Genomic DNA, 115343 nt, shown 5'->3' on the forward strand with positions numbered 1-115343 from the left:
ATGCGCTGCTGGGCGCACTCACCAACGGCGTAATGGTCATGTTCAGCGACCGCGTACAGGCCGTTCTTCCTTGGCTATCCGGCGGATTAAACGGAAGAAGCTGGCATCATCTGGAGTTCATGGCGCCTTACGCCATCATTGGATTAATCGCCTCTTTCTTTGCGATTAAACCTGCTAATTTACTGCTACTGGGCGACGATTCAGCACAGCTGCTGGGCCAGCGAGTAGAGCTTCAACGTATGCTCATTATCCTGCTTTCGGCCCTGCTGGCCGGTACAGCAGTCAGTGTAGCCGGGTTGATCGGCTTTGTAGGACTGGTCGTTCCCCATGTCATACGGCTGCTAATCGGGGAAGATTATCGTTTCCTCCTTCCCCTTTCCATTGTGGGCGGCGGAACGCTGGTTGTTCTCGCAGATACGGTGGCGCGATCCTGGTTTGACCCGATTGAACTGCCTGTAGGTATTTTGCTGGCCGTCATTGGGGCACCGTTCTTCTTAATCTTACTCAAGAAACGGGGGAATTTCGGATGACAGCCATTCAGGGTGAGCATATCTCCTTACAACGTGGGTATTTCAAGCTGGTCGATGTGAATATCACCTTGCCTGCTGGTCAGCTCACCGCGATCGTCGGGCCGAACGGTTCAGGCAAATCCACGCTTTTGCGGATTATGACCCGGTTGCTCAAGCAGGATCAGGGTCAGGTTTCCGTATTGGGCAAGCCCGTGCAGGAATACAAGCGGCGTGATTTTGCCCAGACGATTACAATGCTACCGCAAATGAAGGATATGCTGCCGTTATTGACGGTCCGCGAGCTGGTCGCTTACGGAAGATCTCCTCATGCCAAGGGCTTGAAGGTACGCTATACCGGACAGGACCAGCAAATCGTGGACCATGTCATGAAGATCACGGGTATCCAGCCCTATGCGGATCGGATGTTCCATACTCTATCGGGAGGTGAACAACAAAAAGCGCGAATTGCAATGGCCTTGGCCCAACAAACGGGTATTCTTTTGCTCGATGAACCGACCACTTTTCTGGATATCGCCCACCAATTTGAAGTTATGGATATGCTGCGGCGTATCAATCACGAGTCCGGCTTGACGATTGTTATGGTACTACATGATTTGCAGCAAGCTGCGGCCTATTGTCATCATATGATTGCGCTTAAAAAGGGACGAATCGCCGTTGTCGGCGAACCCCATGAGATTTTGACGTCTGCTTTTCTTCGCGACATTTATGAAATGAACGCTACCATCAAATTTGAGGATGGCTATCCGGTTATTATACCGACCATACCACATCATTCAGGAGGAATTTAATATGGTTATCGTAACAAATACATCTAAAATCACACCGGGCAATGCACATCTACTCATCGAAAGATTTAACAAAGAAGGAAAAGTTGAAAAAATGGAAGGCTTTCTCGGTCTGGAAGTGCTGCTGACTGAAAACACGGAGGATTATGAGGAAGTAACGATCAGTACACGATGGAAAGAAAAAGAGAACTTCCAAGGCTGGACGAAAAGCGAAGCTTTCCGCGAATCCCATAGCCATCGTCAAATTCCGGACTATATTATTGAAAATAAAATCACGTTCTATGAAGTTAAAATCGTTCGTCATCCCATCGCCAACAGCGATTCCTCTTTGGCAAGTGATTCCGAAGCAGTTTAACCCTGCATTATAGCTAAAAACCAAAAAAGGCGGCTCGGCAGGCAAAGTTAATTGTCCGCCGAGCCGCTTTGTTTATCAGGATTTTGCAAAATCCTCTTATATAAGGATGATGTCGAATCTCTCAGATTGTAGTTGAACAGCGACGTCCAATTTTCAGCGTCTCTCCGTGCCCTAGAACATGAATGCGTTCCTTCGCAATACCCATACGCTCACGCTCCGCTTCGAGACGATCCAGCGCCTCTCTTGGCGTATCATCCGCTAGTTTGAAGGCTCCGTAGTGCATCGGAATCATCTGATCTGCGCCGCAATCTACAAACCCTTGCAATGCCTCCTCCGGTGTCACGTGCTGCGAGGTCATGAACCATTCCGGTTCATACGCGCCAATCGGCATAAAGGTCAGGTCAATGGCAAAGCGCTCGCCAATCTCCTTAAACCCACGAAAATATCCAGTGTCTCCCACAAAATACAACGTCGGTGTATGCTCTGAATCTGTATTCGAATGAGGATGAGATTCCGTGACGGACGTGGCAGAGCCAATCACCTGCTGTTCACTTTGCAGAACGTATCCACCCCAATGCGAAGTGTTCGTATCAAACGGCGTGCGTCGTGTCCAATGCTGGGCTGGAACAAATGTAAATCGTACCCCTCCTACCGTAAAATGCTCCCACCATTGCAGCTCATGACAGTTACGAAAACCTTTGCGGATCATTTTTGCCTTTAACCCTGTGGGTACAAGCATCAGCGTATTTGCACGATATAATTTCCGTAAGGATTCTAAATGTAAATGATCATAGTGTGAATGAGACAGCAGAATGATGTCTAGTGGTGGTACATCCTGGATGCGAATGCCGGGCGGGGCCAACCTTTTATCAAAAGCCATACGCTCTGCCCACACCGGATCGGTGACGATATTCAGCCCAAGATACTGGATGAAAAAGGTGGAATGCCCCACCCAGGTGGCTGTCGCCATCTCCCGATTGCTATGCAGAAACTCCAGCTCCGGGGGATGGTTTGGCACAACGAACGTATAATCCTTTATTTTGCTGCGTCGCTCTTGCCGCCATTGTCTGAATTGCTTGATGGTTTTATCGGTATTTACATGATCCATATTGTTAAAACGAACTTTGGGCATGATGCAGCTCCCTCCCTGATGAACCCGTTCTCCAAAAAACGCAGCGGTTCAATTTAACTATATATTGTCATTCGAGTGTGAACATAAAATGATGCAATATCCTGATCTATGTAAAGTATAATTCAATCACGTCTGTAAAGGAAATTCTGCGATAATACAGCAAAAACAGACCTCCCGGATCAATCAGGAAGGCCTGTTCCACCTGTTGTTGTCAGTCTTGTGGATTTTTAAAGCGTGCCGAATAAATAAACAAAAACACAATCGCCACGACGATAATGATAGGTGACTCATACATAATCGTAAAATGCTCGAAAGCAGCCACTCTAACTCATCCTTTCTTCCCTTCATGTCCGCGCACATATTTTGCATCGAACAGAAACAATCTTAATATCAGGATCAGCGAAGGGATCAGCACCAGCAGACCCGCAACAAACGCCGTAATCAACGCATACGCCATCGTAGAATTTGTAAAGCTGTCGTAGACATTAATGTAGGGATACAGAACATACGGGAGATGCGAGCGGCCGTAGCCATACCAGGCAAATGCAAATTGCAGCATCACCAATATGAACGAAACCCCTAGATGCCGCCGCTGCCATACCAGATAAACTGCTCCCGCAAAGCATATGAAGGATGCGACAAACATCCAGGCTATGTTCAGCATATTGGTAAAATGATCTGGATTTTGTTTGTTAATCTGAAAAAATGCGAGCAGACTCGCAACAATCGTTGGACCGCTCCAAAGCAGTGCATATCCTCGTACGATTTCAAAAGCGACCTTGTCTCCTGCCCTTTTGGCATAATAGGCCAAAAACATCGCCGAGATATACAGTACGCTTACCAACGCCAGAAAAATAACCGCCCACGTGTAGGGATTGCTTAATAGCTGCCCCCATTGCAGGTGCACACCTGTACTGTTCTCCACAATAATGCCGCCTTCCGATATAGCGAGGACCGTCGACAGTGCCGCCGGAATCAGTAACCCTGTCGCACCGTACAACGCCATGTAGACGATATTATTGGTGCCGGAATGCCCATACGTATTGTATGCATAATACACTCCCCGGATGGCGAGAAGTACAATCGCAATACTGCCGGGAACGAGTAACGCCGTACCATAGTAATATGCCGCATCCGGGAAGAACCCGTTTAATCCCACCACAAAAAAGATGAGAAATACGTTTGTTACCTCCCACACCGGGGATAGATACCGTTGAATAATATTGTGGATTTTGTTCTGGTGGCCTGTTAACACACTGTAAAAGCTGAAAAACCCTGCACCAAAATCAATAGATGCTATAAGCAAATATCCGAACAGGAACGTCCACAAAATGGCGATGCCTACAATTTCATAGCTCACTTACCATCAGCCCCTTCCAGGCCGAGCTGTCTTATCTCTTCCACCGCATCCTTATTGCGAAATAGCTTGCTGAGTACCTTAATGGCCGAGAAGCACAACACCAGATACAAAATAACAAACAACACCAGCATCCACCCAACACTCGTAGAAGTGGTTGCTGCTTCGGACACCTTCATATATCCGCGTAAAATCCACGGCTGTCTACCGACCTCCGCGAACATCCATCCGAGCTCAATAGCTACCATCGCCATCGGCCCCACCAGAATGAGCGCCAACAGCAGCCATCTGGGGTATGGTTTGCGACCTGGCAAACGCTTGCGGATCAGATACAACAGCGGAATGACGAGAATCAGCACCCCTGTGGTGATTTTGAGGTCAAACATATAATGGATAGACAGGGGCGGACGCTCATCTACGGGATAATCATTTAATCCCTTGACCTCCGTACTGGGCAGGTTCCCGGCCAACACACTAAGTGCATAAGGCACTTTCAGGGCATATTTGATTTCACCGTTCTTATCCATGTATCCGCCATATACGAAGGGCGCGTGCGTCATCGTATCAAAATGCCATTCGGCGGCGGCCAGCTTCTCCGGCTGATATTTGGCCAGAAATTTACCGGATGCATCTCCAATCATCACTGTACTGATGGCAAACACAATGGTACAGGTGGCAGTGAGCTTCAGCGCCTTTTTAAAATAAGCGTGATTACGTCCCCGCAGCATACTGTAAGCAGCCAGTCCCATCAGCACCCCAGCGCTCAATGTATACGAGGAAGCCAGTACATGAGAAACTTTGGTCGGCGTAGCCGGATTTAGCATGGCCTCGATGGGATGAATATTTGTCATGACTCCATTTTTGAGTGTAAAGCCTTGAGGTTGGTTCATGAACGAGTTCACAGTCGTAATAAAAACCGCTGATGCAGATGAGGCAATCGCTACCGGGATGAGCAGCATCAGGTGAAAATATTTGCTTTTAAACCGATCCCAAGTATACAAATAGATGCCCAGGAATATAGCTTCGATGAAAAAAGCAAACGTCTCCAAAAACAGAGGCAGTGCAATCGCTTGTCCAGCCACCCGCATAAAGGTGGGCCAAAGCAAGCTGAGCTGCAAACCAATGGCGGTACCTGTAACGACACCCACGGCAACGGTAATGACAAACCCTCGCGCCCACCGTCGGGCCAGCAGGGTATAATGCGGATCACCAGTTCGCAGCCCGCGCCATTCTGCTAGTGCAATCATTAAGGGTACGCCGACGCCGATAGATGCAAATACGATATGAACAAACAGGGTAATTCCGGTCAGCATCCGGCTTAGTAATACAGGGTCCAGTGAAGACAAATGGGTTTCACTCCTTCATTTCACATTTTAAACATCGCGGATCACTCTGGATTACCAACTAAGGAGTCAAGCGAGCTATGCTTTTAATTACGGCATATAGCATAATGGCCGCAATTACTATACATACAATAATGAGCGTTCTTTCCTGCTTGCGGAACATAGGAACGCCTCCTTCACTTATCTATTGGCGCATTTTGGTAACCTATTCACAGTTTGGTTCATTCTGTCGAGTTTTAACCCTGCTTCTGCATTGAATGTAGCAGTATTTCTTTTTAGATATTGTTTTATGCATTTCAATACGCTATATTGATATATAGTTAGATAACCTAATTATATGAAAAGAGTGAATGTATGCCACCAAAACAAAGTATGCGGGACACCGTCCAGCAACCTCTTCCCCGTCTGGGTCCAGAACCTTATCTGGAGCTAATGGATCAAACTGCTCTTGCAGAAACGAATCGACAACTCGCCCGTATTGGTCTCTTCTTGCTATGGACGGGTGATAATACGCTCGACGCAATAGATTTGGATCTAGCTGCTTATGGCCTGACAGAGAGTAAGCTAGATTTATTGTTGCTGTTGACACTACACCAATCCCAGGCTCAGATGAGCCCTTCAATGATTGCCGACCGTCTGGGAATTCGTCGTGCATCTGTTACATCTCTCCTAGACTGGACAGAGCAACGAGGCTGGATTATCAGAGAACATAATTCCTCAGATCGACGCAAAATTCATGTGCGCATTACAGAAGGGGGATCTCATCTTGTACAGCAAGTGCTTCCTGTATTTTGGTCTTCCTGTGCTTCTCTAGCGAGTATTTTGGAGCCTGAGGAGCAGGTCGTTTTTTCGCGGATTATAGAAAAAATCCATCATCATATGGAAAACAGATTGGGGGTGGGCAGATAAATTTTTTTTAAACATATAATTAGGTTACCTAATATATTTAATTTCGTGTATTACCAAGCCACTTATTTTATGATCAAGGAGTGTTCAATTGATGAGTAAATTACGAACCAATCATACCGTTATACAGAAAGAAAATGTGGCTCTCCCTTATGCATGGATGACTGTAATCCTATGCTGGTCAGCGGTTGCCGTTATGTCCAGCCTGTATGTGACGATCCCTTTGGTCCCTCTTTTTGCTAAAGTGTTTGGAAAAACGCTTGCCGAAGCAGCCCTACCGGGCAGTATCTTTTCCTTAGGCTTTGCGGCGGGATGTCTTGTTTATGGTGGATTGTCTGACCGCTTTGGACGAAAGCAGGTTATCGTCATCGGACTGCTCGCATTAACGATTATTTCGTTATCCATCAGCTTAACCAGTCAATATTCTGTATTAGTTACACTGCGCTTGCTTCAAGGTTTGGCTGCAGCCACCTTTTCCCCCGTTGCTCTCGCATACGCCGTCGATATGTTTCCGGCCGAAAAACGGGTAACAGCTATCGGCTTTATCAGCACCGGTTTTCTAGTAGCGGGTATTGCTGGTCAGGTATTTAGTATTGTCATTAGCGAACAAATGGGGTGGAATACGGTATTTCGGATGCTAGGCATTTTGTATGCAATTACCTTCCTAATCGTCCTTTTTTCCCTACCTAACCCCCCCTCCCCTCAACGAGGTGTTCGCATTTGGGCAGCTTTCAGTCAGTTGGAGACCGTTCTGCGCTCGTATCCTTTATGGTTAAGCTACACGGTTGCTTTTGTTCTCCTGATGTCCTTTGTGAGCATGTATACGGTTTTGGGTAGCTATCTTGGCGGCCCTGAATTTGGCCTGAATAGCCGACAGATGCTTTATGTCAGATCCGCTGGTATCATCGGCATGCTCCTTTCACCATTCGCCGGAAAGCTAGCCCAGAAATACGGTGTGCACCTTATATTACGTACAGCTCTTATTCTTTCCATTCTGAGTTTGGCGCTGATGGGAATGACACACTCTCTTATGACTATCGTGGTGTTGAGTGTATGCTTTGTCAGCGGCATTGCCCTGAGTGTTCCTTCACTCATAGCAATCGTCGGCCAGCTCGGCGGTGCAGCGAGAGCTATAGCTGTCTCACTATATACCTTCATCCTGTTTGCCGGTACAAGTCTAGCTCCTATGCTCTCCATTCGTTTGATGGGGAATGGCGGCAATCAGATGACTACATTTATGCTGCTGGCGGCAGTTCTGTCTGTGGGATTTATCGCCTCCCTGCTCATTCGCAGCCACCAGAACGATCCGCTGAAGCGGAATGCATAAACAGCATCAAACTATAAACCGAACTTAAAAGATACCTATAGTGCCACTGCGCATTCGGATGGTGCTTCCCATCGCCCCCAGATTTCTAGAATAAAGCCTATGATTAGGGTAGAAATCCGGGGACAAAAGCGACCGCTACGCTTGTACAGCACCATTCCGCCTACTCCGTTTCATGTTAATTTTTCGAGTTCGGCTTATATAGCATCCTGTTTTTATTAAAAAAACCTCCATATTCATCAGACATGTTTACCTGAATTAGTGTGAGATATGTCATTGTGTTTTCCTCGGAAACGCCAACTTCTCTTTGGAGAGATTCGCAGAATGAGTTACAATACAGATAAGATATATATGGAGAACTTTTGAACAGGAGGCTGTACTGAGCTATGAAAATAACATCTATCGAGCCAACTCCCAGTCCGAACACCATGATGCTGCATCTGGATGAGCGACTGGAAGCGGGTATCCGCAGAACATATACACGGGACAATGAGCGTTCCGCTCCCCCATTTATCCGGCGCATGTTGGGCATTGAAGGGGTCAAAAGCGTGTTTCACACGACAGATTTTGTAGCCCTTGACCGCAAAGGGAATGCAGATTGGTCTACCATTCTGGGTCAAGTCCGAGATCAGCTAGGCGAGGAAGGCGCTGACGCCAATTGGGATTTGCCAGAGGAAACCTCTGGAGAAGCGTTTGGCGAGGCACAGGTTTTTGTGCAATTTTTTCGCGGCCTTCCTATGCAAATTCGAGTCAAGGCAGGGCAGCAGGAGGAACGAATCTCCTTGTCCGACCGCTTTGTGCAAGCCGTTACCCGTGTAGCGAGCGCAACGCTGATTAAGGAACGCAAGCTGAGTGATTACGGCGTCCGCTATGGTGAACTGCCGGACATTGCACGTGAGGTTGAGCAGGAACTGGAGGCAGCCTTTCCACAAGAGCGGCTGGAGCAGATTATCCAACAAGCGATTGCCCACGGCGCAAACAACAGCGAATTCGTGGAGGAACGCCGCGAGTGGAGCGATGCCGAGCTGGAGCAGGCCCTGCAACACGAGGATTGGCGTACACGCTACGCTGCGCTGGATCGGCTGGAACCGACGCCCGAGCATTTGCCGCTTATCCGACAAGCGCTGCATGACGACAAAATGCAGCTGCGGCGACTGGGCGTCGTCTATCTGGGCGATATTCGCTCACCGGAGGCGATGGAACTGCTAGCCGAGGCGCTGCGCGATCCTTCAGCGGCAGTACGCCGCACCGCAGGCGACACGTTGTCGGACATCGGCGATCCGGTCGCTACCAGTGCAATGATCGGAGCCCTGTCGGATAGCAGCAAGTTGGTGCGCTGGCGGGCGGCACGTTTTTTATACGAGGTGGGAACCGAGGATGCGCGTGATGCGTTGGAGAAGGCGGTCGATGATCCCGAATTCGAGGTCAGTCTACAGGCTAAAATGGCGCTGGAACGCATCGAATCAGGCGAACAAGCCGCGGGCACAGTTTGGCAGCAGATGGCCAAGCGGAACTCTTAATTTAAGATTCTACGAGTGATTTTCAAAAAATTGTCGATTGTCAGAAGATGTACAGGTACGATATACTGTAATTCGCTATACAATAAAATATCATGTCATACACCTCATCAACCCTGTTTTATGATGAGGTAGAGGTCGCGGATGTAATCGGTACACCGGAGGAGACGATAAGAGCCGTCTGAGATTCCAGTGGAAAGGTACACCCGCCGAAGTATGCGGAGCTGACTCTTTGTAAATACTCCGAATGCTGGGGCTGCTAACCGAAAGGAGCAGAACTGTCACACGCTGTCCTAACACAGACACGTGTGTTGAGCTATCTTGTTATAGAAGAAGGTATGGTGCGGAATGCATAGACAAAACCGCAGGCGTATTCCCTGCGGTTTTTTGATTTATATACTCCCCCTCCTTCTAGCTCTTGCCCTGACATGAAATACAATTTCATGAAGGAGTGTTTGAACGTGCAACACAGAGCAACATCTGACGGAACCTTGCGTAAAAGTCTCAAAGCCCGCCATATGACGATGATCGCCCTCGGCGGTTCTATCGGAACAGGTCTGTTCCTCGCCAGTGGAGGCGCAGTTGCCGAAGCTGGACCCGGTGGTGCCCTGCTGGCTTATGCAGCAGTTGGCCTCATGGTCTACTTCCTTATGACCAGCCTCGGTGAGTTGGCTACATTTATGCCTGAATCCGGCTCTTTTAACACCTATGCAGGTCGCTTCGTCGATCCGGCTTTTGGTTTCGCCATGGGCTGGAACTTCTGGTACAACTGGGCGGTGACGATTGCTGCCGAATTGGCAGCAGCGACCGTGCTGATCAAATACTGGTTCCCGGAAAGTCACTCTGCCTGGTGGAGTCTGTTATTCCTGGCCGTAATCTTCGCACTGAACGCGTTGACCGTCAAAGGCTACGGTGAGTCTGAATACTGGTTCGCCATGATTAAAATTGTGACTGTGGTCATCTTTTTGACTGTAGGTGTGCTGATGATCTTCGGCATTATGGGTGGTCCTGCGGTCGGCTTTGCCAACTTCACGGTAGGAGACGCCCCGTTCCATGGTGGATTCTTTGCTGTACTGGGCGTATTCATGGCAGCGGGCTTTTCCTTTCAGGGAACGGAGCTGATTGGGGTAGCCGCTGGAGAGAGCGAAAATCCGCGTGAAAATGTGCCGCGCGCCATCCGTCAAATCTTTTGGCGCATCTTGTTCTTTTATATTCTCGCAATTCTCGTGATTGGATTGATCATTCCGTACACCAATCCGAATCTGCTGCGGGGAGATATCAGTGATATCGGGGTCAGCCCGTTCACGCTCGTATTTGAAAAAGCAGGGCTTGCGATTGCTGCCTCTGTTATGAACGCCGTTATTTTGACTTCCGTATTGTCGGCAGGTAACTCGGGTATGTACGCGGCCACTCGGGTACTGTACGCTTTGGCACGAGAAGGTAAAGCCCCGCGTTTCCTCGGACGTATCAATAGACGCGGCATTCCTATGAACGCGCTGCTGATCACGACCGCTGTCGGTATGCTAGCCTTTCTCGCCTCCCTGTATGGAGACGGTGTAGTCTATAACTGGCTGCTGAATGCTTCTGGAATGTGCGGATTTATTACGTGGGTCGGAATTGCAGTCAGCCATTATCGTTTCCGCCGTGCCTTTAATGCACAGGGTCACAGTCTGAGTGAGCTTCCATACAAAGCCCGTTGGTTCCCATTTGGCCCGTTGTTCGCCTTCGCTCTGTGTATCATTGTCATTATCGGGCAAGGGGCGGATGCCTTCACCGGACAGGAGATTGACTGGAAAACGATGATCGCTACGTACATGAGTGTGCCGCTATTCCTTCTGCTGTGGCTCGGCTACAAATGGACCAAACGTACTAAAATCGTGCCATTAAAAGAATGTGATTTGAGCCCGGATGCTTCTTCGGATAAATAATAGAAGACATTAAAAAAAGCCCGTCTCCACATATCAGGGAGAACGCGCTGGTAAACCTGGTCCAAGACTGTTTATCCGCATGTTCACCTGTATATGCCCGGAGACGGGCCTTTTCTTTTTCTTTTTCTGTTTATTTGGAAGAAGCAGCTACTTCAGCTGATAAAGACATAGATAAGGCACGACGACTAAAAATACCGTATATGACAGCAATCAGCGTCAACCCTGCTGAAAACAAGTACAAATTAACGATACCCAAATGATCTGCAATCCAGCCCATTAAAAGCAGCGAAATACAAAACGTTAGGCTTGTCAGCGTAGCCTGGGCGGACAGCACCTTAGGCAAATCATGTACAGACACACTCATTTGCATCATCGTACGGCGGGATACGACGGACATTTCCGCAGGTAGTCCCATCAACAGCACGATAAGCAGCGTTAGTGGCGGTAATGTGTTCAGTGCATACCAAGCTGTCAGCAGCCCATAACCTGCCATCCCCGCCAACATGGCGGGCAGCAGTCTGCGCTGCAAATACTTGACGCAGGCGAGGACCACGATACCGCCGCCAATCGCTCCTGCAAAATACGCTGCATTGATGTATCCCCACCATGCCTCACTTTTGTGCAAGACCTGCTGAGCGAAAGCAAGCGTGAACGCGCCTACCCAAACCGAACCCCCTAGAAGGTCAATCATATCCATAAAAATAAGAGCTTTCAGTCTGCGACTGGCTCCGATGAGGCTCCAGCCTTCACGAAGTATTTCCTTTTTACGCTTGGGAGGTAGTGTGGGGCTCTCAGATTCCGGGCCATATAGTGTATCTTCCAACTGTGCAGGAGGCAAGTCATGATGCCCTTGCCCGGGTTCAGTTAGAGCTTCGAAAACTGAGACATCTCCACCTCGCACCCTTGTTCCAGGTTGCAGCAAATAATGAGCTTTGCCCTCTAGTGGATCTCGAATCAGGCTGGTGAAGATCATGGCTATCATATATAATCCGCCAGCAACCAGTAGTGTTTTTTCCGAACCTAGCATGGCTACGAGCACACCACTAAGCCCCCACCCCGCTAATTGCACCGTCTGATCGCTGACCGATACCAGACTGTTTGCCCGCATAAGTCCTTCCCCGGACGCAAGGCGAGGAATCAGCGCATTACGCGCAGGCGTAGTCCATCCGTCCAGAAAGGACATGGCTGCCACCAACGTAAACACAATCACCCATATCGGCTCCGTGCCTGCTGACCACAAGTGGCCCAGCAGAACAGCAAAGAAAGCCAGTTGCCCGAACTGAGAAACGAATAAAATAAAAGGAAGCTGGAATCGGGCCAAAATGAGCGGTGCTAAAAAGCCGCTGATCATCTGTGCCCCCATTCGCAGCAACGGAACGAGCACCGAAGAGAAGATGGAGTCTGTTTCATGAAAAACCAAAGACACAAGTGCCATAATATAAAGAATGTCGGCCGCATTGGACATGGTCTGCGTGCCAAGCAAATAGGTAAAGGAACGCCTGTGCATATAAATAAAATACTCCTTTGTTAATGTAGCTTTTTACAGCAGATGATTAGGTCCATTTCAGGGTTACCCGAAGATTGCCGGTACTTCCAAGGTCCGTAATCTGATAAGAAATGGATTTTAAGCCGAGTTGATATAAGGACTGTAAATCCTCCTTGAGACTTCGCTCTGTTCCCTGATAGGCGAAGGTAAGCGTCGTCCCTCCCTTATTTACAATCTTACGCACCTGTTCCTTGATGTCGGCGGATGATTTAACCAGACCCTTACCATCTTGCAGCGGATATTCGAGGGTATTGTACAGTTTTTGATACACAGCAGCCTTTAATCCTCCGGCAGCTACCAGTGCTGATAAGGTTTCCCGATACGATGTATTCGCCTGAGGATACGGTTTCACCCATGAGTGATCCCGCCGCATTTCGGTATCCGTCAGCAGATAATATGAAGTGCTTACTTCGTTCGCGCGATCTGGGGTTGGATCATCCCATGTCGTATCCATGTGATACCATCGACCATCTAATAAAACAAGATTCCATGCATGCAGCTGTCCCCCTGCTCTACCTTCCACAATCCGATTCGTAATGCCTGCACGTTCCAGCATTTTATAGGCTAGCAGTGAATAACCCTGGCAGACCGTGCTTCCCGTTTTCAGGCCATCGTAGGCTGTGTACTTTTGCTGTGCTTCATCATACTTCAGGCGAACGACGATCCAATCATGGATGGCCTTCACCTTCTCATGATCCGTCATTCCCTTCGTAATAATATCCCCCAGCACCGCTTTAACTGTGCTATCCACATAAGCTGTCTGTTCCTTCGTCTCCCGGTAGCTTAAGCGAATCGTAACCTGAGCGGAGGTCGTTGTGCCTGTATAGCTGAATGCGTAGCTTTTGATCGTATAATTCACATACGGATCGCTCTCCATGGCCTGTTGGATGGCCGTCTGTAATTGCTGTTTGAGACCGTTCACTCGCCCTTGATATGTAAAGGTCAGCGTTTCACTCCGCGTAGCCATTGCCTGTAAAAGCTTGTTCTGAAGCTGCTGCGATGATACCGATGGAGCCGGCTTGATCGACGCCGCATACACATTGCTGCCCCACTCCACAGCCTGCGGCAGCAACACAGCCAGCGCTGCACCCGCAACCAGACATTTTACAAGCCTAACCCCGATTTTTCTGTTCATACAGAGCGTTCCTGCCCTTCTTAGCATAGTTATAAACAGCTCTATCTTACCATAAAAACAGTTGCCCCAAACGCTCTAGTTTTGTCGGTTGCAGACGAGTAATGGGACAGTTAAAAAGACAGGTTGCGACACACATACTCGGCGATATAACAGATGGGAGCAAGGGGCAAACATGTCGTTCGCAGCGAATTTTATCACAGCAATCTAAGTATCCTCATGATATGGTACTGGCATCGGAAGTAAATGATATTGATTCTCATTCTAGATCAGAAAGGCTGAACACCATGCCAGAATGTATTTCACTTCTTCGTACGCCACTAGGTCAGACTGTGCGTTTGCAATCCCTTGACCCTCTTCATCCCTCATTGCGCCGCCGCTTGACAGACATGGGCATCAACGAAGGTTCCATCATACGCTTAAAAAAAATCAGTTTATTGGGCGGCCCGATCGTCATTGAATGCAACGGCCAACTGGTCGGCCTCCGTCAAAATCAAGTGAAACAACTGGAGGTCGTTCCGACATGGACATGATCGCTCTATTTGGCAATCCCAATACAGGAAAAACCTCATTATTCAACAAGCTGACTCGTACGTATGCAGAAGTAGGGAACTGGTCCGGCGTCACCGTGGAAAAGAAAACAGGGCTCCTGCGTGACAAGTCTGCCGTATTGGTGGATTTGCCAGGTGCCTACTCTTTACTCCCTCTTTCGCTGGATGAAGGTGTTGCAACCCGATATTTGCTGGAAGAGCCGCCTGCGGCCCTGATCAATATCGTGGATGCCTCCCAGCTCCAGCGTAATCTGTATCTGACCGTACAACTACTGGAATATGGCCGTCCCCTTGTACTTGGCTTAAACATGACTGACGTAGCTGATGCCACGGGTCTTCGCGTAAACAAGGAATTGTTGGCTGAACAATTGAACGTTCCCATCATTCCTATGGTGGCACGCACAGGTAGTGGAAGTAAGCAAATGCTCGCATCTCTTCGAGAAGTAAGACATGCATCCAATACTTTTCAACTGGATTACGGCCCAGCCGTCGAAGCGGCTATTCATGATATTTGCAACTTACTGCCGAATGCATCTGTACCGCAACTCCGATGGGCCGCACTGCAATGTCTGGAAAACAATCCTGTCGTCATGGAATGGATGACAGATGAGGTGCAGCGTGAACAAGTAACTGCGCGTATTCGCCGTTGCGAAGAAGAGCTGCTCAGTGAAGGCTGTGCCATCACGCCTGCTCAGCATATTCGTTCTGTACGAACAGCATGGATTGCTGATCTGTGTACCAAGGCACTCGACACCTCCAAGCTCAAGCCGCACAGCCTAACGGATAGGCTAGATGCACTATTAACTCACCGGTATCTGGGGATTCCGATCTTTTTGCTGCTGATGTACGCTACCTTCAAGTTCACCTTCGATTGGGCGGGTACGATCCTTTCAGATATGCTGGATGGATTTTTTTCAGGTGCACTCAGCAGTTGGATTTCTGAATTACTCGTTCACTTGAACGCGTCTGCCTTTACGCAAAGTCTAGTCGTGGACGGCATCGTGGCTGGAGTCGGGGGTGTGCTTGTTTTTCTGCCTCAAATTGCTATTTTATTTCTGATTATCTCGGTGATCGAAGACTCCGGGTATATGGCACGGGTCACGATACTCATGGATCGTCTGATGCAAGCCGTGGGCTTGAACGGGAAAAGCTTCATTCCCTTCATCATCGGATTTGGCTGCAATGTCCCTGCGATTATGGCAGCACGCACCATTGAACAGCCCAGAGAGCGTCTCATTACCACGTTGCTGGTGCCCTTTATGTCGTGTTCGGCCCGCCTGCCGGTATATGCGTTGTTTGCGGGTGTGTTTTTCCCAACACATGCGGCAAGCATCATCATGCTGATGTATGTGTTAGGAATCCTCGTTTCACTTATACTTGCCAAAATTTTTTCCAAAGTATCCATTTTGTCGGGTGAGCCCTCCCTCTTCATCGTGGAACTTCCTCCCTATCGAGTGCCGCAGGCTCTTACACTATTCCGCAGCACATGGGAGAAGGTTAAAGGCTTCGTCCGTAAAGCCGGAACCATTATTCTTGCAGGTTCCGTTGGCATCTGGCTCTTGTCCAATTTCGGTCCGCAGGGCTTCGGGGTAGAAATGGATGACAGCCTGCTTGCCACCGTTGGAGGTTGGTTCGCTCCATTACTAGCCCCTCTCGGTTTTGGCACCTGGCAAGCAGGGGCTTCCCTGCTCACAGGCTTTATGGCCAAGGAAGTTGTCGTATCAACGATGAATATTATTTACCACGTTCCTGATATGCAGGGACTTGAACTACAAGTCAGACATGCCTTTACACCGCTTGCCTCTCTTAGCTTTATGGTGTTCATTCTGTTGTATGTTCCGTGTCTGGCTACGGTAGCGGTCATTCGTAAAGAAACCCTTTCGTGGCGTTGGACCGCATTTTCTGTGATCTATCCTTTGGCCGTTGCATATATCATTGCCGTCTTGATCTATCAATGCGGCAGATTATTAGGTTGGGGTTAAAGTCAGGCCCTATAGTAAATAAAAGGAAGTGAATTCCATGATCAATATCATCATTTTATTGGCGATCCTCGGTTATAGTGCGTGGGTGCTGGTACGATTTTTGCGAAAAAGCCGTCAAGGCGCCTGTGCGGGGTGTTCGTCGAGCAAGTCATGTCCGGGTTGTGCAGCCAGCTCTATGCATGAAGATTATGCGAAAATCAAGAAAAGTATTTAATTCCAACTGATCATCACATGAAAAGCGGCTTCGGGGGTTTCTTACACCCGAAGCCGCTTCTTATTTACGCTTAAAGCTCACCGTATTCAGCGATACACTGCCAAATGCTCATTTAGCTCTCGCGTGTGCAAGTAAACTTCACGATACAGCTCGTATAGACCTTCATACTGTGCCACACGGTCCGGGTTCGGCGAATATCTCGCTGCTTCATGCAGAAATGCTTCAGCACACGCTTGCAGAGATTCAAACCAGCCACTACCATAAGCAGCCAGCATGGCCGCCCCCAAGGCAGGTCCCTGCTCGCTTTCCAGCTTGATGATATCCGCGTTAAAAATATCTGCCTGCATTTGCAGCCATGCCTCATTACGCGCACCGCCGCCGATGGAAATCACTTCATTCACCGTTTTGCCCGTCCCTCTAAGAATATCTATAGATTCCTTGAGCGAAAACGTTATTCCTTCCAGTACCGCTCGTGTAAAATGCGCAAGCTTATGTCCCGCATCCATCCCGATAAAGCTGCCTCGAATGGTTGCATCCGGATGAGGTGTACGTTCGCCAACGATATAAGGCGTGAACAGCAGCCCTTGGCTGCCCGGCTCAATAGAATTCACATCTGCCAATAGTGCATCAAAAGAATGCTCTGGTGCAAAGGTATCCTTAAACCAAGTCAAGCTGTATCCGGCCGCGAGCGTAACCCCCATAATATAATAAGCATCCTGCTCACTATGATTAAAAAAATGCGCCCGCCCCTGCACATCAATATCCTTGCGTTCCTCATAAGAAAGTACAACCCCTGAGGTGCCGATGCTGCATAGGGTGCGGCCTTCACTCAAAATGCCGGCACCAATCGCGCCACATGCGTTGTCCGCACCACCTGCAAAGACCTTCGTTTCAGGCGAAAGCCCGATCTGCTTCGCAATCTCCGGCAAGAGCGTACCCGTCTGATCAAAGGATTCCACCAGCGGCGGGAACAGCGACAACGGTAGATCAAACGCGGCAGCGATCTCTTCGCTCCACTGCTTGTTCGCAATATCCAGCAGCAGCGTGCCCGCCGCATCCGAATACTCCGTCGCCAGCTCTCCTGTCAGACAGTAGCGCACATAATCCTTGGGTAGCATAAAATGTGCCGCACGGGCCAGCACGTCTGGCTCATGCTCCTGCACCCACAGCAGCTTGGGCAGCGTGAAGCCTTCCAGCGCGCGATTACGTGCGATATTCAGCAGGTCCGACCCGAGCTGTTCTTCAATACGACGGCATTGTGCTGTCGTACGCGTGTCATTCCACAGAATAGCCGGACGAAGCACTTGGCCTTCCTTGTCAGTCAGCACAAGCCCGTGCATCTGTCCCGAAAAGCTAATACCGTCTACGGCATCTGTGCCGCCGATTCCGGCCTTCTCCACAAGCTGTTTCAGTGATGCTAACGTGCCACTGACCCAGTCCTCAGGATGCTGTTCGCTATATCCTGCCTTCGGCTGATGGAGTGGATAAGACTGGGAGGTTTCATAAGCCACCTGACCCTTGAGGTTAACCAGCACCGTTTTGACCGCGCTGGTACCCAAATCTACGCCGATGACATAGCGTTCCTGCTCCTGATTTAGCTTCTCCTGCATCGGAGTTCCTCCTTCCCTGTTATCGTGTATTCCTTATTTTATATATGCTTAGTCAGCCAAAATGTATTGATTTAATGTTGCTTTCAGATATTCCTGGCGACCGGATACGTTTTTACGTGGTGTTTCGTTCGCCAGAGCATATTCAGCCAGAGAAGCAAGCGTTGCTTTTCCGGATACGATGTCTGCTCCAATACCTTCTTTAAAGCTGCTGTAGCGCTTCTCAATAAAGTCCTCAAACACACGATCCTCGATCAGTTTGGCAGCTACCTTCAGCCCCTTCGCATACGTATCCATACCTGCGATGTGCGCGAGGAACAAGTCTTCTGGCTCAAACGATGCTCTGCGTACCTTGGCATCAAAGTTGATACCACCACGGCCCAAGCCTTCATTTTGCAGCACTTCATACATCGTCAGGGTCGCATCATACAGATCAACCGGGAATTCGTCCGTATCCCAGCCCAGCAGCAAATCTCCCTGATTTGCATCCAGTGATCCCAGCATGCCGTTAATCCGTGCTACACGCACTTCATGATCAAAAGTATGACCCGCCAAGGTGGCATGATTAGCTTCCAGATTAAGCTTGAAATGTTGATCCAGATCATATTTTTGCAGGAAAGCAATCGTCGTCGCAGCATCAAAATCATACTGATGCTTCGTTGGCTCCTTCGGTTTTGGCTCAATCAGGAACTGAGCGTCAAAGCCAATTTCACGCGCATAGTCTACGGCCATATGGAACATACGTCCCAAATTGTCCTGCTCCAGCTTCAAATCCGTGTTCAGCAGTGTTTCGTAGCCTTCACGGCCTCCCCAGAAAACATAGTTATCTGCGCCCAGACGTTTGCCCACTTCCAGTCCTTTTTTAATCTGAGCAGCTGCGTGTGCGTATACATCTGCATTGCAAGTCGAGGCAGCACCATGCAAATAACGTGGATGGCTAAACATGTTCGCCGTGTTCCACAGCAGTTTTTTCCCCGTAGCTTTCATATGGTCCTCAATCAGATCCACGATGGTATCCAGATTGCTGTAAAATTCCTTCAATGACGCGCCTTCCGGTGCAATATCCACATCGTGGAAAGCGAAATAAGGTAAATTCAGCTTATCCAGCAGTTCAAAGGCAGCTTCCACACGTGCCTTCGCCAAATCCAGCCCGGTAAACTTGGACCATGGACGTTCCGCTGTTTCTACACCAAAAGGATCGGAGCCGCCTGCAACCAGTGTATGCCAGTAGGCCATGCTAAAACGTAAATGCTCCTCCATCGTTTTTCCCGCTACAATTTCCTGTGGATTATAAAATTTGAACGCAAAAGGATTGTCGGATTGCTTGCCCTCAAAGTTAATTTTAGATACCTGTTCGAAATAAGCCATTATAAGTTCCTCCTTTATAGTAAACGTTTACAAAAACGATTCTAGCACAGCCAAAAGACTTTGTCTATTGCTTAAACTAAGTTTGTTTTTATGATATAATATCAGGAATTACACCAACAGGAAGTGAATGAACCATGAATGTCACTGGCGATCAGGCGCTTGTCAAAAAGCTGAATAAATCCATTGTGCTGGAGCGTATTCGCCTTCATGCTCCGCTATCCCGGGCACAGTTATCCAGTCAAACTGGATTAAACAAGGCAACCGTTTCCAATCTGGTGGCAGAGCTCATTACCGATGGATTGGTGTATGAGACAGGATTAGGAGAATCCAGCGGTGGGCGTAAGCCTTTAATGCTGCTGTTCAATAGCCGTGCAGGCTTTGTACTCGGTATTGAGGTCAGCGTACAGTACATCAAGGGCGCTCTGACCGATCTGGCAGGTACCATTGAAACGGAGCTTACCTTTTCTCTAACCCAGCATGATCCCGCCTTTGTTATGGAACAGATTCGAAAGCTCGTTCAGGAGCTTATGCAGGTCACTCCTCCCTCCCCTCATGGTATTGTCGGCATTGGACTGGGGGTACCGGGTATGGTGGATGAGACCGGAACCGTGCTGTTCGCACCCAATCTGGGCTGGGAAGGGGTTCCGCTGCGGCAGCAGCTTGAGGCTGAGCTAGGTCTGCCCGTCGTAGTAGATAACGAAGCCAACGTCGGCGCGCAGGGCGAGTTGTACTATGGTATGGACGGCGATCACCGACAGCTGGTGCGGGATCTGGTCTACATCAGTGCAGGGTCTGGAATCGGGGCCGGGATTATCATTGACGGCAAACCGTATCAAGGAGCTTGGGGGTACGCCGGAGAGACGGGTCATATGACCATTGATTGGAACGGACGGCTCTGCTCCTGTGGTAGTCGCGGCTGCTGGGAGCTGTATGCTTCAGAGAAGGCGTATGCATCATCCACATTGAAACTGCCTGCACATAATACAGCGGAATTACTGCCGTTTGCTCAGCAAGGTGAAGCGAGTACATTAAGCGTCCTTGAAGATATTGGACGATATTTGGGTGTGGGTATTACCAGCATTGTGAACAGCCTTAACCCCGGGATGCTTATCATTGGCGGTCCACTGGCGGAAGCCAGACCTTGGTTGGAGCAAAGTATGCGTGAAGTGATTGACGAACGTGCCTTGCCCTATCACCGTCGGCAACTACAGATTCGTTTCTCCACGCTTGGCAGCCGTTCGACGATGCTAGGCGCCGCCTATGCAGCAACCGCTCCTTTTCTCGGGCGTGTACGCGTGTCCTTATAAGTAAAAAGGCCCCCATTGCAGTATGTAGCTGCGATAGGAGCCTTTTCTTAACCATATAACGATCATAGGACCGTCGTCTGCTGTTAGGTTGGATTAAGCGTTCAACACTTTTTCAAACTTGGTTTTGTTCATACCGGAAATACGTTCTTCCCCGATCAAAGTCAATGGAACGGCACGAATGCCCATATCCCAAACCTCTTGAGCAAAAGCTTCATTGGTTTCAATGTTGCGTTCTTCGTACTCCACGCCTTTTTCACTCAAGTAGCTTTTTACTTGACGGCAATGCGGGCAGTTTGTAGATGTGTATACGATTGCTTTTTCCATGAATATCACCTCATCATTTATTTTGTTACATCATATTTATTCAAACTTGCGTGGATCATTACAGGGCCAGTGCGCTGTGCTCCAGGCTTTCGATGTATTTCTCGCTGTCCATAGCAGCCATGCAGCCACTACCTGCTGCGGTAATTGCTTGTCTGTAGCGTGTATCCTGTACGTCGCCACAAGCGAATACGCCAGGCACGTTTGTTTCGGAAGTACCCGGATTTACGACGATATAACCGTTCGCATCCGTTGTAATTTGTCCTTCGAGGAAGCCCGTATTCGGATGATGACCAATCGCCACGAATACGCCGCTAACTGTAATGATTTCCTCTTCACCTGTTGCATTATTCAGTACTTTCAAGCCAGTGACTCCGTTCTCGTCCGCAATCACTTCTACAGGAGTACGATTAAGCGCCCATTCAATTTTGTTGTTCGCACGAGCACGATCCTGCATAATTTTGGAGGCGCGCATTTCTTCACGACGATGCACCAACGTTACTTTAGAGGCAAAACGAGTCAGGAAATTGGCTTCTTCCAGTGCAGAGTCTCCGCCGCCGATGACAACAATTTCTTTGCCACGGAAAAAGAAGCCGTCGCATGTTGCGCAAGTGCTTACGCCACGTCCGATATTATCCTGTTCACCGGGAATACCCAGGTACTTGGCAGTCGCTCCTGTGGAAATAATCAGCGTATCGGTAACCAGTTCACCCAAACCCTCTACATCCAAAGTAAATGGACGAGCAGTTGTGTCTACTTTGTTTACCCAGCCTGTGCGGAATTCAGCGCCAAAACGCTCCGCTTGCTTACGCATATTATCCATCAAATCGGGTCCCATGATTCCTTCCGGAAAACCTGGGAAATTTTCAACTTCCGTAGTCGTAGTTAATTGTCCGCCTGGCTGTGGTCCTTCGATCACCAGTGGGCTCATGTTAGCGCGTGCCAGATAAATTGCAGCGGTCAAACCGGCAGGGCCGGTACCTATAATAATGGACTTGTACATATCTTGGTTCCTCCTAAAATATCATAAGTATTATATAACGAGTTTTCGGAACCGGGCGCTGGGCAACTGCATATACTCTAAAAGTAATTCCGCCAGAAGCTTATCCCAAAATGTGGACACCCGGATACTACAAAAACGAATCACTTGTTTTGTAGCTTTTTATGACTTAGACTGATTCTAAATCCTAATTTCATTATGCGGAAATAGCTGTAAACAGTCAAATGAAGTTTTCGTGAAGCGAAGCTTAAAGATAAATCAGGTATGGAGGGATTATCCCGATTATGAATGACGTTTTTGTAGGTAGCTTTATTTCTGCCCTGTCCACTGGACTCGGCGCCGTGCCCATACTGTTTATGCGTAATATCACGCATCGGCTTCGCGATGTTCTGTTGGCTTATGCCGCAGGAATTATGACCTCTGCCTCCGTGTATAACCTCATTCCCGAAGCGATCCAGCATTCCAATTGGTTCGTGCTGACTGCGGGAATTCTGCTCGGCTGCCTCGTATTACTGGTGATGGAGATGTACATTCCCCATGCGGATTTGGAGGACCCAGATTCCAAGACCTTTCAACTGGAATCCAAATCTTTTCTCATCATCGCAGCTATTACATTGCACAATTTACCGGAAGGACTCTCTGTTGGGGTCAGCTATGCGAGTGAGACTCACAATCTCGGCAATCTGATCGCCTTCTCTATCGGCCTGCAAAATGCCCCGGAAGGCTTTATCGTAGCGTTGTTCCTTGTGAATCAAAACATCGGCCGTTTCAAGGCCTTGGGCATTGCTACCCTCACCGGAGCTGTGGAAATCATTACGAGTCTGATCGGCTTTTATTTGAGTAGCTGGGTGAACGGACTGGTACCTTACGGCCTTGCTTTTGCCGCCGGAGCCATGATGTTTATCGTCTACAAGGAACTGATTCCCGAGAGTCACGGGGATGGCAACCAGCGGATCGCCACATTCTCTTTTATTCTCGGCTTAATTACGATGATTGGGCTAACCGAATGGCTATAGCCGAGCAACACAAAAAGGCCGCCTTCTGCCTGTAATCCAGACAGATAAGCAGCCTTTTTGGCGTGTTCACATGGAGATACCTCATTTTTTTTGGTTCATGGAGCGCAATGCTTCACGATACTGCTCGTCCTCACTTTTGTGAGTCTCCTTCTCTCCATTGGATATTGGGGAATGTCTTTCCTTTTCTTCGTCCTTTTTGGCAAAACCACGTAAAGCCGCACGATAATCCTGATCTCCGTAAGCATCTTTAATATTCTCGCGATCTTTTTCCACCTTCTTATCCGTCTGGATATCAGGCACCTTGTGTTGTTCCTCCGCATGATGCTCTTCGACATCGATATCCTTAGGAGGCGTCTCTTGCGCAGGATCTATCCATTCACGCGCCTCGGGTTCCACCTGTACAGGATAAGGACGTTTGCTTCTTTGCCGTGAGTCCTCTTCGGTAGAGCGAGTCTTGGAAGAGGACTTGCGCGTCATCTTCGTATTAAATACCAGCAAAAAAATAAAGGCAACCGCAGCTACTACGATAAAAGCAATGGTCATCGGTAGCCTCCTATTCTCTTTCAGCGCTACGGTACCGTCCCGCTATTTCAGCGACCCGTTTGCCCAAAGAGCGGCCTAGTGCAAGATCATCACCCGTTGGAAGATTAGGTGGTCCATTGGGTTCAGTCTCCACCGGACATGTTATCCCTACGCCGTAATAGGAGCCGTATAATGCATTTTCCGTAATATTGGCGGGCAGTCCTACAATAATCATGCCTTGATGAAGCATTGGAGTAATCAAATTCAGAAGTGTGGATTCCAATCCACCATGAATGGTAGCGGTTGTGCAAAACACAGCGCCGATTTTGTCCACCAGCTTGCCCTGCGCCCACAGATACCCCAGCTTATCAATCCAGCTTTTCAGACCGCTGCTGATCGTACCAAAATGCCCCGGACAACCCCATAGGATCGCATCCACACTCACTAGCTCATTCACATCGGCCTCATTTACATGCTTTAACAACACTTCCGTGTGCTCAAGGTGTGCTCCTTCTGCAATTGAGCGTGCGAGACGTTCGGTATGCCCATTTTCACTGTCATATACAATCATGATTCTGGTCGTCGTCATTATGCGCATCATCCTTTGTCAGCAAAATCATCCTTTTCGCATGCGCTCTTAACCTTGCCCAAAATCCATCTGAATATTATGAATCGTTTGACGCATACTTTGAAAATCCAAGAACTAGGGAGGCATGTTAACACATGAATTCACGCGCCATATTAGTCAACTTGCTAGTTATTATCATTATTCTGGCAGGAGGTGGAGCCGCCGCCTATTACTACAATCAATCCGCCAACTACATAAAAACCGATAATGCCCAAGTGAGTGGACAAGCGGTTACCGTTGCCTCTCCAGGCGCTGGCAAGCTCACAGGCTGGAATGCTGAAGTTGGTAAAACCTACACCGCTGGAAGCACACTGGGTAATGTAGAAGGAGGCGGAAGCCGAATTAGCGTTACGATTCCAACCGATGGTACCATCGTGCAGCAATCTGCGGTCAACAACTCAATTGTTGGGGCAGGCACGCCTTTAGCGAAGGCTTTTGATCTAAACAATTTATGGATTACCGCCAATATAGACGAAACGGCTGTACAGGATCTTCAAGTAGGACAAACCGTAGATGTATATATTGATGCTTACCCGGATACGTCCCTGAGCGGTAAACTCGAAAAGATCGGCCTGGCGACCGCATCGACTTTTTCACTACTGCCCACTTCCAACACCACTGCCAACTATACCAAGGTGACGCAGGTCGTGCCTGTCAATATTTCCATTCAAGGTTACAAGGGGCTGGGTATTATCCCGGGAATGAGTGCGACTATCAGAGTTCACAAGTAGGGGGCTGTCATGGATCAAAAAATGTCCGTCGGACGTATTCTGTCCGTGCTGCTGCTAGGCGCCTTCATTTCGATTTTGAATCAAACGCTGCTTAACGTGGCCATTCCACACTTAATGAATGATTTCAATGTGTCTGCCACAACAGTTCAATGGCTTTCCACCGGATATATGCTAACCAACGGGATTTTGATTCCTATCACTGCTTTTCTGATTGAGTCCTTCGGAACACGTGCGCTGTTCATCTCCGCGATGGGGTTATTTACTGCCGGGTCTGTCGTCTGTGCTGCCAGTACCGGCTTTGCGCCTATGCTGGTTGGACGTGTTATCCAGGCCAGCGGAGCAGGCATCATCATGCCTGTGGTGATGAACGTGTTCCTGACTGTGTTTCCTCCAGAAAAACGGGGCGCTGCCATGGGTACTATGGGAATCGCCATGATGTTTGCCCCGGCGATTGGACCAACTTTATCCGGCTATATTGTGGAGCATTACAGCTGGCGGCTGCTATTTTTACTTGTTATTCCGCTGGCGGTCATTGATATTCTGTTTGCCATACGCTGGCTCAAAAATGTATCCAAGCTAACGAAACCGAACTTTGACCTGCTGGGAACCGTCTTTTCCACCCTTGGGTTTGGCTTCCTGCTGTATGGCTTTAGTTCAGCTGGGGACAAAGGCTGGGGTAGCAATACAGTAATACTCACACTCGCTGCCGGGATTGTGTTTATTGTATTGTTTATCGTGCGCGAGCTGAACATGCTACAGCCGATGCTGGAGTTCCGTGTGTTTAAATATGATATTTTTACTGTATCAACCTTAGTCGGGGCTACCGTCAACATGACGATGTTTGGCGGTATGCTGCTGCTGCCAATCTATTTGCAAAATATACGCGGCTTTACACCGTTGCAATCCGGTCTGCTGCTGTTGCCGGGTGCACTGCTGATGGGTGTGATGTCACCCATATCAGGGGCAGTATTTGACCGTATAGGCGCAAGGCCGTTGGCGATCATTGGGCTGATCATTACGGCAGTCACGACATGGGAGTTCAGTCTGCTAACCGACGCCACCACCTACGGACATATTATGATCATCTATACGATTCGCAGCTTCGGAATGTCACTGCTGATGATGTCCGTCCAGACGGAAGGGCTAAACCAGTTGCCTCCCCATCTCGGTAGCCATGGTACAGCCATGTCCAATACAGTACGGCAAATTGCCGGGTCTATCGGTACCGCTTGGCTCATTACTGTAATGAGCAGCCGGACCACGATTCATGTAGCGGATTATGCGAATGTCGCTACCACCGCCAATGTTCCTTTAACCGAAGGGGTAGCACAGTTGGGACAAACCCTCGCGCAAACGGCGGGTATTTCAACAGAAAGTGGTTCATCGTTGGCGCTACAACAGGTGTACCGAAATGCTGTTACGGAATCGACGATCCATGGCATTAATGATGCCTTTATCATTGCTACAGGGATTGCGCTGGCAGGGCTATTGTTTTCCTTGTTCTTACGACGGTCTACGCCACGCCGAAGATAGACGTACAGCGTTGCGAGGCTGCAAAAGAAGGAGCATTCACCCCTTGAATTTTTAAGAGGATGAATGCTCCTTCTTGTGATTATTAGCCCTATGACCGTAATAAGCGCAGGCCATTCAAAATAACCAGTAATGTGCTACCTTCATGCCCAATAACCCCAAATGGCAGGGCTATATCTTGCACAAAGTTGCTGATCACAAGCAGCAAAATGACACTTACCGCAAAGATCATATTTTGTTTAACCACCCGCTGCGCCTTGCGGGCCAGTGCTACCGTCGGAGCAATCTCCTCGATTCCATCGTTCATCAGCACAACGTCTGCGACCTCCAGTGCGGCTCCGCTGCCATGCATCCCCATGCCTAGTCCTACGGTTGCCGCTGTCAACGCAGGAGCGTCGTTCACACCGTCGCCGACCATGACGACATGCCCGTACTGCTCCCGCAGCATGCGAATATGGCTGACTTTGTCCTCCGGCATTAAGCCAGCATACACGGCGTCAACTCCGGCCTGCGCCGCGATCACAGCGGCCGTTTCTGGACGGTCCCCGGTTAGCATGACAACCCGGATACCCTGCGCTTGCAGTCGTTTCACGGACTCTTGGGCCTGCGGACGCAGCTCGTCGCGTAGTGCCAGCATTCCGGCAATCCGATCATTCGCGAGGATGATGGATACGGTTTTGCCCTCAGCTTCCAGCCGGGCCCGACTCTCCATCCACTTTGGCTCTGCCAGAGAACCAGGTTCATCCAGTACATTTGTACGCCCAATTTTCCACTTCACCCCACCTATGATGCCTTCCATTCCCCATCCGGTGAGTGCCTGCACTTCTTCGGTTGGAAGAAGATCTCTCTGTCCCAAATCAGCTTCGGCTTTGGCTACAATCGCTCGCGCCAGTGGATGCAAAGAATAGCTTTCAATTGTGGCGACCATATGCAATAACTCATCGGCATCGTATTCTGCGGCGGTAATCCAATCCGTGACGACAGGTGACCCCATCGTTAACGTGCCTGTTTTGTCAAAAGCAACAACAGAAGTCAATGCCATATTCTCCACATGTGCACCACCTTTGAACAGGATGCCCCGTCGGGCACGGTTGGAAATGGCCGATAGCATTACTGGCATAATGGATGATACGAGCGCACAGGGGGAGGCCACGACGAGGAACACCATAGCCTTGTAAAACGCTGCTGCCCACGTCCAGCCTAATGCTATGGGTGCACCGGCAATGACGATCAGCGTGACAGCAACAACAATTCGAGCGTACACCGATTCGAACGTTTTAATAAAACGCTGGGAATCAGGAACTTCGGTCTGAGCCTCTTCCACCATACGAATGATTTTCGAAAATAAAGTGTTCTCTGAGGACTGACTAACCTCCACATATAGCACCCCTTCTCCATTAATGGTGCCCGCATATACCTCGTCACCTTCCACCTTATTTACCGGAATAGATTCACCGGTAATCGATGCCTGATTCACTGCCGAAACGCCCTTAGAGATTCGGCCGTCCGCCGGAATCAGTTCGCCCGGCTTCACCAGCAGCAGGTCGCCTGGCAACAGCTGCTCAATGCCGACCGTTTCGGTCCCCTCGCGAGACAAGCGCAAAGCCGTTTCCGGCTTCAACGCCATAAGCTCAGAAATATCCTTACTACTACGCTCGGTGGTATAGCTCTCCAGCGCACCGCTGAGTGCAAAAATAAAGATCAGCATGGCTCCTTCATTCCAATAGCCAATGGCCGCAGCTCCTAGGGAGGCAGCAATCATGAGCAGGTTAACATCCAGATCATGTTCTCGGATCAGTGTTTCGACTCCTTCCCTGGCTTTGGACCAGCCCCCAAGGGCATAGGACACCACATACAGAATGACCGATAGCCATTGCCACCAATGTGAGACTCCCCATGCCATCAACATCAGCAATCCACTACCTAGAGCAGCTTGCATCTCCTTGTTTTTCAGCATACTTTTAAGCTGAAATTGCGGCTTACGATTCGGACCGGGTCGTCCGCTGCCACTGTTTTTTGAAAGGGTTCGGTTAGAGGGAGACAATGTATCTTGTAATCGTTGAACAGCTTGCATCATGTCACGTTCCTTTCCATATTTTGTTCCTTGTACTAGCATCTCATTGAGAATGATATCCATTGTTAAGTGCCCTAAAATAGCACATGCTGCTTCGGGAAGCCCGAAGCAGCATGTTTAGCAAATGAGAATGATAATCATTTTTGCGTCTATACAATTATTTTGGTTTAGAGAAACTTTTGTTTTATTATATACCTTTTCTTTTCCACTTGTAAACCAGCAATGGTCTAAATAAAAAAAGATACCCGCGCAAACACCGCAGGTATCCTCCATATTTAGAGCATCCGATTCAGGATTTACAAAAATCGATTCCAGTCGCTCCAAAGTGTAATATATAGACGAACTAGGCCATTTCGATCTATATTTTGTTCTTTGAAAATCGCTTATTGGATTTTTGCAAAATCCTCTATTACATGAATTCAGGTTATCTTCAGGCTAAAGGAAACTTCCACGCATGGTTGTGTGCAGCCCCAGAAGTGCGCTGACGATCTGCGGGCTGTTGCAGTCCCAAACGCGCAGCTGCAAGGCGTGCGGCGGGAACTGCTGTGTCCGGGCAAATGACCCCCGTCAGCTCATTCTCCCAGATCGAAATCCCATCCAGAGACTGGTTAATTTCATCTATTGCTACCCATAAAGGAAGCTCGGGCTTTACACGTCGAACAGCTTCCATTATGCATTTTATCGTATCACTAGTATTCTCATGACCATCGACACCGGGTGGAATCAACTGATCCTCAGTCCTAATATCATCGGATGGAGTTGGTATGACTTCTAAAATGACCGTATCGGCAAAACGTGTCAGATCTGCAGCTTGAGCCACCTGCTTGATATGTCGTGCACCCACTTTGGATATGTTATTGGGGTTGGCTGACTCCTCCGACCGTGCGGCTTCCTTGTTCCATGTTGGGCTTATGTTAGGCACCAAAGACGGGGCAACTGTCAAAAGCACGCCTACCCGATATGGAATGCACCGAAGACGTCCGCATAAGGTCTGCTCCGCAACGCCGTCAATCCAGTCTCGGGTTGCCCGGAATTCGTCCACGTCAGCCGGATTGCGTACCATAATCTCCAGCTTGGGTTCTCCCCCCTGCCGCACGCTCCGCAACGCCGCACGCAGTAATGCCTCCAGCTGCATATCTTGCAAGCTGCCAATACCCACTGCATTGTTCTGCTCCATTAGGGCAACAGTGAGTGGCGATCCGTTCAGAGACTCGAATAAGCCTTCATACTCTGTTTCCAGCAAGCTGATAATCCGGCGGGACAAATGCTCACACAATCCAGGCAGGCCAGATGCCTGGTTAAAGGTTTTGTACGTGTCAGATGCACGAGAGCCGGGAATAAGGATGGGGTCGGGCTCCCCGTCAGGGGCATGAATCGTCTGTCCAGACTCAGCTACGTCCAGATAGGCATAGCATAATTCCCCAACGCGGCCAGAGGCCTGTGACAAGGGGCCATGCAGAAGACTATAACCGTCGAAACTGCCTATTTCTGATGCTGTCTCTGTACTTATACGACTCATACTTGTAGGAGCATCGGCATAAATCCGTATGAAGGTACGTCTGTATTCATCGCTCCATTTTAGGAGTGTACCCATTGCTTGCCCAATATCGTTGCCGCTATTCAGCATCGTTTCCCCAAGTAATTCGGGATTCGCAGCCATCAAAGCCTCCGCTCGGCTGATTACGCCCTGCTCAGCTAAACCAACCAGCCAGCCCAACGGATCTTCCCCCTGCGTAGCAGATACTTCATGGCTGCCTGCCCTTAGCGTCTCCATAGCCAACCTCTGTGCAGCAGTCTCCATAACCGACTCTGGATCTTTGAGATCCCGGCTGTTTTTGCCGCCCAACAGCTCTGCGAATACATGCATCAGTTTAGCCTCCATGCTATTAATCCATCCTTTCTTCCGTCAGCAAGTTGGCACACACGAATTTGAGTACCCCTCCAAATAAGGAAAACGCTTACTCATAATGGAGCAACCGAATCTTACATGGGCCTTACTTGTAAAGCCCCTACCTTAACGTATTAGGCACGCCACGCATTTATACATCTGGGCACAGCTCCCCTACAACCCACAAGTAATCTCTATACTGCTGGTACAAGACCACTCGAAAAAGGAACCTATAAAATAAACACCCCCGGTTTTCACAGGATGCCTACATCCGATGTTAACCCGGGGGTGTTTATTTTTTACTCGTAAGAACGAACCTTCAATACACGCATCACATTCAATACGGCTAGCAATGTTACACCTACATCGGAAAATACAGCCTCCCACATCGTAGCAATACCGAATGCTCCCAGCGTAAGAAACACAGCTTTGACACCTAGTGCAAAAATGATGTTTTGCCATACGATACGACGTGTGCGCTTGGCGATATGGATGGCCGTAACCAGCCTTGAAGGCTCGTCGTTCATGATTACGATATCTGCCGCCTCAATCGCAGCGTCCGAACCCAAGCCACCCATCGCTACACCGACATCGGCCAGCGCCAGTACGGGTGTATCATTGATTCCATCGCCCACGAACAAAATTTTGTCGCTCGTTTTTTTACTTGCAGACAACTGCTCGATGGCTTCGGCTTTGTGCTGAGGTAACAGCTCTGCCCTTACTTCATCCAAACCCAGCTGTCGTCCTACAGCCTCGGCAACTGTCCGATTGTCACCCGTCAGCATGATGGTTTTCACCACACCCAACTTTTTCAGTGAAGTAACCGTTTGGGCTGCGTCTTCCTTAACCTCATCTGAAATCAGAATGCACCCGGCATACGTTCCGTCTACCGCCACATGTACGACCGTTCCTTCATCCAGCGTCCCTGCTTGCTGCGCCACGTTAAAAGCAACATGTTCCCGCTCCATCAGCTTGGCGTTCCCGGCTGATACCAGACGACCATCTATTTGTGCCTGAATCCCGTGACCGGATATTTCACTATACTGCTGAACCCGTTCTGCTCTGAGTTCTTTACCGTAGGATTCACGCAAAGATGCAGCAATAGGATGTGTCGAATGCAGCTCCGCCAAAGCGGCGGTTTCGAGCAGGGTTTCGTTTGTAAAATCCCCGGCAGGATAAATCCCTGTTACACGGAAAACACCTTTGGTGAGTGTGCCTGTTTTATCAAAAACAGCGTATTTTACATGATTCAGAGCTTCAAGATAATTCCCGCCCTTGATCAGAATACCTGAACGGGAGGCTGCCCCGATTCCCCCAAAGAAGCCCAATGGAATAGATACTACCAGCGCACATGGACAAGAAATAACGAGGAAAACAAGCGCACGGTACACCCAATCTGCAAATTGTGCACCTGGCACAACAAGCGGTGGAACAACCGCCAACAACAGCGCTACAATAACCACTACGGGAGTATAGTATCTGGAAAATTTCGTGATAAACTTTTCAGTCGGCGCTTTTTTGGCACTCGCATTTTGCACTAATTCCAAAATTTTAGAGACCGCGGATTCACTAAACTCTTTGCTAACCTCTACCGTTAGAAGCCCGTTCGTATTGATAAATCCACTCAACACGCTACTTCCCGGCTCCACAGTACGAGGCACCGATTCACCAGTCAACGCAGAGGTATCCACATGCGATTTACCATCTACAACTTTACCGTCCAGCGGGATCTTCTCGCCTGGCTTAATCACAATCAAATCCCCAATGCGAACGTCTTCTGGAGACACTCTCCGTACGGACTCAGCCGTCTTCAGGTTCGCATAGTCCGGTCTAATATCCATCAGATCACTGATGGATTTACGTGAACGGTTAACTGCAACACCTTGAAACAGTTCTCCGATTTGATAAAAGAACATGACAGCTACGCCTTCCGGGTATTCCCCAATCGCAAATGCACCAACAGTAGCCAGCGTCATCAGGAAGTACTCGTCAAAGGCCATTCCACGCACCAGACTGCGTGCAGCCTGCAAGACAACATCACCGCCAACGATGATATATGCCAGTAAAAATAGGGCCAGCTTGCCTACACCTTCGACAGGTAACCACCAGGCAACAGCCGCAACGACCGCACCAATAGCCAAACGCGCAATCATGCGGCGCATACCGTCCGTACCGTGATCATGCGTATGCCCAGCGTGGCTATCATCTCCATGCGAATGTGAATGAGCATGGGTGGATTCACCATGTTTGTGTTCTGCATGGTGGTTGTGATGCTCGTGTGTATGTCCTTCACCTTCATCATTATGCTCATGACCGCATGCACAATCCTCTACGCTATCTGATTGTACTGCACCAGCATGGCTTCGACTGTCTTCATGTAGGTGGCCCCGGGCACTTTTTACCACCATCCGAACATGTGGCTCAAGTCTATGAACCTTCCGTTCCGTCTGGCGAAAAACCTCTTCTTTTTGATCCGAACTTGTGGTCATCGTCAACGTTTTCGTAACAAAATTGACCGAGCAATCCATGACCCCTTCTATTTTACTGACTCCATTTTCAATCTTGAGCGCACAGTTGGCGCAATCCAAACCTTCCAAAATCCATTCATGCCGTTCCGTTCTTTTTAGAGCATCCATAATCATTGGCCTCCAATTAACTATATATGAGCAACTGTTCATATATTATTTATTAAGGTCATTATATTCAGGATCAGGGTCAAAAGTCAATGACATCAAGCCCTTTTTAACAAAAAAATCGACTTCAACGGACAAACGCCAAAAGAGCGCCAATCGCTTGGCGCCCTCTGTTGTTTTATCCCAAAAGATTATTGATGTGATATGTGTTGATGGGTTTGCAAAAAGATCTGCTCCACATGATTATCATCCAGTGAATAAAACACCGTTTTGCCTTCTTTGCGTCGTTTGACAATACGCAGGTTGCGCAAATAACGAAGCTGGTGGGATACCGCAGATTGTCCCATATTGAGCACCTGGGTCAGATCATGAACACACAGTTCTTTTTGTGCCAGGGCATAAATCAGCTTGATTCGTGTCGGGTCACCCAAAGCTTTAAACAGCTCCGACATTTTGTATGCGATGGAATCCTCAACAAGGGAAGATTTTATGCGCTCGATTTCCTGATCTGAACCGTGACAAGCCGGCTCGCAATCCAAAGCTTCCGTTTCAGAATTCATCCTTTTCACCCCGTGTATTTCGACTTGATGCTCCTATTATAGCAAATTCGTAGAGTTTACGAATAGCTTATATTACAGCTTGCCCTGTAACAGAAGACTTCCAAGTCTCAAATGCTTGCCTAACGCTATAGCTTTACAGTACATAAAGCTTAATTCAGCGTCTTTAATACTTCATCACTGTAAGGAATAATTTCTTCTATTTGTTGATCACGTAACTTCACCGCAAACGCTGGATCAACCAGCAAAGCACGTCCAACCGCAACCAGATCAGCTTCCTCTCGTTCTACTTGCCCCACGAGTTGTTCTAATCTTGCCTCTACACTACTGGATTGTTCGGTTTGACGATTATTATTTTTTTCAAAATCACTCAAAAACGCCTTCTCCAAGCCAATGGAGCCTACAGTAATAACTGGCTTACCTGTTATCTTTTTCGTCCAAGCTGCCAGGTTTAGATCGGACCCTTCAAATTCCGGTTCCCAAAAACGGCGGCTTGAGCAATGGAATACATCCACTCCTGCCTTCACTAATGGAGCGAGAAACTGTTCAAGTTCCTGAGGTGTCTGTGCCAGCTTTTCTTCATAGTGGTACATCTTCCACTGGGAGAATCGCAGTATAATTGGGAAATCCGGCCCTACTGCACGACGACAAGCCTCAATGACCTCCACCGCAAACCGAGTACGCTGGACCAGATTGCCTCCATATTGATCGGTACGCTTATTCGTTTTGTCCCAGAAAAACTGATCAATTAAATAGCCATGTGCTCCATGGAGCTCAATACCGTCAAAACCCACTCGCTGGGCATCGGCAGCGGCCTGAGCATAGGCTGCGATAATATCAGCAATCTCGGTCTCGGTCAACGGCTCAACTACCTTTTCACCGGCAGGAGAAATACCGGACGGACCGACAGGCAATGCCTCGGGATTCGGTTGGTTATCCGCACCTATTTCGCGAGCTGTACCCACATGCCAGAGCTGCGGTATAATCTTGCCACCTACCGCATGAACCTCCTCGACTACCTTGGCCCACCCCTTTAATCCCTCACCATAAAAATTAGGAATGCTGGTGTGCTCTACAGCTGCGGGATGATTAATAGCAGTTCCCTCCGTAATAATCAAACCAACCGCATTTTCTGCACGCCGACGATAATACATCACCACGTCAGGCCCTGGGATACCTTGAGGAGAAAAATTTCGTGTCATTGGCGCCATAACAATCCGATTGGGAAGAGTTAAATTACCTGCCTTAAAAGGTTTAAACAGTAATTCTGTGTTCATTACTTTTCCCTCCGCTCTCCACTAGTATTATCGTTTTCACTCTACTGTTATACAATTCCATTTTACACATATGTAAACTTGAGTTCAAGAAGCCACAGTTTTAATTTTAATAAGCAACACAAAAAAAGAAGAAGCGGTTCTAAGTCCGCTCCTTCTTTCCTAATTAGTTTGTACTTGTGTGATTTTTAGTGTGCTACCATGTTGTATTCCATAATCCATACTGAACCACCAACGACGGTCAACAGGATCACTACACCAAGAATCAAGGTCATAACATTCCAACGTGGTCCATTGCTTTCACGGATGTGCATGAAGAAGAAAAGCTGAACCAGAAATTGCAGCACTGCCGCGGCTAAAATAACAACCATGGTCGAAGTGCGGCTCAACATATGATTCATCACCACGAAGAGAGGAATGATGGTCAGTACGATGGACAGAATAAACCCGATAACATAGGATTTCACTGAACCGTGAGAATCATCATGACCATGCGAACCCGCTCCTGATTGATGCTGTGCCATCTACATCACCCCCATCAAATAGACGACTGTCAGCAAGAAGATCCAGACAGCGTCCAAAAAGTGCCAGTACAAGCTCAATGCCGAAACTTTCCCCTTCGTCTCTGGTGTAAGCCCGCGTTTTTTCAACTGGAACATGAGTCCAATCATCCAAACCAGACCTAACGAAACGTGAAGTCCGTGCGTTCCGACTAGAGTGAAGAATGCCGACAAGAACGCACTGGTTCCAAAATTGGCTCCTTCGTGTACCATTTCAACAAACTCGTAAACTTCAAAACCGATAAAACCAAGACCCAGGATCGCTGTTACGATTAACCAGCTGATTAATCCCTTCATGCTTCCTTTGTTCATAGCCAACACAGCCAGACCACTTGTGAAGCTGCTCGTGAGCAAGAGGAACGTTTCAATAATAACGCCCGTCATGTTAAACAGCTCTGCGCCACCTGGTCCTCCGGCCGTGTTATTCCGAAGGACAACGAAGGTTGCGAACAAGGTACTGAACAGGATTACGTCCGTTACGAGGAAGATCCAAAAACCAAGCATCTTCAGCTCTTGCGGATCGTGATGCCCGTGGTCATGATCATGGCTGTGATGTGCTGCAGCTTGTGCCATTATACAGACCCCCTTATTGCCGCTTCCGTGCGTTTTACTTCATCCGCAGGGATATAGTAGTCGCCATCGTAGGAGAAGAACGAACGGCAAATCATACAAATTGCCACACCGATCAGCCCTGGAATATAGAAGAACGACCATCCGAATACGAACCCGAAACCTGCAATGAAAAAGAATACCGACATAATGAATGGAATCGCCGAGTTTTTCGGCATATGAATCGCTTCAATTGGCGGTTGCTTTCTGAAAATACCTTTTGCACGTTTATCTTTTTCTGCCCACCAGTCATCACGTTCTTCTACTTGTGGAATGGTAGCAAAATTGTATTCCGGTGCAGGTGAAGGTATCGACCATTCCAACGTATGGCCACCCCAAGGGTCGCCTGTTGTATCCTTCAGCTTGCGGTAATTCTTGATGCCCAGAAGAATTTGAAGAACCTGGAACAAGAACCCAATCCCCATCAGGAATGCCCCAACGGTCGAAACGAGGTTAAGCGGCTGCCAGCCGGTATCCCAGCCATAAGTGCTCAGACGACGCGTCATACCCATCAGACCGAGAGAATATTGTGGAATAAAACATACATAGAAACCGATGTTCCAGAACCAGAAAGCCCATTTACCAGGCGTTTCAGGCAATGTGAAACCGAACATTTTAGGCCACCAATAGTACAGACCTGCCAAGTAACCAAACACTACACCACCAATCAGAGCGGAGTGAAAGTGAGCGATCAAGAAGTAACTGTTATGGAACTGGAAGTCAGCAGGCGCTACAGACAACATGACGCCCGTCAAACCAGCAATCAAGAAGTTCGGAATAAAAGCAATTGACCACATCATAGGGGTCTTGAATGTAATCTTACCCCGATACATCGTGAACAGCCAGTTAAATACTTTAACCCCTGTCGGTATAGCGATAACCATCGTCGAAATCGCAAAGAATGCATTAACATCTGCGCCTGATCCCATCGTGAAGAAGTGATGCGCCCAGGTGAAGAAGGACAGGATCGCAATCATGAACATAGCGTAAACCATGGATTTGTAGCCAAACAATTTCTTTTTGGAGAATACACTGATGACCTCGGAATAAATACCGAAGGCAGGCAAAACTACAATGTATACCTCAGGGTGACCCCACATCCAGATCAAGTTGATATACATCATCGGGTTACCGCCGAAATCAAGCGTAAAGAAGTGTCCTCCTCCAAAGCGGTCAAGGAACAGCAATGCCAAAGTAACCGTCAGAATCGGGAATGCGAAAATGATAATAACACATGACGAAAATACGGACCACGTAAAGACAGGCATTTTCATCCAAGTCATACCAGGTGCACGCATTTTAATAATGGTCACAATAAAGTTGATCCCCGTAGCCAATGAACCTATACCAGAAATCTGAATACCCCAGATATAGAAGTTCTGACCGACGCCAGGACTAAATTGCAGTTCTGAAAGCGGTGGATAACTCAACCACCCTGCATCTGGCGAACCGCCGATAACAAAGGACAAGTTGAACAACATCGCTCCCATAAAGAAAAGCCAAAAGCTCAATGCGTTCAGGAAAGGAAACGCAACGTCGCGCGCACCAATTTGAAGGGGTACGGCGATATTAAACAAACCAAACATCAACGGCATCGCCATAAACAGGATCATGATCGTGCCGTGAGTTGTGAAAATCTGATTGTAATGCTCAGGATGCAGAAGTGTCACATCCGGTGTAGCCAGTTGAACACGCATCAATAATGCATCCACGCCTCCGCGGAATAACATCAAGATGGCCGCAAGAATATACATAATACCGACTTTTTTATGGTCAACAGTAGTCAACCAGTTTTTCCAAAGCCAGCCCCATTTTTTGAAATAAGTGAGCACAAACACGATCCCGATCGTCGCTAATGCGATGGAGACGTCCGCTCCATAGATCATTGGGTCTCCAGTAACGAAGAAAGTGGATGCAAACTCTTTTATTTTGTCAAGCATTGGGGGCCTCCTTCCTTATAATCATTTAATTGTGTCCGCTCATATTCATATGACTCATGTCCATTCCAGCATGATCTTCTGTGCCGGACTTGGTTGAATCTTCTGTGGATGTAGCTCCACCATGTCCAGCATGGGGGTTAGGAGCCCCTTCCACTACATACTTGTTGACAATCTCTTTGAACAAGCCATCTGGAATCGAAGAATACTCATCAGGCTGGGACAAACCTGGTTTTGCAAGCGCCAAATAGCCGTCTTTCGTCAGCGGCTTAGACTGCTTCTTGATGTCAGCGACCCAGTTTTTATACTCTTCATCCGACTGGACCTCTACATCAAAACGCATTTGTCCAAAATGCTCACCGCTAAAGTTTGCACCCGAACCAAAGTAAGTTCCTTCGTGATCGGCCTGCAAATGCAGTTTCATAGCCATGCCTGACATGGTGTAGATTTGTCCGCCCAATTGCGGAATCCAGAACGAGTTCATCGGTGCGTCAGCAGTCAGTTCAAAACGGACTGGAACACCTTTAGGAATGTGAACTTGGTTAACTGTAGCTATACCTTCCTCTGGGTACATAAAGAGCCATTTCCAGTCCAGTGAAGTCACTTGAATGGTTACTGGCTTTTGCGTACTTGCCAACGGCTTGGAAGGCTCCAGCAAGTAGGTATATCTTGCAGTAATAACCGCAATAATACAGATAACGATAATTGGAATAGCCCACCATGTGGTCTCCAGCTTTTTGCTGTCATCCCAGTGGGGTTGGTACTTCACCTTGTTTGTCGGTGTATCACGATACCGCCAAATGATGAAGAAAGTCAAAATCATGACCGGTACAATTATTAGCGCAGACAATGCCGTTGTAAGAATGATCAGCTCTTTTTGTGCTTGCCCAATGGGTCCTTTCGGATCGAAAACAACGTATTTTCCGCCAGCATAAAAACACGTCCAAATGAGCAATGCTACCGTGAGCACGGTCAAAACCAACGCAATAATCGCTTTTGGTTTTTTGTTCATGTTGTTCCCCTCTCCTTAAATAATAAATTACTCAAAACTTAACGAACTCCTGTAATGTTGCCCCTATATAAGATAGCAGAAAAGCGGCCACTTTTTTTATTGTTAACAGAATTGTCGATTATTTGTCCGATTTTTGTGAAAAATATCTCTAAAAATAAAATTTCTCTTGCAAATTCAAAATATATTATAATTCAAAGATGACATATTAAAAACGTTATTTGTGTATCTTAAAGAAGTTATATTAAAGAAAAAAGCGGGACTCCCTACAGTTATCATCCTACACTGCTCGAAGCCCCACGTTGTTGTTTTCAGTATATATTTGCTTTAAATCATTTTTAATTTTATTAACTGCGACCGTTTTCCTGGTCTTCCTTCTTGCGTGCAATGACAAATGATTTCCCAACGAGAAAAATAAAAATCCCGGCAACAACGCAGCCAATGCCTGTCATTAAATATATATTTCGATCAGTCAAATTTCCTATATCAAGCAAAATAAGGATAATACCTGCAATACAAGCGATCAAAGCGATAACAGATACCGTACGGCTCATCTGCCCGTCAGTTGATCCTGATTTTCTAAAATTTGCAGCCATCCCCTCCACTCCCTTCGGTCCAAAATAATTTTAACGCCCTCGTTCGGTATTTTTGTCAGTATGCACACATCTTGCTTCTTTATTCCCTTTGGTCTCTACATACCTGAAACAACCCTCTGCATATCCTGACTATTATTACCCCGGAAGACCCAGTATTCAAACAAAAGGGAATGAAGACAGATCCGTCTTTGCTATATTTTTTAAAAAAATTGCTCTTCGTTTAACGTCTGGTCTCCAACCAGTTATTACTTACTATATTTCGATACCAATAGTAACTTTCCTTCGGGGTGCGGACCTGTGTGCGAAAATCGACATGAATCATGCCAAATCTCATATTATATCCCTCTGCCCACTCAAAATTGTCCATAAGTGACCATGCCATATATCCTTTGACATGAAGGCCGTCATGAATCGCCCGGTGTACCTGCACCAAATGCTGCTGCATATACGAAATGCGACGGTCATCCTGAACCTTGCCATTCACGACATCATCGTTGATACAAGCCCCATTCTCTGTGATATAAATATCGAGGTTACCGTATTTTTGCAAATAATGAAGTACCTCGTACAGCCCACGCGACTCCACTGGCCAGCCGATATCTGTTACAGGTAGCCCCATATTGATTTCTTCAGATTGAAGAAACCCGGCTTCAGGATTAAAGCGATTAACCGACATACTATAGTAATTAATACCGATCATATCAATAGGCTCGCCAATAATATCCATATCACCATCCTGAATAGGCACGGTAGCTCCCTGCTCCGCGAACCAGTCTACCAAAAACTGAGGATACGAGCCTTGATAAATAGGTTGAAGAAACCAGTCACTGTGCAGGGAAATGGTGCGCGCACAAGCAGCTTTATCTTCCTCAGATGTACTGTAAGGGACAGCCCATGAGACATTGGGAGCGATACCGATCTGGCCACTGGTGCCCAGCTCACGGAAGCGGCGCACAGAAAGACCATGTGCAACTAGCAGATGATGTCCTACATCAATGGCTGTCTGAAGATTTGTCAGACCTGGGGCATGAACACCCAGCATATTGGATAAAAAGGCAATGCACCACGGTTCATTGAATGTTAGCCAATGGTGTATTTTACCGTGGAACTCGCGGAACATCGTTTCTGCATACTGGACAAATGCTTGAATCGTGTGACGATTCTCCCATCCTCCAGCATCCTGAAGCGCTTGAGGCAGATCCCAATGGTACAGTGTACAAAACGGTTCAATTCCGTTTTCGTTCAACAAATCGACTATGCGATGATAATAGTCCAATCCTTCTTGATTGACTTCACCGTCACCATTGGGAAATATACGCGGCCAGGACACGGAAAAACGGTATGTACGAATGCCCAGCTCCTTCATTAGGCGGATATCTTCCTCGTAGCGATGATAGCTGTCACAAGCTACATTGCCGTTATCACCGTTGAATACTTTGCCAGGCGTATGGGCAAAGGTATCCCAGATCGACAAGCCTCTCCCATCCTCCTCATAAGCTCCTTCGATTTGATAGGCTGCCGTCGCGGTGCCCCACATAAATTCCTGCGGAAATTGAAAAATGGTCATATTGTCTATTCCTCTCCTTCAATTATAATCGTATGCCCGTTCGTTATTTCCTGTTCTTTGGTAAAAATCCATGACAAAATAAATCCTCCGTGCTCAGGATCAGGCAGAGCCTGACGAGCATCTGCGCTAAATGGATGTGCACTGCGAATCGTGCAGCTTCCTGCTGAGATGGATGTGGCCAGTTCTGCACGGACAAGCCGGGAACCTGACCATTCCATGCCGATCGTCATCCCGCCATGTCCCTTCAATCCACTGACCCGTCCCTCCGACCATGCCGTTGGCAGGGCAGGCAGTAACGTTAGCTCTCCCGGACGGCTTTGTAGCAGCATTTCTGCAATCCCCGCCGTCGCACCAAAATTACCGTCGATCTGAAAAGGCGGGTGAGCGTCAAATAAATTAGGATAGGTTGATCGCGACAGCAACGTGCGAACATACCGATGTGCGGCGTCGCCATCTTCCAGTCGAGCATACAGGTTAATCAACCAGGCACAGCTCCATCCGGTATGCCCACCACCGTGATCAAGCCGTCGACGCAACGATATGCGAGCCGCCTCAGCTAGCTCCGGGGTATCACGGATGTGAATTTGTCGACCAGGATATAACCCATATAGATGCGAAACATGTCGATGCCCAGGCTCCGCTTCCTCAAAATCGACAAACCATTCCTGTAGCTGACCGTGGCGACCAATTTGATAGGACATTAATCTGTCTCGTGTCTCCTCGCAGCGGTTGCGGAACTCATCGTCTAATTCCAGCAGATCCGCAGCTTGAATGCAGTTCCCCAACAGCTCTCGAATCAGCGTCATATCCATGGTGGAGCCCATAGATATACTGCAATCCTCGCCATCCGACGTTTTGAATTTATTTTCAGGTGATGTGGATGGGGACGTCACAAGCTGACCCTCCGGGCCTTCTACGAGCCAGTCCATGCAAAAGGCTGCCGCCCCCTTCATGAGCGGATAAGCTTGTTCTGCCAAATAGGCTGTATCCAAGGTGAACAGATAGCGCTCCCATAGGTGAGCAGTTAGCCATACACCTCCAAGCGGCCAAAATGCCCAGCTGGCATGGCCCCCTGAAGGTCCGGCGTATCTCCACACATCTACATTGTGATGAGCAGCCCACCCTTGAGCACCATAATGGATGGAGGCTACCCTCCGTCCCGTACGAGCCACTTCTCCAATCATGTGCAGCAAGGGTTCATGGCACTCGGCAAGATTGCATACCTCTGCGGGCCAATAGTTCATCTGAGTATTAATATTGGTTGTATAATTACTGTTCCACGGCGGCTGCACCCAGTCATTCCAGATGCCCTGAAGATTGGCAGGCTGACTCCCCGGACGCGAGCTACCCATGAGCAAATAGCGGCCATACTGAAATAACAGCACTTCCAGCCCCGGGTCGGCCTGACCTTTCTGATAACGTTCTAATCGCAGATCGGTCGGTAGAACGAATTCGTCGGGTAGAGTATCACCTCCCAGTTCTAATGCAACGCGGTCAAACAGCTTTCGGTGATCCTGTTCATGGCGTTGCCGCACCTGCTCAGTTCCCAGCGAAATTGCTCCGTCTAAAATGACTTGACATGCTTCTGCTGACTCCGTTGCATCACTATTCGGCATAGCGTGAAATCCCCTAAATCCAGTAGCTGCTGCCAAATACACCGTGATTTTATCCGCGCCTGAGATGATCAGCGCACCATCAGTGTCCTTCGTCAAGGTTCCTCCCTCGGGAATAACCCTCGCCTGAACTGCAAAAGCCATCCCCAAATCATTTTCATAAACGACAGACTGTGGATGATCACCGTGATAATTAGATTCCACATGACTGGGCGCTCGTCCAGTCAATGTCATAAAGTCCCCGGATGGCTCCTCGGATGGATCATCCTCTTTATCGCTATCCCATTTGGATGAATCACCAAAATGTACCTCCTCTCCAACCTCGTCTTCACAAGGATGGGGGGAAGTGATGCGCACGGATGCATGGATCTTCCCAAGCTTATTCGCAGTCAGTGACACCATGATGATTCCATCTGGCGCACTGGCGATAACTTCACGGGTATAGCGGACTCCATCACTCTGAAAAGTGACGGCTACGGTTCCGGTCAGCAAATCCAGTTTCCGTTCATAATGTGCAATTTCCCCTAGGTCCTCCTGCGTAATCCACAAATCTCCCAAAGGCTGATAGGCTTCCGTATCGCGACCTAGCATATTCGTATTAATCAGTTGTTCCGCTTCCTTGTATTTTCCATCTGCAATCAGCTTTCTGGCAGGCTGCAAATATCGCAATACATCATACTGAACGCCATCTCTGGGAAACCCGGACCAGAGCGTATCCTCGTTTAATTGCAAATGCTCCTCTCTGATTCCGCCAAATACCATAGCTCCCAGCCTTCCATTGCCGACTGGCAATGCTTCCTCCCATACCTCAGCAGGCTGGCGGTACCATAAACGCAGGGATTGTGGCTTTTCGCTTTTCGTCACATCAAACCCTCCCCCATCAAGATCAAACAGAGCGCTAATCCCGTATGGACCTTAAGGACAAGCGCTCTGTCATTCCGGCATTCAAAATTTCGTTAAAAGCAGTCAGCTATTTAGAAGCCTTGCCGCTCCATAACTCCACTCTGTCCTTCACCAGTTGCGTGTATTGCTGTTCCATTTGGACAGCTCCGGCGGCATCCAGTTCTTTAATCATGTTGTCGTATACCGTATCAAAATTGGAAGCTGGTGCTAAAATAGCTTCGGGTATACGTTTGCGGATAATGTCGGTCGTTTTTTTGAATGTAACGTTATAGTTGGATTCATTGTCTGTTGTCAGGTTATAGGCTGCGCCCCAAGGCTTTACATCAAATTCTTTCTTGTCTGGGAACAGATCTTTCCACGTTTTTACGCCATATGCTTTAAGGGATTCTTTCTCCGGCTTCGAATAAGCCGCGATAATTTGCTCCGGGAATTTGGCAGTATAGTAGTTACCCGTAGGGTCCTTCACGCCGTCACCATAGTGTCCGCTGATGAGCGTGTACAAATCTATACCCGTGGATTTGCTGAAGTTGGTTGCATTGTTCGTTTTTTGCTCCAGCACATCAGCCGGAATGATGCGTTTGCCATCTTTGATCTCATAATGCTTGCCCTCGATCCCCCAGTTCACTAGCACCTGTCCTTCATCGGAAGCTAAATAATCAAGGAATTTTATAGCCCGCACCGGGTCCTTGCAATTTTCCGTAATACCTACACCATAACCGGACACGAAGCCCATATCCTGAAAGGAACGATCCTTGTATTCCTCCGAAAGTGTAACTGGAAAATGCGCGTAGCTGGCATCAGCCTTACCTGACGCTTTTAATGCATTTTCAGCATCCTGATACCCCCACTCCTGGTCAATCAGACCGAGGACACGGCCGCTGGCAATTTTGGATTTGTATTGATCACTTTTTTGCACAAACGAATCTTTATCGAGCAGCCCTTCATTGTACATGTGGTTCAACCAACGAAAATATTCCTTTTCTTCTGGACGTTTGTAATGAAGTTTGGCTTCAAATGTTTTGGGATCAATAAAATATTCACCATCATCCGGCGCTCCAGTCGTCTGGAAGGCAGGATTCGTTACGGTAATCATAATTCTCCAGTCATCTGCATCCAGCGTGAGTGGGATTGTTTTTTTGCCATTGATCGTCGGATGCTTGGCAGTATAGGTTTTGAGTACGTTTTCATAATCCTGTAGCGTTCTTACCTTTGGATAACCTAACTCCTTGAGCACCTTATGCTGAATTTCAAATCCCCCTGTTGCGTCAAAACTTTCCTGTCCCACACCTGCATACGTAGGAAGGACATAGATGGATTGATCCTTATTACTGTATTTCAAACGATCCATATAGGGTCCATATAGCTTTTTGAGATTAGGTGCGTGATCGTTGATCAGATCTGTCAGATCAATCATGGCCCCCGCATCCACAAGCTTATTAATATTCGCTTTAGGAGAAACCAAGTCCGGGTATTCTCCACTTGCTGCCATCAAAGCAATTCGGTCATCTCCACCTCCACCGCTGACATCAAATTCCGCATTCAAGGTTACACCTGTTTTCTTGGTGATTTCCTTGCCTATTTCATCCTTCATTCCGTTCCATTGTGGGCTTGTATCTGCTCCGAAGAAGCTAAACGTAATCGGGTCTGTACCGCTGGATGTGCTCTCCTTCGCTGCTTTATCGCTTCCCCCACAACCTGCGAGTGCGGTAAGTGACACCGCGAGCAAGGGAATCAGTGCAAATCTGGACCAGTGTTTTTTCATGTATAAATCCTCCTATATTCTTATGATGACTTCTCCTACAAATAACTACTATTTACTGCCAGAATCCTGGCTTTTATGATTTCACTGCCCCCAGCGTCATACCGCCTACAAAATACTTTTGCAAGAACGGATACACCATCAGGATGGGGAGCGTAACCGTAATCGTGATTGCCATTTTGATCGATTCTGGTGAAATTTGAGCCATTTGTTTAGCCATGTCATTGCTATTCGTCATACTGGAGCCGCCTTGCTGCGTACTTTGCAGTATTTTCATCAGCTCATACTGTAACGTCGTCCATTGCGACGCCCCACCGTTGTATAAATACGTATCAAACCAAGCATTCCACTGACCTACTGCCAGAAAAAGAGCAATCGTTGCCAATACTGGTTTGCACAGCGGCAAAATAATTCTCCAGTAAATCGTAAAATCATTCGCTCCATCGAGTTTGGCAGACTCCTGCAACGCATACGGCAAACCATCCATAAAGGAACGAATGACAAACACGTTAAATGCGCTAATTAAGCCTGGAAAAATGTACACCCAAAACGAGCCCAGAAGATGCAAATCCCGCATTAAAATAAACACGGGCACCATCCCGCCGGAAAAATACATCGTCAACGCCAAAAACGTAGAAATAAACTTACGAGCACGAAACTCGACCCGACTCAATGTAAAAGCAAGCATAGATGCGCAGATCAATCCGAGTACCGTCCCGACCAAAGTACGAAGAATAGATATTTGCAGTCCCTGAAGAAGGCCATCGTACTGGAAAATCGTTTTGTAATTTTCGAGCGTAAATTGGCGGGGCCATATATAAATACCACCACGAACCGTGTCCGTTGAATTGTTCAGGGAAATCGCAAGTACGTTCAGAAACGGGTACAGCGTCAACACCACGATCAGAGCCATGAGGATATAGTTGAACAGGTCAAACAGCTTCTCAGACCGGGTAGCATTAAATGCCTTATTCGTCATTTCGCTTCTCCCTCCCTACATGATGCTTTCTTTGGTCAGTTTTTTGAATATACCGTTCGCCGTAAACAACAGCAGAATGCTAACCAGCGAGTTGAAAATACCAATTGCCGTCCCGTAAGAGAAGCGCCCCAAATTAATCCCGTAATTGAGCGCGTACAGATCCAGCACCTCGGAATAATCCGTCACAAGACTATTGCCAAGCAAGAACTGCTTTTCAAAACCATTGCTCACCAGATGTCCAATCGCCATAATGAACAGAATGGCAATCGTCGAGCGGATACCCGGCAGTGTAATATGCCACATCTGTCTCCAACGACTCGCTCCATCCACGCGCGATGCTTCATACTGTTCTTGATCAATTCCGGTGATTGCAGCTAAATAAATAATCGTATTCCAACCTGTCTCTTTCCATATGTCGGAAGCGGTTACAATGTACCAGAACCAGCTCCCCTTTGCCATGAACTGAATCGGTTCATCCACAATATGAAGCGCTACCAATACATCGTTGACAATGCCTCCGTCAATGGACAGCATCTTGGTGACCAAGCCGGCCACAACTACCCAGGATACAAAATGCGGGAGATAGGATATTGTCTGCACAAACCGTTTGAACAGCATACCACGCAGCTCATTTAACAGAATTGCAAAGAAGATCGGTACGACAAAACCAAATACAATCCCCATCAGGCTCATCGCTAGCGTATTGCGTAATACCAGATAAAATCGTTCATCCTGAAATAGCTCAATAAAGTTATCCAGCCCTACCCATTTCTGGTCCGTAAAAGATTTGGCTGGCTTATAATTTTGAAACGCCATCGTCCAGCCCCAAAGCGGAAGATAGCTGAAAACAAACACCCATATGACGAAAGGAATGGACATAAAATAAAGATACTTTTGCTGCTTCACACTGTCCCACAAGCCTTTTTTACCACGGTCAGGCTTCGGGCCGCGAGCCTTGCGTGGTCTTCCCCTATTGGATTCAGGAATCAAAGCACTATTGTTGGAAGCGGTTTCAGTTGAAGATCCCATAACAAGCTCCTCCTCATCTCTAGATACTATTATCATACTTTGCTGGCTTGGAAGCGGATACCCGACGAATTAGGAGAAAAATCAGTTCAAAATTAGATATATGGGATGAAAAAAATTACATTCGTGCCACTACGCATGCGGATGGTGCTTCCCATCGCTGTTGTCCCCGGATTTCTTGAATAAGCACACAAAGGTAGAAAGCCGGGGACAGTTTATGCTTGCGATGCGAGCTTTCCTGCAGAAAGCTTTAAGGCGACCGCTTCGCTTGTCCAGCACATTCCGCCTGTTCCGTTCTAATGTAAATTCCCTGAAAGAAGTCTTGTAAAAAACAAAAGATCAGCAATGTAAGCTGATCAGAGGTAAAGGGTAAAGGATAAAGCATAATGCAAAAAGGATAATGCATACTGCACCACAGGTGGTGGATGGTATATACACACTGTCGCAATTAACCTAATGATTGATTGAAGGAAAAAAAGCTTTCTGGCATCAATGTGCCAGAAAGCTTTTTTGATTTATTTTACTGTGATGGTCCCGTAGTACATGTACATACCGCAATTGTACTCATATACGCCTGGTTTCAAGTCCTGGACGGTAAAATAATTATTTTCGTGATCCAGGTAAACGTCCATTCCGATCTTCAACGACTGCACTTCATCAATGCAAGTGAAGGATGTCATTTTCTTGAAATTGATTTTGGTTGGAACGCCGGCTTTCACTTCAATATTTTTAGGATAGAAACCGTCCCCTTTTACACCCACTGTAACAATCTCATATTTAGTTTTGTCTGGCTCTTCCTGAGCTTGTTTAGGTTGAATGGCCGGAAACGACGACACGCTCCCCTGAAAATAAAACAAGACAAACCCGCCCATGCTCAGGGCTACAAAACCAATCAGCATCAAATGCCAATGCTTAGAGATTAGTGTTTTCATTCATATCAGCCTCTCCAGTTGAATGTCTGCATGTGACGCATCAACTCTAACCAGTATATAAAAGTTAATCAAAATTTTAAATACCTCATTTCACAGGCTCGGATGATCCAGCTCATACAGATTACGGTAACGAGACTGCTCCTGCCACAGCTGCTCATGACTGCCGCGCATGGAAATGGTGCCCTGCTCCATAAAGATCACCTCGTCCATATGCTCCATTCCTGTGAGATGATGCGTGATCCAGATCAATGTTTTGCCCTTCAGCACACGAAACATCGTCTGCATGAGCTCATGCTCTGTCAGCGGGTCAAGCCCCACTGTCGGCTCATCCAGCAAAACAATCGGGTGATTTTGCAGCAAAATCCGCGCCAGTGCAATTCGCTGTTTTTCTCCACCGGAAAAACGAAGGCCTGTCTCATGCATTCGGGTATCGTAGCCCTCCGGCAAAGAATCAATTAGAGTTCCAAGCCCTACCTGCTCCGTCACTGCACGCACCTCATCCAGCGTAGCATCGGGTCGTCCCAGCCGAATATTGTTCGCTACCGTTGTATCGAATAAATACGGCTGCTGGTTCAGCACCGCAAATAGATTGGAGTATGCTCCACCTGTGTATACGGGAATCCCTGCGACAGTGACGCTCCCTTCATCAGGCTGCAATGCTCCCTGAATCAGATTCAGTAGCGTGGACTTGCCCGCACCACTGCGACCAAGCAATGCAACCTTGCCCCCCTGCGGTACGTGCAAGGAGATATCACGCACGCTCCATTCCTGCGTTGCCGCATAGCGGTAGCTTACGTTGTTCAGCAGCAGGTCTCCTCCGTGGCCCAATCCCAGAGCGGCAGCCTGCTCATCTATAGTGTCAGCTGTGCCGCCTGCTGCTGGGTGTCCTGCATCCACAGTAACCGGAAGCGATGATGACACAGGTGTAGGTGTGTCTTTCTCCGAATCCTTCAACCGTCGAAGGGAATCCTGATACTCCGGTGCATGCACCACTGCTTCTCCAGCGCGAACGAAGGCATCCAGCAATGGGAAAGCCACAAGGGCAAAGGATGCCAGCCATGTGGCTTCTATACGATTCTGTGCTACCAGTCCTCCGGCCCACACAGTCATAATCACAACCCCGCCACCTACAACGCATTGTGCGATCCAATGAGAACGCCACTCGCCCCGGCGAAGTGAATTTTCCATCACGGCAGCCCTATTGTGCCGTTGTGTAAAGGTACTCAGGAAATGCCCAGTCCGTCCGCTCAGCACCAGATCACTCATGCCGAACAGAGCATCCGTCAGGTCCTGATAGGCTTTACTCCGTTCCTGCTTGAACATTCGCCGTTTGGCGAGTGAGGTCCATAGTGAGATAGCTGGGGCAATAAAAAGCAAAAATCCTCCATATAGCGCCATAAGCAAGGCAAAGGTTCCGTCCATCCGTCCGAGCGCCGAGATGCCTGCTGCATAAATCAGCAAAGCCGATAGCGCAGGCAGAACTAGCTTCAGATAGATGTTTTGAAGCTGTTCAATATCCTCTGCCAGCAACCCCAATAAATCCCCTGTACGGAATTTGCTGCGGATCATCAGCGCCTGCGGTTCTACTGCCCGATATAAGCGTACCCGCATACGGGACACCAGACGCAGTGCGGCATCATGTCCTACCAAGCGTTCCAGGTACTGAATAACCGCTTTACTAAAACCAAATGTTCGCACAAGCACAATTGGAACGTACACCATTAATATATTTTCCGGTTTTAAGGCCGAACGGGTAATCAGATGACCGGACGTAAAAAGCAACGCGCCCGCACATCCAATGGCCAGCGCGCCTAAAAGAGCAGCTAGCAGAAAGGCCCAAAAATATTGTCTCAGATACGTCACAAACCAGCCTTGTCTGCTATTATCCGTTACTCTCATATCGTCCGTTCCCTCCTTCCGACATCCCCGTCAGCAATCGGTAATATGCCCCCTTACGGGCAATCAATTGTTTATGGGAACCTACTTCTTCCAGACGACCTTGATTCATCATCCAGACACAGTCCATATCTGGCATCCAATGTAGCCGGTGGGTGGCAAGAAACACTCTTTTGTGTTTCAAAACCGATAAAATCGTCTGTTTTAGCTCCCACTCTGTCTCAATATCCAGATGCGCCGTAGGCTCATCCAATAAAATGACCGGACGGTTACTGAGCAACGCCCGCGCCAATGCAATCCGCTGCGCCTGTCCTCCGCTCAACGTCCTACCCGCTTCACCAATGGGCTCATTCATTCCACCCAGAAGACCGTCTACCAGTTCACGCAGTCCAACCGCGTCAACCGCCCACTCCACCTGCTGGTTGGATGCCTCCGGTTCATAAAAACGGATATTATCTGCCAGAGAAGCGCTAAACAGGTATGGATGCTGTGGAATATACGCAATATGCCGTTGCCATTCAGCTTTTGCATCCCCAGCCAATCTGCATCCATTCAGGAGCAGTTCGCCCGAAGTGGGATCAGCAAAACCGCCAAGCAGACTAAGCAGCGTCGTTTTACCTGCTCCACTAGCTCCAACGATGCCGATCATGTTCATGTGCGGTTCAACATTGGCAGACACATGTTCAAGCCGAGCCGAACCGTCTTCATTAAGGAGGCACACATCGGACAGCTCGAGAATGTCCTGTCCCGTGATGTCCAATCCTTTATCGTTAGCTGCCTGTTTATTCGGCTCGGTCGCGTCATCTTCTTTACTGAGAATGGAGCGGATTGCTCCCCAAGCCTCCTTACCATCCAGTGAAGCATGATAGTCTGATCCCAACTGGCGTATGGGCATAAAATATTCTGGAGCCAGAATAAGCACCGCAAGCGCTGCCTCCAAACCCACCGAGCCACTAATCAGGCGCAAACCCAAGCCTACCGCAACAAATGCGACCGATAGCATACTAAAAAAATCAAGGGCAAATGAGGAAAGAAACGCTACCCGCAGCGTGCGCATCGTTGCCGTGCGGTATTGGTCGCTGACCTTCCCAACCGTTTCCCCATGCTCTTGGCTACGACCCAAAAACCTTAGTGTCTGAAGTCCACGCAGCGAATCCGTGAAATGATGAGATAACAGACGATAGGAACGCCACTGCTTGTCTGCCTGCTTCCGCGCCGCCAAGCCGAGTAAAATAAAGAAGCCTACCAGAATCGGCATCGTAGTCGTCAAAATCACACCTGAAATGACATCCAATGTGAAAACATACACAAGTACAAGTATAGTTACAGCCATCATGTCAATCATACGAGGAATGGACAGTTCCAAATACGTGCGAAAACGATCCATGCCGTCCAGCGCTAGCGTCACCAACTTGCCGCTACCTTCCTGCGCTGCAAAACCCGGTCCCCGTTCGAACAAACGTGCAAGCAGACGCTCCCGTAAGGAAGCGCCTGAAGCTTCAGCAAAACGGCCTGCTGTCCGGCGTTGCAGCCAGATCGCCGTATGCCTCGTTGCAAAAGCAGCGAAAAACAACGCCAGCGACGGCCAAGCCATCACCAGCGGATTTTGTTCAAACAAAATCGTAACAGCCTTTGCCAAGAAGACTGCTTGTGCAATCACTGCGGCCCCCTGGAGCAGGGAAAGGGCAGCCAGTAGCAGCATCACTGGCCGAATGCCCTTTAATTCAAACCATGCCTTATCCATTAGTATTCCAAATGATCCTTCTCACTGAGACGCTTATGGAAAACAAAATAGCTCCACGCCTGATAAGCCAGCACAAAGGGTAAAAGCGTTGCTGCAACAATCGTCATGGCTTTCAGTGTGTAATGACTGGAGCTTGCATTATAAATCGTCAAATCAAAAGCACTGTTAATCGAGCTCACCATAAATCTTGGGAACAAACCGACGAATAACGAAACGAAGGTCAGCAAAATCACTGCACCTGTCATCCCGAAGGCCCATCCTTCGCGGCGCTGCTTCAGGAAGTACCACGTCAGCACATAGGCGACAATTCCGACTGCTACCGCAGCATACATAAAGGGACCGCGACGCGCAAATAAATCCGTTGCAAAATAAGTCCATACCACCATGCCCGCAAGTAAAATGCCCAATACCGGAAGAAATTTGGATGCCATCACGCGAGCACGATCCCGTACTTCTCCAATCGTCCGCAGAGAAATAAACGTCAGTCCGTGCATTAGGCACATTCCGACCACTGTCAGTCCAATCCATACGGTATATCCATTGAATACATCGGAAAATCCAGCTTTCAAATCCATGTTTTGCTGAATAGGTACACCTTTCACCAAAGCCGCAAAAGCCATACCGAACAGCATCGGCGGTAGAAAGCTGCCAATCAGAATGCAGGTATCCCACGTTCCTGTCCACCATTTCCCTTCAGCCTTGCCGCGGAACTCAAAAGAAACTCCACGCAAAATCAAACCTAGCAAAATAAAGACAAATACCAGATAATATCCACTGAACATGGTTGCATAAAAATGCGGGAAAGCGGCAAACATCGCACCTGCTGCTGTAATCAGCCACACTTCGTTGGCATCCCAGAATGGACCAATCGTATTGATCATCAAACGTTTTTGTTGGTCATTACGCGGCACCAATCCCGTGGCCATCCCCACGCCAAAATCAAAGCCCTCCAGAAAAAAGAAACCGGTAAACAGCACTGCGATCAATAAGAACCATAAGTCATTTAGCGTCATTATTGTCACCCCCTTGGGCAAATGGATCATGAATTACCGTTTGTTGATGTGGCTCGATATCCGGACCTTTGCGAGCCGTACGATAAAACAGGAACGCCAGCACACCTGTTAAAATTAAATACAATGTGGTAAATGAGATGAACGAAAATAGCACTTCTCCTGCCACAACGGTAGGCGAAACAGAATCTTTTGTTTGAAGTAAACCAAATACCGTCCACGGTTGGCGACCTATTTCAGTCATGATCCAACCTGAAGTATTTCCAATGAACGGAAGGGATATCCCCCATATCATAAGACGGAAGAACCAGCGATGTGAACCTTCCAGCTTTTTACGGAACGTCAGGTAAGCTCCGTATAAAGCGAGTGCAATCATCCCACATCCCGCCGCAATCATAATACGGAAGCTCCAGAACGTGGTACGTACTGGCGGGATATAGTCGCCCGGACCATAGGTTTTCTCATATTCTGCCTGAAGCTCATTCATACCGGGCACAGAGCCAGTAAATTTACTATAGGATAGAAAACTCAAAGCAAAAGGAACTTTAATCTCAAAGGTATTTTCCTTTTTTTCAGGATCAATCCCTGCAATAACTGTCCAAGGAGCGGGGTCACCACTGTTCTCCCATAATCCCTCACTGGCAGCCATCTTCATCGGTTGTGTTTTCACCAAATATTGAGCCTGTCCATGACCAAACAAAGGAATAGCAATGGCACTGATTAAGGCAACAATAATACTCAATTTAAAAGAAGGTTTAAAAAAGTCCATATTCTTTTTGTGCATCAGCTTCCATGCACTGATACCCGCGATCAGAAATGCTCCTGTCGCAAAAGCAGCAAACAATGTATGTGGGAATTCCCATAACAGTTGTTCATTCGTTAGCAGAGCAGCAAAATCTTTCATTTCTGCACGTCCATTTTGAATCTCATAGCCTACTGGACGCTGCATGAAGGAATTAGCAGCTAGAATCCACAATGCCGATAACATCGTACCGATCGATACCAACCACATACAAATTAAATGGACCGTTTTGGACAATCTTTCCCAACCGAATACCCATAATCCGATAAAGGTCGATTCCAGGAAAAATGCAAGCAGCGCTTCAATCGCCAGAGGCGTACCGAATACATCACCCACAAAACGGGAAAAGTCCGACCAGTTCATCCCGAACTGGAATTCTTGCAAAATCCCGGTGACGACGCCCAGTGCAAAGTTAATCAGCAGAAACGTTCCCCAGAATTGAGCCATTTTTTTGTACAAGTCATTTTTCTTGATAACATACATAGTCTCCATAATTGCCACCAATAACGACAATCCAATGGAGATCGGCACATAAACAAAGTGAAGAATCGTTGTGGTTGCAAACTGCAACCGTGCCAAATCCAATACGTCCATGATGTTGCTCCTCCCCCTACACTTCTCTTAACATTGATTTATAGTGTCTGTAATCTGAAGTCTTCTACATTTGTGATAGCATTCACATTCTTACATATGCAGCGGTCACTTTTTTAGAAAATGACTCACTCAACTACCTTCACTATGGTTATCATGATCCGGCTTCAGATTATCCCCATTATATAGAATAAATTTAAATGAAATAGAATCGAAAATGTGAACATCGTGTCAAAGCTGTGTCATAATGATGGCGATTTGATGAAAACGACCTAAACTCCATAATAAATGTGACATTTTCGATTGATCTATCTGTTTTTTCACCATAAAAAAGAGCCCCTCTTCGTTCGGAGGTTGTACCTCCGACATCTGCAAGAGAGACTTCATAGCGTTATACCTAGGATTCTATCAACAGCCATCTGTTCCTCCGTTCTTTTGAACCCGATTACGATAGGAGGAAGGTGACATTCCAGCATACTTTTTAAATTTACTATGAAAATAATCTGCGTTCGCATACCCTACGCGTTCCGCCACCTGGTGTACCTTAATTCCTTGTGCAAGCAACTCCCTTGCTCGCTCAATCCTCACCTTATCCAGGTAGGCATTAAAGGCCTCGCCAGTATGACTTTTGAACAATTTGCCCAAATAGCCACTATTGTAATTAAACATATCTGCCAGTAACTCCAATCGCAAATTTTCATCATAATGACTATGAATAAAGTCAATCATTTGTTTCATGATGATGTCCTTGCCACTGGGATCAGTCTGTCCAATCCATTGCAACACATGCTCCAGCGAGTGATCCACCAGCTCGCCCAATGTGGAATAAGCATATACATCGGTTATAAAGCTGGAGTGCTCCTTCAGCACGGTTCGGCTGTGATCCTGTCCGGCTGCATACTTGTTCAACGCCAGTGTGAATGTTTGTGCGAACGCCGCCTTGATTGCAGATTCTGTGCGATAAATCCGTGGAAATTGGCCTTCCATTTCCTTAATGACACGGGTTGCAGCTTCACTATTAGCCATATCTAGCGCATAGTACAGCTTTTCTGCATAACGTAGGGGATCATCTGTAGCATTATCAGACGCTCCACTCATTTCAGTCTCGACTGTCTCCAATTCGTGTAGGTCTCCGGAAAGCATGACTCTTTCTGCCCGGAACAAAAACGTACGTTCTAGCAATCGTAGTGCCTGCTCAAAAGATCTGGGAATGTCGTTAAGAGTGGCTACAGGATCACCGGCAGCCACATAAATTTCCGCTGCCCACGGTTTTAGCTCCTGTCGCCAAGTAGCCAGTAACTGAACAGCATCTTTCTTCGTTTGTAACGTGGCGGGAAGCAAAAGACCCATATATATTCCAGCCTCAAACACGATACCTCTGCCCTGCTCGTGGCACAATTCTGTTAGCCGCTGCTTTGCTGCCGACTGCCGAGCTTGCCGATCCCAGTCAGGTATACGTAAATCTATCAGAATAATCTGATAGCTACTCCAGTCCAATGCTGGTAACGCTGGCTGTTGTCCATGTTTTCCGTTACCGCTTTGATGTTCAGCTTGCTTGGATGCTCTGTGCAGATAATCGCTGCTTTCCACAGCATTACGAGCATGCTCTTGATGAACCGGAAACAATAGCGCTTCGATCCAATTACGCTCATGGGAAGGTGGACTTCCCCATTTGCCGACTTCTTTCTCGTCCTCAATGTTTTGCCGTACCCGTTTCAACTCTGACGTCATTTCTTCCTCATCAACTGGCTTCAGTAGATAGCCATCTACTCCGAAGCCCATGGCTTGCCGTGCATAATCAAAGTCTGCATATCCGCTTAATATGAGAAAATGATACGGCTCCCCGTTCTTTTCACGTATACTACGTATAACCTCCAGTCCACTCATCCCGGGCATACGAATATCTACAATGACTAGCTCCGGCCGATGCTCTCCGAACTTATCCAGAGCCTCGCGTCCATTCCCTGCCGTATCGACAATACGGAAGCCACAATCCCCCCAGTCAATAATGGAGGACAATCCTTCACGAATCGCTGGCTCGTCATCTACAATCATCGCTTTATACATTCGACTCTTCCTCCCTTGGTATGGAAAAGTATACGGTTGTTCCTACTTGTAATGCGCTTTCAATATGCAATCCATAACGTTCACCATACATCAATGTCAGACGTTGATGTACATTACGCAGGCCAATACTACTCCCTTCTGGCTCATCCGTCCCCCTGATCCGAGCTAGCAGACGGGTCAGTTGCCCAGCTTCCATGCCGATCCCGTCATCTTCTACTTTAATTTTCAACTCTCTTTGTTCTATTGCAATATTTACCTTCACGGTAACCGGCTCTTCCTTATTTTCCAGTCCATGAATGACCGCATTTTCCACCAGCGGTTGTATGATTAAGGGAGGAATCGACATGTCCGTCGCATCTTCTTCCAAATTCACTTCATAGATCAAGCGATTTCCAAATCTGAATTGCTGAATTTGCAAATAGGATCGCACCATATCCAGCTCCTGTAGTACCGTCGTTTTACCACTGCCAATCTCCAGATTCCGGCGCATCAGCCTGCCAAGCAAACGCACCGTCGTTGCAATTTCCGCTTCCCCATTCAGATGTGCTTTCATTCGAATAGATTCTAATGCATTAAACAGAAAGTGTGGATTAATTTGGCTGGCCATCATTTTTAACTTGATATCCTTTTGTGCCAATTCCAGCCTGTTGTTGTGCTCACTCGTCTCATAGACCTGCGCCATGAGTTGGCGAATACTACTCACCATATAGTTGAAACGGCGGGATAAATCCCCGATCTCGTCCCTTCCCTCCACACTCGATACCACATGAAAATCGCCCGCGGCTACCTTACCCAGCTCATAGCTCAACCGCTGTAGGCGTTTGGTAATCAGCCAGGAAATGATGGTGATCAGAATCAGTGCCATAATCAGCACTGCAAGAACACATAAAGCACCAATCAGACTGATTCGATTGGCTCCTTGTACAATATGCTCCGTTGAAAACACTGAAATAATCGTAAATCCGCTCACACTGGAGGCGGGCAGCAGCTCATCCACGATGATGTTGGAGGGCATTCCGTTGATTTTCGCTTCATATATCCCCTTACCCGCACGCTGGACATCAAAGCCCAAATGTAAATCGCCCAACGTCTGCCCCACCGACTGCGGGCGAGTAGCTGCGACCACAATCCCGTTACGATCCGCAATCAATGTTTCAAAAGGCTCCTTGCTCAGCATATGATTCAACTCGGTCTGGCTCAGCGATATCATCAGAACTCCCTTGGTATTGTATTCGGGAAATGGAATTTGCCGTACCAGGCTTAAGCGATTAACCGGGTTATCCTCCTTATCCTGAATGTAAAACCAGTTAATCGCCGTCCCCTTCAAAGCCGTCTGGAACCACTGCTGCCGCTCAATGTTAGAGTCCACTGGAATAAACTCCAGATTATTGACAAGCGTCGGATTGTACGAATAGAACCGGATGGTAGCAACTTCTCTATATTGCTGAGTATACTCATTAAAATCCTTGTATTGATGATACGCATTCATCAGCTCTACCATACCCGGATACCGTCGGTTCGCCATCTCCCTCAGCCTTTTATCGAACATGAGCCCATTTGAAATATCCGTTGGCACACGCAGTAAATTTGCCGTCTGGCTCTTGATCTTTTCCACATTGTTTACCGTCTGGGCAATTGCACTATTCAATGCCTGCTCTCGCAAATAAAAAGTAACGCAGCCGCCAACCACCAGCACCGGAATCATGACAATTAGTACGTAGGAGAACAGCAGCTTATTCCGCATACGCATATTACTCATCAGAAGCCATACTCCACGATTCATGCCATCCCTCCCACAAGATAAGCGCTTACATTTTTTGCGTGTTTTACATCCTCCAGCTCGACCTATGTGTATGTATCCAGTTTAATGCTTCGTAACCTCTATATCTATATTTTTTGCAAAATTTAAAAAATGTGGCGAACAGTGTCACCACACTTTACGATTCCTAAACTATTTACGTACAAAAGGTTCGATATGCACTCCCTGCGGTAGCTTGTGCGGATCCTCCGGGTTGATACGGTCATAGAACATAATGCCGTCCAAATGGTCCATTTCATGCTGTACAACAATCGCTGCATAACCTTTGAACGTCAATAGCTCCTGTGTTCCGTCTGGTAAAGTGGCCTTAATACGAATTTTTTCGTAACGCGGTACATATCCGGCTACGTACCGATCTACCGACAAGCACCCCTCACCCTGTTCCAAATAAATCATGGACGTGGAGTGGCTGACTAACTTCGGATTAAACAACGCATACTCTACCGTTTTGTCTCCATCTTCATAATAAATAGCGCACATTCTTTTGTTCAAACCTACCTGGTTTGCAGATAACCCCACACCCGGGCGCAGTTCATAGCGGGTAGCCAGCTCTTCATTTTGGCTATTTTTCAGATAATCCAGCATCCATTGCATCTGTTGAAGATCCTCTTCAGATAGTGGCAAGCATACCGGATCAACCTTCGTACGCAAAATAGACTCCCCTTCACGCACGATATCCTTCGTGAGAAGCATGTCCATCGATTGATTACTCATTCGTCAGCCTCGATTCATTAAAATAAATATATTTTCATGTGATGTACTGCCATGTAATATGTGATGCGGTGCAAAAACTGTGGGATTTCCCGGTTTTCTGCAAGTTTTATCCCATAAATTATATCTATTCATGAAATGAATTGTCAAAATAAAGCGACGTTTTTTGGGGGGGAAATTGGCGCAATAAAGACCTCTACGGGGGCGTCCTACTCTTTTAGATTAAGTCATTAAATATACACTGCCTTTATTATTTATCACATTAAATGATTTTGTCTCTATATAAAAGCCTCCTAAATCATTTCAATGATCAGGAGGCTTTTGAAAATAATTTTTCTTACTATTAAGATGGCTGCTCCAACGCACTTGGAGCTTCACTAAACAGCTTCGCCTTTGGATTCGGGTGTGTCCAGGTATTATAATATTGCGAGTTCTTGCCGTAGGAATTGTCAATGACAACGTGCGGCATATCAAGCAGGCAGGCCAGAATGTGACCGTGTAGCCGTGAAGTGCGAACCTCGCGATAAGAACTGAACAGCGTAACCGCCTTGTTCATGAGATGGTCGGTGTACTTGTACCAGAATGTACGGGTAGGCAACGGGCCGCCGATTTTCTTATTCAGTCGGTAAAACTTTTGGAAATAGACGATCCCCTTCACTTCCAGCGGAGTGAATAAAGTATCCCAGTCCAGACGGTGTGAGGCATCAGCCTCGTCATCGAATTTTTTTTGGCCCCCCACCGTTTCAATATCCGTACGCAGGAAGTACAGTACGTCCTTCACGGTTTCCGTAGTCGGCTTCAATGGCCACAGCTGGTGCGCCATATCAGGACATAATTTGATACTGCACTGGTTCAGTTTATCTTTAGCCCACTGATAAGAGCGTGTATCCCGCACAAACATATGTAGATCCGGGTGAGCATTAAACAGGGCAGCCACCTCATTAGCCTTCTGTTCAGACTGGAAGTGGATCGTCTGCGGCATGATTACAATTCGGTGGTTAGGGAAATCACGAACGATGCGTTCTCGCAAATTTTGGTGATTTGAATATAGATCGCCAAAGTTGCCACCGCCGTGGCATACGATAATCCAGTCGCCCGGAATATGAAGCTGATCGGGAATATCCATGGCGCTATAACGGGCACGGACACGAATGCCATTATCCTTAAAGAACGCTTCGGTGCCTTTCATGATCAGTACGTCTCCACCGTTGTTATAGACGGGATAATCAACATAAATAATGTTCGAACCTTGAGGGACTACGTCGAGAATGACGCTCAGCTTATTTTTCAGTTTAGCCATGGGATGCGAATTCGGCATCTTTCAGTTCTCCCTTCCTACGCTTCTTTTGTATAGTCTGCAAGACAAATGTAATATCACTTTTATCAAAAATGATCCGGGATAGCGGAACATTGAAAAACATTGGGAACGAGAACAACGAGAACGCTAAGCGTACACAAGCACCCACAAGCAAAGCAATAGCAATGCCGTCCAAACCGAAGATCGGTGTACAAATAAAAAACAGACCAACGGTGATCGCATAGGCCACAATTTGCCGGAACAATACCAGTCCCGGACGACCGAGTGCGTTAAAAGCCGAAGCCAGAATCCATGAGCCACCACCAATAATACATTCCAATGATAGTAGGTAGAACGTTAGCGATGCTTCCAGAAAAGCAGGCCCGTACAGCAAACCCAGCATGTATCGACCAATAAAGAGAGCCGGTACAATGACGATTAGCATCGCAGCCATAGAGATGCGAAAAGCACGACCCACCGTTTCGACAATTTTGCTGTGTTCCATCCCTGTCACTTTCGGGAAGGTTACATTAGTGACGGCATTTTGCACCACATTGAACACACGGGACAAGGCGTAGACAACAGAGTACAGACCGAACGCTTTGGGTGACAGCAGCGCCACAATGACGATTTTGTCCGTTTGTGTGGACAGCGTTCCCATCAACTCCATCCCATACACCCGTGCTCCATAGCTATAATAAGGGCGCAGCACTTGGCGGCTGGTAAATGGGCGGAAAGTACGCAAATTCATATACTTGCGCAAACGGAGGAACGCCCACACTAGTGCAAGGAAACTCGCGGCAAAATTCACTGCTCCAGCCAGTTGCACATTGAGCAAGCCCATCAGCCACAGTGTCACCAGACCGATGAAATTCAGTAGTGGGTAGTAAAACAACAGGCCGTTATATACGCTAAATCGATCCAGCCCTTGCGACAATGCTGTCGTCAGCGCTGTAAGCACTGCCAGCGGTATGGCTGCCGCACAATAAAGCTGGGACAGTTGGATGATGTCCGCACCATAACCATTCAGCCACAGCGGCATGCATATCCAGGCCACCGCTCCTGCCAACAAGCTGGCAGGCAACTGAATCCAGAGCGACAACGCCAGCAATTCTTCCGTCGTGCCTGTTTTCTTCTTGATGTTATAAATTAACGACGTTGGTAACCCGAAGCTCAACACACTGCCGATCAGCGTAGGCCAGAACAGAACTGCCGCCAGTTCTCCTTTCCCCTCTACTCCGAGCATACGTGCGGTCAGGATGGAAGTCAGGGTCGTGACGATTAGCACAAAAAAATTGTTAAAGCTCGTGCGCATGATCGTTTTGGCGAGACTGTCACCCGTGAATACTTTCCTTGCTGCTGTCCAAGTGCTCATGTTACGTCCAACTCCTGTTCCTTATTAAGCCTCTCGTCTCTATGCTCGCATCGCGTCTTTTGACGCACCTCCATCAGCCTACCGTTTTTTTGGAATTGCGTTCAGGCAACTGCCCCCCGCCAACAAGCTCCTTTGGACTTGAAAAGATTGCTTTCAACGCTCTTCTATAGCCTTGAAAGGCAGTATGATTTTTCTTGGGCTTTTCTCTCAAAATCTGATACAACGTCGTCCAGTATAGCGCTGCATAACCAATCGGCCCAGATCCCTCATCACGCAGTAAATGAATATGATTCATCACCCGCATATAAGTAACCTGCTCCATATTGTCGCGTGAGGACGGCGATTCGTGATGAAGCAGCGTAAGCGCCGGGTTAATGTATAACGGACCGCTTTTCATTGCGATGCGCGAAAGTAACAGATCCTCGCCTACGCTATAGCTTTGCAACCAAGGTACCGGCTCCAGACTGCGAATCGCCTCACGGCGAAATGACATATTGCAGCCATGAAAAAACTGGGTTCTAAACGTCTTCTTGGCCTTATGCCAGTTATACATCGAGCCGGACTGACCGCTGAGGGACAACCTCCCTTTGGACAAAGACTGCTGGAATGACAGCAAGCATCGAATCGTTCCCATGAAGCTGTTACTCATTCCCTGTGCAATACCGCCGACACCAGCAGCCTGCGGGTAAGCTTCATAGGTACGCATCAACTCATTTAAATAGTTGCTCGGCAACTCAACATCATCGTCAAGGAACAAAATAATGTCACCCTGCGCAAGTTCAGCTGTCTTTACACGAGATAACCATAATCCCGGCTGCTCCTTACGATGATATCGGTAGGTAATTCCTGCTCTGCCCAACTGACGCTCATAGCGTTCCAGCACATGCTTCGGCAGTTCTCCGTCATCAATAATCCATAGCTCGGTTTCACATGCCTCCGGTGCTCCCCCAATGGCAATTGAATTGATGCATCGGGTCAGATCGTCAACCCGATTTCGGGTGCACAGAGCAATGGACAAGCTTAACATCATACTCCCCCTTTATCCTGTCAATGTGTAAAAAAACAGATTACTGAACCGCCGGACCTAAATATTCGTTATATTTTTGCTTGCGCGGGTTCAGAATGAACAACACCCCCTGCTTGTATCCATCTGCGGCATTAAAATTGCGACGCAGCGTTTCTTTGAGCATCAAGTAGGATAAGGTCCATAAAAGGGCTCCATACTGAATCACTCCAGCCTTTTTCAAGGCAAGAAAATAATAGTGGTTAATCGCTGTAGCCTTGGCTACTTTGCCCGCCTTATCGCGCGAGCTTGGAGATTCATGATGAATAATGGTTAAGTCAGGATTGATAACCAATTTGCCGTAACGGCTCGCCAACTGGCACATGTACAAATCATCAGCCACAGCATAACTGGTCATCCACGGATACGGCTTCATATCCCGAAGCGCATCCCTACGAAAGGACATATTGCAGCCATGAAAGAATTCTGTATCGAAAACCTCAGTTGCTTCGCCCCAACGCAGCAAAGAACCTGCCAGACTACTAGGCGAGAGCTTGCCGAGGGATGAAGACATCTGAAATGTCAAAACGCCCAGCAGCTTTCCTGCCCGGCTCGAATGTAATCCCTTTGCAATCCCTCCAACACCCACAATCGTTTTATCCTGATCATAGGTATCGAGCAAGCGCCGGATATAGAGTTTATCGTCCAGTTCTGCATCATCGTCAAAATACAGCACAATATCATACCGCACAAGGGACAAGGCCTCATAGCGAGATAACCAAACGCCGGGACGACTTTTTTTATAATATTTCAAAACGCTTTGAGGCAATCCGGATACCATGTGACGGTACTGCTCGATCTGTTGGTCGGAAATATCACCGTCATCAACAATCAGCAGTTCTACAGCCGTATGCTCCAATTGCTGCTGTACTGCAATAGATTGTATACAGCGTGTCAGGTCTTCGATCCGGTTGCGGGTACAAATGATGATGGAGACATCGGACATGCCATTACCTCCTGTGTGTGTATCCAGATGCTTTGGAAGAGATATTCAAAGTTTTTCCAATTGCTGGATTATATATGTTTATTGTATCTTTGACAGCGTTTTAGTGTATATACCTCTTTTGTATACTTTTTCAGTCTCCAAAAGGGTAGACAATCCTCTAAAAAGAGCAAAAAAATAGGATTGGCTTCTAGTGCCAATCCTTATTTACCCTTGGAAGTCCAGAAACAACGTCGCATTCACATACCGACGTGCCATGGACAAAAAATAACTATTTTGCACCGCTACTGCTGCCACCAGCAAAGTATTACGCACTGCTTCACACTGGTTAGGGGTCAAATGCTGTAAACGACTGGTGTATTGATCAGCCGCCTGAACCAGCAACTCCTCTGTCGCACCTTCCTGACGCTGCTGTACTGTAACGGAATCTCCGTTATCCTTTACATAGCCTGCACCAGCAACATCGAGCAGTTGGTCTCCGTTCGCATCCAGCTCCTCAAACAAAGTTGAGTAGGCAGCGTACAAATCGACCGGCTGAATCAGATCGTCCGTATCATCTTCGGGCTGTTGGAACAGGATATGAAATAGCTGACGAATGGATTCAAAATCAAGACATGATTTTAAATCTTCTACAATGAGCAATATAGCTGCCTGGTTGACCGAGTATTTTTTGCCGATCTTCGGAGCGCCGAGAAATTCCTTGAAGTCGCGTTTGACCCAATTTTGCATAGATGCTAGTGACACATGGCTGTACTCGACTAGTTGCCCCAGGGAAACAATCTCTTGCAGCGAAAAGGCTGCGCTGTGCTTACCCTTGATGATTTTATCTAGCACAGGTGTCACATCGGTGTATAAAAATGTCGGCATCGCGCTCCCGGAGCGGGCGAGATGGCTATGAGTGCGCCTCCAGGCGTCCTGCAGAACGGCCAAAGGCTGCAATTCGCGGCGACCTTCCATGGCCAGCAGCAAATGGGCCATATCACGACGAGTAAGGGTAAAAGACTCCATCTGCTTTCCTCCCTTTATTACATTTCAAGTTCATTTGAACTCATCATACGCCCTCAAACTAGGCTTGTAAAGTGAAGCAATGAGACGTGCGGGTTCTATTATGCCTTATTTTCTGTGTAAATTGGAGGTAGGCGACCTGCTACGATTCCATATGAACCTTGTATATTTTCTTTTAAGTTCTTAAAATAAGTTCAAGTGAACTTAAAATGGAGTTCCTTAAAAAAATTGAACGAAAAAGGGATGAGTGAAAATTATATGGGTATAGGTGTCAGTCTATTTTTGTTTGCGGTGTTGATTTTATTTAGTGCTTTCTTCGTGGCTACCGAGTTTGCGATTATTAAAATCCGTTCCAGCCGGGTCGATCAGCTGGTTGTGGAGAACCGTAAAAACGCACTGGCGCTACAAAAGGTCGTCAATAATCTGGACGGCTACCTGTCCGCCTGTCAGCTTGGTATTACGATTACAGCGTTGGGACTCGGCTGGCTCGGTGAACCGACCGTAGTCAAATTGCTGGAGCCTCTCTTTCAACAGCTCAACATCAATGGGGATTTTTCACATATCCTGGCCTTTATTATTTCATTCGTCATTGTAACTTACCTGCACGTGGTGATCGGCGAACTGGCTCCCAAAACATTGGCGATCCGCAAAGCGGAAGCTGTCAGTTTGTTAACCTCTCCAGTCATCGTGTGGTTTAACCGGATTATGTATCCGTTTATTTGGCTCCTTAACGGCTCGGCCAATCGTCTGGTTCGTCTGTTTGGTCTTCAACCGGCTAGTGAGCATGAAGAAGCGCACTCTCAGGAAGAAATTCAGATCATTTTGTCCGAAAGCGTGGAAAGTGGTAAGATCAATAACACCGAATATGGCTACGTAAATCGTATCTTTGCTTTTGACGAGACCGTTGCCAAAGAAATTATGGTGCCACGTACAGATATGGTATGCTTGTTTACGAATCGCTCGCTAAAAGAAAACATGCTGACTATTCACGAAGAGCAGTATACCCGTTTTCCGGTGGCGACAGATAGCAAGGATCAGATCATTGGTATGATTAATACCAAACAGCTATTCCTTGAGTATGATCGCAATCCCGAGCTTGTTTTCGACAGCCTGATTCAACCGATCTTGACCGTTCCGGAAGTTATCCCCGTCAACACACTGCTGAAACGTATGCAGAAGGAGCAGGTTCATATCGCTCTCCTGGTCGATGAATACGGTGGAACCTCCGGTCTCATTACCATCGAGGACATTTTGGAGGAGATTGTTGGCGAAATTCGGGACGAATTTGATAAGGATGAACGGAAGGAAATCGAGAAACTGACGGAGAACAGTTATTTGATGGATGGTAAAGTGATGCTTTCCGATCTGAGTGATCTGACTGGCTTGACATTGGACGATGAAGACGTGGATACTGTCGGAGGGTGGGTGTATAGCCGGGTTCCGGAACCTAGACAGGGCAAGGAATTCATAGAAGAAGATGTGAAATTTATCATTCGTGAAATGGGTAAAAATCGTATTCGTCGGGTGGAGATTATTTTACACTACACATCCCCCGCATCTGAATTGGAAGCAGAATCGGACACTTCTTCCCGGGAATGAACCGTGTGACCTGAGCGTTTATCTTTGCACTTGACACTTGTGTTCACTCCTACTGAAATGACATATCTCCAGGGCAAACGGCTTAGGTCGTTTGCCCTGCACGCGTGTAAGGAGGAGCTAGTAAAGTGGATATTTTATCTTCTATTATTATGGGAATTATTGAAGGGCTGACAGAGTTTTTGCCGGTCTCTTCGACGGGTCACATGATCCTCACGGCTGATCTTCTAGGATTAAACACAGAGAATGATACGGTCAAAACGTTTGAGGTTATCGTGCAATTAGGTGCTGTGCTGGCAGTCGTCGTATTATACTGGCGCAGATTCCTGAGCCTGTTTGATTTCAGACGCAAAATCTCGAGTCAGCCACGTCTAAACCTGTTACATATTATTTTAGCCATGATCCCAGCTGGGCTAATTGGCGTACTGTTCCGTGATGTAATTAAGCAATACCTGTTTGGTCCTGAAACGGTTCTCTATAGTTTAGTCATCGGAGGCCTGTTGATGATTGCGGCCGAGAAATTTCATCCGCCCATTAGATCACATACGTTGGATGAGATCACGTACAAACAGGCTTTTACCATCGGTCTGTTCCAAGTCCTAGCTCTATGGCCAGGCTTCTCCCGTTCAGGCTCAACCATGTCTGGGGGCCTATTCGCACGTGTAAGTCATACGGCAGCCGCGGAATTTACATTCCTCGTATCGGTTCCGGTCATGCTGGGTGCATCGGGTATTGATATGATTAAAAGTATGGATCATCTGTCTATGAGTGATTTTCCGGTGTTCGCAGCAGGCTTTATTACTTCCTTTATCGTCGGGATGCTGGCGATCAAAACATTCCTCGGTCTGCTCAAACGCTTGAGCCTGACTACGTTCGCCATTTACCGCTTCGTGCTGGCGGCTGTGTTCTTTTTCATTATTTTATAAGCCATTGTTTGGTACCAATAACCAATAACTAAAAAGGGATATCCATAGGGTCTGAATGATCAGCCTTGGATATCCCTTTTACTATTTTGCAGAAAGGATAGATCGTACTGAACGATCCCCCTATCATGCGTTCTGATTATTGTTTGGATTCCAGTGTAGTCAAATATTCCGAGATTTGAGCTGGCGTTTTAGCGTATTTGCTGTGCAAATGAGCAATTTTTTCGCCATTTCGGAACACGAGCAGACTCGGAATGCCGCGCACTTGATTTTCGTCGGCAATCGGCTGGAATTTCTCCGCATCAAGCGCAAAGAAACGCTTATCCGCGTTTTCTTCTATAATGCCGTCCATAAATTTATCCAGTGTCTTGCAATCCGGACACCAGGTTGTATCAAATTTCACGACGGTCAGACCGTCACCGTTAATTAAATCCTGATATTGCTGCTGAGATTCGATGCGTTCCATTCGTTAGTCCCTCCTAGGTTGTATTTACAAAACATCTCCATATTCACATATGGAATTATATAAACGGAAGCTTATTCTTATATTGTAATGGTTCTTTTATAAATTGCAACTGGGACGGGTACATGTTTGACACTTGTCCCATCATTGCCGGGATCAGCGGTATTGCGCATCATAACGATTGGCTCGGCTAATTTGCTGTAGCGCCTGCCGCTCTTGTTGAGTTAGCAGTGCAATATCTGCAGCAGAAATATTATGCTCCAATTGTCCCAAAGAGCTTGCACCCGGGATCACAGCAGCGACAGTCGGATGTGAAAGGCTATAACGGATAGCTGTCTGCCCCATACTACGGTCCGCCCCTGCAAAAGCCTTTAATTGCTTACGCACGTCCAGCAGCTCTGCTTCTTCGTAGTCTAGGTATCCCTTCGCTGCCTTTTCTTCCCCCTTATCAGCCAATACACCGCTCGCTACGGGTCCACGTGCAATCACGCTGATTCCCCGCTCCTGAAGCAAAGACAGTACCTCTTCCTCTGCACGTCGGTCCAGTAAACTATACTGATTCATAACACTAACGATATTCGAGCGTTTGACATATTCACGGATGACGTGCGGGCGAATGGAGGAAATACCATAATAACGGACGACGCCCTCCCGCTGTAGCTGCTCAAAAGCCTCAATGGTTTCGTCTATCGGATCGTTAATTGTCCCTCCATGCAGCTGATACAGGTCGATATAGTCCGTTCCCAGGCGACGCAGACTTTCTTTAACAGCTGACAGGATATATTTCTTGGACGGGTCCCATTCCCAGCCCTCCTGCCCTGGTATGCGCCGATTCCCAACCTTGGTCGCCAGGATAACATCCTGCCGCCGTCCACGGATCGCTGCCCCCACAATTTCTTCATTGCGTCCATGCTGGTACAAATCAGCCGTATCCAACAGATTTACGCCTTTATCCAACGCTTCATGAATCAAGTAAACAGCTTGCTGCTCCTCCGTACCGACCGACATACATCCCAGGCCAATCTCACCTACCAGCAAATCTGATGATCCTAGGCGGTTTCTTTTCATTTATGCTCCCCTCACTTCCAATAACGTATAACTTTAAATTTTCAATATTTCTCTATTGAATCAATTTCATAAATGATTAAACTAACGAAATGTATACTTCATATAGACAAATTAAACCATTTTGATCTATATGTACTCTTTATTAAAGCTACTGAAGGTATTATGAAATTGATTCTATTATACAAAAAAACAACCCCAAAGGCATAGAGACTCCACGCTCTCCAATCCTTTGAGGTTGTTGTATACGACTCGTAATTAATTCGTAATTAATTCGTACTATCCGAATAGCCATTGAACGGCCTTAGGAAATTGACGTTGAAAACAATCCACACGATGTACCGCATCCTGATCCAGCTCAAGAAGCACATCTTTTGCATCCAGTCCCTGTGTCCGCAGCAACTCGTGTGCCTGGAGGGTGAGCGGAACCATATCTTTTTGTACATTCGTCTTCCCTTCACCTTCACGGGTCCCGACAGATATATAAAAGCGTTGTGTCCCATCCCTCACAGTTGCACATGATGCAGATTGCATATAATCAATCATACCCGGATACCAATACGAGCCTGAGATGGAACCGACGCGTCCGAATACGTCCTTATACTGGAAGGCGGCATACATGGAAATTAATCCGCCCAATGAGGCGCCGATAATGCCCGTATGCTCCGTTCCAGTATGCACTGGATATTTTGCCTCGACGTATGGCATTACTTTTGTAACCACAAACGCCAGATAGGCATCTCCACCACCACCAAAAGTAGGTCTTCCTTCTACTAAAGCAGCTGCCTTCCAAGGCGTATAATCATCCAGCCGATTTACGGGCTGAATACCCACCAGCACCACACGGGGCAGCTCTCCCGTAGAAAAACCTCTTTCCAGCTCATCTAATCCGCTTAGAAATAAAGAGCTACCATCCTGCACATACAGCACCGGATACAGCTCATTATGATTCACGGAGACGGGAGGTGTATAGACGTGCACAAGATACCCATCTAATGAAATTTCATCTACATGACCTTTCATCCTACACAGTCCCCCATGATGTAAATGTATGCATTACAATGCAGCATCTATTTCCTTGATCATTTCAGATACAGATTCCAGACCGTTACCTGACAGGTACCAGTAGTTAGGATCAAGGTATACAATATGACCGTTTTTAAATGCATTGGTTTTCTTCACCAGTTCATTCTCCATGGTTTGTTTACCTGTAACCTGCTCCTTGCCTTCTTCGACCACCACTGCTCCACGGTCAACGACAAAAATATAATCCGGATTTTTTTGCTGTACATATTCAAAAGAAACTTTTTGTCCATGCGTGGATACTTTAATGCCAGGATCTACAGGGGTTACGCCAAAAGCATCATGAATGATACCGAAACGGGATTGTGAGCCATATGCGCTCAGGCTTCCTTCATTTGTCAGCACGATCAGTCCTTTAGCTTTGCTCGCTACAGCCTTGTCATGTACGCCCTTGATGGAGCTATCAATCGCAGCCAGTTCCTGCTTGGCAGCATCCTCTTTGTTGAAGATTTGCCCCAACGTTTCCACGTTCTTTTTAAAGGAATTGATGTAATCCTTGGTGTCTACAGCCATCGAAATAGTAGGTGCAATTTTGCTCAACTCTTTATATGCATCAGCTTGTCTGCCGCCTATGATGATGAGTTCAGGAGACAAATCACTGATTTTCTCGTAATCCGGTTCAAACAGCGTGCCCGCGCTTGCATATTTGGAATCTTTATATTTGCTCAAATACGTAGGAAGATCCTGCTGCGCTACTGCCGCAACGTCAACACCCAGCTTATCCAGCGTATCCAATGAACCAAAATCAAAGACAACGACATTTTTGGGGTTAACTTTGACTTGTACCGGGTTTTCATCCAGTGCGTGTTTGACCGAGATGGTTTTGGATTCCGTTGTTGCAGCAGAGGAGCCGTTTCCAGTCGTCTCTTGTGTTGCCGGAGCTGCTTTGCCACAGGCTGACGCGATCAGTACCAATGCAAGCATCAGCGTTAAAAACATCATATTTTTCTTCATTTAACATTCCCCCTAAGTGAAATAAACGCAAATTTTATGGTCACCAATCTGTTGAATCGGAATATCCATATCGTACAAGTCCTTTAATACCTGACTATCAATCATCTCGTCTGCCGTTCCTTGTTTTAGCAACCTGCCATCCTTCATCCCCACAATATAGTCTGAATAGCAGGATGCAAAATTAATGTCGTGCAGCACGACTAGAATCGTTTTGCCGAGATCATCAACTAAACCACGCAACGTCTTCATAATCTGAACCGAATGCTTCATATCCAGATTGTTCAGTGGCTCATCCAGGAGGATGTATTCTGTGTCCTGAGCCAAAATCATGGCAATAAAAGCCCGTTGTCGCTGTCCCCCACTAAGCAAATCAATATGCTTGTCCTTCATATCCTCCAGTCCCATGTAAGCCATAGATTGCTCCACCATTTTGCGATCCTCGCTGTTCAATCTGCCCTTGGAATACGGAAAACGACCGAAACTGACTAGTTCCTTCACGGTTAAGCGGATGTTGACATCGTTGGTCTGTTTTAAAATCGATATCTTCCGAGCTAGCTCCTCACTTTTCGTCAGGCTCACGGCCTGCCCGTCAATGAGGATTTCTCCCTCATCACTGTCAGTCAGGCGACTGATCATCGACAACAAGGTGCTTTTTCCAGCGCCGTTAGGTCCAATAAAGGAGGTAATCGTGCCTTTAGGTACAGTGACAGATACCTGATCCACCACATTTTTATTCCCGTAGCGTTTGGTTACGTTTTTGACTTCTACCATGACTTATTCTCCCGCAGCAAAAGGTACAGGAAGTACACCCCCCCGATAAAGTTAATAATGACGCTGACTGTTGTCGATAAGTCGAATACTCTTTCTGCCAGCAGTTGGCATCCTGCCAACGCAATAACACTGACACAGATAGAGGCCGGAATAATATAACGATGCTGATAGGTTTTCATCACCTGATAAGCCACATTGGCCACAATTAATCCGAGAAACGTAATCGGCCCGACAAGCGCTGTAGAAATGGAAATGAGAATCGCTACGATAATTAGCAGCCTTTTGATAATAAAACCATAAGGGAGACCTAAATTAATCGCATGCTCTCGTCCGAGCGACAGCACGTCCAGATACTTGATGAATCTCCACGCATAAGCAAATACGAGCACAAGCACGAATACAGAAAGCCACAGCAGCTCAGTGTTTACATTACTGAAGCTGGCAAAGCTCTTGTCCTGGATTTTCGCAAATTCGTTCGGATCAATCAGTACCTCCATAAAGGTAGATAAACTGTTAAACAGCGTGCCGAACACCAGACCAATCAGCAAAAGTACATAAATCCCGCGTCCATCTTTGCGGAAAATTAATTTGTATAGCATTCCTGCGAACAGCACCATCAGCCCCACCGACAGCAAAAAGTTCAATTCTTTGCTGGTCGAAATGAAGGGGACGGAGCCAAATGCAAAAATAATCGTCGTCTGAATCAGCATATACAGTGAATCCAGTCCGATAATACCCGGAGTCAAAATCTTATTATTCGTAACCGTCTGGAAAATAACGGTTGCAAAAGCAATGGAGCCACCTGTCAGAATGAAAGCTGCGATCTTTTTCAATCGTCGTGGCAGCGCGTAATGCCAGGTATGCGGAAGATCTATAAACACAAAAGCAGCAATCAACACAAGCGCGGCAGCAGCTAATATTCCGATTTTTAATTTAGGATTCATAAGCCCTTCTCCTCAGCAGCAAATACAAGAACAACGCGCTCCCGATCACACCCACCGTAAGCCCTACAGAAATTTCATACGGATAAATGATCACCCGTCCCAAAATATCGCAAAACAGCACAAAGACGGCGCCCAAGATCGCTGTATGGGCCAGGCTTTTTTTCAGATTATCCCCCATATACATGCTGACGAGATTGGGTACAACCAGCCCCAAAAAGGGAATCGTCCCGACCGTTAAGATGACAACAGAGGAAACCAAAGCCACGATCACCAAACCCACATTGACGGTGCGCTTGTAATGTACGCCCAAATTGGCCGCAAAATCCTCACCCATGCCTGCAATTGTAAAACGGTTCGCATATATGTACGCCAACGCAACCAAAGGAACACTAAGATAGAGCATCTCGTAGCGACCACTCATGATTAGAGAAAAATCCCCCTGCATCCACGAAGAAATGCCCTGGATCAGATTGTATTTGTAAGCAAAAAAAGTCGTTACCGAATTTAAAATGCCTCCAAACATCAAACCGACAAGCGGGATAAATACCGGGTCCTTGAAACGGATTTTATCCAGTATTTTCATGAAAATCAGTGTTCCCCCTAGAGCAAATCCGAAAGCCGTCAGCATTTTCGTCCAAAATCCCGCCGCTCCAAACACCATAATAGCCATCAGCACACCCAATCGTGCCGCATCCATCGTCCCTGCAGTGGTGGGAGAAACAAATCGGTTCCGGGTAAGCTGCTGCATGATCAATCCACAGATACTCATACTCGCCCCTGCGATAATGATACTGATCAATCGTGGGAATCTGCTAATCAGGAGTACCTGCGCCTGATCGTTGGTTAAGTGGAACAAATCAAGTGGAGTTACATCATGAACACCAATAAAAACCGAGGCGAAAGCCAGTACCAGAAAAGCCAGTATTAAATAGCGCAATTTCATCTCTAACTAAGGGAGCCTGTCCAATAACCTGTACCAAGCTTCGGCCCTGTCCTCCCCTCCAATAATGATAATGATTATCAAAATCAACTAGCATAAATTATATCAGTGATATTGTATCTGTCAAATTTTTTTGCAATGAATAAACCATATCAAGAAAGGTGTTAGCAAAACCTGAATAGTCTAAAGAGCGAATGAGCAAATAAAAACAATATCCTGTAAAATAGAGATGGAATATTTAGGATTGCCCTTTCTTTCATTACTGTAGAAAATATTGGAATTGGGGTTTCATTAATTTGATGGACCAAAAAAACAGGAGGAGAATGATGAATCACATACTAATCGTCGAGGACGATATCGCCTTGAGTAACGGTATTGTTCTTGCTCTTAAAGAACCTAACAACGTATTTACACAAACGTATGACACTGCTGCTGCAAAAGAACAATTGAACATCACTGCTTTTGACCTAGTGATACTTGATGTAAACTTGCCGGATGGGAATGGACTCGACCTCTTAACCCATATACGTAAAACAAAAGCTTTACCAGTCATTGTTCTGACTGCGAATGATATGGAAACAGATATTGTCACTGGTCTTGAGCTGGGTGCTGATGACTACATCACCAAACCCTTCAGTCTGATGATACTGAGAGCAAGAGTTGGTGTTCAGCTTAAGAAATCCAAATACTCGCTTGCAGACTCCATTCAGCTAGGTGATTTTTCCTTCTCATTTGAGAGGATGGAATTTAATAAGAATGATATACCGATTGAACTAAGTAAAACAGAGCAAAAATTGTTGCGCATTCTAATCAACAATCGAGGAAATACCGTTTCACGCGATCATTTGATAGACAGCATCTGGACTGACGGTGCTGAATATGTAGGTGAAAATGCCTTGTCGGTTACGATAAAAAGGCTACGTGACAAGCTCGAGGATCATCCTTCTTCCCCACAATATATTAAAACGGTTTATGGGCTGGGCTACACATGGGCGTTGAAATGACAACACTCCTATATATATGTATTGGAATTGCCGTTGTTGCTGTATGCACCGCTGTGGGTGCTATTATGCTGTATCGCAGGAGCATCCATAAAACAATGAAAACCATTGAGAACATGCTGGATGCCGCGATAAATGGCAGCTTCTCAGAGGATGTCTTTGATGAATCCGTTCTTTCTTCAATAGAAGCTAAATTCGTGAGATTTCTCTCCATTTGTTCCGTGTCCTCCAAAAATCTGCTTGCTGAAAAGAATAAAATAAATGAGCTGATTTCCGATATTTCACACCAAACGAAAACACCATTGGCCAACATCCTGCTTTATTCCCAACTACTTAGCGAATACGAACTATCACAGGATACCTCCACTTGTGTGAAAGCTCTATCTGCTCAGGCCGAAAAGCTTAACTTTCTGATCCAGGCATTGTTAAAAACATCGCGGCTTGAAACGGGGATTATCACGGTAGCGCCAAGGAGAGAATCTGTTCATAAGCTCCTTGATGCTGCATTGGAGCAAATAACGCCAAAAGCAGATGCCAAAGGGATAACAGTTTTTAGGGAGGACACCGTTATTCATGCTTATTTTGACCTAAAGTGGACCAGTGAAGCTGTCTATAACATTATGGATAACGCTATAAAATATACAGAGACAGGCGGAAACATGGATATAAAAGTGATGGCATACGAATTGTTTTGTCGAATTGATATTGCCGATAGCGGCATAGGCATTGCAGAAGAAGAACAAGGTAAAATCTTTACCCGCTTTTATCGCTCCCCTACTGTTAACTCGCAGGAGGGCGTCGGGATTGGACTGTTTTTAGCTAGAGAAATCATCGCTGCGGAGGGGGGGTACATCAAAGTACGGTCACACTACGACCGTGGTTCTACCTTCTCTATTTTTCTTCCTATGGATACTTAATTCTTTCAACACCGTTAGATTCCGGAAAGATTGTAGAAAGATTAGTGTGCTAATGTCTGTACTGTAGATGACTACGATACAGACATTTTTTGTTGGAGGAGAATGTATATGGGCCTATTGAAAACTCAGGCATTAAGGAAGCATTACGGGAACGGAGATACTGCTGTTCATGCCTCTTAGATGGCGTGAAGCTGGAGGTGGAATCCGGTGAACTTGATGGTCCAACAAACGGAAGCTTCACGATTGATGGCAAGGATATATTTCCCTGCAAGACAAAGATTGACCAATTTCTGCAGCGAAAAATCGGCTTCGTTTTCTAAGATTATTATCTGATGCCTGCCTTGAATGTCTACGAAAAATATTGTGCTCAGGTACTGGATAGTAAAGAATCGTGCCACCATAGATAAAATTGTATATACTCTAAACCTTAAACATAATTGTCAATGCATACCTCATCTTTGGTAATAGCTTGGGTCTGGGAGAAAAACAAAAATGTAATTTCGAAGAAGGGTATTCCACCTGAATCGCCTAGAGGTATAGGGGCAATACTCTACTTTCCCAGATATGATACAAAAGAAAGTGCCCTCATCTCAAAAGACGAGGACACTAGACAAGCTAAGAAGTGTTCTTACTTCTTCCTTTTCATTGGTCAACTAATACTTAGTTAGGCAAAATCATTCTTTTACCAATCAAACCCTAGGCTAGTATTAGAGCTACAATGTTCAGTGGATTGGATGTAATTATTCACAAAACTTAAATTTTTTCCATGTTAAGCCCATCTGACAATATTAGAGCTACAGTGTCCATTGGGTTCCGTACAATCATAAAGGCAATTATCAAGATCACATTGTACTTCCATTTCAAAATCTATGTTATCCAAAATTTCAATTTTCTCCATGTTAATTCCACCCCCTTTCACTATTAAAATATCATTAAAAATACCTCTAAATATTCTATTGTAAAAATCAGTATGTTATTTGGCATAATTAGTGGTTTATACAATGTTTACATCCAGCGGCACTACTCAACTTTCCCAGATATGATTGCAAAAGAAAGTGCCCTCGTCTCAAAAGACGAGGACACTAGACAAGCTAAAAAGTGTTCTTACTTCTTCCTTTTCATTGGTCAACTAATACTTAGTTAGGCAAAATCATTCTTTCACCAATCAAACCCTAGGCTAGTATTAGAGCTACAATGTCCAGTGGGTTCGAGACAATTATTTCTAAAACCTCAACTTTTCCCACGTTAAGCCCACTGGACAATATTAGAGCTACAGTGTCCATTGGGTTCGAGACAATCATAATGGCAATTATTAGGATCACATTGTACTTCCATTTCAAAATCCATATTATCTAAAATTTCGATTTTTTCCATGTTAATTCCACCTCCTTTCACTATTAAAATATCATTAAAGATACCTCTAAATATTCTATTGTAAAAATCAGTATGTTATTTGGCATAATTAGTGGCTTATGCACTGTTTATATCCCATTCTGTTATTTAAAACAAGGCCGTAAATTCACGTTTATTCATTATTCGTGTTTTTCCAACAACACCGCGAAGTCTTACTTTTTCAAAACAAATAATTGCACTAATTGATTTACCCGGCATAACATAAAAAAAATGGTTACTTTCGTATACAGTCGCTCAGTACAAGCCTCATCCCACGAAATACAATGAAGCCAAGCAAGCGAATGTATTAGACCAAAAAATACTTTGATTCCGGCTGAGTTCAAGCAGAGGCACCAAAAAACAGATATCTCAGAAGGAGTCTGTCTCTCCTACATTTCCCACCACCCGTTACAAATTGATCTTTCTACTCTCACTCAAATAATCTTTCAGCTCTGTTAGATTTCAGAAAGATTGTAGAAAGAAAGAGGTATTATAATAAAATTTGTGTTGTAAGCAATTACGATGCAGATATTTTTATTGGGAGGAAAGCAAAAAAATGAAGATATTAGAAACCAGAGGGCTAAGAAAAAGTTACGGTAACGGGGATACCGCTGTTCATGCCTTAGATGGTGTGAATCTGGAGGTGGAGAGAGGTGAATTTGTCGCTATCGTTGGTACATCCGGCAGCGGGAAGTCCACCCTTCTGCATATGCTTGGTGGACTGGATCGGCCTACAAGTGGAAACGTCACCGTTGAGGGCAAGGATATCTATTCTCTGAAAAATGAAGAATTGACCATCTTCCGCCGAAGAAAGATCGGCTTCGTTTTTCAAAATTATAATTTAGTTCCAGTCTTAAATGTCTATGAGAATATCGTGCTCCCCATTGAACTAGATGGGAAACAACCAGACAAAGCCTATCTGGCCCAAATTACGAATACGCTGGGGCTTGAGAACAAATTAAACAATCTACCGAGTAATCTTTCGGGAGGACAGCAGCAGCGAGTCGCCATTGCGAGAGCACTGGCGACTAAACCAGCCATTATTTTGGCCGACGAGCCTACTGGCAACCTGGACAGTAAAACCAGTCTGGATGTCATAGGGTTGATCAAGGTATCCAGCCAACAGTTCGCCCAAACGATGGTGATGATTACTCATAATGAAGAAATCGCGCAGATGGCAGATCGCATCATCCGCATTGAGGACGGTAAAATAGTAGGTGGTGCGACCAGATGATCAAATTAAAAAACAGTAAGGCGGTTCGTAATTTATCAGATAAAAGTTTTAAAGCGAATAAAATCCGCAATATTATTGCGATTATCGCTATTGCCTTAACCACTTTGTTATTTACATCTCTGTTTACTATGGGGCTTGGCGCGATGGAAAGCCTCCAGCAGGCAACGATGCGGCAGGCCGGTGGGGGAGGGCAGGGTTATCTCAAATATATCAACGATGAGGAATTTAATCACGTCAAAGATCATCCTCTTATTAAAGAGATATCATATAGCCGCGTGTTAAGTGAAAAGGTGATAAACGAGCAATTTTTAAAGCGTCGTGCGGAGTTCTGGTATTATGACGATGTAGGGCTAAAGCTAGGATTTTTTGAGCTAGAAAAAGGCCACAAACCGATGGCGAAAAATGAAGTTATCGCGGACTCTAATACCCTACAGTTACTGGGTATTCCCCTGAAAGAGGGCGCTCCATTGACCTTGAAGCTTAAGGTTCACGGCAAGATGGTACAGCGCAAATTTATCCTCTCCGGCTGGTGGAAGAGTGACTCCGCCGCCGTGGCAAACGTAGGGCAAATCATTGCTTCTAAAGCTTATGTGGATGCCCATGCTGAAGAATTACGCAACACATATAAGCAGGATCATGATATAACCGGAGTCATCATTGCTACTATCATGTTCGATAACAGCTCGAATATGCGGGAAAATCTTAATAAAGTGATTACAGAAAGCGGTTATTCCCTTGACAAAAATGCACCAAACTTTATAAACAGTAATGTTAACTGGGCGTATCTTTCCAACACTTTCAGTTCAAACCCTGGAACCATTTTTGCCCTAGCCAGTGGTCTGTTACTGATCATGCTTACTGGCTACTTGATCATCTATAATATTTTCCAAATCTCGGTGATGCGTGATATTCGTTTCTACGGTCTTCTAAAAACCGTCGGCACAACCAGCAGGCAAATCAGCAGAATCATCCGCAGACAGGCATTATTTCTTTCCTTGATCGGGGTTCCCATCGGCTTGCTCGCGGGTTTTTTGGTCGGCAAATCGCTTATCCCTCTGCTGCTTATGAACAATTATAGGCACGCAAATGCTGAGGTAACCATATCCCCCAGCCCATGGATTTTTATCGGCTCCGCTCTGTTTGCAGTCATAACAGTTATGATCAGTGCATATAAGCCTAGCAGAATTGCGGCGACTGTGTCTCCGATCGAGGCAGTAAGATACGTAGACGAAGCTACCAAAAAGGGTAAGAATAAACTAAAAAAATCAACTAACGGTGCTAAAATGCCGCTGATGGCTCGAGTCAACTTAGGGCGCAATAAGAAGCGGACTACTTTGGTGCTACTTAGCCTTTCTCTAGGTCTAGTGCTACTGAATACTACTTTTACATTATCCCAAAGTCTAGATATGAATAAGTATGTGTCTAAAAGCCATGACACTGACTTTCTAATTGCACATGCTGATTATTTTCAAGAACATTTCACAGGCCCTGACAATGCAACGACAGAAAGCTATATTCAGGCCGTTCAGGCACAACCCGGTTTTGAAGAAGGTGGACGATTGTACAGTGGCAGCAATTTATTCACTGTCGAGCATAAAGAGAACAAAGAGGGGATGAAGTTGTACGGGGAAATCGTCACTCCTGACGCTCGTGGCAACTTATCTACAGTAGTGTATGGGCTTGAAGATCTCCCCCTTCACCGACTAAAATTAATTGATGGTGAACTTGATTATGGCAAGCTAGCTTCGGGAAAGTATATTTTGGAAGGGGTCGGGTTAGACGATTACGATAATCCTGACATGGCACTATCCGTATACAAAGTAGGTGAAAAGGTTACTCTTCATAACTATATGGGCACAGCAAATGCCCAGGAGTATACGAGCCATGAATTCACAGTGCTTGGTCATGTTGGCGTAAAATTAACTAATTCTGGTGTAGCCGTTCCTACTTATACTAACTTCTATCTCCCGGCGGATATCTATAAAACGCTTGTGAAGAAGCCTGTGGTGATGAGTTATGCCTTTAATGTATCCGATAGTAAAGAAAAAACGATGGAGAGCTTCTTAAAGAACTATACCGAAATAAAGGAGCCAACGATGCATTATAAATCCAAATTCACCTCAATTGCCGAGCTTTCAGGTATGCAAAAAACAATTTTGATGATCGGCGGTACGCTCAGTATTATTATTGGTGTGATTGGCATTCTTAATTTTGCAAACGCGCTTCTAACTAGCATTCTGACCCGCCATCAAGAATTTGCTATACTACAAAGCATCGGCATGACCAACAAACAATTAAAAACAATGCTCATTTATGAGGGGATGTACTATGTGCTCGGCACCAGCATATGCTCCATCTTATTAGGAAGCCTATTTTCCGTCTTGATTGCGAGACCCTTGAGTACTCAAATATGGTTTATGAGTTATAGATTTATTATCTGGCCGCTGATCCTCGTGCTGCCTGTTCTGCTCGCTCTTGGGATATGTTTTCCTCTCGCTATTTATTCTCTGAGCGACCGGAAAACTATCGTAGAACGACTGCGAACAGCAGAATAAACACTCCTTAGTTAAGAAAAGAAATGACCTAGCAAAACTTATAGCTAGGTCATTTCTTAGTTACTCAACTGTATAATTAGTCCCCGTTCTCTAACCTCCCTGAAATTTATTATAATAATGAGAAAACAGATAAAATGCATACGTACCACCTTCAATTTGAACTCTGGTGTTACATTCTAAACTCGTGTCCTTTAATGGACATGACAAAAATCCCCTTTAGAAAAATAGTGCCAGATCACATCATACATGTGCTCTTTTAACACCGTCTACCTAAGGGGATAATATCACCGCCCTCATCTGAGGATGGACTACTTTTTAATTCACAGATTCCTTTTTTCCAGGTCATAACCCATTTAAGGTTTTTGCAGGATTCTCCTCAGAAAACTACATTTCTTCAAAATCAAATCTAGTGACTCTAGAGCCAAAATACGATTATGAAGCCACGAATAAATAGCATAATAAATCAGTGGTTAGAGAGAAGAAGCTCGAAGTTCTTTAATATATATTCATACTCCTTCACTATTGAATAGTGTATCCTTTGAGTTGCACAAAATACAGGTGATGATTCATAATAGTTTCCAGTTTGTATTTTATTAATTATTTTACATATTTTGCTACGACAATTATTATACATAGCACACTTTATACAAGCTCCTTGGTCCATTTGATTGATTTCGTCTAAATTGGATAAACGCTGTTCAATTATATCGGAAAATACATCTCCCATGGAAAACTCTTCGTGGCCTACTGCAAGAATACAAGGATATATATTCCCTTCACTGGAAATATGAAAGCTGTTATGACAGCCGTCACAGACCCCTCTTGGTCGGAAATGTTCGTTTTTGAAATTATATAAGAAGTACTGTGCTTTGGTAAGATTGTTACTCACCTTATATGAAAATATTTCGTTAAGATTCTTATGATAAACTTTCATAAGGTCTTTACTCCAATTCGGATCACTTTCATCCATCGCAAAGGTGACAACCGGATACCCTTTTTCAGAGAGGAAAATATAATTGTCAGCAAAATAGGAAACATTATTAGGTGTAACGGTCATTCTTACTCGGAAAAAATGTGATTGATGATTAATGTAATCAATAGTTTCAATCACTCTATTGAAACTTCCATTCCCATTTCTATACACTCTGTTGATATCGTGACTTTCTTGCTTCCCATCCAAACTAATCGTTAATTCGATATTTTCGGAAACGTAATCAAGTATTTCTTGATTGTAAATGGTGCCGTTCGTTGTCATTGTAAAAAAAATTTCGCCATGAATTTTTTGTTTTAACTCTTCTACAAGATAATGAATGATCGGATAATTAAGTAATGGTTCCCCCCCATGTAATGCTATGCGTATTTTATCTTTATGATCCAAAGGATTTGCAGCAAGCTTTTTTTCCGTAAAATCAATAGCTTTTGCCGCCGTTTCCCTACTCATCGTTTTTGGGGCTTTACTAACATAACAATATTTACATCTCAAGTTACAATCTTCGGTTACCCAATATGTGAAGTTCATGACATCACTCTCCTTATATAAAGATTTAGTTATTCCAAACTAATTCTTGAAGTTGCTTCTTTTGTTTTTGACATATGATATCGAACAACTCTTGGTTTTGGTGCAAATAATAGATGTTGCTAATGCAGTGGTGGCAAAATAAATTAACGTCACAGTTCTTACAGGGTTCAAATTTCCATGGCCTTACACATCCGATTTTATTATGATCTGCTTTTTGATTGCCTTTAGCCATTAATTCAAATAAATTATCATCAAATATATTTCCCAAAACAAAATCTTCAGACTCCATCAACCCACCACAGGGATAGATGTTTCCATTTCCTCCAATAAATAATTCTTTTTTTCCTGGTGAACAAAGTCGACAGGCAACATCTTGGGAGGTCAGATCATCTACAAAAGAATTTTCCGGAAAAATTTCTTCACTATTTTCTCCTGCCCTTCCAGCAGATGTTAAGATACGCACTACGTGTTCAACTTCTAAACATTCACATAAATCAATAAACTTCTCTCTACCTCCGTCAGAAGTATATTTTGTAATAACCATTGATAATGCTATTTTTTTTAACCCTTTACTTTGCATTAGTTTTATACTTTTTATAACTCTACTAAAAACACCTTTGCCTCTAATTTGATCGCAAGTTTCTTCATCATAACCGTCCAGACTAAGGGAAACCTTATCTACATACCTAATCAATTGCTCCACATTTTTTGGGGTTATAAAAAGGCCATTGGTAGAGAGCAAAATGGCTCCGTTGAATGTTTGCCTTATGTACGCCAAAAGCTCCATGATATCTAATCGCATCATAGGCTCTCCACCCGTAACATTGATGGCTTGGGGTTTAAGTACAATGATTTGATCAATGATTTCTTTCACTTTTTCAGTTGTTAGTGCATCGGTAAAATGAGCATCCGCTGAAGCACTGCAATGTTTACAGTGTAAATTACATCTATTTGTTAATCCTAGATAGACAACATCTAAGACCTCCTCATGAATATTTGTTAATTGTTCTTCGGTTAGAATACATTTGATATTTACTAATTCATAAAAGAGACTTGTTAAATTATGAATAACGTCAGCATGTTGAGAACTTTTGGTAGGATTTAATAATGATTCAATTTCCCCTTTATTAACCATATCCTTCAGCACAAGATAATAAGATTTAGAGGTTTTCAAAAAAGCTCCTGATTTTGTATTCGCGATAATGACTTGATGATTATGAAACAGTTCACGTGAGTAAGGATTTAAAAGATATACCATGATTTTTTCTCCTCTCATACATCCCAAATTCATTTTCCATTCTATTAAATAGATCATGAATTGTTCTGATATTTACTGTTATGTCATAATCTAATGTTTTAATGCCATAAATTGATAATAATCAGAGTTAAATAACAATGGATTCTTTAGAGTATCTGAGGGGATGAGAGAAAGTTGCGCTACATCCGTAAAAAACGTATACATAGATGTATTTCACGACATTAAAGAGGTCATTTATACCATAAATATAATTATTAGATATTCAATAGTAGAATGAGAAGTAGCTTCTTTATATATTTGTATCAGAAGGGCGGAATGGAAATTTATGCTTAGAAAATATAACTGGATTCTTAAAGAAGTTCATAAATTTTATCTTTTTATTGTACTTATTTTAGTTTTTCAAGCTTTAGATACAATACTTAGCATGATAATTCCCCAATACATAAGTAAGATTGTTGACTCTGGATTAATATCCAAAGATCTCTCCTTAATTGTGAAGTTTATAGGAATAGCAACAGGCTTATTTATTCTATCTCACTTATGCAGTTTACTTTGTGAATTCATTTTTGCCGAATTAGGTAAAAGAATCTCTTATGCTATGAAAAAAAAGTTGTTAGAAAAGTTTTTTGTTTTGCCAGGTGAGACCATTACTTCAAACAACGATAAGCTATTTTCCCTGTTTATTAACGACATTGGAATCATCGAAAGATTAGTATCCCACGGTATCCCTATGCTAATATCAAACTTACTTTTTCTAATTGTTATTTGTGTTGTATTGCTTTTTTTCAACTACAAATTATTTACACTTGTATTTTTAATCATGCTTTTAACAATGATTAGTCAAATATTCTTTAATAAAAGAATTACTCAAAAGACAAAAGCAGTCATGAATGCTTATGATGACTCTATTTCTTATATTAGGCATACGCTTGGAACACTTCTGTATTCTATTGGAATGGATATAAAAGACTATATTTTGGGAAGGTACATGCCTTTAGAGGAAAAGTCACTTGAAGCTTATAGACAGAGAAGCAATACAATTATCGTAGCTTCCACTGTCCCTTCTGTCATTACCTCTATTGGAAGTGTATTGCTTTTGGGGATGGGTACAATTTTAGTAATGAAAGGCCAAACAAGTATGGGAGTACTGACGGTATTTGTTTATTATTCAAATCAGATCATAAGTCCGATCAAAAGTGTTACAAACTATGTGGCCGCTTGGAAGCAGGCAAAAGTATCAATCGAAAGAATTGAGTCGATTATAAGAGCTGAAGAGGTGAAATAAAATGGACATAGAATTTAAAAATGTAAGTTATAGCTATAACGGTTTGGAAAAAGCGCTATCCGATGTCTCGTTCTCTGTTCATGGAAATCATATTTTTTGCCTTTCAGGACGCAACGGGGCAGGAAAAAGCACACTATTAAAATTACTCACCAAGATTAATTGTAATTATACAGGTGATATCTTAGTGAACGAAAAGGAAATGAGAGAATGGAAACGTAAAGATATTATCAGCAAAATAGGCATATGCTTCCAGGAACCCGTCATGTATGTAGATACGATCTTTAACAATATAACTTTGGGGCAACCAGGCATCCCTATGAGGCAACTGAATTCATATATTGAATTATTGGATACCAAGAAATTTATCGAAGAAAGTAAAAAAGATCAAATAATCGGTAAAAACTTTTCTTTATCAGGAGGGCAACAGCAATTAATTTCGATACTGCGGAATATCTATACTAATAAAGAAGTATTAATTTTTGATGAACCCACTTCAAATTTAGATGGTGTTGTAAAAAAGAACTTTATTGATCTATTAGATGATCTAAAGTACAACCATACCATTATATTAATTACACATGATAGTGAACTAGGGAGTAAATATGAACAAATATTGTTGTAATGCAGGAGCAGGACGTAGCTGCATAAGCGTCTACGCCCTTTCACGAATTCGATTCCTATTCTAAGTCCCATAAAATAATATTGACGCAAAACCGGTCTTCCACGGTCCTTATATCCAGGATTCCTGAGTTTTCTTTTACAATCTGCTTGACACTTTTCAATCCAAAACCGTGATTTTTTCTATTCTTTTTATTACTTATAAAATTACTATTTACAAACAGCGGATTAAACGTATTGGAAATCTCTATATAAAGTTGCTTTGCATGATATTTTATTTTTATATCCATTGTTTTCTTACCTTCAGTTACCTTGTCACAGCCCTCTATTGCATTATCCAGCAAATTACCAAATACAACGGCTATAATATTATTATTTAGAGAAAATTTTTCTGGAAGAAAACTATCAATGCTCACTACAATGCTTTTTTTAGTAGCCAAATTTATTTTCTCGGTGAGTACGTAATTAAGTACATTGTTCGGTGAATATTTCTGAGTTTCAGTACATTTAATATCTGAGAGAATTTCTTCTATAAACCCCTCTGCTGCCTCAACATTATTTTCTTTCAGCAATCCTTTTAAGGTCAACAGTTCATTTCTCATATCATGCCTGATTCTCCGAATTTCTTTTTGCGATTTCTCCAGATTATCATAGTGTTTATTTTCTGCTTTAAGATTGAAGTTTAATAATTCCTGCTCTATCATTTCGCCGTACATTCGGCTTAATTGTTCATAAATAATTAACATGATGATATTGATTGATAAAACACCAATCATAGAAATTACACTTAACCACTCATTTGGGTTCTTACCTGATCTTAAAATCAAATCAAAATGACTGCACAACATGCAAAGAGTTATGATAGGAACTGCAAACAAACACATGTATAAATAATGCAGAGTAGTTTCTCTTTTATAAACATCTATTTTAAAAAGTAAAGGGACCCATAAAAAAAAGAAAAATTTACTGATTTCTGAGAGGAGAGCACCCGCTTCGTAATAATAAGATACATTATCTGATGTAAGGAGTACATTTGGAAAACAAGCATTCATGATGGCGCAACATACTCCTACAGATAAGATTTCAATTGCAATTACAACTGTACCCCAACACAGTTTTGTTGTTATATGATTTTTTGGGTAAAAACAAAGTATAGTGAACACTGGAACAACATTTAGCATAACATCAAATGTTGTTTTCAAAAAGTACATACCGACTACTGTCAGACCTATTAATGCAATCGTAAACAGCCAGATTTTCTCCGTCGAAAGTCCCTTTTTAGTAAATAAAACTTTATTCAGAAATCTACTTATAATGAAAATATCAAAAGAATTTAGTATAAAATCAAACATGACTCTTTCCAATTAGAATCTCTTCCTCATATAATTCATCATTTTTTGTTTAAAATCTTTTTTATACTTTCTACTGATCGGTAGTTCCAAATAAGTTTCCTGAATTTCACCATTTACGATCCGTTTCATCATAATATTTTCGCATTTTATTCCCACAACGTATTTCAGGTTAATGATATACGAAGCATGAATCTGAGTGAAAGCCATCGGATCAAGTTGAGCAAGTATTTGTGAAGTTGTCTGATTACACTTATATTCTTTTGTCTCTGTATAAATATGAGCAGCCCTTCCACTTTTCTCAAAGTACATAATTTCATCTTCGTTTATAATGAGCTTATTTCGTTCATAGCTAAACTCAAAATAACTATGTGAACTATGTAAATAGTGATCAGCTCTTTGAAGAACCTCAAAAAGGGTTTCTTTATTCACAGGTTTCAGTATGTAATCAAAGGTTTGTACTTTAAATACATCTGGCATGTATTCGTCATAATTGGTTACAAAGATAATTACAGCTTTATTGTCAAACTCTCTTACCTTTTTGGCTAAACTAATGCCATCCATATCCGCCATCTCAATATCAAGCAGATAAATATTGTATTCCGTTTTATTCTTAGCTACATATTGCAGCAACTTTTGCCCACTTCCAAAAGTATCTACTTCTACTTTAGTAAAGGGATATTCTAACGTAAACCTCTCCACCCGGGCCAGTTCTACATTTGTATCATCACACAGAGCAATGTTTAACATCCAATCACATCCCTACATACATTAATTATTCTTAATTGTAAAGTATCGTGTATAAGTTAACTTATGAACTTCACATCAATGAATTAATTCTCAGTTGCAAGGAACAATATGATTTTCGGTCATGCCCAGCACAATTCCAATCCCCTCTTTACTGGGTTTATTATGGAGGTTCAAAGTTAACCTTATTTATTATATAGCGCTTACTAATTACATATATAGTATACCATTTCAAGTTTTCTATAATCAAATCTTTTTTCTAAATAAATACATTTTTATATTTTTATTTAAATACTAAAAATATAGATTTCAAACAGCTTAATTTGATTAAACATCTAGCTCCTCCAAGTATTTCAACAATGCAGCGAGAGAACATACATTTAATATATGTATATTGTGATAATCGTTTAAGGTATGATTCAACTCTTTTTCTAAGCTATTCCAAAAATCATCAAAATTTTTAAAAGTTATTCCCGTCAACTCACAAATAAAAGGAACTTTATATAAAGTATGGATGTCAATTTCAAGATTAGTGGTTTCATAAATCGCCTTTTCTATATACCTGCCAAATTTTTTTACTAAGTTACTATCCATGTCAGCATCAAGGATAGGTTTAAATTCAGCTACTGTCACCTCATATTCCAAAGCACTGCGTTCAAGAATATCATTAACCTCTGAAAACGTGATATCTTTATTATAAATGTCAGAGTTCTTCACCTCAGAAGAGATCAGTTGCATACTTCTCCCCACACAAAGAGCATTCGCTTTAGAAGTACCTTTAAAAAAGGCAAACCGTTCGGCAAGTGTATAGACAAAAATTGGGGCATCATCAAATACAGCTTGAATTTCTTTGTTTTTTGAATATAAAAATGACTCAATTGAACAAAACATTTGCCCATTTACACCAATGACAGTAGGCAGACTAGCTGGATAACTACTCTGACTACCATTTTTTACAGATACAAAAATAAGTTTATTTTGATCTACTAACTGCTGTGTAATTTGGCTAAGTTGCTGATAGTATCCTTCTGAAGTAACCGAAATGCTTATGCAAATATATTTAATATTCAGATTAAGGCATTTCTTCAACGCCATCTGCAAGAGTCTAGTACTCGTTTTCCCTTCTTCATTTGCTATTTTTATGATGTAAAATTGAGCCTCACTAAAAACTTGCATAATCGTATCTGCCACAGATGTTCCATGCCCATGGTCATCCTGAAAATCATTATCCTCGATAATTTCGTTTCCTGAAAATTGAAATCTCACTCCATCTATAACATGTTTACTTAAACTACGATTCGTCATGTCCATTCCAGTATCAATTATGACTACTTGTTTGTTGTTAAACATAGTCTTCACCTATCCTATCAAATTTATAGAATGCTATATATAAATTAGCACTTTAGTTTGATATAGAATGTGTAAGTGATAAAATAACCAATTTCATGCTATAAAAAGCAAATTTCCGATAAAAATGTATTAAAATTTCAATGCTGACCATTTATAATTACGAGTTACTAGAGTATAGCAAGACGCAAAATGACACAATATGCGCTGATTATTACAGTAATATTTCTAGATAGATCAACTATAGTAACCTTATTCATAGATTAACTACAACTTAAGAATACAGGCTATCTGGAAGCAATTAATCTCAATAGTCTGTTAAGGCTCCGTATAAATATTTTAAGAAGGTGATAATCAAAATAATTATATGTCCGGAAAATTAGTTAATCACGCAAAAAAAATAATTTGGAGGTTCCTTATGATAAAAAAACAAAAATTTCTACCGTTCAAAATTGCTTTTATATTCTGTATGTGTTTGACAAGCTTTTTCATTGCTAATGATACTAACTATGCTGCAGAACATAAGAATTTTACGACTATAGAACAAAATAAAAATATTCCGACTGTTGAAGAATACGAGAATGATGTAAAAGATTTACCTAGACTTAATGCGAATGAAACCATGGACAAATTCAACTCGGGAGAAGGTTTTTACCTTTATATTGGTAGACCTAGCTGTTCCGATTGTCGTGAATTCTCTCCCATTTTAAAAGAATTTTCTGTCCGTATATCACAACCCATCTATTATTACAATCTGGATGGTGGGGACTGGAAACCAGTCATTCGGCAATTTCTTAGAGATCACATCAATTTACAAGCTACTCCGACATTAGCATATATTAAAGATGGAAAAGTCGTTGCCCAACAAGTTGATACTGGACCAAATGCGGATGAATTGCTAACTATTTTTGCCAATTGTCCTCAGTAACCTTTCCCATTTCAAAATGATCGATTCAAATCATTGAAACTTTGACTCGCAAGATGGGATATTTTGAAAAAAGATCCTTCTTGCGAGTCTTCTATACTTTATATTTTAATCACAGTTCCCATTCTTCCCGCAGTAGCCCCATTCGGATCGAATCATAATACTTTCCATTATAATATCTGCACTTGCGAAGCCTGGCTTCGAGGGTCATACCCAGCTTCTCTCCAACCTTCATCATCCGATGGTTTCCTGACCATGTTGTAAAGCCTACTCTTACTAGAGGCAATGTATTAAACAAATGCGTGATCCATAGTCGGAGTACCCTCGTACCATACCCACCGCTCCAATACTGCGAATCAAAGATACCTATCCCCATCTCAAGCCATAGGGACGGCTTATGCTCCCAATAGTAGCTAACCGATCCAATGACCTTACCCTCCACTTCAATGATCCAAAAGTCATCTTGCCCGATTCGCTTTTCCTTCTCTTTTAAATACTCCTCAAAAGAAAGTGGCTTATGTTCATAATAAGGTGCGTCCCACTGCTTCCATTCCGGTGCTTCTTCCTTAAAAGTTAACGTCCAAAGGGCATATAGGTCTTCTTCTCTAACGGGCCTAATCGTTAAATCCTTATCCGTATACATTGAGTACACTCCTTTTATAATAAAATTCATTCTATCTACTTTGGGCTATATTGGGCTATATTGAGCTTTATTGTATCTCCTTTTGCATTATTTCGAATTTCTAGTTTTGTCCGTCTTTGAAGCAAGACCGTAATTTAAGTTGACAAACAATCAAAAATAATATATCTTAATATCAAGATAATAAATATAAAGAAAAGTTTTTCGACTGTTTATTTTGTTTAGAAAAACCTAATCATATAAAAACCAAGGAGGATAATGACATGAAACTATTAGGATTACATCACGTTTCGGCGATTACAGCAGCAGCGGCTAAAAATGTTGATTTTTATACTCAGGTAATGGGACTTCGGTTGATCAAGAAAACGGTGAACCAAGATGATGTTAGTGTGTATCACCTTTTTTACGGAGATGAGCGTGGAACTGCGGGTACAGAAGTCACTTTCTTTGAAATTCCACATGCGGGACAAACTCGTACAGGAAATAACAGCATTTCAGCTCTCTCCCTACGGGTACCAAATGACAAGGCACTGGATTACTGGAAAAACCGCTTCGAGCAGCTGGATGTAAAACATGGCGAAATTACGGATCAAGCGGGCCGCCTGGCACTTTCGTTTGAGGATTTTGAAGGACAACGCTTCTTCCTCGTTTCAGATGAGCATGATCACGGAATGCGTGGCGGCACGCCTTGGGAGAAAAGCCCTGTCCCTGCCGAATACGGCATTGTAGGACTTGGACCGGTTCATCTGACTATTCCCAAAGCGGAGAATACCATTCTTATTCTTGAACAGGTTATGGGCTTCCGCAAAAAGGGCTCCTACCCTTCCCCTGTTGCTGGACAAGCGGATGTGGTCATCTATGAAACGGGTGAAGGCGGTACAGGAACTGAGGTGCATCTGGAAGAGCGCAACGATCTGCCACAAGAGCGACCAGGACGCGGCAGTGTGCACCATGTAGCTTTCCGTGTTGAAACCGAGGAAGAGCTCAAACAATGGGTAGAGCGTATTGGGCAGCTGCAAATTTCCAACTCTGGTTTTGTAGATCGCTTTTACTTCCGTTCATTGTATTTCCGTGAGCCGAACGGCATTCTGTTTGAATTGGCTACCGATGGACCGGGGTTTGACACCGATGAGGAATTGGAGTTTCTGGGCGAATCCCTATCACTGCCTCCATTTTTGGAGTCGCGCCGTGCTTCGATTGAGGCCAATCTTAAACCGCTTAACACTAAACATTAATAGGGTTATATTTGCTCTAAAATCACACAAAGCCGGGACTCCTACATCATGTAGAGGTTCCCGGCTTTTTTCGTGCAATTGCCCTGCTTTTACCTATAAAACATGTCATTTGCATGCTTTTCCGCTTTGACAGGTAAGTGAAATGCCCTTTTTAGTTAGCTTACAGCTTTTTATCATCCACACTGTTCAGCCATGCTTCGATTTCTCCGATTACTGAGGCAATGCAACCATCTTGGAATGGCGAGATGAGTCCAGCCAGCTCAACCAATCCGGTAAAGGATCGACTTCCCCCAGCACGACACAGCTTCAAATAATCTTCCCACGCTGCTGTCCGGTCGATACTCATGCGTTTCCAGAATTGGAACGCGCACAGTTGCGCGAGTGTATAGTCAATGTAGTAGAACGGAGATTGGAAAATATGCCCCTGCTTGTGCCAGAATCCGCCCTGCTCCAGATACTCGTTGCCTTCATAATCCAGATGCGGTTTATACTTACGTTCAATGGAGCGCCATGCGCTTTTACGTTCGGCTGGGGTCCAATCCGGATGTTCGTATACGGCATGTTGGAATTCATCCACGGCTACGCCGTAAGGAACGAACAGCAACGATGAAGATAGATGTTCAAAGTGATATTTGTCCGTATCTTCCTCGAAGAACAGATTCATCCAGGGCCATGCAAAAAACTCCATGCTCATAGAGTGAATCTCAGCCGCCTCCATCGTTGGCCAATGGTACTCGGGAATTTCAAAATGTCGGCTTTCATAGACCTGGAAGGCATGACCTGCTTCATGCGTCAATACGTCGATATCACCGGACGTACCATTGAAATTGGAGAAAATAAACGGCGTGCCATATTCGCTCAAAAATGTACAATAGCCTCCACTTTGTTTTCCCTTTTTGCTGATCAAATCCATTAATCCACGTTCGATCATAAAGCTGAAAAATTCATGTGTTTCCGCTGAAAGCTCCTCATACATGCGTGCTCCATTACGAAGGATCCACTCCGGGTCACCTTTAGGCGTAGGATTGCCTGACAGGAAGTTGAAGCCTTCATCGTAATAGCGAAGCTGATCTACTCCAATCCGTTCGCGCTGGCGCTCCTTCAGCTTGGTTGCCAAAGGAACGATGTGCTTCAGCACCTGCTCGCGGAAATTGGCTACCATCTCGGCATTGTAATCTGTACGTCCTAAGCGGGCATAGCCCAATTCTACGAAGTTGTCATAGCCCAGCTTGTGTGCCATGCGCGTACGTACCTTGACCAATTCATCATAAATTCGATCCAGCTCGTCCTCATGCTCACTCATAAATTGATATTTAGCCTCGGAGGCCTGTTTGCGTGTCTCCCGGTTGGTAGCCATTTCAAATGGCAGGAGCTGTGACAATGTGCGTTCTTCCCCCTCGAACGGGATCTTCGCTGAAGCAATCAATTGAGCATATTCCGAAGTCAGCTTATTCTCCTGCTGCAAATCCTCAATAATATCCGGATGGAACGACTTGAGGGCTACCTCGGCAATACTGAAAAGCTGGCTGCCCCATAGACTCTCCAACTCGTTGCGGAATGGAGAATCCACCAATGCCCGGTAGTAATCGGTTACATACTCCTGAATAACCGGCATGAAATCATCAGCGTACTCTTGCTCCGCTTTGTAAAAGGCGTCCTCCGTATTAATGGAGTGCCGAACTTCCACCAATTGCAATTGCGTTTCCACATTACTGCGCAGCTTATTAATCGCATGAATCACTTCATTTTGACGTTCTACGCTGTCCGCTTCACGAAACTGCTGCAACAGCGTTTTAAACCGCTGTTCAATTTCAGGTTGCTCTGGTCGGCTGTAAGCCATTTGGCTGAATAATGTCATTGCTTCGGTTCCTCCTTAAATGTAATAAATCTGATGCCTATTATACAGTACGATTAGACTAAACTGGAAGCCGAAATTCCAAAAAAATACAACCTCAAAAGCCGCAATACAATGTATTGCGGCTTTTGAGCCTAATCTAACTTATATATCATAGATGTCGCTGCCTAAAGCAACCTAAATATATATACAGCCTGGTGAGGATTTATAAGTCTCCCTAATGTCGCAGACCTTCATGCTTTATTGATTTTGCAAACGATGTGCCGCATGCAGGGTCGGACCGACAAATTCATTTAGCTTGAAGCCACCTTCAATGGCCTGTGTAATGAATCTCTTGGCCTGATCCACTGCTTCACGTACAGTCAGCCCTTGTGCCAAACCAGCCGTTACCGCTGCCGAAGTGGTGCAGCCTGCACCGTGGGTAAAGTTTGTTTTTACAACATCGGCTTCAAACCAGTCAAAAGTGATTCCGTCATATAGCAGATCCATCGCTTTACCTGCACGAATTTTGCCACGGTCCTTGATCAGTACATGCTTAGCTCCACGCTCATGGATAATCGCAGCCGCTTCCTGCATCTGCTCCAGTGTCGTGATCGGTCCATTCTTCGCCAGTTGCGAAGCCTCAAACAAGTTCGGTGTTACCAGGTCAGCGCCAGGGATCAACAATTCCAGCATCGCCTCTGTATTTTCCGGCTGAAGCACTTCATCCGTGCCTTTGCAGACCATGACCGGGTCAATTACGATCCGCTTCAAATCATGCTTTTTCAAATGGCTGGCTACCAGCTCGATAATATCAACCGAGCCTAGCATGCCGGTTTTCATCGCATCAAAGCCGATACCTTCCAATACAGTACGCAGCTGCGCTTCTACCACATCCAACGCAACAGGATATACAAGATGGTCCCAGGTTTTAGGCCCCATCGCTACTACGGTTGTCAATACGGTCATACCATATACGCCAAGCTCCTGAAAGGTTTTCAGGTCTGCCTGAATACCCGCTCCACCGCTTGTGTCGGAGCCGGCTATCGTTAATGTTTTGGGAATCGTCATTTGTTCATGCTCTCCTTCACTTTCTGTGCTGCATTTATCCTAATCCCGCTTGCGAAACTTGTCAACGCGCAAAACGGTCCTCTCTATGCTAAAAGTCACAAGCGACGGCAGCAGCTAAAAAACGAGAACATCCCCTTTTGAAACGGGAATATCCTCGCAATAACGTGTTATATGAAGAATTTGAAGGAAATTTAGAATTATAAATATCCGCCGGTACTGTGATCATAGGCATGATTCTTTTCATTTGCACGTACGCCCAGGCATAGGCTCTGATACAATTGCTGCTGTTCCGGTGTAGCAAAATTCCGATGCTGCTCAAATAAAGCCATACAACCAATGATATGTTCGGTATAGCTATTATCAACGGACAGTTGCAAGCAGTGCAGTGTTTGTCCCACTCCCTCGGGGTAATCGCCTTTTCGGAAATAATATTCTGCAAACACCTTACAAAAGGATGCAAAACGAAATGCATTAAAGTGCTTGCGATAATGAGTATCCCATCGTTCCGGTGCAAGCTCCCAGAAGTTCTTGAGTTGCTGACTAAACAGTCCCAGTTCGGCATCCACGAAATAACCGAACCGGTTCGCCGATTCGAGCAAGGTGTTCAAGCCTTCCAATGTCTCATCCGGATGCTCGCGCAGATAAGTAATATATTCATAGATTGCAGAAGTGTTGCCCATTTTAATTTCAATACAAAGTCGGTTGCCCTGTGCATATACACGATGCAGGTTGACCACTTTCCAGCCTTCTTCGTCTAAACCCTCAAACCAGCTCAAATCTGCATAACCTTCAATCCATTGCTTGGATTCCTCATATCTACCCTGAAACTCATAGCAACTGGCCTTGAGCAGATGCCCCTGAGCATAGTAATAAACGAGCGGCTTAAGCAGCTCCAGGTGCTCATCTCCGAAACGGTTCCGATTGCGATACAATGCCTGCGCCAGCTCTCTTAGCTCGTCCGCATACATTTCCATCTCGGACCATTGCATTTTTAAAGCAAACACTTGAGATAGCATATGTAAGCCTTCCAATGCGTAAATTTCCGGTAGACGACTACGGTACAAATGGAATTGTACAGCAGCCTTCAAGTTCCGTTGGTTATCCTTAATCTGAATCTGGAATATACGGAAATAGCTGATCGCCAATCGTTCAGAGTGGGTATACTTCTCACTTTCGATGACACAATCATACAGAAGCATGGCGGCTTCATGTCTGCCATCCTCAAACATCGCTTCTGCGGTCTCAAAAATGGCAGGAACGTTCGATAAATCGTCCATCAAATAGGCAAGTACACTGCGTATACACTCCAGCTTGTTCAACTCTGAACAACGCAGGAGAAACGGACGCAACCTCCTCCAGTGCGGCAAGGAATGAATAAAACATTCATCAACATACATCTCGAACAAAGATCCTTCTTCCAATCCCATGGCCTCGGTAATCAGATCAAGCTGATTGACTGAGATCGGCCGTGGTGGGTTCCGATTAAGTATACCGCTAAGTGTACCCGGATTTACCTTGGAAGCATCTGCAAAAGACTGCATTGAAATGCCTTCAGTTTGAATATACTTTTCTATTTCTGCGCGGATCGTGGTGTTTTTTTCCAAAGGGACACCCCCTCAAACGAATGATGGTGACTTTTTCATTACCTTTTAAACCAAAATTTGTTTAATCAAAGTATATGTCTATTTATACGAGAGGTCAATAACTTTAAACACGACTCAGGACATATAAAATCACGAGTTTTGTACGATTTTAAATCTGTTTTATGAAAAAAGACCGTCCTCTGCGGGACAGTCTATTTCTATTATTTTGATGCTGTGGACTTATAGGACAAAAACTAGTTAGCAGTTCTACCGTGAACGTCCGAAATCGACGGCAAACTTAGCGTACCCTTCTACCGTTAACCCTTCATAAAGCAACTCCGAATAGGCATTAGCGGCATCCGTTGCTTGCGGTGAGGTCAGGAACGTCACATGCGGACGCCCTGACCATGGGGCGAGGGACCAATGGCCGTCAGCTTTTGGCGTCAACGTCTTCATATGCCGCACGTATTCGGTCAGCACATGACGGTTTTCATCCGGTGAAGCAAGTATAATTCGCTCTCCACCCGGATTGACCAGCGCAGAGGAAAACGCGCGATAGTTATTCGTAACAACCAGATAATGTCGCTGCATATCCATCGGTTCGCCATCAAAAGACATCTGAATGATTCTGTGTGCATCTGGATCCTTTAGGCCCCCGTCAGCATCATATCTGGCTGGCTGTGTTACATCAATCTGATACCTGATACCGTCGATGATATCGAAATTAAAGCTTGGAAAATCAGAATTAATCAGCCCTTGCTCTTGTTCTGCTGAAGGATCAATTTGCCGGAATTGTCCAGCAGACCACTCCAGCCATTCCCGGATTTCCGTTCCGGTCAGTCGAACGACATGCAGCGTATTCGGAAAATTGTACAGATCGGCGATATGCTTGATCGCCAACGTTCCCACCGGAATATGGGTATAGTACGATGGGCCATATCTGCCGCCTGTTTTAAAAGGAGCTGCTGCCGACAGAACGGGCAATCCTTCGTACTCGCTCCCTTGCATCTGCTGCTTCACATACCACATTTGCGCATCATTCACGAGCTGAACCGAAGCATCATCCATCACCTGAGCAAAAAAGCTGTTCACCGCCACCGTCGTCTGACCTACAGGTGCACGAATATACTCTAGTGTTCCGGCGTGCTCTTCTGCTACCGACTGCTGAATGGCAGTATCCGGTTGTACCAGCGCCTCCTTGCGTATCGGATCATACACCGGGCGTACCTCGACAGCAGATGCAACCACCTGCCACTTTCCTCCACTAAAGGTCAACTCCAGATCAATGATCCCCAGATGATCCCCCCAAAAGCCCGGCTCCACTGCTGGGATATCGTGGATGGTACCTCGCTCTAGATCGACACCTGTTTTTCCCATAAACGAAGATCCTGGAAATACTTTATGGGCATGACCAAACACAATGGCGTCAATCCCTTCCACCCTGCTCAGATGCAGCACCGCATTTTCCATATCAAGTGTTTCGGGAATATCTTCGAAGCCAGCATGGGGCATGGCAATGATCAGATCGGCTCCCGCTGCCTTCATTTCTGGAATAAACCGTCTTGCTGTTTCCAGCATATCTTTGACAATGATTTTCCCCTCCAGCCACGCCTTGTCCCATTGCATAATTTGCGGAGGGACAAAGCCGATGACCCCTACCTTCAACAGATGCTTACCACCTGCTTCATCCTCTACCGTCTTATCCAGCAATAGATAAGGTGTAAAGTAGTTTTGTTCTTGTTCTCCCGTTATATAAATGTTGGCATTCACATATGGAAATTGCGCTCCTCGAAGGCAAGTCTGCAAGTATTCCAGTCCGTAGTTAAATTCATGATTCCCGATATTACCTGCCTCGTACCCAAGCAGATTCATGGCTTTATAGGCGGGATGCACCGCGCTCGGGTCCAGTCGGAGTCGCTGTACAGCATAATCTCCCATTGGATTCCCCTGAATCACATCTCCGTTATCCAGCAGCAGGTGATTGGGTGCCTCCGCCCGGGCTATTTGAATCAAGCTGGCTGTTTGCGCCAGACCGTAATGCAGCGTTTCCTGATCCGTATAATAATCGTAATTCCACAAGCTGACATGCAAATCGGTTGTAACCATAATACGGAATTTCACTCTCACAGGACTTACATTTTCATGGCCTGCCTTTTCGTTAATATCCAAAACATTCAATCTTGTTCTCTCCCTCAGCTTCGGTCATAGAGCTTGAACAAGTCTAACAGAGCACTGTTAAGAGAATGTTAATATGATAAATTTTACATCATTTTTACCAAAGTCAGGAGTGGTTTTTACCCTAGCAGCGGGACTAGCTGTTAAGATTTGGTTTGTCACAGCATTTACAGGTTTTTAATTTTATTTTCGTTATTACGATGTTTAGGGGGAAATTATTTTGTTCAAAAAAGCACTGACCTTGTGCATGACCTTCACACTGGCAGCGGGTCTAGCCGCTTGTGGCTCCAATGCAAGCAATAACAACAGCGCGTCCACTCCGGGTACAGATGGTTCTAAAAACGAAAGCACAGCCTATGTTCCTAAGGAGTTAAAGGTACAGTTCGTTCCTTCTCAAAATGCAGATACGCTCGAAGCCAAAGCCAAACCGCTCGAAAATCTACTGGGTGACAAGCTTGGAATCCCGGTGAAAGTAACCGTATCTCCTGACTACAATACGATTGTGGAAGCCATGTCTTCCAAACAGGTAGATGTAGGATTCCTTCCGCCGAATGCTTATGTACTGGCCCACGATAACCGTAAAGCAGCCGACTTGCTGTTGCAAGCTCAACGCTACGGAATTGAAGATGCCACAGGCAAGGACACGACTGAAAAAGTGAACTTTTATAAAGCCATGATCGTAGTGAAAAAGGATTCTCCGATTCAAAGTCTAGCTGATCTGAAAGGCAAGAAGGTTGGCTGGCAAAATGTAACCTCCTCCGCAGGCTACGTGTACCCTGCAGCAGAGCTGAAAAAAGCTGGCGTGGACCCGGACACGGATGTGCAGGGTGTAACAATCAAAGGCCACGATGCTGCTATTCTGGCGTTGCTGAACGGTCAGGTTGATGCGGTAGCTGTTTTCCAAGATGCACGTAACACGGTGAAGAAGGAAATCCCGGATGTATTTGAAAAAACTCGCGTCATTCATTACACAGCTAAAATTCCAAATGACACCGTCAGCGTACGTTCTGATATGGATCAAGCGTGGAGAGACAAGATCAGCCAAGCCTTTATTGACATTGCCAAAGACCCAGCAGGCGGCGAAATCATTAAAGAGATTTACACCCATGTAGGTTATGAAAAGGGCGACGATAAAAACTTCGACTCCGTGCGTGAATACGCCGAAGCTGTTGGTCAAGCGGTTAAGTAATCGGAGCAAGCAAGGTACTGTAATGAAGTAACAGCTACGAAACAGGCTTTACGAATGACAGGGCAGCACCGTCCATGTATTCATGGCGGTGTTGTTTTCATTCCACCCCATCGGGGGAGAAAGTTGGGAGCATATGATCGAATTTCGAAACGTATCGAAAACATACCCGAACGGCACCAAAGGGTTGAACAATATTAATTTGACGATTCAGGAGGGAGAAATGGTCGTCATCGTCGGTTTATCCGGTGCAGGTAAGTCTACCCTGCTGCGTTCCATTAACCGACTGCATGACATTACGTCCGGCGACATTATCGTGGGTGGCAGGTCCGTCACGTCTGCTGGAAGCAGCGAGCTGCGGCGCATTCGCCGTGATATCGGCATGATCTTTCAAAGCTTCAATCTGGTTAAGCGTTCGACGGTGCTCCGCAATGTACTTTCCGGCCGTGTCGGCTATCATTCGACGCTGCGAACCATTCTCGGCCTCTTCCCGAAGGAGGATATCGAACTGGCACTAACAGCGCTGGAGCGCGTGAACATCCGTGAAAAAGCCTACAGCCGGGCAGATGAACTGTCGGGTGGCCAACAGCAGCGCGTATCCATCGCCCGCGCTCTTGCGCAAGAGGCTAAAATCATTCTGGCGGACGAGCCTGTCGCATCGCTGGATCCGCTGACCACCCGCCAGGTCATGGATGACCTCCAGCGCATCAACCGTGAAATGCAGATTACGACCATCGTCAATCTGCATTTCATTGATCTCGCGCGCGAATATGCAACGCGGATCATCGGATTGCGCGCCGGAGAAGTGGTCTTTGACGGCACACCGAAGGAGGCTACGGATGAGGCCTTTGCGGAGATCTACGGCCGGGCCATCAAGCATGATGAGCTGCTGGGAGTGGGATCATGAAGCCCGACTCTACTGCCCAGCCGCTCTCTTCGACGCAACCGTCACCGCATGCTGGACCGCCGCAGCCAAGTAAGCCGCCCGCAGGGCCACCTTTGCCAGGACGCTATAAGCGTTACGCCACCTGGATGATCTTTATCGTAGTGCTGGTAGCCTGCTCCATTCATACGGATGCCACGCCTTACCAATTGATCGTTGGCTTACCGGAGATGGGCAAATTGCTGGAGGAAATGTTTCCTCCTGATTGGAGTTACTTGCCTACCATCTGGAAACCGATGCTGGAAACGATCCAGATCGCTATTGTCGGCACGACACTGGGAGCCATATTGGCGATCCCTGTCGCGTTGCTGTGTGCCTATAATGTAATGCCGCGCAAGCTGATTTCGCTGCCGATGCGCACGATCCTGAATCTAGTACGGACGATTCCCGATTTGCTGTTCGCCTCGATCTTTGTGGCGGTATTCGGCATCGGGCCGTTTGCAGGGATGCTCGCCCTGCTCTTCTTCTCCTTTGGCATTATAGCCAAGCTGACCTTTGAGGCGATTGAAGCCATTGATCCCGGACCACTGGAGGCCATGACTGCTGTTGGCGCGAGCCGCATCCAAGTCATCGCCTTTGGTGTGGTTCCGCAGGCTCTGCCTTATTTTGTGTCGTACTTGCTGTATACCTTTGAGGTCAATGTGCGCGCGGCTTCCGTTCTGGGCCTGGTTGGCGCTGGCGGTATCGGTCTGTTGCTTGACCGTTCTCTGGGGCTGTTCCGATATGATCGGGCAAGCATCATTATTCTACTGACCCTCGTCATCGTCCTTGCGATTGATTACGGCAGTAACCTGCTACGGAGGAAATTATTATGAATGATCCTACGCTTCGCAGACCTATGGGCTCCCGCCTGCGCCTATGGGCGATAGCTATTCTGCTAATCATCATTTATATTTGGGCTTTTCGCGGGATGCAGTTTGAAGGATTACAGGGAACGGCCAAAAGTGTCTCTGTCGCTATATTGGACGGCTTCCTTCATCCCGACTGGTCGTTCGTCTACATTCCTGAGGGAGAGGATTTACTGCGCGGGTTACTGGATACGCTGGTCATTTCAGTGCTCGGAACCTTCGTGTCCGCATTTGTCTGTCTTCCGTTCGCCTTTTGGGCGTCCAGCAATATGACCCGTCTGCGTCCCTTGTCAGGTAGCGGAAAATTTGTGCTTAGTGTCATCCGGGTATTTCCCGAAATGATCGTCGCCATCTTGTTTATCAAAGCCGTTGGACCCGGTTCATTTGCGGGTGTGCTTGCCCTCGGCATTCACTCCATCGGCATGCTGGCGAAGCTTTTCTCGGAAACGATCGAAAGTGTCGATCACGGGCCCCAGGAAGCTTTGATCGCGTGCGGTGCCAACCGTTGGCAGGTGATTTTCTTCGCCGTGCTACCGCAGGTGATTCCACAGTTTCTTTCGTATTCGCTTTATCGTTTTGAAATTAACATCCGTTCCGCTACCACGCTCGGTCTGGTCGGTGCAGGCGGTATCGGTACTCCACTACTATTTGCACTCCAAATGCGCAACTGGAACCGTGTAGGCGTTATCTTGCTCGGTATTGTAGTCCTGATCATTTTGACGGATCTGATTTCCGGCTGGCTGCGCAAACGGATCGTATAATTAGAATTCTAAACACCCAAAAAGCCTCTCCTGTGTAAAAAGGGACATGTTATGTTCCCATTCACTCGGAAGAGGCTTTTGCCGTTCAACATCTCTCTGCCAATTCATCTATGATCCGTCGGACTTCCTCAGCCGTATTGTAAAAATGCGGAGCCACACGGATAACATCCTTTCGTGCTGAAACGATCATATTTTGGCTTCTCAATCGCCTCTCTACAGCCGACACGTCGGCTACTTCAACAGCGAGCAGGCTTGGTAATGTGCCTCCCCTGTAAGGTACACGTATGTGTAACCCTTTGCGCCGTCCATGTTCAACGGAAAAATCCAACAACTCACTCATATAGGCCTGAATACTCGTGACTCCAATCTCCAGCAGCAGCTTTAAGGCCGCATTGGCGGCAAAAATGCTAATGAAAGAAGGCAATCCCGTCTCAAAGCGTCGGGCTCCCGCCGCCGGAACCGGGTGAGCAATATCAAACCGGGAAGCGGGCTCCTGCCCAAGCCAGCCCGTAAGACGGGGCTTGAAGCGGTCTATTCGATCCTTGCTTACATAAAGAAAAGCCACGCCCGGAATTCCAAGCATATATTTGCGTGCTCCAGCGACCAGAATATCTACGCCCATTGCCTTTACATCCACTGGAATAATCCCTACTGACTGATAGGCATCCACAAACAGCAACGCCTGATTTCGGTGAGCTATATCTGCAATGGATTTTAAATCCTGCTGAAATCCGTTGGTATAGTTCACTTGTGACACCATAACGAGCGCAGTTTTCTCCGTAACATGCTCCTCATACTGTTCTATTATCACTTCTCCCTCGATGGAGGGGATACAACAGATGTGATCACGGAACATCTCCTGTGCCTGCCAGATGTGTCCCACTGTCGGGAAGTCGGTGTCCGCATACACAATGCCTTCTTTTCCCGATACATAAGGAAGGGCTGTGGCCACCCCGGCAATCGCCTCAGAGGCTGAGGACAGGACCGCAATTTCGTCAGTCTCCGCCCCGATGAGCTTGGCAAAATGCCCTCTAGCCTCCTCCAAACGTGCCATAGACAGATCACCGTTATGACCGTGTTGCAGCAAACTTCGATGATATTCCTCAATGGCAGCGGAAACCGGCCTCGATACGGCCCCTTGGGAACAGCTCCCTACATGGATATGTGAGGACAGCACTGGAAACAGCTGACGGTAGGACTGAAACGGATGTTTCATTTTTCCCTTCGCTCCTCCTGGGCACACCAACGTGCCTTGATATGATCATTTTATTATCCATATCAGCCACCTTAGAACAAGGGCCTCTCTTCCCATCTTCTCGCCGTTAACAGACGATAGATGCAAAGAGAGGCCCTGAGGGATCATATACAAAATCATAAATTAATGCACGCGTTTGCGTCCAAACCAGCTTTTAAGCACCAAGGTTGCCAGAGCAAGTAACAATAATAACGAGGCCACCGCAAAAGATGCCGAGAACTGATATTCGTTATACAAAATTTCCACATGCAGCGGCAGTGTGTTCGTCTCTCCCCGGATATGTCCAGAGACAACGGAGACCGCACCAAACTCACCCATGGCTCGTGCATTACACAAAATGATGCCATACAGCAGACCCCACTTGATGTTCGGCAGCGTCACTTTCCAGAAAATACGCCAACCGCGCGCGCCCAGCGTGACCGCTGCTTCTTCCTCTTGCTGTCCCTGATCTTCCATCATTGGAATGAGTTCTCGCGCCACAAATGGAAAGGTGATGAACAGCGTCGCTAAAATAATACCAGGCAAAGCAAATATAATTTTAATATCATGCTCGTCCAGCCACGGTCCAAGCCAGCCCTGTGCACCAAACACTAATACATACATCAGCCCTCCAACGACAGGAGAGATGGCAAAGGGTAAATCAATCAAGGTGACCAGTAAGCCTTTGCCGCGAAATTGAAATTTCGTGATCAGCCAAGCGGCAGCTACACCAAATACCGTATTCAGCGGTACCGTTATCGCTGCCACCAGCAGCGTCAACCGCAATGCAGACATGGCATCTGGGTCCCGTAACGCTTCGACGTAGACGCCCCATCCTTGCTTGAGCGCTTCGGTAAGCACGACGATTAGCGGCAATACCAGTACCCAGAGCAAAGCTAAAAAAGCAGCACCAATCAGCGTCCACTTCACCCAAGGGGCTTCGGTTGTGACCCTGTTGGGCGGTGCAGATGAAGGCACTGGTGCAGAAGCAAGCTCCTGCCCAGTTATTGCTTGTGACATGGTGTATCCCTCCTTAGAACGCGGGTATTATGCGCAGCCCTGCATATTAACGTTAAACAATTATATTAACAGTTGCGTTTAGGCAGTTACGTTAAACTGCACGGCGCCGTGACCAGCGCTGAATGCTGTTAATCACGAATAACAGCACGAATGAAATCACCAACAGCATCAACGCTACCGCCGTAGCTCCTGCATAGTCATTTTGCTCCAGCTTGGACATTATGAGCAGTGGAGCAATTTCCGTCTTCATCGGCATATTGCCAGAGATGAAGACGACAGAGCCGTACTCGCCAATGCCACGGGCAAAGGCGAGCGCAAAACCCGTCAGCAGCGGTGGCACCAGCTCCGGCACAATAACGCTGCAGAAGATACGCCATCTGCCAGCTCCCAGCGTAGCAGCGACCTCCTCCTCGTCCTTGTCCAGTTCCTCCAGCACCGGCTGAACTGTCCGTACGACAAACGGAATGCCAATAAACATCAATGCTAGCGTAATCCCCGTCTGTGAGTACGCCATCCTCCATCCAAGCGGTTCGAACAACGAACCGATCCAGCCGTTCTGCGCATATAGGGCAGTTAGAGCAACCCCCGCTACCGCAGTAGGCAAAGCAAAGGGCAGATCAATCACCGCATCAAAAATTCGTTTCCCCGGAAATTCATAACGCACCAGCACCCAGGCTATCAATAAACCGAGAAACAGGTCGATCAGCGCCGCAGCCGCGGCACACAAAAAGCTAACCTTGTAGGAAGCCAGCACCCTGACATCAGTCGCCACGTCCCAAAATTTCTCCCACGTCAGTCCAGTTGAATTCAGAAGCAGTGCCGATAAAGGCACCAGCACCACCAGACTGAGATACAGCACACTATAACCCATTGTTAACCCGAACCCGGGAAGTACGCGTTTTCGAGTGGCTTGCACTTGACTCATGTTCTGCCCATCCCTCTCTGAATTCATTCACTATGACACTCGCGGCTACCAATCCAATCGTCTACACAGTCCACCTATTTTATGAACTGCCGGGTACATAAATCTGGTCAAAAATGCCTTTGTCGCTGAAATGCTTCTGCTGCGTCTCCTTCCATGTCCCGAATACATCCTTCAAGGTTACGAGCTCCAATTTAGGAAATTGATCCTTGAACTTTGCCGTCACACTCTCCAATGTTGGGCGATAATAATTTTCAGCAGCAATGGTCTGCCCTTCTTCACTGTACAAATATTTCAGGTACGCGTCCGCTACCTCGCGTGTACCTTTTTTATCTACCACCTTATCGACTATTGCTACCGGAGGTTCAGCTAATATACTGATCGATGGATATACGATATCGAATTTATCCGCACCCAGCTCCTTCACCGAGAGCAGTGCTTCATTTTCCCATGCAATCAGCACATCGCCAATTCCACGCTCTACGAAAGTCGTTGTCGCTCCACGTGCTCCGCTATCCAATACCGGCACATGCTTATACAGCTCCTGTACAAACTGCTGGGCCTTGGCTTCATCATTATTGTTCTTCTTGAGCGCATAAGCCCAGGCTGCAAGATAGTTCCAACGTGCTCCACCCGAAGTTTTAGGATTCGGTGTAATGACTTGCACATCGCCACGGATTAAATCGTCCCAGTCCTTAATCCCTTTCGGGTTCCCTTTGCGTACCAATAACACGATGGTTGAAGTGTACGGGGCGCTGTTATGCTCATATTTACTTTGCCATCCCTCTTGAACGAGTCCTTTTTCCTGTAGCGCATCAATATCATAGCCCAGAGCCAGAGTGACCACGTCCGCATCCAGCCCGTCCTGCACAGAACGACTTTGCTTGCCAGATCCTCCGTGAGATTGCTTAATCGTAACCTTCACCTTCTGTCCTTTCTCCTTCTCCCAATGGGCGGCAAATGCTTTATTATATGCCTCATACAGCTCACGGGTCGGATCATAAGAAACATTGAGCAACTCCACGGCAGCAGAGCTACCATCTACCTCCGTCCCTCCCTTGCTTGCCCCGCAAGCGCTTAGCATCATCGTTAAAACCAAAGATAGTCCGAGAATAAGTCCACTTTTCCATTGCCTCTTCATCAAGACACCCCGAATTCTATGTAATTTGTATTCATTTACGCCTGTTATTTACAGACATAATTAAAAAAAGAGCGGAGAATTCCCTGATGCAGCCCTGTTAGGTCAAACCTGTCGTGTGGACAGTGTCTGCCTGCTGTTCCTAGAGGTTCTCCGCCAAAATGGCGAGATCAAACTTTAATTCTTTAATTCCTACCTGTTTAATGAGTTATACGGATATAATACGAGAGTTTAGGAGTGATGTCAAACCTTTTTTTGGTATGCATTATCTGTACTTTTCTTTCTTTAAGGGGGGCAGTCAGAAACATTGTATATGTTTCCGACCGTTTAGAGGTCATTTACACACGGGGTACGACTTAGTTGGCAACCGTTTCAAGATTAACCGAAAAGACTCCAAAAAGCTTCGGATTGTCCGTAGCCCTTCTCAACCACAGTTCACCTGATCCCACCATGACTCCCTGATAATTAACAAACAAATCATCTGTCTTTTGATTCACAAGCGCCTCGCGAATCGCGTCCGTAAAAATCTGATCATACTTGGCAATAAAATCTTTCTTATTCGGAATCGTTAACGACTTTTCACTATCATTAACACGCAGAGGGTACAAAATATAATCGGCCACTTTCTCCTTGTCATTGTCGGCAACTGCCTTCTGCAGCGCTTTGAACGTGTTCAAAAACGCTTTAGGATCTTGAATACCTGCTACCTCAAATGGATTTTGCGATGGATTGGAGGCTGCCGGAGAAGAAGAAGTATCCGATGAAGCAGCTGGAGCCGAAGGAGCTGACTTTTGTGCATCAGTATCGCTGTTTTCTGCACTCTCGCTCTCTTTCGCTGCTTTGTCATTTTGGGCTGAACCGCTACGATTACCACCGGCTCCATTCTCGATCACGCTTGTACTGCTTCCAGTATCAATGGTTTCAGCATTCTTATCCTGACCACAGCCAGTAAGTGCTACAAAAGTAAGTGTAAGTAAAATGGCTGTGAGTGACAGCCTCCGTGACATCTTTTGATTACCGAATTCATGGTTTTTGGGCACAACGGGTCATCCTTTCTGCTTTCTGCTCTGACCTATTCTGTTCATTAAGTCTTCAACCGTTCTATTGTAACATAAGTAGACTAATGACCGCATGTCGTGCCCTTTCTGGAAGGAGCTTACAGTGTGATATATGCGAAGGTTTTAACATTTCCTTGCGATCCATCGTCCGTACTTACTTTCAAAATCAGCTCTTTTAAGGAGTCATTTGCTGCTTCATCCTGCCCTTCTGGCTTTACAAACAGCAGATCATGGCGTTCTCCTGGCTGCAACGTTCGACTGGAAAATCCGCTCGTTGTACCTTGCAAGTCCGATCCATTCGAACTGTTGAGCTTGTATTGTATGGGCTGCTTACCTGTATTCTTGATACTGATGTACAGCTTGCGCCCCTCTTCAAATTTAAAGCTCGTTTCGCCTTGTCCTTCAAAATGCATTCTTTGATCATGTACAATACGCTTCGCTGCGCTCCCATTCTCACTCTGTGCACTTAACGGAGCAGCCGGGTGCTCCTGACTCACCGATGATGACTATGCATGGTAGTCGATATATTGGCAAGAGTGACATAACCCACGATTGCTCCGGCAACCCCAACCCAAACCCATTTCTCCACCATTTGATTTCCTCCTTCGTAAAAAAAGCCGAACTCATATCTATTATGAGTCCGTCTGTCATTTTTTTCAAACTTGATCAAAGGCACCCAAACGCAAGCGCTCCATCATATATTTCGTATTCCGTAATCATAGCTTATACGTTCAACGTGTTATGGGACTTTTTCTTATCCAATACAATATACGTCACAAATATAATTAGATAAGCCGCAATCAGCAAAGTGGAGAACAAATACATTGTTTTATAAGAGGTTAATCCAGCAACCATCCCCAGAACCAAAGAGCCTCCTCCAATGCCCAAATCGAAGAAATTATAAAAGGAGCCTACAGCGTCCTCTCGCTCATCTTCTCCGACCACACTGATTGCCCAAGCCTGCAAAGCTGGGAAAATAGCTCCAAAGCTCAAACCATACATCACAGCAGCAATCAAAAATTGTAACTCGGTCCGCGATGAGGCCACCATAACGATGGCGGCGATAAGCACAATCCCTGCAGGAATCAGGATATAAGCTGGGCCTTTGGTATCGAAAATTCTACCTGACACCAGTCGGACGAGGAAGCTTGCCATAGCCACAGTAAAGAAGAACCATGCTGCATTGGTAAAGCCCTGCTCCTTGGCAAATAAAGCCACGAAAGACATCACTCCACCTGCCACCACGCCAACCAGCAACGCAAGACAGGATTGCAGCAGCACTCTTTTTTCAAATAATTTAAAAGGAACCTTCTTTTTGCCCTGCACTGTATCCGCCGACATAGGTTTCGGAGCACGGCGACGAACCAATACGCTCATCACGAGCGACAACAGTAGAATTATAGCTCCCGTGGAAAACAGTCCGTTAAAACCTGATGCGTGAAGCATCCATATACCAATCAGTGGCCCCACTGAAATCGCTACGGTTTCACCTACGCCAAAGTAGCCCATTCCTTCCCCCATACGATGAGGCGGCAAATCATCTGAGGCTGAGGTAGCATACAACGTGCTCGCAATGCCGAATCCAAAGCCATGTACCAGCCGAAATACTAACAGCAGTACCAAACTACTGGAAAGCATGTAGCTTCCCGTTGCCAGCATACAAATCACAACTCCGATAATCAGAACATACTTCTTGTCCAAGAGCTGGATCAGCGTACCTGAAAATGGACGAATCAATATAGCAGAACACATAAACACGCCAGTCACCAATCCAATCTGGGATGGGCTGCCGCCAAGACTTTCCACAAACAGCGGCAGCGTAGGCATAAGCATTTCGAATGCCATGAACAATAAAGCGTTGGATATCATCAAAAAAATAAAGTTTCTGGACCAAAAGCTTTCTTTCACAGACACTGTTCTCTTCCCCCAATACAATCATGTTTACTTCAACTGCTCAGTTGCTCAGGCCCGAATCAAGCCATGCCAGTAAATATCCCAAGATCTTTCCAGACGCAGATCAAAACCGTCGGTGCCGTTGTACACCAGTTCTACCAGCATGCCTTCAATCAAATTCATATAGGCTGTCGCGGCAGATTGAGCTGGAACACGAAGTTTAACCGATGTTTCAGTTGCCAGTCGCCCGTGTACCAAGCTGGTTTTATGCTGTACGTAGCGTGTGACCAAAGCCTGAACCTGGCTTTCCAGTGCAGATGGAATCAGAAAGCCGATATACAGAATCAGACGCAAATTCATAGCACTCTCATAGCGTTCCTTAAATTCAACGATTAGTCCGCGCAGGACAACTTCAAGTGATTGTTCGGATTGATCTTGAAAATAACGATCCAGTTCCAAAATCTCTTGATCCACCGCATCCTTAAATATGTCTAAAAACAAATCATCTTTGCTTTTAAAATGAGCATAAATGGACTGCTTTTTAATCCCTACCTCATCAGCTATCAGTTGCAGAGAGGACGCATCGTATCCCTTTTTCGCAAATTGCTGCAAGCTAACTGTTTTAATTTTCTGTAGTGTCATGCTTTTCCTCCAATACCTTACGAACGGTCGTCAGTTTATGGGTTCAGTATATTACCCTCACTTGAAATTGACAACCCCATTTTTAAATTCTGCCGTTCAATTGTCTGAGAACAGAACGAGGACAACAGAAAAGCCGGAAGCACCCTAAACTTAGGGCCTCCGGCTTCATATGCATGCTACTAATACGACTTTATGAGTAGGGCTTATCGCTTACTCTGTCACTGTTCCGTAGATTAGCACTGGCGCTTCCGCGTGATCTGCAATACGGATGTTAGCATAGATTTTCTCCAGCACTTGAGCTACATCTTCACGGTTCGCATGGATGGTAACCAGTGAATCGCCTTTTTGAACAGCATCTCCGACCTTTTTGTTCAGCATCAAGCCGACAGCCAGATCAATCTCGGATTCTTTGGTCGCACGTCCTGCTCCAAGCAACATCGCTGCGGTACCGATTTCGTCAGCCACGATTTCAGCTACCACACCGTCCTGCTTCGCAGGCACCTCAATAAGATACTGTGCTTGCGGCAAGCGTTCAGGATGATCCACTACAGAAGCGTCACCGCCCTGATTCGCAATAAACTCTTTGAATTTTTCCAGTGCTTTGCCATTACGAATGACTTCTTTGAGCTTCTCTTCGGCGTTATCGAGGGAATCTGCCTTCCCTGCCAAAAATACCATCTGACTGCCCAAAGCCATGCACAGTTCTTCCAGATCTTTGGGTCCTTCGCCGCGCAGCGTATCAATCGCTTCTTTCACTTCCAGCGAGTTCCCGATGGCCAGACCCAGCGGCTGACTCATATCGGAAATGACTGCCATCGTTTTGCGACCCACATTGTTACCGATGCTCACCATGGCATGTGCCAGTGCTTTGGCATCATCTACAGTTTTCATAAATGCGCCTGCACCTGTTTTTACATCGAGCACGATGGCATCGGAGCCAGCAGCGATTTTCTTACTCATAATCGAACTGGCAATCAGTGGAATCGAGTTGACCGTCGCCGTAACGTCACGCAAGGCATACAGCTTTTTGTCCGCAGGTGTCAGGTTACCGCTTTGTCCGATAACCGCAATTTTGCTGCGATTCACCAAATCCACAAATTCGTCCTTGCTGATTTCGACGTGGAAGCCTGCAATAGCTTCCAGTTTGTCGACCGTTCCTCCGGTATGTCCGAGGCCGCGTCCTGACATTTTGGCTACCGGAATGTCCAAGGCCGCTACGAGCGGAGCCAGTACCAGCGTTGTCGTATCACCCACGCCGCCAGTAGAATGCTTATCGACCTTTACACCTTCAATCGCGGACAGATCAATGGTATCACCCGAATGAACCATCGCCATCGTCAGATCAGCGCGTTCGCGTTCAGTCATATCTTTGAAGAAAATGGACATCGCCAATGCACTGACTTGATAATCGGGAATTTCACCCTGAGTGTAGCCTTGGATAATAAAATTAATTTCCTCCGTACTCAGTTCTTTTCCGTCACGTTTTTTCTCAATCAAGTCTACCATTCTCATATGTCATTTCTCCTCACTGTGCGTATGATCGTTTACAGAGATACTGCTGTATCCAGTGCAACTTCCATCATTTCTTTAAAGGTCGTTTGCCGTTCTTCTGCGGTCGTTTCTTCCCCCGTCAGCAAATGATCGCTTACCGTCAGAATCGTCAGTGCGTTTACGCCAAACTTGGCTGCGAGCGTGTATAAAGCTGAAGTTTCCATCTCTACACCCAGCACACCGTATTCCATCAGCTTTTGTACCACTGATTTGTCATCACGGTAGAAGCTGTCTGAGCTGAATACATTGCCGACATGCATGTTCAAGCCTTTGGCAACACCACGATCATAAGCGCCCTTCAATAGATCGAAGCTGGCAATCGGCGAGTAGTCGTAGCCACCAAAAATATGGCGATTCATACCGGAATCCGTACAGGATGCTTGTGCCAAAATGACGTCACGAACGTGCACATGCTCCTTCATTCCGCCGCATGTACCCACGCGGAACAGGTTTTTCACACCGTATTCGCTAATCAGTTCGTTGACATAAATACTGATAGACGGCAGCCCCATCCCGGTTCCCTGTACAGATAGGCGTTTGCCTTGGTACGTACCCGTGAATCCGAGCATTCCGCGCACCTCGTTGTAGCAGGTCACGTCCTCCAGATATGTTTCAGCAATAAATTTTGCCCGTAGCGGGTCTCCTGGCAGCAAAATCGTTTCTGCAATCTCTCCAGGTTTGGCTCCAATGTGTACACTCATGTTTTTATTCCTCCGTCCCATTTGTCCGTGCTTGTATCGTTATTTATACCGTTACATTAATCTTTGTAATCTTGCTTGACTCTTGCGGGCCCTGGATTACTGAAGCTCTGCCAAAAAGCTCGTTCCGTGTTTAGGCAGTTTCACACCAAAGTTATCCGCTACAGTCGCTCCAATATCAGCAAAGGTTTTACGAACCGCAAGTTCCTTGCCCCCAGCTGTAAAACGCGGGGAATATGCCAGCAAAGGTACATATTCGCGGGTGTGATCCGTTCCCCGATACGTCGGATCATTCCCATGGTCTGCAGTGATGATCAGCAGATCGTCATCGGTCATTTTAGCAAAAACCTCTGGCAAACGCGCATCGTAATCGTCCAAAGCTTGACCATATCCCTGTGGATCACGACGGTGACCGTACACAGCGTCAAAGTCCACCAAATTCAGAAAGCTTAATCCGGTGAAATCCTCGTCGAGCGTGGCCACCAGCTTATCCATGCCATCCATATTGGACACCGTACGCACCGCCTTCGTCACACCCTCACCGTCATAAATGTCAGAGATTTTACCCAAGGCGATCACATCCAGGCCTGCATCCTTCAGCTCGTTCATTGTGGTGCGACCAAACGGCTTGAGCGCATAATCATGTCGATTGGAGGTACGAGAGAAATTCCCTGCCTCACCTACGAACGGACGGGCAATAATGCGACCCAGCATGTACGGATCTTCCAGCGTGATTTTACGACAGAACTCACAAATCTCATAGAGCTCCTTCAAAGGTACAACTTCCTCATGCGCCGCAATTTGCAGCACAGAATCCGCCGAGGTATAGATGATGAGCGCTCCAGTTTTCACGTGTTCTTCGCCCAGCTCATCCATGATTTCCGTGCCGCTGGCAGGCTTATTGCCAATCACTTTGCGGCCTGTGTGCTCCTCAATGCGCTGAATCAACTCATCCGGGAACCCATCCGGGAATACACGGAAAGGAACAGCAATATTCAAGCCCATGATTTCCCAATGACCTGTCATCGTATCCTTGCCATTGGACGCTTCCTGCATTTTGGTGTAATACGCGAGTGGCTTATCGGCCACTGGTATCCCTTCTATGGAACGAATGTTGGACAGACCGAGCTTGCCCATATTCGGCATCTTCAGGCCGCCACGTTCGCGCGCAATATGACCGAGTGTATCTACATCGTAATCATCAAACTGGGCAGCATCCGGCGCTTCGCCGATACCAACCGAGTCCATAACCACCAAGTGAATCCGTTTGAATTTAGACATTATAAAAATCCTTTCCTGACTCGCTGTTTTTTTCTACAAAAACAACCCTGCAATCGTTGCCGACAGCACGCTAACCAGCGTTGCCCCGTACAACAGCTTCAGACCAAAGCGGGCCACCACATTTCCCTGTTTTTCATGCAGACCCTTCACAGCCCCGGAAATGATACCGATGGATGAGAAGTTAGCAAAGGATACGAGGAATACCGATACGATCCCGACCGTGCGCTCCGACAAGCCTGTTTGCTTGGTCAGATCCAGCATAGCCACAAATTCGTTGGATACGAGTTTGGTAGCCATAATGCTGCCCGCCTGAACGGCTTCGTTCCACGGAATACCCATGACAAAAGCGAAAGGCGCAAACACATATCCAAGCAGCGCCTGAAAGCTGATTCCAAACAACCAGGAGAAAATCCCGTTAACCATGGCAATCAGCGCCACAAAACCGATCAGCATCGCAGCTACCGTAATCGCAACCTTGAAGCCGTCCATAATATACTCTCCGAGCATTTCGAAGAAGGACTGCTTCTCTTCCTCCTGAACCTCCAGTAAATCATCTTCTTTCTCAATCTTGTACGGATTAATAATGGAAGCGATAATAAAGCCGCCGAACAGGTTCAATACCAAAGCTGTGACCACATATTTGGGGTTTAACATTTGCATGTAAGCTCCCACAATCGACATGGACACCGTAGACATCGCAGACGCACACAGCGTATACAACCGATGTTTTGGCAGCAGACCAATTTGCTTCTTAACGGAAATAAACACCTCGGATTGACCCAAGATAGCCGAAGCTACAGCGTTGTAGGATTCCAGTTTACCCATTCCGTTTACTTTGCTCAAGACAAGCCCGATATATTTAATAATAAAAGGCAACACTTTTACATATTGCAAAATACCAATCAGCGCGGATATGAACACGATTGGCAGCAGTACACCGATAAAGAACGGGGCTGCTCCTTCATTCGCAATTCCGCCAAAAACAAAGTTAATCCCTTCCATAGCATAACCAATCAGACTATTAAACCCTTTTGCAAAACCTTTGACTAGAATTTCACCAATCCCTGTATTCAGCAATACAAAAGCTAGCGCCGCCTGCAACACAACCATAACCACCAGCGGACGATACCTGATTTTGCGCTTGTCACTGCTGGCAACGTAAGTAAGTGCAAATACAACAAGCAGTCCCACCAGAGCGATTACATATTTCATTTCAATTCCCCCTTATTACATTAAGCGCTTACATTACCCATAAAAAGAATGCGCCCCAAAGAGGCATTCTTTTTTTTATTTCCCCAGATCCGCAGGTCGAAAGGCACCCGGCAGTAATTGATCCACCGTCCACTCTTCCGTGTTGCCATGAAGGTTTGTCAGATAAATTTTGGTATCTTGATGAGCAAATTCGGAAATGACCTGACGACAGGCCCCACATGGAGACACAGGCCCTTCCGTATCAGCTACAACCGCAATCGAATCAATTTTCCGGCAACCTTCGGATACCATTTTGAAAATCGCTGTCCGCTCTGCACAATTGCATAAGCCGTAGGAGGCATTTTCCACATTACATCCGTGATAAATCGTGCCATCGCTTCCGAGAACCGCAGCACCCACTTGAAAATTCGAATACGGAACATATGCCTGGTTACGCGCCTCAAGCGCTTTCTGAATCAATTGATCCTTCATTGCGAATCCCTCCATGACTTTAAAATGAACTTAGTAGGAAGATGTAGACTGCTCGCCCTCGATGATTTTCACACCGGAACTTGCACCGATCCGACTTGCGCCAGCTTCTACTAATTTTTGCACGTCTTCCAGACTGCGTACGCCGCCAGAAGCTTTTACACCAATCTCAGGCCCTACTGTTTTGCGCATC

99 protein-coding genes and 1 riboswitch (2 of these 100 only partly in view) are annotated in these 115343 nt (G+C 45.9%); of the genes, 28 read left to right on the forward strand and 71 right to left on the reverse strand.

Annotated features, from left to right (window positions below):
* The 3 genes in view from NSQ57_RS20805 to isdG are tightly spaced (at most 1 nt apart) and all read left to right on the forward strand, a layout consistent with a single transcriptional unit that may run on beyond the window.
* Positions 1-530 carry the 3' portion of an iron ABC transporter permease gene (locus NSQ57_RS20805; RefSeq protein ID WP_176715747.1) on the forward strand. The gene continues 469 nt to the left of window position 1, outside the view, so only the last 530 of its 999 coding nucleotides appear in the window; the start codon falls outside the window, past its left edge; its stop codon occupies positions 528-530.
* Positions 527-1318 carry an ABC transporter ATP-binding protein gene (locus NSQ57_RS20810; RefSeq protein ID WP_069012157.1) on the forward strand — a complete coding sequence of 264 codons (792 nt, stop codon included), beginning with the start codon at positions 527-529 and terminating at the stop codon, positions 1316-1318. Before NSQ57_RS20805 ends, NSQ57_RS20810 begins: the two co-directional genes overlap by 4 nt.
* A gap of 1 nt (position 1319) precedes the next feature.
* On the forward strand, positions 1320-1670 hold the full coding sequence (isdG, locus tag NSQ57_RS20815; RefSeq protein ID WP_029519194.1) for a heme oxygenase: 351 nt from the start codon (positions 1320-1322) through the stop codon (positions 1668-1670).
* A gap of 121 nt (positions 1671-1791) precedes the next feature.
* On the opposite strand, the gene NSQ57_RS20820 is transcribed toward isdG, so the two are convergent.
* The 3 genes from NSQ57_RS20820 to NSQ57_RS20830 form a co-directional block, all read right to left on the reverse strand.
* Positions 1792-2802 (reverse strand): MBL fold metallo-hydrolase, encoded by a 1011-nt coding sequence (locus NSQ57_RS20820; protein WP_165149426.1) that lies wholly within the window; start codon positions 2800-2802, stop codon positions 1792-1794.
* Between the two features lie 328 nt (positions 2803-3130).
* Positions 3131-4162, reverse strand: coding sequence for a cytochrome d ubiquinol oxidase subunit II (locus NSQ57_RS20825; RefSeq protein WP_029519198.1), 1032 nt, complete (start codon positions 4160-4162; stop codon positions 3131-3133).
* Complete coding sequence (locus NSQ57_RS20830; protein WP_069012158.1) at positions 4159-5505, reverse strand: cytochrome ubiquinol oxidase subunit I; 1347 nt, start codon at positions 5503-5505, stop codon at positions 4159-4161. The genes NSQ57_RS20825 and NSQ57_RS20830 overlap by 4 nt, the downstream gene beginning before the upstream one ends.
* Before the next feature lie 351 nt (positions 5506-5856).
* Between NSQ57_RS20830 and NSQ57_RS20835 the strand changes: the two genes are divergently transcribed.
* The 4 genes from NSQ57_RS20835 (at position 5857) to NSQ57_RS20850 (ending at position 11177) form a co-directional block, all read left to right on the forward strand.
* Complete coding sequence (locus NSQ57_RS20835) at positions 5857-6411, forward strand: MarR family transcriptional regulator (RefSeq protein ID WP_029519201.1); 555 nt, start codon at positions 5857-5859, stop codon at positions 6409-6411.
* Positions 6412-6502: 91 nt separating this feature from the next.
* Positions 6503-7735 carry an MFS transporter gene (locus NSQ57_RS20840; protein WP_342425233.1) on the forward strand — a complete coding sequence of 411 codons (1233 nt, stop codon included), beginning with the start codon at positions 6503-6505 and terminating at the stop codon, positions 7733-7735.
* A 383-nt stretch (positions 7736-8118) separates the two neighbouring features.
* Complete coding sequence (locus tag NSQ57_RS20845) at positions 8119-9252, forward strand: virulence factor (RefSeq protein WP_342425234.1); 1134 nt, start codon at positions 8119-8121, stop codon at positions 9250-9252.
* 121 nt (positions 9253-9373) lie between these two features.
* Positions 9374-9576, forward strand: a riboswitch (Lysine riboswitch).
* A gap of 134 nt (positions 9577-9710) precedes the next feature.
* Positions 9711-11177, forward strand: coding sequence for an amino acid permease (locus NSQ57_RS20850; RefSeq protein ID WP_029519205.1), 1467 nt, complete (start codon positions 9711-9713; stop codon positions 11175-11177).
* A 130-nt stretch (positions 11178-11307) separates the two neighbouring features.
* On the opposite strand, the gene NSQ57_RS20855 is transcribed toward NSQ57_RS20850, so the two are convergent.
* Positions 11308-12684: an MFS transporter gene (locus NSQ57_RS20855; RefSeq protein ID WP_029519207.1), complete on the reverse strand. Its 1377-nt coding sequence runs from the start codon at positions 12682-12684 to the stop codon at positions 11308-11310.
* A gap of 46 nt (positions 12685-12730) precedes the next feature.
* The gene (locus tag NSQ57_RS20860) at positions 12731-13858 is read right to left on the reverse strand and encodes a transglutaminase domain-containing protein (protein WP_069012161.1); all 1128 of its coding nucleotides are present in this window, start codon (positions 13856-13858) and stop codon (positions 12731-12733) included.
* 101 nt (positions 13859-13959) lie between these two features.
* Here NSQ57_RS20860 and NSQ57_RS20865 point away from each other — a divergent pair, with 101 nt between their 5' ends.
* The 3 genes from NSQ57_RS20865 to NSQ57_RS20875 are packed head-to-tail and all read left to right on the forward strand — an operon-like array spanning position 13960 to position 16602.
* Positions 13960-14388: a FeoA family protein gene (locus NSQ57_RS20865; RefSeq protein ID WP_239645267.1), complete on the forward strand. Its 429-nt coding sequence runs from the start codon at positions 13960-13962 to the stop codon at positions 14386-14388.
* A complete protein-coding gene (feoB, locus tag NSQ57_RS20870) occupies positions 14379-16388 on the forward strand; it encodes a ferrous iron transport protein B (RefSeq protein WP_342425235.1) in 2010 nt (669 codons plus the stop codon). The genes NSQ57_RS20865 and feoB overlap by 10 nt, the downstream gene beginning before the upstream one ends.
* 37 nt (positions 16389-16425) lie before the next feature.
* Positions 16426-16602, forward strand: coding sequence for a FeoB-associated Cys-rich membrane protein (locus tag NSQ57_RS20875; RefSeq protein WP_080658679.1), 177 nt, complete (start codon positions 16426-16428; stop codon positions 16600-16602).
* Between the two features lie 86 nt (positions 16603-16688).
* On the opposite strand, the gene xylB is transcribed toward NSQ57_RS20875, so the two are convergent.
* Entirely contained in the window at positions 16689-18212 is a 1524-nt protein-coding gene (xylB, locus tag NSQ57_RS20880) for a xylulokinase (protein ID WP_029519213.1), read from the reverse strand.
* A gap of 48 nt (positions 18213-18260) precedes the next feature.
* Entirely contained in the window at positions 18261-19577 is a 1317-nt protein-coding gene (gene xylA, locus NSQ57_RS20885) for a xylose isomerase (RefSeq protein WP_039273722.1), read from the reverse strand.
* A gap of 134 nt (positions 19578-19711) precedes the next feature.
* On the opposite strand from xylA, the gene NSQ57_RS20890 reads away from it, so the two are divergent.
* Positions 19712-20884 (forward strand): ROK family transcriptional regulator, encoded by a 1173-nt coding sequence (locus NSQ57_RS20890; RefSeq protein WP_165149440.1) that lies wholly within the window; start codon positions 19712-19714, stop codon positions 20882-20884.
* Positions 20885-20977: 93 nt separating this feature from the next.
* Here NSQ57_RS20890 and NSQ57_RS20895 read toward each other — a convergent pair whose 3' ends face one another.
* Both NSQ57_RS20895 and trxB read right to left on the reverse strand, forming a co-directional pair.
* Positions 20978-21208, reverse strand: a complete 231-nt coding sequence (locus NSQ57_RS20895; RefSeq protein WP_007432162.1) for a glutaredoxin family protein — start codon at positions 21206-21208, stop codon at positions 20978-20980.
* A 58-nt stretch (positions 21209-21266) separates the two neighbouring features.
* A complete protein-coding gene (gene trxB, locus NSQ57_RS20900; RefSeq protein ID WP_023990316.1) occupies positions 21267-22208 on the reverse strand; it encodes a thioredoxin-disulfide reductase in 942 nt (313 codons plus the stop codon).
* 281 nt (positions 22209-22489) lie between these two features.
* On the opposite strand from trxB, the gene NSQ57_RS20905 reads away from it, so the two are divergent.
* Complete coding sequence (locus NSQ57_RS20905) at positions 22490-23221, forward strand: ZIP family metal transporter (RefSeq protein ID WP_013311970.1); 732 nt, start codon at positions 22490-22492, stop codon at positions 23219-23221.
* A gap of 81 nt (positions 23222-23302) precedes the next feature.
* Here the strand turns inward: NSQ57_RS20905 and NSQ57_RS20910 are convergent, their stop codons facing one another.
* Complete coding sequence (locus tag NSQ57_RS20910; RefSeq protein WP_209949905.1) at positions 23303-23764, reverse strand: hypothetical protein; 462 nt, start codon at positions 23762-23764, stop codon at positions 23303-23305.
* A 10-nt stretch (positions 23765-23774) separates the two neighbouring features.
* A complete protein-coding gene (locus tag NSQ57_RS20915; protein ID WP_069012168.1) occupies positions 23775-24332 on the reverse strand; it encodes an NAD(P)H-dependent oxidoreductase in 558 nt (185 codons plus the stop codon).
* A gap of 134 nt (positions 24333-24466) precedes the next feature.
* On the opposite strand from NSQ57_RS20915, the gene NSQ57_RS20920 reads away from it, so the two are divergent.
* Together NSQ57_RS20920 and NSQ57_RS20925 are read left to right on the forward strand one after the other, a co-directional pair.
* The gene (locus NSQ57_RS20920) at positions 24467-25102 is read left to right on the forward strand and encodes an HlyD family efflux transporter periplasmic adaptor subunit (protein ID WP_025724158.1); all 636 of its coding nucleotides are present in this window, start codon (positions 24467-24469) and stop codon (positions 25100-25102) included.
* A gap of 9 nt (positions 25103-25111) precedes the next feature.
* Positions 25112-26635: a DHA2 family efflux MFS transporter permease subunit gene (locus tag NSQ57_RS20925; RefSeq protein ID WP_029519221.1), complete on the forward strand. Its 1524-nt coding sequence runs from the start codon at positions 25112-25114 to the stop codon at positions 26633-26635.
* Positions 26636-26723: 88 nt separating this feature from the next.
* Here the strand turns inward: NSQ57_RS20925 and NSQ57_RS20930 are convergent, their stop codons facing one another.
* The 28 genes from NSQ57_RS20930 to NSQ57_RS21065 all read right to left on the reverse strand — a co-directional run bounded on the left by NSQ57_RS20930 (position 26724) and on the right by NSQ57_RS21065 (position 64874).
* Entirely contained in the window at positions 26724-28706 is a 1983-nt protein-coding gene (locus NSQ57_RS20930) for a heavy metal translocating P-type ATPase (protein ID WP_049817084.1), read from the reverse strand.
* A gap of 430 nt (positions 28707-29136) precedes the next feature.
* Complete coding sequence (locus NSQ57_RS20935) at positions 29137-30588, reverse strand: PEP-utilizing protein (RefSeq protein WP_029519225.1); 1452 nt, start codon at positions 30586-30588, stop codon at positions 29137-29139.
* Between the two features lie 305 nt (positions 30589-30893).
* A complete protein-coding gene (locus NSQ57_RS20940) occupies positions 30894-33230 on the reverse strand; it encodes a heavy metal translocating P-type ATPase (protein WP_208332610.1) in 2337 nt (778 codons plus the stop codon).
* A 188-nt stretch (positions 33231-33418) separates the two neighbouring features.
* On the reverse strand, positions 33419-33787 hold the full coding sequence (locus NSQ57_RS20945) for a metalloregulator ArsR/SmtB family transcription factor (RefSeq protein ID WP_007432172.1): 369 nt from the start codon (positions 33785-33787) through the stop codon (positions 33419-33421).
* Between the two features lie 149 nt (positions 33788-33936).
* Positions 33937-35061 carry an NADH:flavin oxidoreductase gene (locus NSQ57_RS20950; RefSeq protein WP_342425236.1) on the reverse strand — a complete coding sequence of 375 codons (1125 nt, stop codon included), beginning with the start codon at positions 35059-35061 and terminating at the stop codon, positions 33937-33939.
* A 185-nt stretch (positions 35062-35246) separates the two neighbouring features.
* Positions 35247-35582: a cytochrome o ubiquinol oxidase subunit IV gene (gene cyoD / locus NSQ57_RS20955; RefSeq protein WP_029519230.1), complete on the reverse strand. Its 336-nt coding sequence runs from the start codon at positions 35580-35582 to the stop codon at positions 35247-35249.
* Positions 35583-36191 (reverse strand): cytochrome o ubiquinol oxidase subunit III, encoded by a 609-nt coding sequence (gene cyoC / locus NSQ57_RS20960; RefSeq protein WP_013373104.1) that lies wholly within the window; start codon positions 36189-36191, stop codon positions 35583-35585.
* Positions 36191-38167: a cbb3-type cytochrome c oxidase subunit I gene (locus NSQ57_RS20965; RefSeq protein WP_025723659.1), complete on the reverse strand. Its 1977-nt coding sequence runs from the start codon at positions 38165-38167 to the stop codon at positions 36191-36193. The genes cyoC and NSQ57_RS20965 overlap by 1 nt, the downstream gene beginning before the upstream one ends.
* Before the next feature lie 25 nt (positions 38168-38192).
* Positions 38193-39176, reverse strand: coding sequence for a ubiquinol oxidase subunit II (gene cyoA / locus NSQ57_RS20970; protein ID WP_029519232.1), 984 nt, complete (start codon positions 39174-39176; stop codon positions 38193-38195).
* Between the two features lie 344 nt (positions 39177-39520).
* Positions 39521-39769 (reverse strand): hypothetical protein, encoded by a 249-nt coding sequence (locus NSQ57_RS20975; RefSeq protein WP_029519233.1) that lies wholly within the window; start codon positions 39767-39769, stop codon positions 39521-39523.
* 220 nt (positions 39770-39989) lie between these two features.
* Positions 39990-41336, reverse strand: coding sequence for a GH1 family beta-glucosidase (locus NSQ57_RS20980; RefSeq protein WP_342425237.1), 1347 nt, complete (start codon positions 41334-41336; stop codon positions 39990-39992).
* Between the two features lie 5 nt (positions 41337-41341).
* Positions 41342-43813 (reverse strand): glycoside hydrolase family 95 protein, encoded by a 2472-nt coding sequence (locus NSQ57_RS20985; RefSeq protein ID WP_342425238.1) that lies wholly within the window; start codon positions 43811-43813, stop codon positions 41342-41344.
* A 106-nt stretch (positions 43814-43919) separates the two neighbouring features.
* Entirely contained in the window at positions 43920-45614 is a 1695-nt protein-coding gene (locus NSQ57_RS20990; RefSeq protein ID WP_039273751.1) for an ABC transporter substrate-binding protein, read from the reverse strand.
* Positions 45615-45687: 73 nt separating this feature from the next.
* Positions 45688-46590, reverse strand: coding sequence for a carbohydrate ABC transporter permease (locus tag NSQ57_RS20995; protein ID WP_029519239.1), 903 nt, complete (start codon positions 46588-46590; stop codon positions 45688-45690).
* Positions 46591-46605: 15 nt separating this feature from the next.
* On the reverse strand, positions 46606-47619 hold the full coding sequence (locus NSQ57_RS21000) for a sugar ABC transporter permease (RefSeq protein ID WP_029519240.1): 1014 nt from the start codon (positions 47617-47619) through the stop codon (positions 46606-46608).
* A 512-nt stretch (positions 47620-48131) separates the two neighbouring features.
* Positions 48132-48548, reverse strand: coding sequence for a cupredoxin domain-containing protein (locus NSQ57_RS21005; protein ID WP_209949899.1), 417 nt, complete (start codon positions 48546-48548; stop codon positions 48132-48134).
* A gap of 90 nt (positions 48549-48638) precedes the next feature.
* Positions 48639-50447 (reverse strand): thiol reductant ABC exporter subunit CydC, encoded by a 1809-nt coding sequence (gene cydC / locus NSQ57_RS21010; RefSeq protein ID WP_342425239.1) that lies wholly within the window; start codon positions 50445-50447, stop codon positions 48639-48641.
* A complete protein-coding gene (gene cydD, locus NSQ57_RS21015) occupies positions 50431-52188 on the reverse strand; it encodes a thiol reductant ABC exporter subunit CydD (RefSeq protein ID WP_342425240.1) in 1758 nt (585 codons plus the stop codon). The genes cydC and cydD overlap by 17 nt, the downstream gene beginning before the upstream one ends.
* Positions 52188-53201 carry a cytochrome d ubiquinol oxidase subunit II gene (gene cydB, locus NSQ57_RS21020; protein WP_342425241.1) on the reverse strand — a complete coding sequence of 338 codons (1014 nt, stop codon included), beginning with the start codon at positions 53199-53201 and terminating at the stop codon, positions 52188-52190. The genes cydD and cydB overlap by 1 nt, the downstream gene beginning before the upstream one ends.
* Positions 53188-54594: a cytochrome ubiquinol oxidase subunit I gene (locus tag NSQ57_RS21025; RefSeq protein ID WP_318628087.1), complete on the reverse strand. Its 1407-nt coding sequence runs from the start codon at positions 54592-54594 to the stop codon at positions 53188-53190. Before NSQ57_RS21025 ends, cydB begins: the two co-directional genes overlap by 14 nt.
* Positions 54595-54999: 405 nt before the next feature.
* Complete coding sequence (locus NSQ57_RS21030) at positions 55000-56658, reverse strand: response regulator transcription factor (protein WP_342425242.1); 1659 nt, start codon at positions 56656-56658, stop codon at positions 55000-55002.
* Positions 56651-58441, reverse strand: a complete 1791-nt coding sequence (locus NSQ57_RS21035) for a sensor histidine kinase (protein WP_342425243.1) — start codon at positions 58439-58441, stop codon at positions 56651-56653. The genes NSQ57_RS21030 and NSQ57_RS21035 overlap by 8 nt, the downstream gene beginning before the upstream one ends.
* 168 nt (positions 58442-58609) lie before the next feature.
* Complete coding sequence (gene def / locus NSQ57_RS21040) at positions 58610-59191, reverse strand: peptide deformylase (protein WP_023990342.1); 582 nt, start codon at positions 59189-59191, stop codon at positions 58610-58612.
* Between the two features lie 340 nt (positions 59192-59531).
* The gene (locus NSQ57_RS21045; RefSeq protein WP_342425244.1) at positions 59532-60506 is read right to left on the reverse strand and encodes a polysaccharide pyruvyl transferase family protein; all 975 of its coding nucleotides are present in this window, start codon (positions 60504-60506) and stop codon (positions 59532-59534) included.
* Positions 60481-61860 carry an oligosaccharide flippase family protein gene (locus NSQ57_RS21050; protein ID WP_342425245.1) on the reverse strand — a complete coding sequence of 460 codons (1380 nt, stop codon included), beginning with the start codon at positions 61858-61860 and terminating at the stop codon, positions 60481-60483. Before NSQ57_RS21050 ends, NSQ57_RS21045 begins: the two co-directional genes overlap by 26 nt.
* Before the next feature lie 73 nt (positions 61861-61933).
* Positions 61934-62887 carry a glycosyltransferase family 2 protein gene (locus NSQ57_RS21055; protein ID WP_342425246.1) on the reverse strand — a complete coding sequence of 318 codons (954 nt, stop codon included), beginning with the start codon at positions 62885-62887 and terminating at the stop codon, positions 61934-61936.
* 40 nt (positions 62888-62927) lie between these two features.
* Positions 62928-63869 carry a glycosyltransferase family 2 protein gene (locus NSQ57_RS21060; RefSeq protein WP_029519255.1) on the reverse strand — a complete coding sequence of 314 codons (942 nt, stop codon included), beginning with the start codon at positions 63867-63869 and terminating at the stop codon, positions 62928-62930.
* A 204-nt stretch (positions 63870-64073) separates the two neighbouring features.
* Positions 64074-64874 (reverse strand): DUF1836 domain-containing protein, encoded by an 801-nt coding sequence (locus tag NSQ57_RS21065; RefSeq protein WP_039273781.1) that lies wholly within the window; start codon positions 64872-64874, stop codon positions 64074-64076.
* Positions 64875-65099: 225 nt separating this feature from the next.
* On the opposite strand from NSQ57_RS21065, the gene NSQ57_RS21070 reads away from it, so the two are divergent.
* Together NSQ57_RS21070 and bacA are read left to right on the forward strand one after the other, a co-directional pair.
* Complete coding sequence (locus NSQ57_RS21070; RefSeq protein WP_029519258.1) at positions 65100-66470, forward strand: hemolysin family protein; 1371 nt, start codon at positions 65100-65102, stop codon at positions 66468-66470.
* A gap of 125 nt (positions 66471-66595) precedes the next feature.
* Positions 66596-67393 carry an undecaprenyl-diphosphate phosphatase gene (bacA, locus tag NSQ57_RS21075; protein WP_029519259.1) on the forward strand — a complete coding sequence of 266 codons (798 nt, stop codon included), beginning with the start codon at positions 66596-66598 and terminating at the stop codon, positions 67391-67393.
* 136 nt (positions 67394-67529) lie between these two features.
* Here the strand turns inward: bacA and NSQ57_RS21080 are convergent, their stop codons facing one another.
* The 7 genes from NSQ57_RS21080 to NSQ57_RS21110 all read right to left on the reverse strand — a co-directional run bounded on the left by NSQ57_RS21080 (position 67530) and on the right by NSQ57_RS21110 (position 73613).
* Positions 67530-67856, reverse strand: a complete 327-nt coding sequence (locus NSQ57_RS21080; RefSeq protein ID WP_025721930.1) for a thioredoxin family protein — start codon at positions 67854-67856, stop codon at positions 67530-67532.
* Positions 67857-68009: 153 nt separating this feature from the next.
* Positions 68010-68921 carry an aldo/keto reductase gene (locus NSQ57_RS21085; protein WP_342425247.1) on the reverse strand — a complete coding sequence of 304 codons (912 nt, stop codon included), beginning with the start codon at positions 68919-68921 and terminating at the stop codon, positions 68010-68012.
* A gap of 276 nt (positions 68922-69197) precedes the next feature.
* Complete coding sequence (locus NSQ57_RS21090) at positions 69198-69941, reverse strand: alpha/beta hydrolase-fold protein (RefSeq protein ID WP_342425248.1); 744 nt, start codon at positions 69939-69941, stop codon at positions 69198-69200.
* Between the two features lie 33 nt (positions 69942-69974).
* Positions 69975-70955, reverse strand: coding sequence for a siderophore ABC transporter substrate-binding protein (locus NSQ57_RS21095; RefSeq protein WP_342425249.1), 981 nt, complete (start codon positions 70953-70955; stop codon positions 69975-69977).
* Positions 70956-70967: 12 nt separating this feature from the next.
* Positions 70968-71726: an ABC transporter ATP-binding protein gene (locus NSQ57_RS21100; protein ID WP_029519266.1), complete on the reverse strand. Its 759-nt coding sequence runs from the start codon at positions 71724-71726 to the stop codon at positions 70968-70970.
* Positions 71720-72670, reverse strand: coding sequence for an iron chelate uptake ABC transporter family permease subunit (locus NSQ57_RS21105; protein WP_069011647.1), 951 nt, complete (start codon positions 72668-72670; stop codon positions 71720-71722). Before NSQ57_RS21105 ends, NSQ57_RS21100 begins: the two co-directional genes overlap by 7 nt.
* Complete coding sequence (locus NSQ57_RS21110; RefSeq protein WP_129550005.1) at positions 72660-73613, reverse strand: ABC transporter permease; 954 nt, start codon at positions 73611-73613, stop codon at positions 72660-72662. Before NSQ57_RS21110 ends, NSQ57_RS21105 begins: the two co-directional genes overlap by 11 nt.
* 323 nt (positions 73614-73936) lie before the next feature.
* Here NSQ57_RS21110 and NSQ57_RS21115 point away from each other — a divergent pair, with 323 nt between their 5' ends.
* Both NSQ57_RS21115 and NSQ57_RS21120 read left to right on the forward strand, forming a co-directional pair.
* On the forward strand, positions 73937-74614 hold the full coding sequence (locus NSQ57_RS21115) for a response regulator transcription factor (RefSeq protein ID WP_029519271.1): 678 nt from the start codon (positions 73937-73939) through the stop codon (positions 74612-74614).
* The gene (locus NSQ57_RS21120; protein ID WP_342426137.1) at positions 74611-75528 is read left to right on the forward strand and encodes a HAMP domain-containing sensor histidine kinase; all 918 of its coding nucleotides are present in this window, start codon (positions 74611-74613) and stop codon (positions 75526-75528) included. The genes NSQ57_RS21115 and NSQ57_RS21120 overlap by 4 nt, the downstream gene beginning before the upstream one ends.
* A 1245-nt stretch (positions 75529-76773) precedes the next feature.
* Here the strand turns inward: NSQ57_RS21120 and NSQ57_RS21125 are convergent.
* Positions 76774-76902 (reverse strand): hypothetical protein, encoded by a 129-nt coding sequence (locus NSQ57_RS21125; RefSeq protein WP_342425250.1) that lies wholly within the window; start codon positions 76900-76902, stop codon positions 76774-76776.
* 574 nt (positions 76903-77476) lie between these two features.
* On the opposite strand from NSQ57_RS21125, the gene NSQ57_RS21130 reads away from it, so the two are divergent.
* Entirely contained in the window at positions 77477-78154 is a 678-nt protein-coding gene (locus tag NSQ57_RS21130) for an ABC transporter ATP-binding protein (RefSeq protein ID WP_342425251.1), read from the forward strand.
* Positions 78151-80709, forward strand: a complete 2559-nt coding sequence (locus NSQ57_RS21135) for an FtsX-like permease family protein (RefSeq protein WP_342425252.1) — start codon at positions 78151-78153, stop codon at positions 80707-80709. Before NSQ57_RS21130 ends, NSQ57_RS21135 begins: the two co-directional genes overlap by 4 nt.
* 463 nt (positions 80710-81172) lie before the next feature.
* On the opposite strand, the gene NSQ57_RS21140 is transcribed toward NSQ57_RS21135, so the two are convergent.
* Together NSQ57_RS21140 and NSQ57_RS21145 are read right to left on the reverse strand one after the other, a co-directional pair.
* Positions 81173-82228: a radical SAM protein gene (locus NSQ57_RS21140; protein WP_342425253.1), complete on the reverse strand. Its 1056-nt coding sequence runs from the start codon at positions 82226-82228 to the stop codon at positions 81173-81175.
* A gap of 25 nt (positions 82229-82253) precedes the next feature.
* Positions 82254-83486 carry a radical SAM protein gene (locus NSQ57_RS21145; RefSeq protein WP_342425254.1) on the reverse strand — a complete coding sequence of 411 codons (1233 nt, stop codon included), beginning with the start codon at positions 83484-83486 and terminating at the stop codon, positions 82254-82256.
* A 325-nt stretch (positions 83487-83811) separates the two neighbouring features.
* Here NSQ57_RS21145 and NSQ57_RS21150 point away from each other — a divergent pair, with 325 nt between their 5' ends.
* Together NSQ57_RS21150 and NSQ57_RS21155 are read left to right on the forward strand one after the other, a co-directional pair.
* On the forward strand, positions 83812-84771 hold the full coding sequence (locus tag NSQ57_RS21150; RefSeq protein ID WP_342425255.1) for an ABC transporter ATP-binding protein: 960 nt from the start codon (positions 83812-83814) through the stop codon (positions 84769-84771).
* Between the two features lies 1 nt (position 84772).
* Positions 84773-85393 carry an ABC transporter ATP-binding protein gene (locus tag NSQ57_RS21155; protein ID WP_342425256.1) on the forward strand — a complete coding sequence of 207 codons (621 nt, stop codon included), beginning with the start codon at positions 84773-84775 and terminating at the stop codon, positions 85391-85393.
* 55 nt (positions 85394-85448) lie between these two features.
* Here the strand turns inward: NSQ57_RS21155 and NSQ57_RS21160 are convergent, their stop codons facing one another.
* From NSQ57_RS21160 to NSQ57_RS21170, 3 genes are all read right to left on the reverse strand, one after another.
* Complete coding sequence (locus tag NSQ57_RS21160) at positions 85449-86753, reverse strand: GHKL domain-containing protein (protein WP_069011968.1); 1305 nt, start codon at positions 86751-86753, stop codon at positions 85449-85451.
* The gene (locus NSQ57_RS21165; protein ID WP_016820363.1) at positions 86754-87488 is read right to left on the reverse strand and encodes a LytTR family DNA-binding domain-containing protein; all 735 of its coding nucleotides are present in this window, start codon (positions 87486-87488) and stop codon (positions 86754-86756) included. It abuts the gene before it with no gap.
* Between the two features lie 324 nt (positions 87489-87812).
* Complete coding sequence (locus NSQ57_RS21170; protein ID WP_069011966.1) at positions 87813-88835, reverse strand: S8 family serine peptidase; 1023 nt, start codon at positions 88833-88835, stop codon at positions 87813-87815.
* A 415-nt stretch (positions 88836-89250) separates the two neighbouring features.
* Here NSQ57_RS21170 and NSQ57_RS21175 point away from each other — a divergent pair, with 415 nt between their 5' ends.
* A complete protein-coding gene (locus NSQ57_RS21175; RefSeq protein ID WP_340886459.1) occupies positions 89251-89760 on the forward strand; it encodes a thiol reductase thioredoxin in 510 nt (169 codons plus the stop codon).
* 109 nt (positions 89761-89869) lie between these two features.
* On the opposite strand, the gene NSQ57_RS21180 is transcribed toward NSQ57_RS21175, so the two are convergent.
* A complete protein-coding gene (locus NSQ57_RS21180) occupies positions 89870-90400 on the reverse strand; it encodes a GNAT family protein (RefSeq protein WP_342425257.1) in 531 nt (176 codons plus the stop codon).
* A 260-nt stretch (positions 90401-90660) separates the two neighbouring features.
* Between NSQ57_RS21180 and NSQ57_RS21185 the strand changes: the two genes are divergently transcribed.
* Positions 90661-91632 carry a ring-cleaving dioxygenase gene (locus tag NSQ57_RS21185; protein ID WP_342425258.1) on the forward strand — a complete coding sequence of 324 codons (972 nt, stop codon included), beginning with the start codon at positions 90661-90663 and terminating at the stop codon, positions 91630-91632.
* 160 nt (positions 91633-91792) lie between these two features.
* On the opposite strand, the gene NSQ57_RS21190 is transcribed toward NSQ57_RS21185, so the two are convergent.
* The 4 genes from NSQ57_RS21190 to NSQ57_RS21205 form a co-directional block, all read right to left on the reverse strand.
* Positions 91793-93490, reverse strand: coding sequence for a M3 family oligoendopeptidase (locus tag NSQ57_RS21190; RefSeq protein ID WP_340933219.1), 1698 nt, complete (start codon positions 93488-93490; stop codon positions 91793-91795).
* Positions 93491-93727: 237 nt separating this feature from the next.
* Positions 93728-94537: a bifunctional hydroxymethylpyrimidine kinase/phosphomethylpyrimidine kinase gene (thiD, locus tag NSQ57_RS21195; RefSeq protein WP_342425259.1), complete on the reverse strand. Its 810-nt coding sequence runs from the start codon at positions 94535-94537 to the stop codon at positions 93728-93730.
* A 197-nt stretch (positions 94538-94734) separates the two neighbouring features.
* Complete coding sequence (locus NSQ57_RS21200; protein WP_029519293.1) at positions 94735-96141, reverse strand: hypothetical protein; 1407 nt, start codon at positions 96139-96141, stop codon at positions 94735-94737.
* Positions 96142-96387: 246 nt separating this feature from the next.
* Positions 96388-98298, reverse strand: coding sequence for a bifunctional 2',3'-cyclic-nucleotide 2'-phosphodiesterase/3'-nucleotidase (locus tag NSQ57_RS21205; protein ID WP_340956913.1), 1911 nt, complete (start codon positions 98296-98298; stop codon positions 96388-96390).
* A 217-nt stretch (positions 98299-98515) separates the two neighbouring features.
* Between NSQ57_RS21205 and NSQ57_RS21210 the strand changes: the two genes are divergently transcribed.
* The 4 genes from NSQ57_RS21210 (at position 98516) to phnE (NSQ57_RS21225) (ending at position 102033) form a co-directional block, all read left to right on the forward strand.
* On the forward strand, positions 98516-99484 hold the full coding sequence (locus NSQ57_RS21210) for a phosphate/phosphite/phosphonate ABC transporter substrate-binding protein (protein ID WP_025722520.1): 969 nt from the start codon (positions 98516-98518) through the stop codon (positions 99482-99484).
* 133 nt (positions 99485-99617) lie between these two features.
* A complete protein-coding gene (gene phnC, locus NSQ57_RS21215; RefSeq protein WP_029519296.1) occupies positions 99618-100388 on the forward strand; it encodes a phosphonate ABC transporter ATP-binding protein in 771 nt (256 codons plus the stop codon).
* Positions 100385-101239: a phosphonate ABC transporter, permease protein PhnE gene (phnE, locus tag NSQ57_RS21220; protein ID WP_029519297.1), complete on the forward strand. Its 855-nt coding sequence runs from the start codon at positions 100385-100387 to the stop codon at positions 101237-101239. Before phnC ends, phnE (NSQ57_RS21220) begins: the two co-directional genes overlap by 4 nt.
* The gene (gene phnE / locus NSQ57_RS21225; RefSeq protein WP_029519299.1) at positions 101236-102033 is read left to right on the forward strand and encodes a phosphonate ABC transporter, permease protein PhnE; all 798 of its coding nucleotides are present in this window, start codon (positions 101236-101238) and stop codon (positions 102031-102033) included. The genes phnE (NSQ57_RS21220) and phnE (NSQ57_RS21225) overlap by 4 nt, the downstream gene beginning before the upstream one ends.
* 85 nt (positions 102034-102118) lie before the next feature.
* On the opposite strand, the gene NSQ57_RS21230 is transcribed toward phnE (NSQ57_RS21225), so the two are convergent.
* The 14 genes from NSQ57_RS21230 to deoC all read right to left on the reverse strand — a co-directional run.
* Complete coding sequence (locus NSQ57_RS21230; protein ID WP_340956916.1) at positions 102119-103249, reverse strand: aminotransferase class V-fold PLP-dependent enzyme; 1131 nt, start codon at positions 103247-103249, stop codon at positions 102119-102121.
* Positions 103250-103411: 162 nt separating this feature from the next.
* Positions 103412-104287 carry a sulfate ABC transporter permease subunit CysW gene (gene cysW / locus NSQ57_RS21235; RefSeq protein WP_069011947.1) on the reverse strand — a complete coding sequence of 292 codons (876 nt, stop codon included), beginning with the start codon at positions 104285-104287 and terminating at the stop codon, positions 103412-103414.
* 91 nt (positions 104288-104378) lie between these two features.
* The gene (gene cysT / locus NSQ57_RS21240) at positions 104379-105212 is read right to left on the reverse strand and encodes a sulfate ABC transporter permease subunit CysT (RefSeq protein WP_103048302.1); all 834 of its coding nucleotides are present in this window, start codon (positions 105210-105212) and stop codon (positions 104379-104381) included.
* Between the two features lie 79 nt (positions 105213-105291).
* Positions 105292-106350 carry a sulfate ABC transporter substrate-binding protein gene (locus tag NSQ57_RS21245; protein WP_342425260.1) on the reverse strand — a complete coding sequence of 353 codons (1059 nt, stop codon included), beginning with the start codon at positions 106348-106350 and terminating at the stop codon, positions 105292-105294.
* Positions 106351-106703: 353 nt separating this feature from the next.
* Positions 106704-107387: a hypothetical protein gene (locus tag NSQ57_RS21250; RefSeq protein ID WP_342425261.1), complete on the reverse strand. Its 684-nt coding sequence runs from the start codon at positions 107385-107387 to the stop codon at positions 106704-106706.
* Positions 107388-107503: 116 nt separating this feature from the next.
* A complete protein-coding gene (locus NSQ57_RS21255) occupies positions 107504-107902 on the reverse strand; it encodes a hypothetical protein (RefSeq protein WP_342425262.1) in 399 nt (132 codons plus the stop codon).
* Between the two features lie 226 nt (positions 107903-108128).
* A complete protein-coding gene (locus NSQ57_RS21260) occupies positions 108129-109319 on the reverse strand; it encodes an MFS transporter (RefSeq protein ID WP_029519316.1) in 1191 nt (396 codons plus the stop codon).
* A 48-nt stretch (positions 109320-109367) separates the two neighbouring features.
* Positions 109368-109940 carry a TetR/AcrR family transcriptional regulator gene (locus tag NSQ57_RS21265; RefSeq protein ID WP_342425263.1) on the reverse strand — a complete coding sequence of 191 codons (573 nt, stop codon included), beginning with the start codon at positions 109938-109940 and terminating at the stop codon, positions 109368-109370.
* 210 nt (positions 109941-110150) lie between these two features.
* Positions 110151-111452, reverse strand: a complete 1302-nt coding sequence (locus tag NSQ57_RS21270; protein WP_342425264.1) for a pyrimidine-nucleoside phosphorylase — start codon at positions 111450-111452, stop codon at positions 110151-110153.
* A 32-nt stretch (positions 111453-111484) separates the two neighbouring features.
* The gene (deoD, locus tag NSQ57_RS21275) at positions 111485-112192 is read right to left on the reverse strand and encodes a purine-nucleoside phosphorylase (protein ID WP_013312036.1); all 708 of its coding nucleotides are present in this window, start codon (positions 112190-112192) and stop codon (positions 111485-111487) included.
* 96 nt (positions 112193-112288) lie between these two features.
* The gene (deoB, locus tag NSQ57_RS21280) at positions 112289-113470 is read right to left on the reverse strand and encodes a phosphopentomutase (protein WP_342425265.1); all 1182 of its coding nucleotides are present in this window, start codon (positions 113468-113470) and stop codon (positions 112289-112291) included.
* A gap of 33 nt (positions 113471-113503) precedes the next feature.
* Positions 113504-114682 carry a NupC/NupG family nucleoside CNT transporter gene (locus tag NSQ57_RS21285; protein ID WP_134903749.1) on the reverse strand — a complete coding sequence of 393 codons (1179 nt, stop codon included), beginning with the start codon at positions 114680-114682 and terminating at the stop codon, positions 113504-113506.
* A 75-nt stretch (positions 114683-114757) separates the two neighbouring features.
* A complete protein-coding gene (locus tag NSQ57_RS21290; RefSeq protein WP_103048307.1) occupies positions 114758-115153 on the reverse strand; it encodes a cytidine deaminase in 396 nt (131 codons plus the stop codon).
* Between the two features lie 30 nt (positions 115154-115183).
* Positions 115184-115343: the end of a deoxyribose-phosphate aldolase gene (gene deoC / locus NSQ57_RS21295; RefSeq protein ID WP_342425266.1), read on the reverse strand. The gene runs 503 nt beyond the window's last position; only the last 160 of its 663 coding nucleotides appear in the window; the start codon falls outside the window, past its right edge — the gene reads right to left on this strand; its stop codon occupies positions 115184-115186.

The organism is Paenibacillus sp. FSL L8-0502, assembly GCF_038593055.1.
Taxonomy (GTDB): domain Bacteria; phylum Bacillota; class Bacilli; order Paenibacillales; family Paenibacillaceae; genus Paenibacillus; species Paenibacillus polymyxa_D.

Excerpts from the sequence above, each read along its gene's own strand:
- NSQ57_RS21050 (WP_342425245.1), bottom strand. The coding sequence starts at position 61,860 with ATGAGCACTTGGACAGCAGCAAGGAAAGTATTCACGGGTGACAGTCTC.
- cysT (WP_103048302.1), bottom strand. The coding sequence starts at position 105,212 with ATGAGTCAAGTGCAAGCCACTCGAAAACGCGTACTTCCCGGGTTCGGG.
- NSQ57_RS20925 (WP_029519221.1), top strand. The coding sequence starts at position 25,112 with ATGGATCAAAAAATGTCCGTCGGACGTATTCTGTCCGTGCTGCTGCTA.
- NSQ57_RS21270 (WP_342425264.1), bottom strand. The coding sequence starts at position 111,452 with ATGAGAATGGTAGACTTGATTGAGAAAAAACGTGACGGAAAAGAACTG.
- NSQ57_RS21170 (WP_069011966.1), bottom strand. The coding sequence starts at position 88,835 with ATGTTTAACAACAAACAAGTAGTCATAATTGATACTGGAATGGACATG.
- NSQ57_RS21055 (WP_342425246.1), bottom strand. The coding sequence starts at position 62,887 with ATGTTAAGCTTGTCCATTGCTCTGTGCACCCGAAATCGGGTTGACGAT.
- NSQ57_RS21115 (WP_029519271.1), top strand. The coding sequence starts at position 73,937 with ATGAATCACATACTAATCGTCGAGGACGATATCGCCTTGAGTAACGGT.
- cyoD (WP_029519230.1), bottom strand. The coding sequence starts at position 35,582 with ATGGCACAGCATCAATCAGGAGCGGGTTCGCATGGTCATGATGATTCT.
- thiD (WP_342425259.1), bottom strand. The coding sequence starts at position 94,537 with ATGACGATTCCCAAAACATTAACGATAGCCGGCTCCGACACAAGCGGT.
- NSQ57_RS20810 (WP_069012157.1), top strand. The coding sequence starts at position 527 with ATGACAGCCATTCAGGGTGAGCATATCTCCTTACAACGTGGGTATTTC.
- NSQ57_RS20920 (WP_025724158.1), top strand. The coding sequence starts at position 24,467 with ATGAATTCACGCGCCATATTAGTCAACTTGCTAGTTATTATCATTATT.
- NSQ57_RS21105 (WP_069011647.1), bottom strand. The coding sequence starts at position 72,670 with ATGAATCCTAAATTAAAAATCGGAATATTAGCTGCTGCCGCGCTTGTG.
- NSQ57_RS21175 (WP_340886459.1), top strand. The coding sequence starts at position 89,251 with ATGATAAAAAAACAAAAATTTCTACCGTTCAAAATTGCTTTTATATTC.
- deoB (WP_342425265.1), bottom strand. The coding sequence starts at position 113,470 with ATGTCTAAATTCAAACGGATTCACTTGGTGGTTATGGACTCGGTTGGT.
- NSQ57_RS21155 (WP_342425256.1), top strand. The coding sequence starts at position 84,773 with ATGGACATAGAATTTAAAAATGTAAGTTATAGCTATAACGGTTTGGAA.
- NSQ57_RS21065 (WP_039273781.1), bottom strand. The coding sequence starts at position 64,874 with ATGGAGTCTTTTACCCTTACTCGTCGTGATATGGCCCATTTGCTGCTG.
- NSQ57_RS21125 (WP_342425250.1), bottom strand. The coding sequence starts at position 76,902 with ATGGAAAAAATCGAAATTTTAGATAATATGGATTTTGAAATGGAAGTA.
- cyoA (WP_029519232.1), bottom strand. The coding sequence starts at position 39,176 with ATGAACAAAAAACCAAAAGCGATTATTGCGTTGGTTTTGACCGTGCTC.
- NSQ57_RS21140 (WP_342425253.1), bottom strand. The coding sequence starts at position 82,228 with ATGAACTTCACATATTGGGTAACCGAAGATTGTAACTTGAGATGTAAA.
- NSQ57_RS21060 (WP_029519255.1), bottom strand. The coding sequence starts at position 63,869 with ATGTCCGATGTCTCCATCATCATTTGTACCCGCAACCGGATCGAAGAC.
- NSQ57_RS21035 (WP_342425243.1), bottom strand. The coding sequence starts at position 58,441 with ATGAATCGTGGAGTATGGCTTCTGATGAGTAATATGCGTATGCGGAAT.
- xylA (WP_039273722.1), bottom strand. The coding sequence starts at position 19,577 with ATGGCTTATTTCGAACAGGTATCTAAAATTAACTTTGAGGGCAAGCAA.
- cyoC (WP_013373104.1), bottom strand. The coding sequence starts at position 36,191 with ATGGCACAAGCTGCAGCACATCACAGCCATGATCATGACCACGGGCAT.
- NSQ57_RS20910 (WP_209949905.1), bottom strand. The coding sequence starts at position 23,764 with ATGACCATTGCTTTTATCGTAGTAGCTGCGGTTGCCTTTATTTTTTTG.
- NSQ57_RS20905 (WP_013311970.1), top strand. The coding sequence starts at position 22,490 with ATGAATGACGTTTTTGTAGGTAGCTTTATTTCTGCCCTGTCCACTGGA.
- deoD (WP_013312036.1), bottom strand. The coding sequence starts at position 112,192 with ATGAGTGTACACATTGGAGCCAAACCTGGAGAGATTGCAGAAACGATT.
- NSQ57_RS20865 (WP_239645267.1), top strand. The coding sequence starts at position 13,960 with ATGGGACAGTTAAAAAGACAGGTTGCGACACACATACTCGGCGATATA.
- NSQ57_RS21045 (WP_342425244.1), bottom strand. The coding sequence starts at position 60,506 with ATGCCGAATTCGCATCCCATGGCTAAACTGAAAAATAAGCTGAGCGTC.
- feoB (WP_342425235.1), top strand. The coding sequence starts at position 14,379 with ATGGACATGATCGCTCTATTTGGCAATCCCAATACAGGAAAAACCTCA.
- trxB (WP_023990316.1), bottom strand. The coding sequence starts at position 22,208 with ATGTACAAGTCCATTATTATAGGTACCGGCCCTGCCGGTTTGACCGCT.
- cydC (WP_342425239.1), bottom strand. The coding sequence starts at position 50,447 with ATGAGAGTAACGGATAATAGCAGACAAGGCTGGTTTGTGACGTATCTG.
- NSQ57_RS21185 (WP_342425258.1), top strand. The coding sequence starts at position 90,661 with ATGAAACTATTAGGATTACATCACGTTTCGGCGATTACAGCAGCAGCG.
- NSQ57_RS21285 (WP_134903749.1), bottom strand. The coding sequence starts at position 114,682 with ATGAAATATGTAATCGCTCTGGTGGGACTGCTTGTTGTATTTGCACTT.
- cydD (WP_342425240.1), bottom strand. The coding sequence starts at position 52,188 with ATGGATAAGGCATGGTTTGAATTAAAGGGCATTCGGCCAGTGATGCTG.
- NSQ57_RS20895 (WP_007432162.1), bottom strand. The coding sequence starts at position 21,208 with ATGGAAAAAGCAATCGTATACACATCTACAAACTGCCCGCATTGCCGT.
- NSQ57_RS20890 (WP_165149440.1), top strand. The coding sequence starts at position 19,712 with ATGAATGTCACTGGCGATCAGGCGCTTGTCAAAAAGCTGAATAAATCC.
- cydB (WP_342425241.1), bottom strand. The coding sequence starts at position 53,201 with ATGACGCTAAATGACTTATGGTTCTTATTGATCGCAGTGCTGTTTACC.
- NSQ57_RS20980 (WP_342425237.1), bottom strand. The coding sequence starts at position 41,336 with ATGACCATTTTTCAATTTCCGCAGGAATTTATGTGGGGCACCGCGACG.
- NSQ57_RS20935 (WP_029519225.1), bottom strand. The coding sequence starts at position 30,588 with ATGGAGGCTAAACTGATGCATGTATTCGCAGAGCTGTTGGGCGGCAAA.
- phnE (WP_029519299.1), top strand. The coding sequence starts at position 101,236 with ATGAATGATCCTACGCTTCGCAGACCTATGGGCTCCCGCCTGCGCCTA.
- NSQ57_RS21085 (WP_342425247.1), bottom strand. The coding sequence starts at position 68,921 with ATGAAAAGAAACCGCCTAGGATCATCAGATTTGCTGGTAGGTGAGATT.
- NSQ57_RS21245 (WP_342425260.1), bottom strand. The coding sequence starts at position 106,350 with ATGAAGAGGCAATGGAAAAGTGGACTTATTCTCGGACTATCTTTGGTT.
- cysW (WP_069011947.1), bottom strand. The coding sequence starts at position 104,287 with ATGTCACAAGCAATAACTGGGCAGGAGCTTGCTTCTGCACCAGTGCCT.
- NSQ57_RS20875 (WP_080658679.1), top strand. The coding sequence starts at position 16,426 with ATGATCAATATCATCATTTTATTGGCGATCCTCGGTTATAGTGCGTGG.
- NSQ57_RS20855 (WP_029519207.1), bottom strand. The coding sequence starts at position 12,684 with ATGCACAGGCGTTCCTTTACCTATTTGCTTGGCACGCAGACCATGTCC.
- NSQ57_RS20940 (WP_208332610.1), bottom strand. The coding sequence starts at position 33,230 with ATGGATGCTCTAAAAAGAACGGAACGGCATGAATGGATTTTGGAAGGT.
- NSQ57_RS20820 (WP_165149426.1), bottom strand. The coding sequence starts at position 2,802 with ATGCCCAAAGTTCGTTTTAACAATATGGATCATGTAAATACCGATAAA.
- NSQ57_RS21290 (WP_103048307.1), bottom strand. The coding sequence starts at position 115,153 with ATGAAGGATCAATTGATTCAGAAAGCGCTTGAGGCGCGTAACCAGGCA.
- NSQ57_RS21000 (WP_029519240.1), bottom strand. The coding sequence starts at position 47,619 with ATGGGATCTTCAACTGAAACCGCTTCCAACAATAGTGCTTTGATTCCT.
- NSQ57_RS20860 (WP_069012161.1), bottom strand. The coding sequence starts at position 13,858 with ATGAACAGAAAAATCGGGGTTAGGCTTGTAAAATGTCTGGTTGCGGGT.
- NSQ57_RS20995 (WP_029519239.1), bottom strand. The coding sequence starts at position 46,590 with ATGACGAATAAGGCATTTAATGCTACCCGGTCTGAGAAGCTGTTTGAC.
- NSQ57_RS21130 (WP_342425251.1), top strand. The coding sequence starts at position 77,477 with ATGAAGATATTAGAAACCAGAGGGCTAAGAAAAAGTTACGGTAACGGG.
- NSQ57_RS21265 (WP_342425263.1), bottom strand. The coding sequence starts at position 109,940 with ATGACACTACAGAAAATTAAAACAGTTAGCTTGCAGCAATTTGCGAAA.
- NSQ57_RS21135 (WP_342425252.1), top strand. The coding sequence starts at position 78,151 with ATGATCAAATTAAAAAACAGTAAGGCGGTTCGTAATTTATCAGATAAA.
- phnC (WP_029519296.1), top strand. The coding sequence starts at position 99,618 with ATGATCGAATTTCGAAACGTATCGAAAACATACCCGAACGGCACCAAA.
- NSQ57_RS20965 (WP_025723659.1), bottom strand. The coding sequence starts at position 38,167 with ATGCTTGACAAAATAAAAGAGTTTGCATCCACTTTCTTCGTTACTGGA.
- isdG (WP_029519194.1), top strand. The coding sequence starts at position 1,320 with ATGGTTATCGTAACAAATACATCTAAAATCACACCGGGCAATGCACAT.
- NSQ57_RS21005 (WP_209949899.1), bottom strand. The coding sequence starts at position 48,548 with ATGAAAACACTAATCTCTAAGCATTGGCATTTGATGCTGATTGGTTTT.
- NSQ57_RS21100 (WP_029519266.1), bottom strand. The coding sequence starts at position 71,726 with ATGGTAGAAGTCAAAAACGTAACCAAACGCTACGGGAATAAAAATGTG.
- NSQ57_RS20930 (WP_049817084.1), bottom strand. The coding sequence starts at position 28,706 with ATGCAAGCTGTTCAACGATTACAAGATACATTGTCTCCCTCTAACCGA.
- NSQ57_RS20975 (WP_029519233.1), bottom strand. The coding sequence starts at position 39,769 with ATGGCTGCAAATTTTAGAAAATCAGGATCAACTGACGGGCAGATGAGC.
- NSQ57_RS21165 (WP_016820363.1), bottom strand. The coding sequence starts at position 87,488 with ATGTTAAACATTGCTCTGTGTGATGATACAAATGTAGAACTGGCCCGG.
- NSQ57_RS20835 (WP_029519201.1), top strand. The coding sequence starts at position 5,857 with ATGCCACCAAAACAAAGTATGCGGGACACCGTCCAGCAACCTCTTCCC.
- xylB (WP_029519213.1), bottom strand. The coding sequence starts at position 18,212 with ATGCAGGAGAAGCTAAATCAGGAGCAGGAACGCTATGTCATCGGCGTA.
- NSQ57_RS21150 (WP_342425255.1), top strand. The coding sequence starts at position 83,812 with ATGCTTAGAAAATATAACTGGATTCTTAAAGAAGTTCATAAATTTTAT.
- NSQ57_RS21120 (WP_342426137.1), top strand. The coding sequence starts at position 74,611 with ATGACAACACTCCTATATATATGTATTGGAATTGCCGTTGTTGCTGTA.
- NSQ57_RS21030 (WP_342425242.1), bottom strand. The coding sequence starts at position 56,658 with ATGTATAAAGCGATGATTGTAGATGACGAGCCAGCGATTCGTGAAGGA.
- NSQ57_RS21110 (WP_129550005.1), bottom strand. The coding sequence starts at position 73,613 with ATGAAATTGCGCTATTTAATACTGGCTTTTCTGGTACTGGCTTTCGCC.
- def (WP_023990342.1), bottom strand. The coding sequence starts at position 59,191 with ATGAGTAATCAATCGATGGACATGCTTCTCACGAAGGATATCGTGCGT.
- NSQ57_RS20990 (WP_039273751.1), bottom strand. The coding sequence starts at position 45,614 with ATGAAAAAACACTGGTCCAGATTTGCACTGATTCCCTTGCTCGCGGTG.
- NSQ57_RS20915 (WP_069012168.1), bottom strand. The coding sequence starts at position 24,332 with ATGACGACGACCAGAATCATGATTGTATATGACAGTGAAAATGGGCAT.
- NSQ57_RS21080 (WP_025721930.1), bottom strand. The coding sequence starts at position 67,856 with ATGGAACGCATCGAATCTCAGCAGCAATATCAGGATTTAATTAACGGT.
- NSQ57_RS20945 (WP_007432172.1), bottom strand. The coding sequence starts at position 33,787 with ATGAATTCTGAAACGGAAGCTTTGGATTGCGAGCCGGCTTGTCACGGT.
- NSQ57_RS21190 (WP_340933219.1), bottom strand. The coding sequence starts at position 93,490 with ATGACATTATTCAGCCAAATGGCTTACAGCCGACCAGAGCAACCTGAA.
- NSQ57_RS21095 (WP_342425249.1), bottom strand. The coding sequence starts at position 70,955 with ATGAAGAAAAATATGATGTTTTTAACGCTGATGCTTGCATTGGTACTG.
- NSQ57_RS20840 (WP_342425233.1), top strand. The coding sequence starts at position 6,503 with ATGAGTAAATTACGAACCAATCATACCGTTATACAGAAAGAAAATGTG.
- NSQ57_RS21025 (WP_318628087.1), bottom strand. The coding sequence starts at position 54,594 with ATGGACGTATTGGATTTGGCACGGTTGCAGTTTGCAACCACAACGATT.
- NSQ57_RS21180 (WP_342425257.1), bottom strand. The coding sequence starts at position 90,400 with ATGTATACGGATAAGGATTTAACGATTAGGCCCGTTAGAGAAGAAGAC.
- phnE (WP_029519297.1), top strand. The coding sequence starts at position 100,385 with ATGAAGCCCGACTCTACTGCCCAGCCGCTCTCTTCGACGCAACCGTCA.
- NSQ57_RS21145 (WP_342425254.1), bottom strand. The coding sequence starts at position 83,486 with ATGGTATATCTTTTAAATCCTTACTCACGTGAACTGTTTCATAATCAT.
- NSQ57_RS21090 (WP_342425248.1), bottom strand. The coding sequence starts at position 69,941 with ATGAAAGGTCATGTAGATGAAATTTCATTAGATGGGTATCTTGTGCAC.
- NSQ57_RS21230 (WP_340956916.1), bottom strand. The coding sequence starts at position 103,249 with ATGAAACATCCGTTTCAGTCCTACCGTCAGCTGTTTCCAGTGCTGTCC.
- NSQ57_RS20845 (WP_342425234.1), top strand. The coding sequence starts at position 8,119 with ATGAAAATAACATCTATCGAGCCAACTCCCAGTCCGAACACCATGATG.
- NSQ57_RS20950 (WP_342425236.1), bottom strand. The coding sequence starts at position 35,061 with ATGAACACAGAATTACTGTTTAAACCTTTTAAGGCAGGTAATTTAACT.